Below are 115,343 nucleotides of genomic sequence, written 5' to 3'. Positions count from 1 at the left end.
GCGCGCTGCTTCGCGCATGAAAAACACATAGTAAAACACAGGTGCGGCGATCAGCGTTAAGATTGACGCAAAGGCCAAACCGCCCATGATTGTTACCGCCATTGATTGGAAGAACGCATCCCAGATCAACGGAATCATCCCCAAGATCGTCGTGGCCGCGGCCAGAATGACGGGGCGAAGACGTGATGTTGATGCCTCTACAATCGCATCTTGGAGCGCAAGATGGTTTTTTTCACGGCGCACGATGTCGATTTCCTCGACCAAAACAATGCCGTTTTTGATCAACATGCCTGATAATGACAACAATCCCAACAGTGCGGTAAAGGTAAACGGCAACCCTGTTCCCAGCAATGCCAAGCTCACGCCGTTGACCGACATTGGAACCAATAACCAAACGATAAGCGGTTGACGCAAGGCATTAAACAGCAAAACCGAGATCAACACCATGATGAGCGCACTGATCGGCAATTGCCCTGCCAAGCTAGCTTGGGCGTCGCGCGAACTCTCGTATTCACCGCCCCATTCCATTTTGTATCCATCTGGCAATGGCATCGTGTCAATTGTGTCTTGGACATCTGATTGCACTTGGGCGGCGGTTAGATGTTTGGAGACTTCGGCGCTCACAGTGATTGTGTAAACGCGATCGCGTCTGTGAACCAATGTGTTTTGGGATTCAAATTTCAACCCGTCGATAACCTGTTCGAAAGGTATCGTTGCATTGCTGCTGGATGAATAGATTAGATGATCGGTCAAGGCGACATCCGCATCAGGGTTCACACGCAATAGGATCGGGATTTGGCGTTCGCCTTCGCGATAGACGCCTGATTGTAATCCTTCGGTGGCGAACCGCAAGGTGGTGGTGATTTGATCGCGTGTAATACCCGCCTCTTGTGCGCGCTGAGTGGCATAAATCGGGCGCAGAACCTGTTCCATTTCACGCCAATCAACACGCGGTTTCAGCACGTTTGGCGATGCTTCGGTCAGACGCAAAATTGCAGCATCGGCCAAATCGCGCAACACGGTTGGATCCGCGCCGGAAAAACGCACCTGAATAGGCGCCCCACCCCCTGGACCAAAGGCCAGACGTTTTGCGCGGAATTCACCCTGTGGCACTGCGGTTTCGGCAAATGTTTCCATACGTTCAATCAACGGTGCAATCGCATCCACCGTTTCGGTGCGCACAATGATATGGCCATAGCTTGGGTTTGGATCTTCTGACTGATAGGTCAACATGAAACGCGCAGCGCCTTCGCCAGCGTAACTTGTTGCGGCGACAACGTCGTCTTGTTGCGAAAGCCATTCTTCGACAATAAGAAGATCACGAGAGGTTTCGTGAATCGAGGCACCTTGTTCCAATTTGTAATGAACAAAGAAGAGCGGTGTATTACTGTCTGGGAAGAATTGTTGTTTGATTTGTCCAAACAGGCCAAAACAGACAATGGTAACAGCCAATAGTGCCGGAATAACCGCCCACCACATGCGCAGACACAATCGCAACACACGCCCATAGATTTGGAACATCAACCCGCCATAAGCATCGTGGTCATCGTCCGTGCCCTGTTTGAAAAAGTAATGCCCCAACAACGGTGTGGCGGTCAGAGCAAGTATCCAAGACAACAAAAGCGAAATCGAAATCACGGCAAATAGCGAAAAGAGGAATTCGCCAGTGGTGTCAGGGCTTAGCCCGATCCCAGCAAAGGCCATAATGCCAATGACGGTTGCCCCCAACAGCGGGATTTGGGTTTTTTGCGCAGCATCATCCGCAGCATCATGGGCATTTTGCCCCCGTTTCATCCCGATTTGCATACCTTCGGCGACAACAATCGCATTATCCACCAACATGCCCATCGCAATAATCAATGCGCCCAGGGAAATACGTTCCATTTCGATGGAAAAGATTGCCATAAACAACAACGTGCCCATAACCGTAAGTAGTAGCGTTGCCCCCACGACAATCGCCGCATGCCAGCCCATGAACAGCGCCAAAATAATTACAACAATGCCCACTGACATAGCCAAGTTAATCAAAAACGCGTTGGAGGCTTCTTCGACAACGCTATGTTGTTGATAAACGGGGTGAAGTTCGACACCCAATGGGATTTCGGAATCTAATTCTGCCAATTTTGCGTCTGCGCGTTTACCAACATCCACGATATTTTCGGTCGCAATTCCCGCGATACCAATTGTAAATGCTTCGACACCATTGTGGCGAATGATCAGGCTTGGGTTTTGCTCGCGCCCACGAAAAACATTGGAAAAATCAGAAAAGTTTAAAACATTGCCTGCGACGCCAACCGAAAGACCTGCGATTTCGGAAACGCTATCATTGCCACTTGGTCCTTGGATCAAGGTGCGTCCTTCGACAGATTCAATTGCACCCCCGTCAACAACATTGTCCGCACCGCTCAGTGCCGATTGCAATGCCGTAGGTGGCACGCCGAGATTGGAGCTGATCGTTAGATCAGGTTCGACATAGATCACCTCGTTTGGAACCCCTGTGGTCACAACATCCGCGACACCATCAACGGTCAACAATTCGCGTCGCAAAAACGTTGCCAAATCATAGATTTCCGCGTCGCTGAATCCCGGTGCCGTCACCGCGTAGTACATACCATACACATCGCCAAAACCATCATTTACCACTGGTTGCGATGCACCACTGGGCAGGCTCGATGCGTTGACTTTGTTTCGCAACTTTGTCCAAATTTCGGGCAATTGTTCGCCGTCATACGTATCCTTCATATCCACCGTAATCCAAGACAGACCTGGCTGATTCATGGATTTGATATCCTTCACTTCGGACATCTTTTGGATTTCGGATTCCAATGGTTCGGATATTTCACGCGCAACCTGTTCCGCATCGGCACCAGGGTATTGCGTGATAACAATAGCGGTTTTAATGGTGAACGCGGGGTCTTCCAGCCGTCCAAGATTAAAGAACCCCCAAATCCCCCCTAACAAGCAGATCAGCATGACCAGCCATGTCTGTAGAGGACGTTCAATTGATGCGCGTGCAATATTCATGATTCAGCTCAATTCGCAAAGCCAGTGAAGCGTTTAAGGCTATCACCTGTGTTAAGGTTTGCGCCGCCACTCGCAACAATTTCTTGGCCTGCGGTCAAACCGCTTATCACTTCGACCTTGCCTGTGGCGCTTGGTCTGATCTCGATTTCCACTTCACTTACGGTGCCGTGGGTTTCGTCGGTGGGTTCAAACACCATCACAACGGGTGTCCCATCGTTTTTTGTATTCACTGCTGATGATGGGATTGTTGCAAATGGTTCTTCTGAAGCCATGGAAATGAAAACAGAAATTGATAGGCCCGGAATGATCAACATGTCCTTGGGCGTTTCCATCCCAAATGTAATGGTTAACGTTTGCCCAATCGCCGATGCTTCGGCGTTGAATTCGCGAATTTCAAGCGGGTATTCTTTGTCACTCAAATGAAACTTGGCCCATGCGTCGACCTTGGGGTTAACACCCGCGCGTTGGAACAACACTTCGGGGGCCTCTATTTCGATACGCACCTCTGACATATCATGTAAACGCGCGACAGCGCTTCCGGCACTCACCGATGAAAAATTCGCAACATTACGCGATGCAACCAATGCATCAAATGGTGCAATCATTCTGGTTTCTTGCAAATCGCGTTCGGCACGGCGCACGGCAAGCGCGGATAATTCAAACGCGGTTTTTGCATCGTCAACCGCGGTTTGGCTCACGGTGTTGCCACGCAGTTTGTTCAACCGATCAAGTGTGCGTTTCGATTGATCCATTTGCAATCGCGCCTGATCCAATGCCAATTGAAAAACTTCGCGATCTAGCTCGGCGATCAAATCACCCTTGGCGATGAATTCGCCCTCGATCACTGGGAATTTCTCAATTTGTCCGCCAACACGAAATGCCAAGTCAACTGTTTCTTTGGCGACAACTTTGCCGAAAAACTGGCGTGTTGCGTTTGTCGCATTGGATTGAACGGTGAAAATTTTTGCCGCTTTTATGTTGTCTTGCGCAAATGCTGATTGAACAGAAAAAGCTAATGCCAAAATTGAAATGAACCGAAAAAGCGACATAATGCGTTCCTTAAACTGTGCAAATTAACAAGATTTATTGTTATCTGCGGTCAGATAAATTAATTGAACCACTTGCGATATTCATGCTATCCGCGTGGATAGAAACGCATTTATCCGACTGACCAAAAAATGCAATAGGGTATTCTCAATGGCGCGTGCGCGAAATGTTACACATCAACAGGCACTGGCCGCTGCTCAGGATTTATTCTGGCAAAACGGTTATAATGCCGTGAGCACAAGGCAAATAGAAGAAAAAACAGGCCTAACGCGGTTTACCCTGCAACGCGAATATGGTGGTAAAAAATCATTCTTTTTAGCGACACTCGATCATTATCTGAACGCAAATATCACAAACTTTTTACCGCTGCCTTCACAAAACGTTTTACCTGCAATCGCACAATGGTTCCAAAACATCACAGACCGCGAACAGTTTGACTGTGCAAACCAAAAAGGATGTCTGTTGCGCACCGCGGTTACAGAATTCCCACGTGGCGATCATGAAATTGACGATCGCATTGAACAATATTTTGCAACCCTACGCAGGTGCTTTGTCGATGCATTGGAATTGGGCATCAAACGTGGCGAAGTAAAACCCGACTTTGATATCAACACCAAAGTTGACATATTGGTCACTGCATTGCTTGGCGCCGCAGTCTTGAAACAAGCTGGCATCACCGATGATGCAAACAGAACCGTGCAGACCGCAATCCCAAATATGATCCGTGAGTGGGAAGTTTGAATTTTCGGTGCGAAAACTTTTGAAAATCGCGCGGCTCACGACGCTATCAATTTTTCAAAAAGACAAAAGCATCACTTGCAAGTTTATGACGCCACGTTAAAACAGGCGCACATCACACCATTGGAAAGCTTATGCAAATTTCATTATTTCGCGCCGCAATTGTATTGGGGCTAATGTCTACGGTTGGGCCGTTTGCAATTGATATGTATTTACCCGCGCTCCCCGCGATCGCGGATGATTTGAGTGTTGCGCAAACAACGGTGCAGGCAACAATCATTACATATTTTGCGGCCTTTGGGATTGCACAATTGGTCTATGGCCCTTGGGCGGATCAATCGGGGCGCAAACGGCCGATAATGGTTGGCTTGGGCATTTTCATTATCGGTTCGCTGGGCTGTGCGCTGGCGGCAAATATCGAAACCTTGCTTGCTTGGCGCTTTGTCCAAGGGTTGGGGGCCGCTGTTGTCATGGTTATTCCACGCGCAATCATTCGTGATTTGCACACAGGACCCGAGGCGGCGCGTCTTATGGCGTTAATTATGATGGTGATCAGTGTTTCGCCCATGCTTGCCCCATTAGCAGGAAGCGGCGTAATTGCGATCGGCAACTGGCGCTGGATTTTTTACTTTCTGTGTGGTGCGGCCTTGGCCAGCGTTTTGTTGGCACATTTCATGTTGCCAGAAACACTACCGATTGAAAAACGCATCCCGATAAACTTACGTGCACTAACACGGGGCAGCAAAACATTGCTCGGCGATCCGTATTTCATGATGCTGACCCTGATTGGCGCATTTGGCATGGGCAGCTTTTTTGTGTTCTTGTCCAGCGCGGCATTCGTTTACACCGAACAATTTGGCCTCTCGCCGGTACAATTCAGCTTAGCATTCGCGGTCAATGCCATCGGATTTTTCAGTGCTTCGCAATTCGCAGGGCCATTGGGCGAACGCATCACAATGGGGCGCGTTGTGTTTTGGGGGACAACCATTTTCACTTTTTTCGCCGTACTATTATTGGGATTGGCAGTGGCGGGATTTGCCACGTTGCCTGTGATTATCGTTTGCCTCTTTTTTGCAAACGCAGGTCTTGGGCTGGTGATACCTTCGACGATGGTTATGGCGCTTGATCCCCATGGTGAAATTGCGGGGCTAGCATCATCATTGGGTGGCGCGATGCAAATGATTTTGGGTGGGTTGATTATCGTGGCTGCTGCGCCATTTTTTGATGGCACAGCCTTGCCGATGATCGGTGCAATCGCGCTGTGCGCCATTGCTGCTTTTGTCTGTGCACAACTGGTATTACGCAGACAAAAGCAGGTTCGATCCGTATCAGTAGGTGGCTAACAATACATCGCCATACTGTTCGCGCAGTTTGTTTTTTAAAATTTTTCCTGTCCCGCCAAGGGGCAGTTCATCAACAAAAATCACCCGATCAGGTATCTGCCATTTGGCGATTTTCCCGTCGTAAAAATCCAAAATATCTTGCTCGCTGACCGTGCTGTTTTCAGCTTTAATCGCCAATAACACGGGGCGTTCGTCCCATTTATCATGTCGCGCGGCAATTGCTGCCGCATTGGATATTTCTGGATGTGCAATCGCGATCCCTTCTAATTCCACGGTTGAAATCCATTCACCGCCTGATTTGATGATATCCTTGGATCGATCACGTATGATCAGATAACCATCAGCATCAATCGTGCCAACATCGCCTGTGTCAAACCACCCATCATCAGTGCACGCGGTTGTATCTGATCCATAATATGTATCAACAATCCAATGCCCACGGATTTGCAAATCACCCTGTGTTGTACCATCATGAGGTAACACCACGCCATTTTCATCGATAATACGCAGATCAGCACCATATGGTGGGCGTCCCTGCCCCAGCCGGATTTGCGCTTGTTCATCCGCGGAGCGCGTTACATGTTTTTGCAAAAGATTGTTCATTGTGCCAAGCGGGCTTGTTTCCGTCATGCCCCACGCATGGATTAATTCCACGCCATATTTGTCGCGAAAAATTGGGATCATTGATGGCGGCAACGCGGAACCACCGACAACCGTGCGTTTCAATGATTTCGCCTCGCTCCCCGACGCTTCCAATGCAGCGAGCAGCCCCATCCAAATCGTTGGCACACCAAGTGCAAGGCTCACATTTTCACCATCGATCAAACGCACCAAGCTGTCACCATCCATGCCTGGCCCCGGCAACACCAATTTACACCCAACAGCGGCGGCAATATACGGCACACCCCACGCATTCACATGGAACATCGGCACCACGGGCAGCACCGTATCACGCGCCGAAATTGCCAACCCATCTGGTTGGTTCCCACCCAACGAATGCAACACCGTTGAACGGTGCGAATATAAAACACCCTTTGGATTGCCCGTGGTGCCCGATGTATAACACAGACTAGAAGGGCTGTTTTCATCAATGTCTGGCCAGTTGTAATCAGCGTCCGCGCCTGCCAACAATTCATCGTAAAACAACAAACCATCCACCATTCCCGCCGCGTCATCATCGCGCGGCCCCATCAATATCACCGCCTTGAGCGTTTTCAGGTGTTCGCCCAATTTCGCCGCGATTGGCAGAAATGTTTTATCAACGAACAAAACCTGATCTTGGGCGTGGTTGATGATATAGATCAACTGTTCGGGGAATAGACGCGGGTTGATCGTGTGGCAGACCATGCCTCCACCTGCCACACCAAAATAAATCTCTAAGTGGCGCGTATTATTCCATGCAATAGTTGCGCATCTATCGCCAGATTTAATGCCAATCTGGCCAAGTGCGGATGCCAATTTGCGTGCGTTTTGATCAACGGTTTCCCAGTTGCTGTGAACCATCGATCCGTCCATTTCCACCGAAACGACCTCTGTATTACTATGGTATTTTGCCGCGTGTTGGATCAACGAACTAATGGTGAGCTGACGGTGCATCATTTTGCCAAGCATGTGAAACCTCCCTAAATATAATTTTCCTCTTGTCCAAAATGCTAGTGATTGGATTGTCTTGTTGCAATAATCATTGGGTTGTAGATCCAAACTATCTTGAGTAACATTTTCGCAAAAACAAAGGTATACGCGATGGAATATGTGATCGAACCTGCACGAATTTGTGCCATTGATGTGGATGGGATGGACGCTAAATTTCCAGTACGGCGCATTTATTGTGTGGGGCGCAATTTTGCCGATCACGCCATTGAAATGGGGCATGATCCAGATCGTGAACCACCATTTTTCTTTCAAAAAAACGCACAGAATGCTGATAATTCGGGGGTGTTTCCCTATCCTGATCACAGCGATGACGTGCATTTCGAAATTGAAATGGTTGTTGCTCTTAAATCGGGTGGGCGTAATATCGCATTGGATGATGCGTTGACCCATGTGTTTGGCTATGGTGTTGGACTGGACATGACACGACGCGATCTACAAGGGCAGATGAAAAAAATGGGACGCCCGTGGGAAATTGGCAAGGCATTTGAACATTCCGCGCCAATGGGTGCTCTTGTTCCTGCAAGCGAAATTGGCCACCCTGACAGCGGCGAAATTTCCTTGTCGATCAATGGTGACCAACGACAGGTGGGCGATCTTAATCAAATGATATGGAAGCTGCCTGAAATGATCCAATACCTGTCGCAATATTTTGAAGTTGGCGCAGGTGACTTGATTATGTGTGGCACGCCAGCGGGCGTTGGTGCCATCAAACGTGGGGACAAAATGTTTGGGACCATTGCAGGCGTGGGCGAATTGTCAGTGAACGTGGTTTAACCCCGTTTCACCCAAACAACATCCGCGCCATTGATCGTTATCCCATCCATTTCACATGGCTCGGGCGCGTAATTGATATAAAACCGATGCGTCTGCGTATCGCGCACCCGCAATCCATCAGGCAGGTTCAATGTTTCAATCCCCGCAGCTGTACAAAGTGATTTAATGACATCCAAATATGTATCATCATCAGGCCAACCCGCCATGTAATGTAGACCACCCGCGTGCATGATTGCGGGTTTACCATCGATGGTTACACGCGCGATATCGCCCTGTCCTTCCAGATGTTCGAACCAGTGTAAAAACTGTCCACCACCATCAAGCTTGATCGCACTGTTTGGTGGAATGCTTTCCAGCAATGAAACCGTAGCATCAAGGTTTGGCAAATTTGGCCCCATCGGGATCGGAATGGACAATTCATCGGTTTTCAATCCCGTGCGCGGCCCCAATAACGCCACACCATCAAACGCGGCCAAACGTTCGTTCAAATCATCATTCACATGCATCAACCCTGGTGCCAGCACCAGCTTATACTGATCAATCGGATGATCTGGTGATATGATATCGACAGATAGCCCTGCACGGCGCAGCGCACGATAGCTGGCCAATGCCAAGCGGAACATATCAAAATCTGCGCCCTGTGGTTGGGATTCCCACGCCCAACAGGAATGATAATCAAATATCAATGCAACATCTGCCGTTGCTGTTCCCACATCGGGCAAGTTGGCGATTTCATCTGCCACCTGTTTGCATTCGGCCATCGCGGGGGCATCGACACCATCGGGGCGTTGCAATCCCGCGTGCATCTGTTCTTGGGCAAATGGGGCTTGTCGCCAACGGAAATAACACACTGTTTCCGCACCATGCGCGAATGCTTCCCAGGCCCAAAGACGCGCCATTCCCGCAAGGGGTGCGGGATTATATGGCGCCCAGTTCACAGGGCCAGGTTGTTGTTCCATAATCCACCATCGCCCCTTGCCCACAGCGCGGTAAAGATCATGGTGAAATGCTTGCATATCAGGATCACCTTGGCGCAGATACCGCGCCTTGTGGTCATCCGTTGCTTCCAAACGATCGGACAAAAACCCGATCGGATAGCTATCCCAACTCGCGATATCCAAATCTGCACCAACGGCATAGTGATCAAAATCCGTGACCCGCCCCATATAGTTGTGGATAATTGGCGCATCAGAATGCGCGCGAATTTCATCGACCTGAATACGATTAAACGCAACCACTTGATCCGAACTAAACCGGCGAAAGGCCAACAGATGTGGATGGTTTGCCTCCGTCACCGTCAGGTTGGGTAGATCCACCTGATCAAACGTATCATATTCCATCGACCAGAACACATTGCCCCACGCGCGGTTCATCGCATCGGTTGATTGATAGCGCTGCGCGAGCCAGTTTTGAAACGCCAAACGGGCTGCGTTCGAATAACTGCGCGTTGTATCGTGACAGCCATATTCATTATCCGTCTGCCAAGCCGCGATATGAGGATTTTTGCCGTATCGTTTGACCAAAACACGCGTGATGCGCCGCGATTCAGATTGGAACCCTTCGTGGCTAAAACAATAATGACGGCGCGATCCAAATTTGCGTGGGCGTCCCTTTTCATCAACGGCCAACATATCGGGGTATTTTTCCAAAACCCATTTCGGGGGAGTTGCCGTGGGCGTACCAAGGATAATTTTCAAGCCAACCTCGCCCAGCGTTTCAATCGCACGATCGAGCCATTCGAATTGAAAATCACCCTCGGATGGTTCCAAACGTGACCATGCAAATTCACCAATACGCACCCAAGACAACCCTGCCGCAACCATATCGCGCGCATCAATCGCCCATTGATCCATCGGCCAATGTTCCGGGTAATAGCATACGCCAAGCGTTCGTTTCATAATATAACCTGATGTTCACGCTGCCCTTGGGCAACATCGTGACGGACAAATGTTTTGCCGCTGTTTGGATTTGCAGCGAGCGCGTCCGCACTCAATCCCTGTGCTGCCGATGTGCAATATAAATCGCGCAGTTCAGCACCGCCAAATGCTGGGCAAGTGGTTTGTTCTGCGTCGAATTTTACATGACAAATAAATTCACCATCAGGCGAAAAGCAAACCACGCCAAACCCGCCCCATATGGCAATCCAAACATTGCCAGCCAGATCAACAACCGCGCCGTCGGGGCGCCAATCTTTTTGGGTCAGATCAAGCCAGACAGCTGGATCACCTACGGGCCAGCCATCACTTTCATCCAAATTTTGGCGCATTATTTTTTGGGTCGGTGTATCCGTGAAATACGCATGGCGTTTATCGGGACTAAAACATATCGCATTAGAAATGGTGATGGGCGCGTAAAGTTTGCGTAATTCACCGCGATAGTAACGATAAATCGCCCCCATCTCGGGTTCCGCATTGCGCCCCATGGTGCCAATCCAAAACCCACCCCACGGATCGGCACGGCCATCGTTGGAACGGGTGGTTTTATCCCCCGCTTCAAGCGCGATCAATTCGTGATGCTCACCCGTTTCGATATTAAATTTCAACAACGCGTATTGCCCAGCAATCAACAGGTGATCATGATCAATCCAACTCGCCGCTGAGACATGGAAATCAAATTTCCATTCGCTGCCCGTTGTCAGCAAACATTTCCGATTGATATCAAACCAGAAAAACTGTTTGCGTGTTGGGTGCCACAATGGCCCCTCGCCCAATTTGCAAACACGGTCATCATGGATCATTTGATTGCCTCATCATAGGCCGCAACCATCGCGCGGGCACGTTTTCCAACGTCCGCTGCGGTACTGTTTGGCGTATAGAGCGCGGTGCCAATGCCAAATCCAGTTGCCCCTGCTGCAATCCATTCACCAAAATTATCCGCACCCGCACCACCGACCATGTAAGTTTCGGTTTGCGCAGGTAACACCGCTCGCAATGCTTTTAACCCAGACACGCCCAGCAACCCTGCTGGGAAAAATTTCAACCCATCGGCCCCTGCGTGCAATGCGGCAAAACATTCGGTTGGCGTTAAAACACCGGGATAGCTTTGCATGCCAAGAGATTTAGTTTTTTTAATCACATCCACGTCGCAATTGGGCGACACGATCATGCGCCCACCGGCATCCGATACGCGCTTAACATCATCCACACTCAATACGGTGCCGGCACCAATTGATGCGATATCGCCAAATTTTTTCACCATCGATACAATGCTATCAAACGGATCGGGGGAATTTAGTGGTACTTCGATGCGATCAAACCCCGCATCGATGATTGCTGCGCAAATATCCACGGCCTCGGTAGGTTTTACACCGCGCAAAATGGCGATCAAGGGGCGGCTCATGCTGTTTCCTTTAGCGATTGATATGCGGCGTTTAATCCCGCCAATGTCATATAATTTGCATCCGTTAACATCGCAGGTACGCCCTGTTCATTTAACGCATTGGCATAGATTTTGGACAATGCATCATCACCCAGAATCGCAATTTGTTGCCCCAACCAATAGGCACGCGCAGCCGCAAGCTCTGCTCCGATTAATAACCCCGATAACCGCGCGCGCGCAATTTGCGGGCTTTGTCCTGTTAACAACCCATCCGCACGCAACGAAAACAGACGGGCAGCGATGCGCTCGGGTTTGCTGATGCTGTCAGACAATGCCGCATGAAACGCATCATCGTCCCAGCCTGTATCGGCGATTGAATGGCGCAAAACAGTGTTTTGCGACAGGGCGTCGAACATTTCACCCGTCATGAATGTTTGAAATGACACAACTTCGCCAGCGCTAATATGCACCCATTTTGTATGGCTGCCTGGCAGACAAATCACACCGTCCCAATCGGGGTTGGTTGCGATGAACCCTGCAATTTGTGTTTCTTCGCCGCGCATCACATCGCTTGGGTTATTTTGGCGGATTCCGGGCACAATATAAATCGACAGATCGTCATTGGCGGTCGGTGCTTTGATCATGCCATCGGGCAATGGTTTACACGGCACCGTTGCATATGATGCCTCGATCCAACCTTGGCGTGACCCCACCATGCCACAAGCCACAATTGTTGTTTTTCCACCCGCTACCCACGGCGCAATTAATTTTCGTAACGCCGGTTCAAATTCATCACGGTTTAAACCGCCCATACCATCGGATGAACGCAACATATCCAACGCACGCCCTGATTTTGAAACGGCCCAAGCACGTAAATTTGATGTACCCCAATCAACAGCGATCCAATCGGGTGAAATATGTTTGTCTTCGCTCATCCTGTTACCACAACACCGCCGTCAATTACCAAAGCCTGCCCAGTCATTGCTTTGGATGATTTGGATGCCAAAAACAATACACCATCAACGATATCCTCTGGTGCAAGTGGATCGGGCAGACATTGACGCGCCATATGCGCATTAAGCCCTTCTTCGGTAACCCACATATCTTTTTGTTTTTGGGTCAAAACCCAACCGGGCGCCAGTGCATTTACCCGAATATGATCAGGGCCAAATTCTCGTGCCAACGAACGGGTTAATCCATTAATCCCTGAATTTGCCATCGTATAAAGAGGATAACCCGCATTCCCCATCATATAGCTGATGGAGGAGAAATTGATAATTGAACCGCCCCCGTGTTCGCGCATACCGTCAACCACACCTTGGGCTGCGAAAAAATACGCCTTTAGGTTCACATCCAACATAAATTCCCAGAATTTTTCGTCCACCTCATCGGCGGTGTGGCGGGCATCGTTGGCGGCATTATTCACCAAAACACTGATGGGACCATGGCGTTCACCAGCTTGCTTGATGCATTTTTTTAATTCGCCAATATTGGTGATATCGCATTGCATAAAATGGGGACGATTGCCACCGTGTTTTTGGTCCATTTCATCACAAAACGCGCTTGCATCGGATCGCCCGACAAATGCGACCTTGGCGCCCTGTGCCAAGAACCCATCGGTGAGTGCGGCGCCAATGCCAGAACCGCCACCCGTGATAAATACGGATTTTCCAGACAAATCGTGAAAGGTTACGTTATCTGTCATGCTGCCACCTGTGTGCGTGCCCATTCGGGCAACCAATCGCCATGCTCAACCAACAGATCATCCACCATCGCGCGGATTTGATCCAAATCCAATTCGGCGGCAGTGTGCGGATCCATCATTGCCGCGTGGTAAATGTGTTCGCGGTCTTGGGTCAACAACGCTGCCACTGTCAGTTCCTGAACATTCACATTGCTGCGCATCAGTGCGATCAATTGAGGTGGGATATCATCAACCACTGTTGGGCTAATCCCGTTGCCATCAACCAGACAAGGAACTTCTATCGCGGCACCATCAGGCAGTTGTGGAATATATCCATGATTGGCGACATTGCCGTAAATCACGGCTGGCGTGTTGGTAGACATCGCATTCATGATTGTGGCGGCGTATTCATGGCTTTTGGGTACTTCGATTTTATCGGCCTTTTTGAACGCCTCTGCCTGTGATTTCCAATCGGCGATTTGTTCTTCGCAACGGGTTGGGTATTCGTCCAGGGGAATTTGAAAACGTTTAATCAAATCATCGCGCCCCGATTTAATAAACCACGGCACATATTCAGCAAAATGTTCCGAGCTTTCCGTCACAAAATACCCAAGCTGTTTCATCATTTCATAGCGCACTAAATTTGGGCAACGTTCATTCGCACCGGTTGTACGCGGATAGGTTCCATTGCGATAACCTTCAAACAGACGTGGATAAACATCGGCATATGATCCATCTGCTAGTCGTTCTTCCAATTCCAGAAAAAAAGCAACATGGTTTATGCCTGCCACCTTGTAGCGCAGTTTATCAACATCAACGCCTAGATCATGAGCAAGTTCCGCCGCAGTGCCCTGTACCGAATGGCACAAACCTACCTGTTTGATATCGGGGTAACGTGCCGCAATCGCCCAAGTATTGATCGCCATCGGGTTTACATATTGCAACATTAATGCATCGGGGCAAACCGCACGCATGTCTTCGCAGATATTCCACAAATGTGGCACCGTGCGCAGCCCACGCATGATACCACCAATGCCCAAAGTATCGGCAATCGTTTGGCGCAAACCATATTGTTTTGGAATTTCGAAATCCGTCAGGGTACACGGTTTATACCCCCCGATTTGAAACGCGACGACAACGAAATCCGCACCGGTTAGCGCCGCACGTTGATCGGTACAGGTTTCCACAGTTGCCCCAACACCCATTGATGCGATCATTTTTTTCGCAACCAATTCGGATTCATCCAAACGCGATTGATCAATGTCCATCAGTGCAATTGTTGCATCAGAAAGCGCATCATAATGCAGCGCATCGCCCACAATATTTTTCATAAAAATTGTGGAGCCAGCACCAATAAAGGTAATTTTCTTTGGCATGGTTTTATCCTATTTCACAGCGCCCAAAGTCAGGCCAGCAATAAAGTGTTTCTGCATCAAGAAGAACATCGCAACGGGCGGAATGGCCGCCACAATCGATCCCGCGCTCATCAAATGATATGCGGCGCGGTATTGTGCGTTGAACGATGTAATTCCTGCGGTGACGGGCTGGCTCTCGATTCCTTGGGTTAGCACAACCGCCCAAAAATAATCGTTCCAGATAAAGGTAAATATCAACACAGCGAGTGCTGCTATTGCGGGTTTCATCAGCGGCAAAACCACGAACCAAAAAATGCGCCACTCTGCAACGCCTTCAACACGCGCGGCCTCGATCAATTCGAACGGCAATGCACGGATAAAATTGCGCATGAACAATGTGCAAAAACCCGTTTGAAATGCGATGTGAAACAAAACCAAACCCGTTTTGGTATTATATAATCCCATCTGTAATGTCAGGTCGCGCACTGGCACCATCAAGATTTGAAATGGCACAAAGTTGCCCGCAACAAACAGGAAAAACACCGCCAGGTTCAGCTTGAAGCGATAAATGCCAAGAGCAAATCCTGTCATCGCACTCAGCGCAACCGCCCCGATCACGGTGGGGATGGTGATGAACACGGAATTGAGCAAATAACGCGGCATGTCGGATTCCAAAAACACCCGTCCGTAATTTTCAAAGCCGGCAAATTGCGATGGCAGGTTCCAATAATTCCCCGCCGAAAAATCACCCGCAGGTTTGATGGAAAACAGCGCCACAGCGATCAGTGGCAACAGCCATAGGATCAATGCCACTGGCAACAAGGATTGATACGTTAATTGCCACGTGCGTGACGATTTTTCGACCGGGGTTGGAAACATATCAATGCCCCTTTTCTTCTTTGTACATCGAGTACAAGAAATAGGTGATGAAACACAGCATGATCAGGAACAGAACCACAGCAATGGCGGCACCGTACCCCATGCGGAATCCATATTCGGATAACGCCACTTCGAACATGTAAAAACTTAACACACGGCTCTCGCCAAATGGGCCGCCGTTGGTCATGATTGAAATCAAATCAAATGATCGCAGCGCCCCAATCACGGTCACAACAAACGCGATGAATGTCGCAGGTTTCAGTTGTGGAATGATCACATACCACAACATGCGCCATCCCTTTGCACCATCCAGACGCGCGGCCTCGACCTGTTCTGGATCAACGGCGTTTAGCCCCGTTAGATACAAAATCATGCAATATGCAGTTTGAGGCCATAACCCCGCCGCGATAATACCATATGTGACATATCTTGGATCGCCCAGCACATTGATCGGCCCAAACCCGAACCAGCCGATAAACGTGTTTAACAATCCAAATGTTGGATCGTAAAACCACGTAAACACCAAACCAACCACCACTTGTGAAATCACAAATGGGAAAAAGAATAAGGATTTGTATAAACGTATGCCCGTGACCGTTTGGTTCAAAAACAATGCAATAAACAACCCCGCAGGAATTGCTAATAAATACAACGCCAACCAAATCAGGTTATTGCGCAAAGATGTATAAAACGCAGGGTCATGCCACAATTCACGGTAGTTTTCAAAACCGACCGATGTGCCCTGCCCCAATCCATCCCAATCAAGGGTCGAAATATAAAAGCTCTGAAATACGGGTAAAATGACGTAAAACAAAAACATCAAAATGCCGGGGATCAGAAACAACCAAGGTGTCAGCGCAATTTCATTGCGTTTATACCAAGAACGATTTGCTTGTTCTGTTTGCGTGGCCATTGGCATCCTCAAAATACTGCCCCTAAAAGGGTGAATTTGGCGGGCGCTTTACACGCCCACCAGAGGTACATTTTATTTATAGATACGTTTCGCTGCCGCATCCAAACGTGTCAAAATGGCATCAAGATTATCAGGGCGCACCATGAATTCTTGGAAACCTTCCATGCCAACCTTGGCCATTTCCGCAGGCGCGTCACGGTCAAAGAATTGCGCAAGCGCATAAGCGCCATTCAGCATTTCAAACCCTTGGGATACAAATTTATCATCCGCATTCACCGATGATTTATTGTTCACAGGTAACTGACCCAATTTGGCGTTGATTTCCGTTTGAACATCCGCTGATGCAACGTATTGCAAGAACGCTTTAGCGTTTGCTTTGTTTTTCGCATTGGATGGAATGTGCAATGTGTCTGTTGGCGCTTCTTCGGCCATTGGCACACCTTCAACGATCATTGGGAATTGATAGAAATCCAATTGATCGTCGGTAACACCTGCATCTTTGATCGCATCAACAGCAAAGTTACCCATCAAATATGCCGCGGCTTCGCCTTTGGCCATGAATGGGATTGCTTCTTGCCAGCTATATGCAGTGTGGTTGTCGATGAACGCACCCATGTCGATCAGCTCGCGCCAATTTGCGAATGTTTGCTTCACGCGGTCATCTGTCCATGCAACACGTCCAGCGGTTAAATCCATGTGGAATTCATAACCGTTTGTGCGCATGTTCAAATAATCAAACCAACCCGCAGCAGTCCAAAGGAATTTCGTGCCAATGGTGTAACATTTGCGACCAGAATCCAAAACTGCCTGACAGTTTGATTTCATTTCTTCAAATGTTTTTGGTTCGGTCAGACCCAATTCGTTGTAGATATCCGCACGATAATAAACACCCCATTGGTAGTATGAATAAGGTACACCCCATTGTTTGCCATCAATGGTCATCGCCGCCTTGGTTGATGCAAGGTTTTCACCCAATTCACCTTCCCAAAGATCAGATACATCTTCGAACAAACCAGGCTGCACATATGGCAACATACGGTTGCCCGCATACCATGTTGCAACGTCTGGTGCATTCGCGGTCAAAAAGTTGCGGATCTGTGTTTTATATGCTTCGCGATCGATAATCGTTGTTTCAATTTTCAGATCAGGGTTCATACCCTGAAATTCCGCGATCATTGTTTCAAACGTTTCGCGCGGCGCTGGGTTTGATGTATCAAGGAAGATTTTCAAATCCCCTGACAGCCCGTCTGCAAACGCAAAAGAAGTGGTTGCCGTAACGGCAGCGAGCGCCGCAATGGACGCCTTTGTGATGGAACGCATGTGAATCCTCCCTGGTGCTTCCAAATAAAACAAGTTCCACTATGTGAAACTTAGTTTTGATTATTGATACTTAAGCGCGACTCGCCTATGCTTGTCAAGAATTTAGATGAAATCTGTTCACGGCGAGGAGGCCAAACAGATAAAATTCTAAACGACGCGGGAGGATAAATATGGCGCAACGTGACGGCGACGGAACGATTGGCAAAGCCCTTAGTGTTATGGACCAAGTGGCCAATTTCGGCCGCCCTGTTAAATTTTCGGAATTGCTGGACGGGTCAGAATTTCCAAAGGCAACTTTGTTTCGTTATGTGCAGGCGCTGACGAATCAACGCATGTTGCGTTTTGACCCTGATCGCAACACATATGCACCCGGTGCACGCCTCATGCGTCTGGCACATGCAGCGTGGGAACAAAGTTCGCTCGCGCCCATTGCGCGCCCACATATTGATCGATTGAGCGAAATCGTCGGCGAAACTGTGCATCTGGCACAGCTTGATAATGCACAAGTGTTATACGTCGACAAACGCAACGCCACACAACCCATCGCCATGTTTTCAGAAGCAGGCAAAGTTGGCCCCGCCTATTGCACAGGTGTGGGCAAAGCGATGCTGGCATTTTTGGACGAGGACACATTGTCAAGCGTGATCGCTCAACAATCATTTCACCAATTTACGCCTTCTACATTGAAAAACGAAACGGAATTGCGTGCCGAACTGGCTGAAATTCGCGCCAATGGATATGGGTTCGATCGCGAAGAACACGAACCCAGCATCATCTGTGTGGCCATGCCGATTTTAACACCTCGCGGGCGCATCTTGGGCGCGCTATCAGTGACCAGTTCAACCACCCGCACCAATTTGGCTGCGATGGAAAAGCTGGTTCCAGAATTATCAAAAACCAGCCAAGCCATCGCCGCAGAGGCGCAAGATTGGCGTTTTCCAGATATCAACAAATCACAAACGATGGGGGCATAGCATGTCAGGCGTCACACTGAATAAAGCGATTAAAAAATACGGCGATGTACAGGTTATCCACGGTATCGACCTTGAAATCGATCATGGCGAGTTTTGTGTTTTCGTGGGGCCATCGGGCTGTGGCAAATCCACGTTACTGCGCATGATCGCGGGACTAGAGGATACAACAGATGGTCAAATCAATATTGGTGATCGGGATGTCACCACGATGGATCCCGCGCAACGCGGCGTGTCAATGGTGTTTCAAACATATGCGCTCTATCCGCATATGACCGTGAAACAAAACATGGGGTTTGGTTTGAAAATGAACGGTCACCCCAAATCCGTTATCGAAGAAAAGGTCGCAGAGGCCAGCCGCATTTTAAAACTTGATGAATATCTGTCGCGCAAACCTGCCGCCCTTTCAGGTGGTCAACGCCAACGTGTTTCCATTGGCCGCGCCATTGTGCGTGGCCCCGAAGTTTTCTTGTTCGACGAACCGCTTTCAAATCTGGACGCCGAATTGCGTGTGGAGATGCGCGTGGAAATCGCGCGACTGCACCGCGAAATCGGCGCCACGATGATTTACGTAACGCATGATCAGGTCGAGGCGATGACACTGGCCGATAAAATCGTGGTTCTGCGCGCAGGTGTTGTTGAACAGGTTGGCGCACCAATGGATCTATACCGAGACCCTGACAATAAATTCGTGGCGGGTTTCATCGGATCACCCGCAATGAATTTCGTGACGGCCACCGCGCAAAAAACCACAGTGGAAATTGGCGCAACGGGCACAAAGTTAAAACATAAGTTGCCGTCACCCTATCATGGGCGCGAAATCACATTGGGGTTGCGTCCTGAATTTATCACCATCGACCCCAAGGGCGATGCATTCACCGTTGAAATATCAGAAAGCTTGGGCGGTGTTTCATATGTACACCTACGTGCCGATAATGGTGACAAGCTGATTGCGGAACAACGCGGCGATGTACGTTCAAACGAAGGTGATCGTGTGGGAATATCGTTTGAACCCGAAACGGTGATGTATTTCGATGCTGATAGTGAGGCGCGCATCCGCATCTAACTATTTTCAATACACGCCCGATTTTCGGCGCATCGCAGCGTTGAAATATGTACATTGGGCATATGTTATACGAACGCTTAAACCCAGACACACTTTATACAGCCCTTGTTGCACGCGACCCAGCATATGAAGGCCGCGCCTTTGTTGGCGTGACATCCACTGGCATATTTTGCCGCCTAACCTGCCCTGCGCGAAAACCGTTACGCAAGAATTGCCAATTTTATGAAACGGTTGGCCAGTGCATGGACGCAGGATTTCGCGCATGTAAACGATGCCACCCAATGACCCCAATGGCGGATGCCGATCCAGCGATTATTGCCTTGATGGGTGCGCTTGATAAACGTCCGCAATACCGCTGGACCGAATCCGATATCGCGCGCATGGGGTTTGATCCATCAACGGTGCGCCGAGCGTTCAAACGCAACTATGGTCAGACATTTTTGGAAATGGCGCGTCAACGCCGATTGAGCGAAGGGTTCACAACCATCGCCGATGGCGGGCGGATCATTGATGCACAAATCGATGCGGGATTTGAATCCGCCAGCGCATTTCGCACAGCCTTCGCCAAACTGATGGGCAAACCACCCGCAAGCTTTGCCAAGAATGCTATGCTCAAGGCCGATTGGATCAACACCCCACTTGGGCCAATGATCGCGGTATCCTGTTCCAAGTTACTTCACCTGTTGGAATTCATTGATCGCAAAGCGTTGCCAAAGGAATTGGAGAAGCTATCCAAACACGTACGGGGCGATGTCGGCATTGGCACAATGGAACCCACTCAACAAATTCGCGCAGAATTATCTGAATTTTTCGCAGGTGCACGTGGCGAATTTCAAACCCCGATGGCCATGCATGGTACACCATTTACGCGAGATGTGTGGAACGCATTGCGAAACATTCCTGCGGGTGAAACCCGTAGCTATTCCCAAATTGCACAAGCCATCGGCGCACCAAATGCCGTGCGAGCGGTTGCGCGTGCAAACGGAGCAAACCAAATTGCACTGGCGATCCCATGCCACCGCGTGATCGGTGCGGATGGATCGCTCACAGGATACGGCGGCGGGTTGTGGCGCAAACAACGTTTAATCGAAATTGAATCGCAGTTTCGCCGATAGCATATCGCGCCAATGTTGATCCATTCGGAAAATCCCTCCGAATATAAGAGCGTATTTCTCAGCAAAAAGGCGAGCAACAAATGTGCTCGCCAATTTATTTTCTTTGGCAAAGATGATTTATAAAATCAAACGGTACCGCCTAGGCTGCCTTCTAGGGCGACCATTTCCTGCCCCCCCGCCATCATATCCTGAAGCTCTTCTGGTGTGATTTCACCGCGCACAGCCGTGCCCAGAGTTTTACCACGGTTCAACACCGTAAATCGATCTCCTACCGCCAAGGCATGGCGCACGTTATGCGTGATGAAAACCACCGAAACGCCTTGTTTACGCACCTTATCAATCGTCGCCAAAACATTGGCAGTTTGGCGCACACCAAGTGCGGAGGTTGGCTCATCTAGGATCAAAACCTTAGCGCCAAAATGCACTGCGCGCGCAATGGCAACTGTTTGGCGTTCACCACCAGACAATGTACCCACCGCTTGATCAGGCCCGCGCAGGTTGATGCCCATTTTGCGCATTTCTTCCATTGTCACCTGATTAGCATAATCATGATCGAACAATTTCATCGGCCCAAACCGGCGTTCTGGTTCATTCCCCATGAAAAAATTACGGCTCACAGACATGAGCGGGATCATTGCCAAATGTTGGTGCACCGTCGCAATCCCCGCCTCGATCGCATCGCGCGGATTTTCAAAATGCATTGGTTTGCCTTCGAAAAAGATTTCACCTTGGGTAGGTTTGTGCACACCTGACATGGTTTTAATGAATGTGGATTTCCCAGCACCATTATCCCCAAGCAAGCAATGGCATTCACCAGGGTGAATTTCCACTGACACGCCAGCCAGCGCAATCACGCGACCAAAATGTTTTTCGATATTCTTCATTTCGATAATGGGTGTTTGTTGCGTATTCATATTAACGCTCCCCTGTAATGATGCGACGGATATAGGTGTTTAAAATCACCGCGAACAATAGGATTACCCCCAAGAACACGCGGAAAAGCGAGCTTTCAACACCGGCGAAGAACAAACCTTGTTGGACAACACCAAAGATAAGCGCACCAAGTGCGGCCCCCAAAACCGATCCATAACCACCAGTTAATAGCGCACCACCAATGACCACTGCGATGATTGCTTCGAATTCCTTGAGCAATCCGCGATCTGCACCCGCAGATCCAAATTCCATCACCTGACATACAGCGAAAACCGTTGCACAAAATGCAGAGAACATGAACATCATGATTTTCACGCGGCTCACAGGCACACCGGAATTTCGTGCAGCTTCTGCATCGCCTCCAGCGGCGAAAATCCAATTCCCGAATTTGGTTTTGGTCAGCAGAATATGACCAAAGATAACCAATCCAATTGCCCAAATGATAAGCATTGGGATACCATCAACCACAGGTTCGCCAATACGCGACCCGCGTTCAAACGTTGCGATAGCCCCTATATCACCAAGCCAAGTGAACAATCCTCCAAATATTTTACCACCAAACATGCCAGCCAGCCAATCACCTTCGGAGGCATCTTTGATACCGCCAATAATGGTTTTGCGTTCAATCACTTGTGGTAGAAAAATGGTAAAACCACGCAAAATAAACAAAAATGCCAATGTAACGATAAAGCTGGGCAATCCCGTGCGGATGACGATCCACCCATTCAGCCCGCCAATTGCAATACAGATGATGAATGTCATAAATATCGACATCCACGCAGGCCATCCAAGTGTGACTGTGAAAATCGCAATGATCATGCCCGCAAAACCAATCATCGATCCAACGGATAGATCAAACTCACCTGCAATCATCAATAAACATGCGCCAACCGCAATGATCATGAATTGTGCTGAAACAATTGACCAATTCATCACGCCCTGGCTGTTAAACATTCCACTGTCAAAGGCGAACAATAAAAAGAACGTAAATACGGCCATTGTTCCGACGATACCGCCTAGTTCGGGGCGGATCAGCGCCTTGCGAAAGGATGAAATATCCTTGACGCGTTCATCGGATTGCTCCGCGGGTGGGATAGCTTGTGCCATGCGACACCTCCATTAGCTGAAAAATTTGGAAAGAATTTGAAGGGCGCTGTCGTAACAGCGCCCTTCGGGAGATGCTTAGCGATATTCGCCAGCAAACTCTTCAATTTTGCCAAGTCCGTCCGCGGTTACAAAACCCGGGCCAGAGTTGATATTGTTACCTGGCAAAACCCCATAACGGTGGTAATTGGTCATCACAACAACAGGTAGATAGGCCTGTAAAAATGGTTGCTGGTCGATACCCCATTGAATGACACCGGATTTGATCCCTTTGACGATTTCACCGCCCAGATCAAATGTACCAAAATAGATGTCACCAGCCATGCCGTTCTCTTCAAGTGCCAACAATGTTGGGTCAGCAGAGGTCGGGCCCAATGTCAAAACAGCGTCCGTTTCTGGATTCGCTGACAGATAAGCCAACACACGGTTTTTAATTTCTGCGGGATCCTGACCCGCATCAATCATTTGATCGCCCAGATCAATACCCAAGCCATCAGCAAAACCCTGACAACGTTCTTGGGATGAGGGTTGAACGATATAGTGGTTCACACACAAAAATGACCCAATTCCATCACCCTTGGCGCGCAAACCAGCGGCATAACCCGCGTCATATTCAGGTTGGCCGACATACATCAACGCACCCAATTCACGCGCTTTTTCTGGATCGCCTGTGTTCATGATGATCACATCAACACCGCTATCAATCGCCGATTGAATCGGACCGGACAAAATATCAGCGTCCGCAAGTGTAGTGATAATACCATTGGGGCCTGATGCAGATGCCTGTTCAATGATGCGTGCCATATCCGCAAGGTCACCTGTTGGTGGATTGCGATACTCAACCTCAACACCCATTTGCTCTCCCGCAAGTGCGATGCCGTTTTTGATGGTGTTCCACCAGCTATCGCTATCTGGTGCGTGGCTTACCAAAATATACTTTTCCCCATCAGCGGACGCAACGGACGCCCCCATCAAAGGTGCCGCAACTACCGTTGCCGCCAAAACAAGATTCTTAACTAATGAAGTCATGATTTCCTCCCAGCTTCATTCTTTCAAGCATTTGAACGGGTACTTTCCCGTCCTCGCGACTCAAACTAAAACACAGTTGCGCTCGTTTTGCAACCGGTTGCAAAAAAAGCTCGAAACTTTCATGGTGTGACAATTGATAAAACAATTTAAAAGAATACATGTGATCGATACAAAACCGAGGGATCAAATGGCGGCAACGCTCAAAGATGTAGCACTACGCGCGGGCGTTTCACGCTCTGCCGTGTCGCGCACGTTTACAGATGGCGCCTCTGTTTCCGATCGCATGCGGCGCAAAGTTGAAAAGGCTGCGCAGGAATTGGGATATAGTCCCAATGCGCTTGCCTCTTCGCTCACCACTGGGCGCACAAAATTGATTGGGTTGGTTTCAAACAACTTTCACAATCCCATTTTTTTAGAGGTTTTCGATCTGTTTACCCGCGGCCTTCAGGATCGGGGACTACGTCCATTATTGGTCAATTTGTCCGATGAAACCGATCCCAAACATTCGGTGCAAATGTTGCGCCAATATTCGGTTGATGGGGTAATTGTGGCATCTTCCACCCTGCCGCCTGGTTTTGCCAAAGCATTTCGTGATGCTGGCGTTCCCGTTGTTCATTCATTCGGGCGATATTCTGCGGCACCCCAAGTGCATGTTGTGGGCATCGACAACAAAGAGGCCGGCCGGACCGCAGCGCGGGTTTTGATTGATCGCGGCTATACCCATGTTGGGTTTATGGGCGGACCCGATACAGCAACATCAACCCAAGATCGATATACTGGCTTCATGAGCGAAGTCGCTGCGCACTCAAAGATCAAAGCGCAATACTCATTCGCAAGCACGTATTCATTTGATGCGGGGCGGCGCGAAATGTTGCGCCTGTTAAAAGAAAAACCAGCACAGGCATATTTTTGCGGTGATGACGTTTTATCGATTGGTGCACTATCAGCCATTGCGGATAGTGGACTAAACTGTCCTGCGGATATCGGCATTATCGGACTTAATGATATGGAAATGTCGCGATGGGAAAACATCAATCTGACGACCATTCACCAACCCATTCGCCAGATCGTGACATCATCCGTTGAATTGATGGTAGCGATATTGGACGAACCTAATAGATTCCCAGAAGCGCGTATTTTTTCTTGTTCACTTGTGGAACGCGGCACTTTGCGCCCATCAAACAAAACACCCGAAAACGAATAAGGGGCGCAATCGCCCCCTATATTATTATCGAAACATGGGTGGGCGGGCATCTTTCCATGCGCCGTCTTCCTTGGCCGAGGCCACTGCCGTATGCACCGCTGCCATGGAACGCAACCCATCCTCTGCCGTGGGTAAACCATCGCGGGCATCCCCGCCAATCGCATCGGCCAAATCACAATAGATATTTGCAACGGCCAAAGGAAACCCTTCGGGATGAGCGATGGCCACACGGGACAAACGTTGTGCATCTTCGTGCAATCCGCCCTCGCCCTTTTCAACGATTTGTGTGCGTCCACCGGTGGGTGTGTAAATCAATTGATTTGGCTGTTCCGAAGTCCAGCGCAAACCACCCGTTTCGCCAAACACTTGGATATCAAAACCATGTTGGCGCCCTATGGCAACCGATGATGTCCACAATCGCCCCACAGTCCCGCCCGACATGCGAAAATTCACCATCGCATCGTCTTCCAATGTGCGGCTGGCGATAGTTGATGCAAAATCTGCCGACAGGCGTTCAACGTTATCGTCGCAAATGAAACTGGCCATGTGTAATGCGTGAATTCCACAATCGGCAAATTGCCCAGAAACTCCGGCCATTGCAGGATCATAGCGCCAACGAACACGCGGATTATCCGCATCCGTCGCATCACCGTGATGACCGTGGCTAAAATTAGTGACCACCAAGCGCACTTTGCCAAGTTCATCTGCGCGCACCATTGCACGCGCTTGGCGCACCATTGGATAGGCTGAATAACAATAATTCACCGTGCAAATTTTTCCGGTCTTCTGCGCGATACGTACGATCTCTTCGCCCTCTTCGACGCTCATCGTCATTGGCTTTTCGCACAACACGTTAAAGCCTGCTTCGAGAAAAGATTTGGTAATTTCAAAATGCGTTGCATTGGGCGTGGCGATTGTTACCAAATCGATCCGATCGTCGCGTTCCTTTTCTCCCGCTAACATTTCAGTCCAATCGCCATATGCGCGATCTGATGCAATTCCCAACTGCTCGGCATATTCTTTGCCCACCTCAGGGCGATGGTCCAATGCACCCGCTACAAATTCAAAACGACCATCTGCCAATGCGCCAAGGCGGTGTGCTGGGCCAATTTGGCTCCCTTCGCCACCACCGATCATTCCCCATTTCAATTTTGTCATGATTTGCTCTTTCTAGTTAAAGCCAATTGATTCTAGATATTCACGATTTGCGCGTGCGTCCGCTTCTGGCGCAACATCCAATAGCGGATCGCAATCCTGTTCCACGGTGCACCATCCCTTGAACTCTGAGTCCAACAAGATTTGGCGCACAGCCGGAAAATCAACATCACCCTCGCCAAGATTGCAAAAAATACCTTGTCCGCAGGCATCGTAAAATCCGGTGCGATTTGCAATCACATCATTTTTCACTTTTGGATCTATATCTTTGAAATGCATGTATGAAATGCGATCAACATGACGTTTCATGAATGCAACAGGATCGAAACCTGCATATGAATGATGGCCTGTATCAAAACAGATTTTTAATATGTTTTCGTCAACCTCATCCAACAGGCGTTCCAGCTCTGGCTCAAAATCCATGAAGCCTGCTGCATGGGCGTGAATGCCAACTGTTAGGCCATATTCCTCCGTTCCGATACGCGCGGATTCCGCGATACGATCGCGGTATGCACTCCATTCACCCGCATCCATTTGTTCGGCTTCGGTGGCACGCCCAGCCGTTGGGGCGCGACGCTCTGAAATTGAATCAATCAACACCATGTGTTGCGCGCCGTGGGCGGCCAATGCACGCGCGGTGCGATGTGTGGCATCCAACACATCATCCCACGCATCTGGGTCGTGATACGCACGAAATACAACACCCCCAATCAACGAAAGACCATTTTGCGATAACGCATCAGACAGCATCGCAGGGTCCTCTGGCATATATCCTACAGGGCCCAATTCGATTCCCTTGTATCCTGCATTTGCGCATTGTTTTAACACGCTTTGCCAATCTGGATTTCGCGCATCTTGTGCAAATTCTACGCCCCATGAGCATGGCGCATTACCAATTCTGATTGTCATTTCTTGTCTCCGATTAATCGAAATCTTTGATTTCTTTCCAACTGCCTGATTGTGCCGATGCCAATGTTGCGGCAACGATCCGGTTAACTTCGTGTCCGTCGCGAAACGTGGGCCAAATCATTTCGCCCGTTTCAATGGCACGCAAAAAATCGCGTGCTTCGATGATGATTTGATCTTGGTACCCTGTGCCATGCCCTGGGCCTTGGCAAAATGGTGCGTAATCTGGATGCGCTGGACCCGTAAGGATTTTGCGAAATCCGCGCTCTGATTCTGGCCCATCCATCCGATATAGCCAAAGCGCGTTTTGATCCTCTTGATCAAAACGAATTGCCCCCTTGGTACCCGTGATTTCATAGGCATAACCCATTTTGCGCCCTGTCGCGATGCGTGAAAAATACATCTGCCCCATCGCGCCATTGTCAAATCGACACATCATTTGGGCATGATCATCATTGTCGACATCCCCACCTGGGCGGGATTTGTGAACGGTTTCGTATTCTCCCATCACGCGTGCAATCGGGCCCATTAATGCAAGTGCGGCATTAATCATATGGGGTGCTAAATCACCCATCGTGCCGTTCGCCATTCCCGATGTGCGCCATGTTGCTGGCTCTTGCGGATTGGCGTAAAAATCTTCGGTGTGTTCGCCGCGAAACCAAGTGATATCACCAATTTCACCCTTTGCGATTAGATCGCGCGCGAACTGGCTTGCGGGGGTTCGAATGTAATTAAACCCGACCATGTTTATCACATTTGCCGCCTGTGCCGCATCTGCCATTGCCGCGCTATCCCCAAGTGATGCACCCAATGGTTTTTCGCAAAACACAGGCTTGCCCAATGCAATTGCCGCCAGTGCAATTTCGCGGTGGGTTTTTTGGGGGGTTGCGATAACGATTGCATCAACCTTTGGGTTGCCGACCAATTCGCGCCATTCATGTGTGGCGGTCGCAAACCCAAAATCGGCACGATAACGTTCGGCACTTTCTTTGGTTGATGCACAAATCATTTCCAAACGCGGACGCAGCGCGGTTTGAAAAACCGCACCAACAGAAGACATCGCAACCGCATGTGCCTTGCCCATATACCCCCCGCCAAGGATGCCAATACCTATCTGTTTCACCTGCAAGCTCCACTTTTTTTGAAATACAAATTGCAACCGGTTGCAAAATAAGTATCGTGGGAAACGAAATCTAGCAAGTCGCATTCGACAGGATTCGGCAAGAAATGAAAAAAATTATCAAAGGGCGTTGGCTAAAATGACCAAAATCAACACTGTAACCCTGACAACTGCGCAGGCGATTATCCGTTGGCTTGCGAATCAATATATCGAAATTGATGGGGCCGAAATGCGTTTGTGTGGCGGTGGGTTTGGTATTTTTGGCCACGGTAATGTCACCTGTTTGGGCGAAGCATTGAATAACGTGCACGCCGAATTGCCGTTATATCGCGGCCAAAATGAACAAAGCATGGGATTCGCCGCGGCAGGTTATGCCAAACAATGGCTGCGCCAGCGGTTTATGTTTTGCACCGCAAGTGCCGGGCCAGGCACGGCAAATTTGCTCACGGCCGCTGGATTGGCGCACGCAAACCGATTGCCGATGCTGATGCTTTGTGGTGATACGTTTATCACTCGTTTACCCGACCCAGTGTTGCAACAAATGGAAAATTACAACGATCCGACATTTGGCGTGAACGATGCGTTCAAACCTGTAAGCCGTTATTGGGATCGCATTTGCCATCCTGCTCAGGTGATACAATCCCTGCCAGCAGCAATTGCCACGATGCTAGACCCAGCGGATTGCGGCCCTGCGTTTATCGGCCTGCCACAGGATGTTCAGGGCTGGACATATGATTATCCTGAAAAATTCTTTGACAAAAAAGTTCATCGCATTCGCCGTCAAACGCCAGATAGCTCAGAAATCAGAGATGCGATTGAAATATTGCGCAGCGCCAAACGCCCGATGATAATCGCAGGTGGTGGCGTGCAATATTCACGCGCGGTTGATGAATTGACTACATTCGCCCACACCCACCAAATACCAGTCGTTGAAACAATTGCAGGGCGTGCAAATATGATTGCAACCGATCCGCTCAATATCGGACCAATCGGCGTGACTGGGTCCAACAGCGCCAATGAAATCGCACAACAGGCAGATGTCATTCTTGCCGTTGGTACACGATTACAAGATTTCACCACCGGTTCATGGACCGCATTTGATCAAGATGCGCAAATCATTGCCATCAATGCCGCACGCCATGATGCGGGTAAACATATGTCCTTGCCCGTGGTTGGGGATGCAAAATTATCCCTACAGGAATTATCACGATCACTATCCTATTCCGCGCCGGATGGCTGGGTAGAACTCGCGCAACAAGAGCGCAGTAAATGGGATGCTTATGTTGCGGATAACGTATCAATTGGCAATCGCCCCAATTCATATGCTCAGGCCATTGGCGTGGTGAATGATCTGTGTGATCCACGCGATCGCGTTGTCGCCGCTGCTGGTGGTTTGCCCGCCGAAGTCACCGCCAACTGGCGCACCCTTGATATTGGTACGGTTGATGTTGAATTTGGGTTCTCCTGCATGGGGTATGAAATTGCGGGCGCTTGGGGGGCGCGCATCGCGCAAACCGAACAAGAACCAGACAAAGATACGGTCACATTTTGTGGGGATGGGTCATATATGATGCTGAACTCGGACATCTATTCTTCTGTCCTGTCAGATAAAAAACTGATCGTATTGGTTTTGGATAACGGTGGATTTGCCGTGATCAACAAATTGCAAAACAACACAGGCAACGACAGTTTTAATAATCTGCTGGCGGATTGCCCTACGATACCAAATGCCTTTGGTGTGGATTTTGTTGCCCACGCCACCTCTATGGGGGCGAACGCGGAAAAGGTTTCCAACCCAACCGAACTTGGCGATGCATTTTCGCGCGCCAAAGCATCTGACAAAACCTATGTCATTGTGATGGATGTAGACCCATATGAGGGTTGGACAGGCGAAGGCCACGCATGGTGGGAGGTCGGAACACCCCATATCACAGATAATGAAAACGTACGCCAAGCCCATGTTGATTGGGAATCATCGCGCCACAAACAGCGTCGGGGGGTGTGATGGATCATCTTATCAAAGGAATTAGTAAAGGAAATTTCGCGGTGTTTGGACGCGCGGGAATGGATATGTTTGCCGACCCACCCGGCACCAAAGCAGAGCTGGCCGAAAATTTTCGCGCCGATCTGGGGGGATCATCCGCCAATATCTGTGTGGGCTTATGCAAATTGGGCATGCAATCTGCGCTGATCACATCCGTAAGCGATGATAATGTCGGGCGTTTTTGCACAAACAAGTTACAGCATTACGGTGTGGATGCACAATATGTCACCGTTTTGGGCGGTGAATTCCGCGTTTCCTTGGCCGTGTACGAAAGCACGATGGATGATTTTCAACTGTGCATCTATCGCAACAATGCCGTTGATTTTCAGGTCAGCAATGATGACGTGGATCGCGTGGATTACACGCCGTTTGGCGCGTTGATCACGGCGGGCACCGTATTCGCGGCAGAACCGTCACGTGGATCAACCTTTCGCGCATTTGAAAATGCCCGCAAGGCGGGACTGCCCATTATTTTTGATATTGATTACCGCCCCTACAGCTGGCCATCGCCCCAAGTGGCCGCAGATGTGTTATCGCGCGCGGGCGACGAAAGCGATCTAATCGTTGGCAATGACGAAGAATTCGGTTTCATGGCGGGGAGCATCGACAAGGGGCTGGATAAGGCGCGCGAATTGGCCGCGCAGGGTAAAATGGTAATCTATAAAATGGGCCAAGAAGGCGCGATTACCTTGTATGATGGGCAAGAAATTCGCACAGGAATTTACCCTGTCACCGCCATAAAACCCAATGGCGCAGGTGACAGTTTTATGGCCGGATTATTGGCATCAATCGCAACCGGCCATGATTTGCGCACCGCGGTTGAGCGCGGCTCGGCCTGTGCATCAATCGTTGTATCCAATCCAGGTTGCGCGGGCGCAATGCCCAGCACCAAACAGCTTAATTCATTTTTGGCCACACATTCAGGCCCAACAAAAACTTAACAAAGGAGACGCCGATGCACATCGCGCCCCATGACAACAAAAATAAACCAATTGTAGATACCGATGATAGTTTGGTTCCGCTGAACTATTTCAACATCATCAAGCTCAAGCTGGGCGAGGTTTTTGAATATGCCGTTGCGGGGTATGAAACATGTATCGTTCCCGCCACGGGCAGTATTGACGTTGACGTTGACGGTGCGGTTTTCACCAAGCTTGGCAACCGTACTGGCGATGTTTGGGGCGGCGAACCAGAAGGCGTGTATGTTCCCGTTGGCGCAAAGGTGCGCATCACTTGTTTAACCGACACCACCGAAACATTCATCGCGGGTGCAAAATATGACAAAGTATTGGAACCATTCGATGTGCGCGATGCACAAATCGATTTGGTGCAATACGGTTCGGATGATACGAAAACGCACCGCAAAATTAAACATATCTTGGGTGCAAACCACCACGATAAGGTGGGGCGTTTGTTGGTGTCTGAACTTTACACCGTTGGCCAAGGTGGCTGGTCTGGTTTTCCAAGCCACAAACACGACACAGATCGCATGGGGGATGATGGCGAAATGATCGAAACGCGCCATGATGAAACCTATAATTTCCGCTTCAAGCCTGATTACGGTTCCGGCATACAAATGTTGCAACGCGAAGATAACAAACCAGGCGACGCCTACCACATCATGAACGGCTCCACGATTATGATCGACAAAGGATATCATCCTTGCGCGGTTTTACCCGGATATGAAATGTATTATTTCACAATTTTGGGTGGTCTTAGCCAACGTTCGCTAAAACAATATTTTCAACCAACCCATGCAGCACAGTTGCATACAATCCCGGGTATCATGGATATGGTGGCGAAATTCAAATGAGCATTGCAACACTTTCGGATGTACTTCAGCCCGCGCTTAAAAATGGCTATGCTGTAGCAGGGTTGGTAACTTTAGGCTGGGAAGATATGCGCGCCTATGTCGCCGCAGCAGAGGCCGAAAATGTACCGGTGATTTTACAAGCGGGGCCATCGTGCCGCGAACATACCCCTCTGCCTGTATTGGGAAAAATGTTTCAGCATTTGGCCAGCGGTGCATCTGTTCCCGTGGTCGCACATCTGGATCATGGGTATAGTGCCGATGACTGCCGCATCGCGATTGAAAGTGGATTTACCTCTGTCATGTATGACGGTTCGCGCAAACCCTTGGCACAAAACATCGATGAAACAGCCGCAATCGTAGAAATGGCACATCGCGCGGGCGTATCTTGTGAAGGTGAAATTGGGTTCGTTGGCTATTCTGGTGGCGAAGGTTCGAATGGCACCGATCCAGCAGAGGCCGCGCAATTTGCAAAGTCAACAGGCGTTGATGCAATGGCAATTTCTGTGGGCAATGTCCATTTACAACAAGACAAAGAAGGCGGTTTGGACGAAACACGCATTCGTGCAATCGAGGCGGCGACAACTGTGCCGCTCGTCATTCATGGCGGTTCTGGCGTTCCCGTCGCACAACGCCACGCATTGGCACGCAATTCACGCATTTGTAAATTCAACATCGGCACCCAATTGCGTATGGCATTTGGCCACGCATTGCGCACCGCAGTAAATGCCGATCCTGATCGATTTGATCGTGTTCAAATCCTCAAGGAAACGCATGATCCGTTGGTAGCGGCAACTCGTGAAGTGCTACAAACATTCAAAGGAAATTAAGATGAAAATTGGTTTACTCGGCTGCGGGCGTATTGGTCAGGTTCACGCACGATCCATTGGTCAAATCGATGGTGCTACTGTGGGCGCAGTTGCGGATGCATTTGATGAACCCGCACAGGCATTGGCCAAAAAAACAGGTGCGCCCGCAATGTCAGCGGACGAACTGATCAGCAATGTAGACATTGACGCCGTGGTTATCGGCACGCCAACCGATACACATTATGATCTGATCCACGCGGCATGCGATGCAGGCAAGGCAATTTTTTGCGAAAAACCAGTTGATATGTCGGCCACACGCATTCGCGAATGTATGGATGCGGTCGGTAAATCTGGCGTGGCATTCATGACAGCATTTAACCGCCGTTTTGATCCAAATTTTGCGAATATGCAAAAACGCATCGTGGCAGGGGAAATCGGATCTGTTGAACTGATCACGATTTTATCGCGCGACCCATCCCCACCCCCGATTGGTTATATCAAACAATCTGGCGGCTTGTTTCGTGATATGATGATTCACGATTTGGATATGGCACGCTTTTTGCTCGGCGAAGAGCCCGTCCGCATTTACGCCGTTGGCGCATCATTGGTTGATCCGGAAATTGGCAAGGCCGGCGATGTTGACACCGCGGCCGTAACACTCACCACTGCAAGTGGCAAAATCTGTCAAATCTCAAATTCGCGCCGCGCAACGTACGGATATGACCAACGGATCGAGGTCCACGGTTCTATTGGCATGTTGCGCGCCGAAAATATGTTGGAAAACACAGTTGAAGTGGCCACCTCAAATGGATTTCAACGCGCCCCGGCACAGCATTTTTTCCTTGAACGTTATGAATCGGCCTATCGCGCAGAAATGGCGCATTTCATCGCATCCGTCAAATCGCCTAACGCTGTTACACCCAGCATCCAAGACGGGCTATGCGCCCAAATCTTGGCCGATGCGGCAACGGAATCGCTTCAAATCGGCAAGGCGATTGATTTAACCTCACCCTAGCCGCATTTGCTGTGTCCACATGACGCACAGGTCATGCAACCTTCGATCATGCGCATACCTGGCGTTCCGCAACTGGGGCAGGATTTTCCACCCTGCCCCATAGCAACAACTTTCGCCTCTGGGTCGGATTTCAAATGCTCTCCCTCGCCAGCGATGAAGCCGATTGCGATCATATGAGTTTCGATCACGCCACCAATTGCGCCCAAAATGGATGGAATATATTTGCCCTGCACCCATGCGCCACCGCGCGGATCGAACACGGCCTTAAGCTCTTCGACCACAAAGGATACATCACCACCCCGACGGAACACCGCCGAAATCATCCGTGTCAGCGCAAGCGTCCACGCGTAATGTTCCATGTTTTTGGAATTTACGAACACCTCGAACGGGCGGCGCTGACCATTGGCAATCACATCGTTGATGGTGATATACATCGCATGTTCGGATTCAGGCCATTTCAATTTATATGTATGCCCTTCCAATGATTCAGGGCGATCCAGTGGTTCGGCAAGGTAAACGACCTCCGCACCTGTATCGACCTCTGGCGCTTTTTCGGTGTCTTCTGACACGCTCAACACTGAACCCGTGACATCGTTGGGACGGTAGGTTGTGCAACCCTTACATCCCTGATCCCACGCGGCCATATACACCTCTTTGAAATCATCAAAGCTGATGTCTTCTGGGCAATTGATGGTTTTAGAAATCGAACTGTCGATCCATTTTTGCGCCGCTGCCTGCATACGTACGTGATCCAATGGGGCAAGTGTTTGTGCATTCACAAAATGATCCGGCAATTCGGTATCACCAAATTTTTCACGCCACATTTGAACGGCGTAATCCACGACCTCTTCTTCGGTGCGTGACCCGTCTTTTTGCAAAACTTTGCGGGTATAGGCATAGGCGAACACTGGCTCGATGCCAGATGATACATTGCCTGCATAAAGGCTGATCGTGCCCGTGGGTGCGATGGATGTCAGAAGCGCATTGCGAATGCCCTTTTCGCCAATCGCGGTGCGTACATCATCGTCCATTTCCAACATGGTTTCTGATGCCAAAAATCCTGCTTTGTCGAACAGTGGGAACGCGCCCTTTTCCGCCGCCAAATCAGCGGACGCAAGATACGCTGCGCGTGCAATCGCCTTCATCCATGTTTCGGTTTGTTGTGCGGCCGCTTCTGATCCATAACGCTGGCCAACCATCAACAATGCATCGGCCAATCCTGTTACACCCAAACCGATACGGCGCTTTGCGTATGCCTCGGCGCGTTGCGCATCCAACGGAAAACGCGATGCATCGACCACGTTATCCATCATCCGTACGGCGGTGCGCACCAAATCATCCAATGCGACCAAATCCAAATCGGCATTTGCTTCGAACGGGTTGGCCACAAGGCGCGCCATGTTAATCGACCCGAGCAAACACGCACCATATGGTGGCAAGGGTTGCTCGCCACAAGGGTTGGTGGCGGCAATGGTTTCAGCGTAATGCAGGTTGTTTTTCTGATTAATACGATCAATGAAAATCACACCGGGTTCAGCATAATCATATGTGCCTTGCATGATTTTATTCCACAAATCACGCGCTTGAACTGTTTGATAAACCTTGCCATCAAACACCAATTCCCATGGGCCGTCGGCCTTGACTGCCTCCATGAATGGATCGGTGACCAGAACCGACAAGTTAAACATGCGTAAACGCGCGGCATCCTGTTTTGCCGCAATGAATTGTTCAATATCTGGATGATCACAACGCATGGTCGCCATCATTGCTCCACGGCGCGAACCAGCGGACATGATCGTACGACACATCGCATCCCATACATCCATAAATGACAATGGGCCAGATGCATCGGCGGCCACGCCTTTTACATCTGCGCCTTTGGGGCGAATGGTGGAAAAATCATACCCAATACCGCCACCTTGCTGCATTGTGAGTGCGGCCTCTTTGAGCATTTCAAAAATACCGCCCATGTCATCGGGAATCGTACCCATGACAAAACAATTGAACAATGTGACCGAACGCTGTGTCCCCGCACCCGCCAAAATACGCCCTGCTGGCAGGAATTTAAAATCCTCTAGCGCAGAATAAAATTTGTTTTCCCACGCGTCAGGCGTGGTTTCAACACGCGCCAAATCACGTGCAACGCGGCGCCAGCTATCCTCTACACTGCCATCAATGGGGGTTTGTTCCGCATCCTTGAAACGGTATTTCATATCCCAGATTTGTTCGGCGATAGGTGCGGAAAAGCGGCTCATATATTTGTCTTTCGGTTTTTGATTGGGCAGGAACATAACGTAAACGATTTACATCTGATTTTCTATGTTTATTTTGAACGAATGGATTCTACAATCAACCTTATCAAATTAAGTGTCGGCACCGAAACGCCCGAAACCTTGGCCATTTGGCAAGCATCGCCGCAAGCCCAAGGAAGCGACGGATCACCGCGCCATATCACCCGCATGTGGCCACGGCGCGAGGCCGAGATTTTGAATGGTGGTTCAATCTTTTGGGTGATCAAGGGGTTCATTCAAGCGCGCCAAAAAATCATCCGCTTGGACGAGGTGATCGGCGATGACGGCATTCGCCGCTGTGCAATTGTGTTGGAACCCGAAATCATCCGCACCAGTGCTGTGCAAAAACGCCCCTTCCAAGGTTGGCGATATCTACAGGTTGCAGATTCACCACCCGATTTACCAAAACAACGCGCAGATGATGATGAACTGCCCAAAGATTTGGAAATCGCACTGGCCGATATTGGATTGATTTAACGCTAAACGACCAAATGATTATCAATCAGCCGTGCGCGCCCCAAATACGCTGCGCCAAAAATACGACAGGATTTCAAATCCGCGCGCTCAACTGTTTCCAAACTGACCGCATCGCGACATTCGATATAATCGATCTTTTCGAAACCCAACGACAATAATTTGTCACCCGCAGCTGTGCAAATTTCCGATGCAAATCCACCCGTTGCGATGTCGTATGCGGCCTTTTTCAACACCACATTGAAATGACGTGCAATATCGATTTGCGAATCGGACAAATATCCATTGCGCGATGAAAGTGCCAATCCATATTCATCGCGCACCGTTGGGACACCCGCAATTTCTGTGGCAATATCCAAATCACGCGCCAATCGTCGAATTACTGCCAATTGCTGCCAATCTTTTTCGCCAAAAAATGCCATATCGGCACCCGCTTGATTTAACAGCTTTGTCACTACTTGGCTGACGCCATCAAAATGACCTGGGCGCGTTGCGCCGCATAATACAGTCGTCAGACCATCAACCATAACACGGGTTGAAAACCCATCGGGATACATTTCACGCACCGATGGAATGAACACAGCCTGCCCGCCCGCCGCGCCGATCATTTCGCTATCTTTTGCTTCTGTGCGTGGATAGCTATCCAAATCTTCGCCTTCGCCAAATTGGGTTGGGTTGACAAAAATCGTGGTGATCACGCGATCCGATTTGGACAAAGCATTGCGAACCAGCGTCATATGCCCATCGTGCAAACCACCCATTGTTGGCACCAAACCAATCCGCAATCCTTGCCCGCGCCAATCGGCGACTTGGGCACGCATATCTGCGACGGTGCGAAAAATGGTGGGGGCGGTCATAACGTGATGTCATCCCATTTTACCAGCGTTTGCATTTGCGCGAGTGATGCACGCGCATCATCATCCCAATTCGCAAAACGCGATGCAAATAATGTGGCTTGTGATTTCAGGATTAAACCATCAGCCAGGACCTTCAGATGGTTCGCCTCTAGCGTGGAACCACTGGATGTAATATCGGCAATCGCCTCTGCGGTCAGGTTTTTAACCGTGCCTTCTGTGGCACCTTGGCTGTCGATCAATTGATAATCGGCAACGCCCTTGGATTGCAAAAATCCGCGTACCAAATTGTGATATTTCGTGGCGATGCGTAAACGAAACCCGTGATCCTTGCGAAACTGTGCCGCCACCGCGTCCAAATCTTCCAGACATTCCACGTCGACCCAACCGTTGGGAACGGCGATAATCAGATCAGCAAAGCCAAAACCCATTTCCGCCATAACCGCGACCTTTTCTTGCCATGGCAATAATTTTTCGCGGATCAGATCAAGCCCTGTGACGCCCAGATGAATGCGCCCTGCCGCCAATTCTTTGGGAATTTCCCCTGCGGATAGCAACACCAATTGCACACCACCCACACCCGAAACCTGCCCCGCATATTCGCGATCGGAACCTGTGCGTTCTAACGTGATGCCATGTTTGGCAAACCATGCGATTGTGTCGTCTTGCAGCCGCCCCTTTGACGGCACACCCAGTTTCAACATCACGCAACCCCCAGCAATAAATCAGGGCGGATCACGCCACCCACCGCGGCAATATCGCGACCGTTGCCCAACACGGATGTCAGCGCATCATATCGCCCACCACTGGCGATCACTTGTTCGCCACGTTGAAACCCAAACACAAACCCATCGTAATATTCCATACTGGTCAGGCCATAGCTGCCTTCAAATGCGAGCGTATCAACATCAACCCCATGTTTTGACAATGCTGCCAGACGCGTTTCAAACACCGCTATCGCACCAGCGATTGCAGGCAGATCAGATTGTAATTCATGTAATTTTTTCACGGCTTGTATCGCAGTGCAATCAAGGTTCAAAATGGCTTCGATCACCGCCAGTTCGCCACTTGGTAAACTGGGTTCATTTACATCATTGATCAGGCTTTCGATACGTGCGTGAACCTCTGCCTTGCTACGCAGACCCAAAAATTTTCCGCTCGATTTTATCAGCGTATCAATACCATCGGTCTTCGCCGCTTTGATCAAATCCACACGCGATGCAATTGGCGCTGTTTTCCCGCCGAAACGATCCAGTAATTGGCGAAACCGTGTGGGTCGCCACGAATGGCGCAATAATGCCGCGCGGCGTTTATCACTGGTGGTTAGCCCAGCGATTGCGGCACGCAAAATCCCGATATCACCCGTACCAACGGTTAAATCATCCGGCAAGATTTCACGAAACAATGCGAAGACTTCGGCATCGGCCACGGCGGGGTCGGTGCGATCGAACAATTCGAAACCGACCTGAATAAATTCGCTCGCCTTTTGTGATCCTGCATCCTGTTTGCGCCAGACCGAACCGTTGTAGCAATATCGCGCAGGCTCGGCGCCTTCGGACATATGGCGTTCAACGATTGGAACGGTAAAATCGGGGCGCAACATGCGTTCGCCCAACACCGGGTCTTGGGTGACATAGGCACGCGCACGAATATCTTCGCCGTATAAATCCAACAACGTGTCCGCAGGCAACAACGCATCCGATTCCACATGCAACGCACCCGCATTACGAAATGCGGTTTCTAATGTTGCGGCCTTTTCACGAATGGCGGCGCGATTGTCGTTTAACATCACTCCCACACCACCCCTTCGGCGCGCGCGATCATTTCCCCTTCGGCGCGCGCAATCATTTTGCGCACTTCGTCAACCAGATCGCCGCGTTTGATTTCCATCTGCGCGGGCTGTGCTTTCCATTCTTCGGTGGTTTCGATTTCTGCGGATAATCGCGCACCAAGCGCCAGATCCTTGATCTGAACCACGCCGCGCTCTTTTTCATCGCCACCTTCGATCACGGCAACGGGGCTTTCGCGTTTATCGGCGTATTTCAATTGGTTGCCGAAATTTTTTGGATTGCCCAAATACACTTCGGCGCGGATACCTGCGTTGCGCAGTTCCGATACCATGGCCTGATAATCACCCATGCGATCACGATCCATCACCGTCACCACAACCGGTCCCTTTGATTGCGCATCAATACGACCCTTTTCGCGAAGTGCAGCAAGCAATCTGTCAACACCGATTGACACACCCGTGGCCGGCACTGCCTGTCCAGTGAACCGTTTGACCAAATCGTCATAACGCCCGCCACCCGCAACCGAACCAAACTGGCGCTTGCGGCCCTTTTCATCCAAAATTTCAAAGGTAAGTTCAGCCTCGTAAACGGGCCCAGTGTAATACCCCAGTCCGCGCACAACGGATGGGTCGATGACAATGCGATCTTCGCCGTACCCTTGTGCGGCGCACAGGTTGGCGATTTCTTCAAGCTCATCAACACCTTTGCCACCTTCATCCGAACCCGCGATTGCATCGCGCAGATTAGCGATGGTCTCGACGTTATTTGCACCCTTGGACAGCAAGATTTTCAAAACGATATTGGCCTGTTCCAATTTCAATCCAACACCATCGATTTCAGCACCTGATGCATCGGTACGCCCTGTGGTCAACAATTTGCGCACGCCTTCTTCGCCAACCTTGTCGTATTTATCGACCGTGCGTAAAATGTCATCGCTTGATACGGTCGCGCCCTCACCTGCAAGGCCAAGCGTTTCCAACAAGCCGTTTAACACTTTGCGGTTATTCACACGCACAATATAATCACCGCGCGGGATACCAACGGTTTCCAATGTATCGGATAAAAGCGAACAAATTTCGGCATCTGCGGCCATGCTGGCCGTACCAACCGTATCCGCATCACATTGATAAAACTGGCGATACCGCCCAGGACCTGGTTTTTCATTGCGCCACACTGGACCCGTTGCATAACGACGGTACGGCGTTGGCAGATCATTGCGATTTTGCGCATAAACACGCGCCAATGGTGCGGTCAGATCATAACGTAACGCCATCCATGTGTCGTCTTCGTCTTGCCATGCAAACACACCCTCATTCGGGCGATCCACGTCTGGCAAAAATTTCCCCAGCGCTTCCACCGTTTCAACACCGCTGCTTTCAAGCGCGTCAAAACCATAGCGATGATAAACAGATGTGATCGCATTCAACATGTCATTTCGCTGTGCAACTTCGGCGCCGAAATAATCACGAAAACCCTTGGGCGGGAGCGCCTTTGGGCGTTGAGGTTTCTTTTCTCTGTTTTTGGCCATGGTGGTGGTTCCTTATCTTGGCGCCACGTCTAACGGATTGCACAGAATGGGGCAAGTTGACTTGCGCATATCAACGCATCCGCGTATCAGATTTGCATGGAACCAACACAAGATATCATTGATTTGCAAATCAAACTGTCCGAAGCACAGCGCATGATGGATGAATTGTCCGATATTGTCGCGGATCAGGCCAAGCGTTTGGAAATCGCAGAACGGCGCATTCAAATGTTAATGGAACGCGCAGCAGATGCCGAGGCGCAGGCAATGAATGGCGTGGCCATCGGCGATGCAAAGCCACCCCATTGGTAATTAAATCGGCAATTCGGTCACATCTTTTTCCGATTTCATCACGAAATTCGACAACACATTTTGCACAAAACCACTGCGCAAAAAATTATGGGTTAAGAATTCTTCGTATTCATCCATATCTTTGACACGGATTTTCAAAATGTAATCCGCCGACCCCGATGTTTTGTGACATTCCTGAATTTCGCCGTGTGCATTCACCAAACGCAAAAATCCATTCACGGTTTCCAAGCTATGATCTGCCAGTGAAATATGCGCCAAAACGCAAAGTCCACAATCCAACAACTTGGGGTTAAGGATCGAAACTCGTCGCGCAATCAACCCGCGTTTTTCAAATTCCTGCAATTTGCGCCAAAGCGTGCTTTGGGCGATGCCTGTGCGTTCGCTCAATTGTGCGAGCGATAACGTGGCATCGGATTGTAATTCTCGCAATACCTGCAAATCTTGATCTGAATACTTCATGGATTGACCCAAATTAAAAATATTTCCCACTTTTTAGCAGTATCAGCGAAATTTTGGAAATTATTTCCCACATAACGGCGTAAACTTTCCAATGGGAGGAATACGTCATGAAAAAGAAACCGTCGAAATATGCATCCAAGGAACCGCTCGCCAATGGGCTGTATGACTACACGCCAGAAGAGGATGCAATTTGGGGCGAGCTTTATAATCGCCAGATGGTTTTTTTACGCGGCAAAGCTTGCGCAGAATATTTTGATGGGGCAACCCAACTTGGCCTAACTGCCGATCACGTGCCACAGGTTGGCGAAATTTCTGCGCGGTTGAATAAGATAAGCGATTTTGGCGTCAAAGGTGTTGCCGCCATCATTCCCCCGTCTGAATTTTACGCATTGCTCGCCGATCGCCGCTTTCCCGTGGCGACATTCCTGCGTAGCCGCGAAGATATGGATTACATCGAAGAACCGGATATTTTTCACGAGGTTTTCGGACATTGTCCGTTATTATGCAATAAACCTTACAGCAATTTCTTAGAAAAGATCGGCAAATTGGCGCAATCCTTGGGCAAAGGTTATTCTTGGCATTTGTTCCGCCTGTTTTGGTTCACGGTGGAATTTGGCATGATCCGCACCAATGAAGGTTTGCGCGGTTACGGCGCTGGGATCGTTTCCAGCCCATCAGAGGCAAAATTTGCCTGTTCGGGTGATGCGGTGTACGCAGATGCGGATTTGCGAACAATGCTGCGCACCCCCTATCGGATCGACATTGTTCAACCCAAATATTTCGTGATCGACAGTTTTGAGCAGCTTAACGCATTGTTGGATCAAGATATCGCCGTGATGATTGATCGCGCCAAAGAATTGGGTGATCTGCCTGCATTGTTTGACAGCGCGGCCTAATTTAAAATTCTTCGACGAATTGAACGCCGTTAATATGTTTTAACGCGCCCTTGATTTGCGGGTTCATGGGATATTCACCCTTTAACGCCACTTCGACTTCGCCTGGTAAATCTGCGTGGCTCAATACTAAATGCACAGGACCACGGCCGCGGATGCTTTTATCTCTGGCCACTTCGTTCAACCGCGTTGCCACGCTAAATATCGCGGATTCTTCGTTGACAAAAACCTTAAGCCCCATGGCGGCGGCATCTTGCACAGATACGTCAACAGGCTGCGCTCCACGACATAACAATTTCAATTGATCCGCTTCTAATTTCGCCTCGACCGAAAGCACAACATTTTGCCCTGGCTCCAGATAATCGCGAAACTTTTCAAGCGTATCAGAAAACACCGTCACTTCATAAAGACCTGTTGGATCAGACAGTTGCACAAAGGCAAACCGATTGCCACGTGCAGATTTTCGTTCCTGTTTGGACGCAACAGAGCCCGCAATTTTTGCAACCACACCACCGGCCGTGGCGCGTTGTTCCAATTCCGCCAGTGTTAAAACCTTTTTGCGTTTCAAAGCGGGCAAATAATCATCGAGCGGATGCCCTGACAGATAAAAACCGATGGCCTTGTGTTCCTCTGCCAATCGTTCGGTGGGCAACCAATCATCGGGCATGGGCAGGCGGGGTGCGGGCAAATTTTCGCCCGCATCGCCAAATAATCCTGCTTGTGCGGAATTGCGATCTTCGTGCGTTGCGGCGGAATATCCGACCAGCGCATCAATGGATGCCAACACCTTGCGCCGATTGCGATCCAACATGTCAAATCCGCCTGCACGCGCTAACATTTCCAGCGGGCGTTTACCGACCCGTTTCATGTCAACACGACGTGCAAAATCAAACAGATCAAGGAATGGGCCATCGGCGCGCGCATCGGTGATCAATTTCATCGCCTCCACACCCACGTTTTTCAACCCGCCCAGCGCATATGCAATGCGCCCCTCGGATACCGAAAATTTCGCCTCTGATCGGTTTACACAGGGCGGGATAACCTCGATCCCAAGGCGTTTGATTTCCTGATGGAACACATTCAATTTATCGGTCAGGTGCAAATCACAATTGGCAACAGCGGCCATAAATTCAACGGGGTAATTCGCCTTGAGCCATGCGGTTTGATAGGACACCACCGCATATGCCGCCGCGTGGGATTTGTTAAAACCATAGTTGGCGAATTTATCCAACAGATCCCAAACCTCTTTGGCCTTTTTATCGGGCACACCGTTTTCACCAGCACCCTTCAGGAATTTTGGCTTTTCCTTATCCATTTCCTCTTGGATTTTTTTACCCATCGCACGGCGCAACAAATCCGCACCGCCAAGAGAGTAGCCCGCCATTTCTTGGGCGATTTGCATCACCTGTTCCTGATAAACGATAATGCCTTGGGTTTCGTCCAACAGGTGATCAATACTGGGATGCATTAAATCGCGCTCTGCTTTGCCGTTTTTCACATCACAGAATTTCGGAATATTTTCCATTGGCCCCGGACGATAGAGCGCCACAAGAGCAACAATGTCTTCAACGCAAGTGGGTTTCATACGCCGAAGCGCATCCATCATCCCCGTTGATTCCACCTGAAACACCGCAACGGTTTTCGCAGATGCGTACAGATCGAAAGTTTTCTGATCTTCCAGATCAATCGCACCGATATCAATTTCGATCCCGCGATCTTTTAACAAATCAACAGCACCTTGAATAACCGTCAGGGTTTTCAAACCCAAAAAGTCGAACTTGACCAAGCCTGCCTTTTCCACCCATTTCATATTGAACTGGGTTGCGGGCATATCAGAACGCGGATCTTGGTACAGTGGCACCAATTCATCCAATGGGCGATCACCAATCACCACACCGGCTGCGTGGGTTGATGCGTTGCGCAACAATCCTTCGACCTGTTGAGCATAGGTGAGCAACCGATCAACAACTTCTTCTGCTTTGGCCTCTTCGCGCAAGCGCGGCTCGTCCGCCAATGCTTTGGCAATGCTTACGGGTTTCACTCCCTCGACAGGGATCAGTTTTGATAACCGATCAACTTGACCATAGGGCATTTGTAAAACACGCCCAACATCGCGCACGGCGGCCTTGGACAACAGGCCACCAAAGGTGATGATCTGTGCGACCTTGTCGCGACCATATTTTTCCTGCACATATTGAATCACCTCTTCGCGGCGATCCATGCAAAAGTCGATGTCGAAGTCAGGCATCGACACACGTTCAGGGTTCAAGAACCGCTCGAACAGCAATGAATAGCGCAACGGATCAAGGTCGGTAATCGTAAGCGCATAGGCCACCAATGAACCCGCACCCGAACCACGCCCTGGCCCCACTGGGATATTGTTGTCCTTGGACCATGCGATAAAATCCGCAACGATCAGGAAATAACCGGGGAATCCCATGCCTTCGATAATACCCAATTCGAAATCAAGCCGTTCTTGGTACTCTTCGACCGTTGCCGCATGGGGAATAACGGCCAGGCGTTTTTGCAAACCGTCATTTGCTTGGCGGCGTAATTCTTCGATTTCGTCTTCTGCGAATTTGGGCAGGATCGGATCACGCTTATACGCCTTGAACGCGCAACGCTTGGCAATTTCCACTGTGTTTTGCACGGCCTCTGGCAAATCGGAGAACAGACGCGCCATTTCCTCGGGCGTTTTTAAATAATGCTCTGGCGTTAAAACGCGCCGTCCTTCTTGTTGGTCGACATATGCACCATCCGCGATACAGATCAACGCATCATGCGCCGCATACATATCTCGATTTGGGAAATACACATCATTCGTCGCCACCAGCGGTAAGTTCATAGCATACGCCATTTCAACAAACGCTGGTTCTGTTGCCGCTTCTGCTGTGGTGTGTTTTCCGTTTTCATGGGGATGGCGTTGCAATTCAACATACAAGCGATCAGGGAACATATCCGACAGGCGCATCATCAATGCACGCGCACGATCTGTATTCCCATCTTGTAACAACTGCCCAATGGGGCCCAGCGCACCACCCGTTAAACAAATCAATCCATCCGTATGGTCTGACAATTCATCCAATGTCACATGCGGCAACGCATCACCACTATGTAAGAACAGCGCTGAATTCAGCTTCATCAGGTTGGCGTAGCCTATTTCGTTTTGAGCCAAAAACACCATTGGCAATGCCTTTGGCGGTGGCGCATCGGGGCGTGTCGCCACCGCATATGCAATGTCGACCTGACAGCCGATAATCGGCTGCACCCCACCAGCGGCGGCAATGTCGGAAAATTCCAACGCGGCGAACATGTTGTTCGTGTCCGTGACCGCAATCGCGGGCATGTCCATTTTCTTGCACAAATCGGGCAAGGTTTTAATATGCAGCGCCCCTTCCAACAAGGAATAGGCAGAATGCAATCGGAGGTGGATGAATCGCGGATCGGTATTTGACATAACGCTAAACTAGCCAAGCATTCAGCGAAACGCCACGGTGAAAAGTTTGATTTAGACAACAAAACTGTTTGCAAGATCGCATAGACCTGCGCTAGCGTGGGTATCGCTGCTTAATCTAATGAAAGTCCGATCTTGTCAAAACTACTGCGTCTGAACGGTCTGACCAAAGCCTACCCTGGGGTCATCGCAAATAACGCGGTCAGCTTTGATATTGGCACTGGCGAAATTCACGCGCTGCTGGGTGAAAACGGCGCTGGTAAATCAACATTGGTCAAAATGATCTATGGCTTGGTGAAACCAGATAGCGGCGAAATGGAATTCGCGGGGCAACCATTCGCACCCAGTGAACCACGCGCAGCACGCCAATCGGGTGTGGCGATGGTGTTCCAACATTTTTCCCTGTTCGAAGCATTGAACGTCGCCGAAAACATCGCATTGGGGATGGAAAACCCACCACGTTCAAATATCCTGTCAAAACAAATTCGCGAGGTATCCGCGAAATACGGCCTAACCATTGATCCCGATCGTTTGGTTGGCGATCTGTCCGCAGGCGAACGCCAACGCGTTGAAATCATCCGCTGTTTGCTCCAAGATCCAAAATTGTTGATCATGGACGAACCCACATCCGTGCTCACCCCACAAGAGGTCGACACACTATTCATCACCTTGCGAAAATTACAGGCCGAGGGCACATCTATCCTGTATATCTCGCACAAATTGGACGAAATTCGCACGCTTTGCGAACATGCCACTGTGTTGCGCGGGGGCAAGGTTGTGGGCACTTGTATCCCATCACAAGAAACCGCCAAAAGCTTGGCTGAAATGATGGTGGGTGCGAAATTGCAAACACCCAAAAAGGCCGCGACCGAACTTGGGCAACCCTTGTTAAAACTGGAAAACCTGTCGCTGCAATCCAAAGACCCGTTTGGCACCAGTTTGCGCAACATTACGTTCATGTTGCGCGCAGGCGAAATTTTGGGCATCGGCGGGGTTGCTGGTAACGGTCAGGACGAATTGATGCTTGCCTTGTCTGGCGAAGAATTGGTCGATGCCAATGCCATTAGCCTGAAGGGTGAATTTATCGGTCAGCTTGGCCCAACGCCGCGACGTATGCGCGGACTGCTTGCCGCCCCCGAAGAACGGCTTGGCCATGCCGCCGCACCTGATATGTCGCTGACGGAAAACAGTTTGCTGACCGCATTTTATCGCCAACGATTGGGGCGGCGTGGATTTGTGAATAAACAGGCCAGTGAAAATTTCACCAAGGCGATCATTCAACAATTTGACGTGCGCACGCCTGGCATTACCAACACCGCAAAATCGCTGTCTGGCGGCAATTTGCAAAAATTCGTGGTTGGGCGCGAAATCGTCCAAAACCCCACCGTTTTTGTGGTGAACCAACCCACATGGGGCGTCGATGCGGCCGCGGCTGCATCCATTCGCCAAGCATTATTGGAACTGGCCAGCAATGGCGCTGGTGTTTTGGTCATCAGCCAAGATTTGGATGAATTGATGGAAGTATCGGACAATTTCGCCGTCCTCGCAGAGGGGCGATTATCCAAACCGCAAAATGCCAAAGGTGTCACTGTCGAAGAAATCGGTTTGATGATGGGAGGCAGCGAAATAGCATGATCCGCCTTGAACCCAGAACCGAACCATCGCGCGCCATGATCGCACTGACCCCAATATTGGCGGTTCTTGCCACCATGATCGCTGGCGGCATTTTATTTTCCGTCCTCGGTAAAAACCCGTTCGAGGCGATCCGCATGATTTTCTGGGATCCTGTATTGGGCGAACACGCTTTTTATTATCGCGGACAAATTTTGGTCAAAGCGGCCCCATTGATCATGATCGCACTTGGCCTGTCGTTTGGGTTTCGCGCAGGCATTTGGAACATCGGTGCCGAGGGTCAATTTATCATGGGCGCTGTGATTGGTGCGGCGGCGGGGCTGGCTCTTTATCCATCTCAATCGATATTCGTTTACCCGATTATGCTCATCGCGGGTACGCTTGGTGGGATGCTTTGGGCGCTGATCCCTGCGTATCTGAAAATCAAATTCAACGCGAATGAGATTTTGGTATCCCTGATGCTGGTCTATGTCGCGTTCAATTTCTTGGCGGGTATGGTCACGGGGCCATTGCGCGATCCTGATGGGTTTAACTTTCCCGAAAGCCGCAGTTTCCAGCAATGGGATGCCGCTAGCAATCCAGAATTGATCGCAGGATCGGGCATTCACTGGGGCGTCTTGATGACCCTTGGGTTGGTGATTGTTGCCTATATCGTTCTGACGCGCCACATTTTTGGCTTTCACATTCGCCTTGCGGGGCAATCCCCGCGTGCAGCAAAATTTGGCGGGGTGAACCCAAACAAAATGATCGCGATCTGTCTTGGCCTGTCTGGTGCGCTAGCTGGTATGGCGGGTCTTTACGAGGTTACGGGGCCTGCGGGTAAATTGACCACCACATTCCCGCTTGGATATGGATTTACCGCGATTATCGTTGCGTTTTTGGGGCGCTTGCACCCGATTGGTATTTTGTTGGCGGGGTTGTTGTTGGCCGTCACCTATGTGGGGGGTGATGTCATTCAGGCGAACCTATCCCTGCCCAAAGCATCCATTCAAGTGTTTCAGGGCATGTTGTTATTTTTCCTTCTTGCGGTGGATGTGCTGGTGCATTTCCGACTGCGTTTCAAACGGGGCATATAATGGATTTTTCTTCGATCTCTATTGTCTCACTGCTCGCAACCTTGATGGTTGCGGCAACCCCGATCTTATTGGCCGCAATTGGTGAACTGGTTACCGAAAAATCAGGTGTTCTAAACCTTGGGGTTGAGGGCATGATGATTTTCGGGGCGATCTGTGGGTTTATCGCCGCCGTGGAAACGGGCAGCCCCTTAATCGGGTTTATCGCCGCCGCGGCGGGTGCTGCGGCGCTCTCGCTTCTGTTTGCGATCCTTACGCAATATCTGTTGGCAAATCAGGTGGCGTCTGGCCTTGCGCTCACGCTGTTCGGTTTGGGGCTTGCCGCATTGCTTGGCCACAAATACACAGGTATCAAACCGCCATCATCGCCAAAATTGGACTTGCCGATCTTAAGCGATCTGCCAGTCATCGGTCCGATCCTGTTTAACCATGATTACATGATCTATTTTTCAATCCTGTTGGTTGCTGTGGTTTGGTATTTTCTAAAATTCACACGTAAGGGTTTGGTATTGCGCGCCGTTGGTGAAAACCATGATGCTGCCCATGCCTTGGGATACAAAGTGATCCGCATTCGCGTGCTGGCAATTATGTTTGGCGGCGCTTGTGCGGGGATGGGTGGCGCCTACCTTTCATTGATCCGCGTCCCCCAATGGACCGAGGGCATGACCGCAGGTGCGGGCTGGATTGCGCTGGCGATTGTGGTGTTCGCATCATGGAAACCTTGGCGCATTATTTTGGGTGCCTATCTTTTCGGCGGGGTCACAATTTTACAGCTTAATTTACAGGCAGTGGGCGTTGATATCCCTGTTTCATATCTTTCTATGGCGCCCTATCTTGTCACCATCATCGTACTTGTTATCATGTCCGCCGATCGCAAACGCGCATCATTGAATGCGCCTGCCTCTTTGGGCCGGATATTCCATGCCTCAAACTAGGGGCGTAAATTACGGGGCAAACATCGCCCCACAAACAGGAGAGAAAAATGAAGCTGCTTAAAACACTTATGGCTGGCGCTGCGCTGGTTGTTGGACTGGGCGGAATGGCCCACGCCCAAGACAAAACCAAAATCGGTTTTGTTTACGTGGGCCCCGTCGGCGATTTCGGCTGGTCATACGAACATGACCAAGGTCGCAAAGCTGTCGAAGACGCATTTGGCGACAAGGTTGAAACAACATTCGTTGAAAGCGTACCAGAGGGTGCGGATTCCGAACGTGTAATGACACAAATGGCGCTGTCTGGTGCGAAACTGATTTTCACCACGTCATTTGGCTATATGGATCCAACGATCAACGTTGCGAAAAAATTCCCTAATGTGAAATTTGAACATGCAACGGGTTACAAACAGGCCGACAACGTATCGACATATTCCGCTCGCTTTTACGAAGGCCGTTCGGTGATCGGTCACATCGCTGGCAACATGACCGAAAGCAACACAATCGGTTACATCGCATCATTCCCAATCCCAGAAGTGATCCGTGGCATCAACGCATCATACCTTGCGGCCAAGGCCGTGAACCCAGATGTAAAAATGAAAATCGTTTGGGTGTACACATGGTTTGATCCAGGCAAAGAGGCCGACGCGGCAACCGCATTGATCGAACAAGGTGCTGATATCATTATGCAGCACACGGATTCACCCGCCGCCATGACCATCGCCGAAGAAAAAGGTATCCTTGCCTTTGGTCAAGCGTCTGACATGAAACAATTTGGTCCAAACGCACGATTGTCATCAATCATCGACAACTGGGCGCCATATTATATTGAACGCACACAGGCGGTCATCGATGGCACATGGAAATCTGGCAATACATGGGCTGGTATCAAGGACGGCATGGTTGAAATCGGTGAATTTTCCGACAAAATCCCAGCGGATGTAAAAGCATCAGCAACCGCATTGAAAGACGGCATTGCCGCTGGCACAATCCACAGCTTTACTGGCCCAATCAACAAACAAGACGGATCACCTTGGTTGGCCGAAGGTGAAACAGCGGATGATGGCACATTGGCAACAATGAATTTCTACGTCGAAGGTATCGAGGGCGAAATTCCACAATAAGCCAATCAAAATACAATTGCGAAAGCCCGTGCAACCGCGCGGGCTTTTTTGTGGGTGATGTTTAAAAGACGAGTTGGAAACTGTAAGCGTTCTTGGCTACGCACCGCATTACTGACTGCTATGGCCACTTGGTTAACAAATTAATTCGAAAGAAGAGAACATGGTTAAGAAAACTGAGTACATGGTTATTCAATACGCAAGTGACGGTAGTATAATAAGGCAAATCCGTGCTCCCAAAAGTATCAACCTGCGGCTTTTACTGGAGAGGCTTATTTGCCAAGGCTTAGATGATGGTGTTCTAATCAACTCTTGCCTTGGTTCAAATTTGAAGCGGTTCTATGATCCTTTTGCAATAATTGACATGCGCGAAGATCACCGCCGTGATCAAGCTCGTGACGCGTTGGAAAAACACCCTCAAACCAAAATTCCAGAGGGCGTATACAATCGAGCGAGAAACGCGCAAATTCCACTCGGAAAAATATTAATGATTGCAGGGGTGAACCGTGAATATTTTGTCAAAGAAGTAGAGGTTTGAATTGGAGTATCCAGACATAGCAAGTTTAACATCAAACCCTCTTATCGCAGACATCACTTCGAAATTTCATCAACCACCGCTAGCCGCGCTCATCTCGATCAATTGAATTAGATTCCCACAAGTGTCATCAAACACAGCCATCCGCACAGGACCTGCGTCCGTCGGTGCCGTTACAAATTCGACGCCCAGATCAACCAGCCGTTTGTGTTCCTGATCTAGGTTTTCCACCTGAAACGAATGTGCTGGGATGCCGTCTGACACCAATGCATCCTTATATGGTTTCACCGCGCGATGCGTGCTTGGTTCCAACAATAATTCCGTTCCCTCTGGGGCTTCGTTTGATACAACCGTTAGCCATCGATCATCGCCCATTGGGATATTATGTTTCACCTGAAACCCTAGGATATCAGTATAAAATTTTTCTGCTTTGTCTTGGTCGTCCACAAAAACGCTCGTCACATATATTTTCATATCTTCCTTCGTTTTTTCTACTTCGCGCGCACCACTTGCCCACGCATGGCAATTACAAACAGACCGAGCGCAATTATTTCCAATACCATCGCTAACGCAAATGGTGCGGATGGGAAATGGATTGGCGCATCGGGGCGAGTGAAGTAGCTAAAACTGCCCGTCATCATTAATGGGCTGATGATCGTGCCGATGGCACCAACGGCTGTCATTACGCCTTGCAATTCGCCCTGCGCATTATCGGGTGTTGCACGTGACATAATGCCCGACAATGCAGGTGATGTGATCAAACCCAGCGAACACAGGGGAATGATAGCATAGATCATCCAGCCTTGCGTGGCGCTGCCGATCAATACAAACGCAACAATCGAAACCAACAACCCCATGATCACGGTATTCCATTCCCCGATGCGCGGCACGATCAGGCGGATCAAGCCACCCTGCACCACCGCCATCCCGATGCCAAAGGCCATCAACGATATTCCCACCTGCAACGCCTGCCAATCATATCGCAATTGTGTGTAGTAAGACCAAACGGTTGGATAGACGAAAAAGGCCACTTGATGGAAAAAGAACATGCCCAACAACATGCCAAGCCCTGGAAAACTTCCCACATGTTTGAGAGCGCGAAACGGGTTCATGCGCCGCATTTCCAGCGGGCGGCGAATGGCATCGGTGACGGTTTCGTTCAACACGAAATACCCCATGCACATGTTTAATGTTGCCAAAACAGCAGCGGCAAAAAACGGTGCACGGCTTCCAAATTCGGATAACAACCCACCCAATAGTGGCCCCAAGATAAACCCAATCCCAAACGCCGCCCCGATCAAGCCGAAATTCTGTGCCTTTTCTTCCGGTTTGGATATATCCGCCATATAGGCACTGGCGGTGGATTGCGTTGCACTGGCAACGCCCCCAACAATGCGCCCCAGAAACACAATCCAAATTGAATTGGTGAATCCCATGATGATGTAATCCACGGCCACCACGCCAAGAGATGCCAGCAAAATTGGTCGCCGCCCGTATCGATCGGACAGGTTCCCAACGGCGGCACCGCATAAAAATTGCATCACGGCAAAAGATGAACTTAACACACCCCCCCAAAGGGCCGCATCCGACAGATCAGCACCGCGCAATTCACGGATCAAATCGGGCATCACGGGCATGATAATCCCGATCCCCATTGCATCAATCACGATGGTCATCAAAACAAAATAAACGGCCAACTTGCGCGACATCTGCATACTTTCATTATGGAACGGTGAAGATATAGACGATGGCGAGTAATCCGCAAGCTATCCCATTACGTCACTTATGATATCCCAAAACATTTGTGTGCCTTGCGCGATCAACTGATCTGGGAAATCAAAATCTGGGTTATGCAGTTGTGGCTGGTCCACTCCAGACCCCAGAAAAAACATCCCCACCTTGGCGCCCGTTTTTGCAAACCGCCCAAAATCCTCGGACCAGCTCATTGGTTCGTGTAACGCCGTGGTGTTGTTCTGCGCCGCATTCGATATGCGCCCCACTGCATCGTCGTGGTTTTGTGTGGCATCGAATACATCGTGGTATTGCACATCATACGCAAGTCCATGATCAATCGCCAATTTCGCCACGAGCCGTTCCATATCGTCCACCAACGCATCCATCCGCGTTTGCGTTACTGTGCGCAATGTTACCCAAAGCGTTGCATCCGCTGGTGCTATCCCAAAACTAGGGACACCAACATTCGCATGGGTAATTGTGGTCAAAACAAAGTTCTCGTCGCGATGTTTACCCGTGCAAAAATTGGGGATTTTTTGCATCAGCGCAGACATCGCCCCAACCGGTGAAATCCCGTCTTGGGGTGCCGCCGCATGGGATGTTTTTCCCGTCAGCGTAATTTTCATACCACGCGATGCACAACATACCACACCAGAACCAAGTTGAATTTCACCAAGTGCAAGCTTGGGCAAATTATGGAGCGCAAATATGTAATCAGGGAACAAAGGTTCAAATCGTGGATCATCCAATAATGCCTGCGCACCTGCCCCCGTTTCCTCGGCCCCTTGGAATAACAAAATCACGCGACCATGTTTCATCGGATAATCACGTAACAAAAACGCCAATGCGATAACCATCGTCATATGCCCGTCATGCCCACATAAATGTGCAACACCTTCATGCGATGATCGATACGGCAACCCGCTTTGCTCTGTGATTGGCAGCGCATCCAATTCACAGCGGATCATTACCGTTGGTCCCGCATCCACGCCGATATATTCCAACGTAACGCCATGCCCGCCCAAATCGTTATGCACCGCATCGGGGCACAGATCATTGTCATCCAAAAACGCCAATAAACGCGCTGCGGTTTGCGCCTCTTGCCCCGATACTTCTGGATATTTGTGCAATTCATGGCGCAGCGCCACAAGCCTTGCCAAATCTTTGTCGGATAATCCCATCGCGCCCTCAACTGCCAAAAATTCGGGCAAACCGTCACCGAATGCCCATTCCCAGCATATGCGTGCCGCTTCGCCTTTGACAATTGCTGTTTCACCTTGTAGGGCGCGCGTAACCCACAATCATCAAGGCCAAACAATGACACGCACATTGCTTTCACAATTTTCCCGCCGCTTGCGCGTTGAACGCCGTATCGCCACGCGCAACGGGCCAAGCCTGCCCGAGGCGAAAACAGAAATCCTATCAGGCTTAACCGTCGCACTCGCATTGGTGCCAGAGGCCGTTGCATTCGCATTTGTTGCGGGTGTTGAACCTCTTGTTGGGCTTTATGCTGCATTCATCGTCGGGCTTGTTACTGCGATCTTTGGCGGGCGTCCCGGAATGATTTCAGGTGCCACTGGTGCGCTTGCGGTTGTCATGGTGGCATTGGTGGCCGATCACGGTGTACAATATCTATTTGCGACCGTTGTTTTGATGGGCATTTTACAAATCTTGGCGGGTGTTTTCCGCCTTGGTAAATTCATCCGCATGGTACCACACACCGTGATGCTTGGTTTTGTGAATGGTTTGGCGATTGTGATCTTCCTTGCACAAATGGAACAGTTTCAAATCCGCGATGCATCGGGGCATGAAACTTGGATGACAGGCAGCACGCTTTGGCTCACGCTTGGCTTGGTTGCGGCAACGATGGCAATTATCTGGGTTACACCAAAAATCACCTCCGCCTTTCCTGCACCACTTGCGGCGATTGGCTTGGTGACTGTTGCTGTTGTGTTATTCAATATCCCTGTGCCAAACGTTGGCGACATGGCCAGCGTTAAGGGTGGCCTGCCATCCTTTGCGATCCCCAGCGTTCCGCTGAACTTTGAAACACTTCATATCATCTTTCCCTATGCCGTTATCTTGGCGGCCATCGGTCTGATTGAAAGCTTGCTCACGCTAAACTTGGTGGGTGAAATCACGGGCCAACGCGGTGGCGCATCGAAAGAATGCGTTGCCCAAGGTGGTGCCAATGTGATCACCGGTTTCTTTGGCGGTATGGGTGGTTGTGCGATGATCGGTCAATCCATGATCAACGTATCATCGGGTGGCCGTCGCCGCCTGTCTGGTATCGCGGCAGCTTTGTTTTTGCTCAGCTTTATCCTGTTTGCATCTGGCATCATTGAAATGATCCCACTGGCCGCATTGGTTGGTGTGATGTTCATGGTGGTGATCGGTACATTCGCATGGCAATCGTTCAACGTCATGCGTCGTGTACCGCTCTCTGATGCGCTGGTCATTGTTTTGGTAACCGTTGTCACCGTTTACGAAGACCTCGCTGTTGCCGTTGTGGTTGGTGTGATTGTTTCCGCACTTGTTTATGCATGGAACGCCGCTTCACAAATTACAGCAACACATCGCAAATCCCATTCGGAAAAAGGTGCGCGTGTTTATGATATCAAAGGTCCACTTTTCTTCGGCTCTTCGGCAAGTTTTCAAGAGCTGTTTGATCCACGTAAAGACCCCGAAACAGTAATCCTTGATTTCAATCAATCCCGCCTTGTGGACGGAAGCGCATTACAAGCGGTCGAAGCTGTTGCGCATAATTACAAATCTGCGGGCAAAACACTTAAACTGCGCGGGCTGTCCAAGGATTGCCATGCATTGCTATCGGGTGCGGGTCAGTTGATTGTCGATGAAGACCACGATCCAGATTATTCCATGGCGATCGACTATGAAATTGCGACGGGGCGCATAGGCGGCGGGCACTAACCCACCGCGGTGGCATTCCTTGCCAACGCCATTTTGTTTAAATATCCAAAACGCGGGCTTTGCACTTGGTGCAAGGCCCGTAATTTTTAGTCCGCTGCACCGCCTTGGAATGTGTTCCCATGAACGTAATCACACGGTGCATCTTGCATTTCCAAATGCAAACCCGTTCCATTATAGGGATGCGCACGTGCCAACTCTTCGTCAAACGAAATGCCCAGCCCCGCGCCAGTCGGTGCAACAATGAACCCATCATCCAACGTGATGCTGTGTTTGATTAAATCGCCTGCAAATCCGCCACCTGTTCCGATGGTTTCCACCATCAACAGATTTGGAATATTCGCGGCCAGTTGAATATTTGCCGCCCATTCCACTGGCCCTGCATATAAATGCGGCGCGACCTGTGCGTTATAAACTTCGGCCATCGCGGCGATTTTTTTGGTTTCCAAAATCCCACCAGAACGCCCCAGCGCGGGTTGCAAAATTGCCGCTGCTCCCTCGCGCAACACGGGCGCAAATTCGGCCTTGGTGGTTAACCGTTCACCCGTCGCCACAGGAATGCGCACCTTTCGCGCCACCTCTGCCATTGCGCCTATATTATCTGGTGGAATCGGCTCTTCATACCAAAGCGGATCATAGGGTTCCAACGCGCGCCCCAAACGCACCGCACCGCCCACAGAAAACTGTCCATGTGTGCCAAATAACAAATCCGCCTTTGTCCCGACCGCATCGCGAATGGCCGCACACATACGTACCGATAAATCAATATCGCTCATCGCGGGCATATGCCCACCACGCGCGGTATATGGCCCAGCTGGATCAAACTTCACCGCCGTAAAGCCCAGCTTTACCATTTCACTGGCGGATTCCGCCTGCATATCGGGGCTGGTCCAAAACGCGGATGGATCATGATGCGCCAATGGATACAGATAGGTATAGGCGCGAATGCGTTCATTCATCAGACCGCCCAGCATTGCATAAACAGGGCGATCATGCGCCTTACCCAGAATATCCCAGCACGCAATTTCAAGCCCCGAAAATGCGCCGATCACGGTAAGATCAGGGCGCTGCGTAAACCCCGATGAATAGGCACGGCGAAACATCATTTCGATATTTTCGGGGTTTTCACCCATCATATGGCGTTCAAAAACATCTGTAATCACCGCTTTCATCGCGTCTGGGCCAACAGATGCGGAATACACCTCGCCGTAACCCACAATGCCATTGTCCGTGGTTACTTTCACCATGATGAAATAACGTCCACCCCAACCTGGGGGCGGATTGCCAATAACAAAAACCTCTAGCTCTTGTATTTTCATCTTGTCGCCTTTCGTTTGGTGGCCTCTCGATTTACTGATCGAACAAGATCACATTGCGCCGTGATACGCCTTTGCGCGTGTCGGCAATCGCATCATTTATCTGATCTAAACTGTAGGTATTTGAAATCAATTCGTCCAATTTCAATCGCCCCTGACGATAGAGATCAATCAACTGTGGAATGTCGCGCTGCAATACGGCCTCGCCCATTTTGGAACCGCGCATGGATTGGCTCATACCCGCCAAATTAACGGGTTCATATTCGGCCTTAACACCCACAGGTGGCATACCAACCATCACCACTTCGCCGCGCGGGGCCAATAAATCGGGGGCGGCGTTAAATGCCTGCACCGCACCAACGGTGACAAATACATAATCAACCCCGCGCCCATCGGTAAGTGCGCGAATATTGTCGTGCAAATCCGCATCTGAGATCAACGCATGTGTTGCGCCAAATTCCACTGCGGCATCTAACTTCTCTTGTCCCAGATCAACCGCGATCACCTTGTTCGCGCCACAAATCGCCGCTGCCTGAATGGTGTTTAACCCAACACCACCCGCGCCAATCACCGCCACATTTGCACCCGCTGGCATTTTTGCCGAATTGGTCACGGCGCCAAATCCCGTGATCACACCACAGGCCAGCAAACTAGCCACTGCCATATCCATGTCATCAGGTAACTTCACAATCTGGCTTTGATCGACCAATACTTCTTGGGCAAATGCACCCGCCGCCATTCCTTGTTCCAGTGCAATACCATCGGCATCGGTTAAAGGGCTGTTGGCCACACGATCATAGGGTGTTTCACATGATGTTGGATGCCCTGTCGCACATGACGCGCACGTGCCACAAGATCGGATCAATGTCACCAAAACCGGATCGCCAACCGCAACGCCGTTCACACCATCACCAATTTCCAAAACATGGCCCGATGCCTCGTGGCCATAAACGGCGGGCAAATGCCCCCCGAATGATCCGTCCAAAAATGCCAAATCCGAATGGCAAATGGCACAAGCGGCCAATTTTACCCGCAACTGTCCCGATTGTGTTTCACCCAACGTGACATCTTCGATTTCCAGAGGGGCCTTAAATTGGCGGCAAACGGCTGCTTTCATATTTTATCTTTCTGCAATCAGTTGAGGGAGTTTCGCCATATCGTCAAACACGACCTGACACCAAGGTTCCATACGTGCGCGCGGTGTTTCGCGGATAAAGCCGTAACACGGCATGCCCGCGCGTTTCGCGGCCTCTGCCCCACTTGGGCTATCCTCGATCACCAAACAATCGGCGGGTTCAACGCCAAATTGTGCAGCTGCAGTGAGATACATTGTCGGGTCGGGTTTACCCACGCCAATTTCATGCGCCGAATACAAATTTCCGTCAAAATAGCGCATCAAGCCCGTGCGACCCAATGTGATCCCCATTTTTTCGCGACTGCCGTTCGAACCCACGCAAAACGGAATACCACGCGTCACTAGGTCATCCAGAACCAGTTTTATATTGGGGATTTCTTCGACCATGTCGCCAAGTTTGGCATAAATTTCAGCGTAAATTTGTGCGACCCAATCATCGGGTAAATCTGCACCCATATCCTGAATCGCAGCCTTGATCACGGACATGGTGCGCCCCATGAATTGTTCGGTACATTCGGCTTCGCTTAAGTGAATGCCATATTGTGCGATATTTTGCGCCAGCACCGCAATTGTTGCGGGTTCACTATCCACCAACACACCATCACAATCAAAAATTACCAATTTGGGCTGCATACCAATATCCTGTTCGTTTCATTAACTACGCATATTGGCACCATTGGCATCATACAGGGGCGGACCTTGAATCACCGCGTCATAAAACGCACCCAAAATTTCCACCTGTACTTTGTTTCCCGCGACCGCCTCTATGCTGGGAACATATCCCATTGCCACGGACTGTTGCACATGATGGGCATAGCCACCAGACGATATATAACCAATTGCTGCACCATTTTTGATCACCGCTTCGTCGCCCGATACATCGATGCCATCACAATCAATCACCATGCAAACCAATTTACGCAAAGGGCCTGTTTTGCGTTCCGCCAAAGCGGCATCCTTGCCGATAAAATCAGTGTCCCAATCAATGAATATATCCAGCCCAGATTCCGCAGGTGTGAAATCAGGGCGATAATCCATTGTCCAGACACCCCATGATTTTTCCAATCGCATCGATAACAATGCACGCGCACCATACCAACGATAGCCCAGATCGGCGCCGGCATCTTCTACGGCCTCACTCAAGCGGATCAAATATTGCGGTTTGCAGTAAATCTCATAGCCAAGCTCGCCACTAAACGAAATGCGTGACAGGATTACTGGCACATCGCCGACATATGTTTCGCGAATGTCACGAAATTTAAACGCTGTATTGGATACATCATCGCGTGTAATGCGTTGCAATAATTCCCGCGATTTTGGCCCGCTGATCGCAATGCCGTGCCAATCATCCGACACATTGCGATATTGCACATCATCGGGCAAATGGCGTTCGAACCAGCGGCGGTGCGCCTCTTGCATGGCACCCGATCCAAACAACATGAAATGATCCGCGCCCAAGCAAGCCACGGTTAGATCACCATATAATTTCCCCTTGGGCGTGAGCATGGGGGTCAGGATAATCCGCCCAGCGCGTGGTATATTCCCCGCCAGCATTTTATCCAGATATGCCCGTGCACCTGCGCCCTTAAATTCATGCTTGGCAAAATTGGCAATCTCTATTCCACCCACGCCATTGCGCACTGCCGCCACTTCGCTTGCGACATAATCATGGCTTCTGTTTCGCTCGAATGTCGGCTCTTCATGCGCATCATCGGGGCCATCCCCAAACCAAAGCGCGTGTTCCAAACCGAAACCTTGGCCCATCCGCGCTCCCTTGGCGATTAACCGATCATACAATGCCGTGGTTTTTTGTTTGCGCCCTTTTGGCAGGGTTTCATTTGGGAATGTCATCACAAACCGACGTTCATAATTTTCTGCCGATTTTATCGTGCCCCAATCGGGTGATGCCCAATCCCCAAATCGCGCGACATCCATTGCCCAGACATCAATCGATGGCTCGCCATCAATCATCCATTCCGCCATGGTCAACCCAACGCCGCCCCCCTGACAGAACCCCGCCATCACACCCACCGCGCACCAATAATTGCGAATGCCCGGAACTGGGCCAATCATCGGGTTGCCATCAGGGCCAAATGTAAACGGGCCATTAATAATGTTTTTAATCCCCGCTTCGCCAATCGCTGGAATGCGTTCAAACGATTTTTCAAGTCGATCCGCAATGCGATCCAAATCAGGGTTCAACAATTCATGGCCGAAATCCATCGGGGTGCCATCCACCTTCCACGGGGTGGAGACGGGTTCATAAGTGCCAAGCAACATGCCCGTGCGTTCTTGGCGAAAATAGATATTCGCCTCATAATCAATGCCTGCGGGTAATCGTGTTTCACGCGCGGCAACCTCTGGGATTTCTTCGGTGATCAAATAATGATGCTCCATGGGTTGCACAGGCACGCGCAGCCCCGCCATGGCCCCAACCTCTCGTGCCCATAACCCACCACAGTTCACAATCATTTCCGCATGAATTGTGCCACTCGGTGTGGTCACATCCCATGTCCCATCCGCACGTTGATTGGTTTCCACCACGGGCGTGTGCGTGAAATACTGCGCGCCATGAACCCGCGCCGCCTTGGCAAATGCATATGTTGCACCCGATGGATCCAGATCGCCATCCTGATCGTCCCATAACGCCGCCAAATAATGTTTGGGATCAATCAACGGATGGCGTTCGGCCACCTCGGCCGGGGAAATGAATTCTTGGTCCAACCCCATATACCGCGCCTTGGATAGTTCACGTTTCAGGTAATCATACCATTCAGGCGTGCTCGCCAAATAAAACCCACCAGTGATATGTAATCCCACCGAATGGCCTGACAATTCTTCGATCTCTTTATAAAGATCAATCGTGTATGATTGCAGGCGGCTGATATTTGGATCAGAGCTAATCGTGTGAATTTGCCCCGCCGCGTGCCAACTTGACCCGCTCGTCAGCTCGTCACGCTCCAACAGAACCACATCTTTCCAACCAAATTTCGCCAAATGAAACAGGATGGAACAACCAACAACACCGCCCCCAACAATAACAACCTTGGCATGGGTGGGCAGCGATTTATCAGACATGATTCAAACCTTTTGGTTTTGGTTCAGTGTCTATCAGACTGCAAAAACCAAACCGTGCTGCCCGTCTCAAATGCGACCAATCCTGTCGTATTTGTTAAAATTCGGAATACCGACGACGATCCAAATACAAAAAGCGCAGACGGGAATCGATGGACAACAATCGACTGCGCAATGATGCATGGCGCGCGGCGGCCGTGCCATCATGGGGCAGGCTAGCCAATTCGTTCAATACTGCACGGCGCTCTCGTTCCAATGAATTGATGTCCCCCGTGACACGATGATACCAAAGCCCCTTTTTATGCGCCTTTTGCATCGCGGCCATATCTGCATCGGGGCAAACATCACGCAACGTTTGCCCGTTCGCGCCGACCTCATAGGCACTTGATGGCGTGCAATAGGTTTTCAACCCAATTTGCCGCCCCTCTTCCCATGCTTTTAAATCAGGACTAATCCCATGATTTGCACAAGATTCCGTATGGTTTGCAACAAATTCAGGCGATCGCCCCGCCGCACCATCACGCGCACCAATGCCACGCCAATCACCCTCGACACAGGCTTTTTCACTCAACCCGCAAGCCGTGATCAATAAAACCGCGGTCAGCGCAAAATACTTTTGCATTTGAAACAACCTTTCAATTGGTACGCGACACTTTCCTCCATTTTGCAAAAATATCCACAAAAACACAAGAAATCGTCAGGTGTCGCTATCCATCCAGATGGTGACGGGGCCGTCATTGACCAACGCCACTTTCATATCTGCGCCAAATTCACCCGTTTCCACGGGCAGATCCAGCGCGCGCATTTGATCACAAAATTTATCGTATAACGCCTGCCCAACATCGGGCGCTGCCGCCGTGGAAAACCCTGGGCGATTACCCCGCGATGTGTCCGCAGCCAATGTAAATTGGCTGACAATCAAACAGCTCCCGCCAATATCGGTGACTGATTTATTCATGCGCCCATCGTCGTCACGAAAAATACGCAGCTTTGAAATTTTCGTGGCCAGCTTTTGCCCCGCCGCTTCATCATCCCCATCCATTGCGCACACCAGTATCAACAATCCCTGACCAATCTGTCCGATAACCGCACCATCAACCGTAACGCTTGCCTCGGAAACCCGCTGAATTAAACATCGCATTTGTGCATTCTCCTTTGAACGCAGTCTTTTTCTGAAAAACTTACAAAATCAAGCATCAATTCCCCTTGACGCCCTCACCGATGCACCGTAATTAGCCCCCACCTTTGGCGGGGTAGCTCAGGTGGTTAGAGCAGCGGAATCATAATCCGCGTGTCGGGGGTTCAAGTCCCTCTCCCGCTACCAAAAATCCTTTAAATTACAATAACTTAATGCACCTCAGACATCGATGCAATTAAGGCTCGCGTCTCAAAACGGCATAGGGACTGCAAATTCGAGTGTCAAAACACATTAGACAATAGCACTACAAACTCGAATCGAACTTCGTTTAGAGAGTTCAACATTCATTGCCCGCGGGTAATTGGGCTACTAACTTCAGCGATAACGATTAAAAATTGAAACTTTGTGTGGCGAAATGGCCGTAAACTGGTTTCGTTTAATCCGTAGTGCAAATACCTTCCCAATAAAATTTGCGCCTAAGAATACCAAAAATATTTCGCGAGTACGCTAATTTCTACACCAAATATATTTCCACATTACATGCAATTACATACATTAAAAGTCGCTATAAACAGCGACAAATCATCCAAAATAAACACTCCATGCACCTGTCATTGCGATAAGAATGGACATGCAAACCATGCTTGCGAACATTGTACTGCTGGCCTTGTTTTTATCGTGCAACCAACGTTTCGAAACTAAACATCGCCCAACCCTGCCCCGTGAAAAACTGACAGGTCAAAGAAGACTTGGATTATCTATCATGAAGGTCGCTTTGGAAAAATTTTTCCCGACGGTGAGTTCACCCACAGCAATGACAATTACGAAACCGAGTTTAATCGCATTGCTACTGATGAGATGAAAGAAAATTATGGATTTGAACTTCTAAAGTTTAGGCGTGCCGACCGGTTAAGTGGCGTTCGTCCCACCGCATTTGCAAAACCATTCCAGCAGGACCGAAAATTTGTTGCTGGCACGTCCGCAAAATGCTCAGCGATATTTTTGACTTTGGCGGTTTACTCGCTGTCAGCGAACCTGTGAAAGATTTCATTCAGAAATTCGAACCAGAAACGGTTCAATTCTGGCCCATTGATATCTTGACAAAACGTGGCACTCCGGCCAGCGAAATCGCGTATTTTGCGATGCTTGTGGTACAGTCGCGCGACACGTTCCGCCCCGATCTTTCGATAGACGGGTCTTGCAAGACCACCCAAAGTTATTCCGAGAACTAGAGGGGGGGCAAGACTTTCTGTCGCCGCCACGGTTTTATGAATGGTTAACGTGTAAGAGTTTAAGTCAGCTTTTTGAACCCCAGGGCAACGCTTGACAGTCGGACTTCTGACATGTCCACGGCGCGGTGGTGCTTTCTGCCAGTCAACGTTGCCCTTACACGATCTTTACAATATTCTTGGCACAGTTTTAGAGGGCAAGAACAGGGTTACAGCAAATCAGCGACCGCAACGGTTTGATCTTCAAATATCAGATAATCGATATCCATCAGCGTATCGCGCCCTTCGTAAAATCCATCTGCCCCACCCGATGCGTGATCGGTTATAATCAAACGATCAACGTCTTCGCCGCGCCCAGAATGATAGAAGGTTTCAACCGCAATTGTGTAATCTGCAAAGTTCCCTTCATAAACCGCGCGATCACTTGATGCGTTGCCCTCGCTTCCCCAGCTTTGACCGTAGATGTAATCATCGCCAAGACCACCATACATCAAGTCGTTGCCATCTTCGCCTTTCAATTCATCATTCCCATCACCGCCATAGATAAAATCGGTCATGTCGCCGCCAACCAAATAGTCCGCGCCATTTGCACCGATCATATAATCTTCGCCGTCGCCGCCAAACATGTCGTCATCACCTGCGCCCCCGAAAATGAAGTCATCATTGGCACCTCCAAACAGGCTGTCTGCTCCGCCAAGCCCCATCAGGACATCCGACGTCGCACCACCATCAAGGCGATGTTCGCGATCATTATCGATCAACACATCCGCCACGGCGATACCCGCATTTTCGAATTGCAAATAATCGGTACTGTTGCGAATAATCGTTTCGTCGCCACGGAAAGACACAACCAAACGGCCGTTGTCATCGACATCAAATTTGTAGCGGTTGATCGGGCGATCAAAATAGATGGTGTCATCACGGATTTCACCGTTGTTTATATCCTCGGCGTCCAATTCGCTTTCGAACACGGCAAAGTCGCTGATGGTTCCATCAAAATGGGTGTTAATATTATTCATTTCTCGTGAATCAGATGACCACCCCGTCGCACCAACGACCAAGGCTTCGTGATTTTGCGCCCAAGTTTCGCGAATGCCCCGATCATAAGCCATGCGCACACCATCGATATAAACAGCTGCGCCACTGCGTCCAATATTCAGGGCGAAATCGTAATCTTGGCCAGCCTCGATAACGCCATCAACGCGCAAATAGAAATTTTCAGTACGTGATTGTATACGGATAATCAGATCACCGTCACCTTCTAACCACACAGTAGTGTGCGCAGCGCCGTATCCATCGGCATCGCGTGAAAATAGCGCCTGATTTTCGTCCAGCGCATTCGCATTAAATGTGAAGGTCACGGTTGTATCGCGGTTGCGCAATTCATCGCGTGATTCAAATGCTAGCGCCCCGCCGCGTGCATCTTGGTATTCATGCGACCCTGCGATTGCAAAAACTGCATCTTGCCCATTGCGTGATATATTGCCCGCACTTACAAGCGTTTCTGGTGCCTGGATCGCGCCAGTATTGTCATCGATGCGTGAGGGTTCGATCGCTTCTTCTAGCTCGTCAATTGTTGTGACAATCCCATATGCAGGCGCAGATGTATGTTCAATATCGGTTTCGCGAACAATGTCGCCATAGACCGTGATCGTGCCAAGTTGATCCATATGGTGCGCACCACCATTACCTTGGTCAGAATAGATTGAAATGATCGAATGATCGATCACGCCATCACCATCTGCATCACCATATTCAATACTGCCAATTTCGGTGGTATGACCCTCGATCACGATACGATCCCCCTCCGATCTGTCGTAATCCATCACAACATCATTACCCAACGTATCAACCCAATGGTCATGCAAGCTGTCGTTTTCACCTGCCACACCATGCCAATTAATTGTGCCATCGTCGCGCGTGTGCTCTTCGATGAAACGTTCTTGGGCATTGATCAATGTGCGGAAATAGAAAATATCACCGCCACCCCCACCAATGAGGATATCATCGCCATGAATGGGTTGGTTTTCGTAATAATGCCCATTGTTGATCACATTGCGCGGATCACCTTCGTCGCGCCCAGGGACATTGGCAATGCGTGGTTCGCGTGCGTCCGCCGTGGAAATGAGCAAATCTCCACCTGCCCCCCCGTTCAACGTATCTTCGCCGTGGCCGCCATCCAAAACATCGCGCCCTGATCCGCCTTCGAGATTGTCATTTCCATAGTTTCCTTGCAAAACATCGTGGCCTTGCCCGCCAAACAGAGCATCGTTGCCATATCCACCATTCAAACCATCTGCATCCGACCCACCATCCAATGTGTTATCGCGCCCATTGCCCGTTTGCATAACCAAATCGCGTTCATATCCGTTATGCATCGAAAACCCAAATCGATCAGCGATTTCTTGAAAATTTTCAGATGCATGATGTATTTGATCAAACGCGCGCATCAAATTTGACATTGCCAAACCATCAAGTGCTGCGTCACCCAAATCAGCATCTGAAATCGCCGCCAGACCTGCGATGTCATCAGTTGAAAGTTGGCTGTCAAAAACCGCAACATCACCGATAGTGCCATAAAAGATGCTATGCGCATCATCGGTTTGTTCATCGCGCCATGCGCGTGTTGCGCCAACAACAAATCCGTTGCGATTGGAATCCACCCCTTGCGCAAATTCAGGATCGGCGGCAACCAATTCACCATCCAGATAAATCATGATACCGTCATCGCCAAAGGACACCGCCAAATGGTGATCGTCATTTCGGCCCAATTCCAAATCGGGCACGCGCACCCACGCGGTGGCGTCGCGGCTATCTTGGGTTACAATCAGCTCGCCGTCTTCGTTCACCCAAACTGTAAACCCCCCACCCGTATCGCGCCCGTCGCTGTCACGCGAAACCAACGCCATTGTTCCGTTGAATTGTGACACTGAAAATGTCAGCGCGATTGTCGTATTGGCCGTTTCCATCGATCTGTCGCGTCCAACGTCCATGTACCCACCCGATGCGCCCGTATATGTACGCGGTGATTCCGCGGTAAAAATTGGATCAAGATCAGATATAGACGTAATTGGCATTGCGTAATTCCTATTGTCGTTGGCGTGAACATCAAAAATTGCACCCCAAAAATGCGTTTATGATGCAGAGTTTTTTTGGCAAAATAATCATGTTACTCGGTACGGCTGCGCGTGTTACAACCCATTTCGGCGCTTGTGTGCAACTCTGGGTTTATATCACAGTTACGTTATCGACAAAGAATTTTATGAACACTTTAGAATAGTCGCTGAAACATGCCGATTTGTTCACAATTCTTAATTTTACAGAAATGTTACAAAAACTAAACCCAACCGTCACACTAGCCCCTTAAATCCTCATCATCCGAAAGAATCGGGCTGTTTAACAAAACTTGGGGTCGAACATATGTTCACTAAAACACTTTCTATTTCTGCTGTCGCGCTGGCAACTGCTGTTGCTGCACCAGCATTCGCAGATCGCGATCAAATTAAAATCGTTGGTTCATCTACTGTATTCCCGTTCGCAACAACAGTTGCAGAGCGTTTTGGCAAAAACACTGAATTCAAAACACCCGTTGTTGAATCAACAGGTTCAGGCGGTGGCTTGAAATTGTTCTGTGCCGGTACTGGCGAAGAGCACCCAGACATCACCAACGCATCGCGCCGCATCAAATCATCAGAAGTTGAATTGTGCGCCGAAAACGGCATCACCGACATCGTCGAAGCACAAATCGGTTATGACGGCATCGTATTTGCAAACTCTAAAGAATCCGATCAATTGGATCTGACGTTGCAAGAAATCTTCTTGGCATTGGCCAAAGACGTTCCAACAGCTGATGGCGGTGTTGAGCCAAATCCATACACATCGTGGAACCAAATCAACCCAGCATTGCCTGCACTTAAAATCGAAGTAATGGGGCCGCCCCCAACATCAGGTACACGTGATGCGTTCTTGGAATTGGCAATGGAAGGTGGCTGTGACGAATTCGAAGCCATCAAAGCCATGTCAAAAGACGACCACAAAGCAATCTGTCACACAATCCGTGAAGATGGCGCATTTGTTGAAGCTGGCGAAAACGACAACTTGATCGTTCAAAAATTGCAAGCAAACCCAGCCGCATTCGGCATCTTTGGTTTCAGCTTTCTTGAGCAAAACTCTGACAGCGTTCAAGGTTCAAAAATCAACGGCGTTTCACCAACATTCGACGACATCGCAACAGGTGACTATCCTGTGTCGCGTTCATTGTTCTTCTACGTGAAAAAAGACCATGTTGATGTTGTTCCAGGTATCAACGAATTCTTGGCAGAGTTCACATCAGAGGATGCATGGGGCGAAGACGGTTATCTTGCAGACAAGGGTTTGATCCCAATGCAAGACGACGAGCGCAAAGAGTGGAAAGCATCCATCACTGGCCTGAACAACCTGTCAATGTAATACACTGACATTGTGAATTTGAAAGGGGGCTTTGGCCCCCTTTTTTATGCCTGCCAATTTGTGTTGCACCGTATCATTTTACAAAACCGTTACATGCCATCTACATAACCGTTACACAATTTTCGTAGGTGTTAACGCGTCCGATAGAATCGGATTTATCTAAAATAATTCTGGGATAAACCTATGTCGCCCGAAAACGCTGCAACAGCTGCCAAGCTGAATATCACGGCGGGAAATCGATCCAAAACAGTGGAAATGATTGTCACGGGGGTGCTTATCGCGTGTTCCCTTGTGGCGATTTTGGTCACTGTTGGGATCGTCTTTTCCTTGCTGTTTGAATCACTTCGTTTCTTTGAACGTGTTCCAATGTCCGAATTTTTGTTCGGCACAAAATGGAGCCCCCAAACAGCCCTGCGCGCGGATCAAGTCGCCGCCGACGGCGCATTTGGTGCCGTGCCGTTGATTACAGGTACTTTGCTGATTTCATTTATCGCCATGTGTGTGGCGACACCACTGGGGTTATTTTCCGCAATTTATCTGTCGGAATACGCCAGCAAACGCACCCGCGATTGGGTCAAACCTTTGTTGGAAATCCTCGCGGGTATCCCCACCGTTGTTTACGGTTTCTTTGCCGCCCTTGTTGTTGCACCGATGTTGCGTTCAACAGGTGAAAGCGTTGGATTAAACGTTTCATCCGAAAGCGCATTGGCCGCTGGTTTGATCATGGGTGTGATGATTATCCCGCTGATTTCATCCCTGTCGGATGATGTGATCAACGCAGTGCCACAATCATTGCGTGACGCATCGCTTGGGCTGGGGTCCACCGACAGCGAAACAATTCGCAACGTGATTTTACCCGCCGCAATCCCAGGGATCGCGGGCAGTTTGTTGTTGGCCGCATCACGCGCGATTGGTGAAACAATGATCGTTGTGATGGCCGCTGGTTTGGCCGCAAACCTCACCGCCAATCCGCTGGAGGCAGTCACAACCATCACCGCGCAAATCGTTGCATTGCTGACGGGCGACCAAGAATTTGACAGCGCAAAAACCCTATCCGCATTTGCGCTAGGTCTGTTGTTGTTCATCGTCACCCTTATTTTGAACGTGATCTCATTAAAGATCGTTAACAAATATCGAGAACAATATGACTAGTATGCTGACAACCCCCACCCGTCTGCGTAAATCACGCGAAGCGTCGGAAACACGTTTCAAATGGTTTGGTCGCGGTGCGATTGCCCTCTCTCTTGCATTTCTTGTATTCATGGTCGGTTCGATCATCCTGCAAGGCAAAGGGGCGCTAACAACTTCCGAAATCGCAGTCACGGTTGATTTAAGCGCGGATAACATTGATCCCAACGATATCGAGGCGACGAGCTTTGACAGTTTGATGAAAAAATCGCTGCGCGAAACATTCCCAGAGGTCACAAGCCGCGGTGATAAACGCAAGCTTTATGGTTTGCTGAGCGTCGATTTGGGGTTCGAATTGCGCGATCAAATCATCGCCGATCCATCCTTGTTGGGCGGGCCACAAAAATTGTGGTTCACTGCATCTGATGATGCTGATTTGGTTTTGAGCGGCACAGTTGACCGTAACCTTGACGAAGAGAACCGCCGCATGTCGGATCTGGAAATCAGTTGGCTGGAAACACTGGAACAATCAGACAGCACCAATCGCGAATTCAACACGAAATTCTTTACGAATGGTGATTCACGTGAACCAGAATTGGCGGGGATCTTAAGCGCATTGATGGGATCGATCCTGACATTGTCTGTGTGTTTCTTTGTATCATTCCCGATCGCGATTTTGGCGGCGATCTATTTGGAAGAGTTCGCACCAAAAAATCGCCTATCACAATTCATCGAAGTGAACATTAACAATTTGGCCGCTGTGCCATCCATCGTGTTTGGTTTGCTGGGTTTGGCGATGTTGCTCAATACATTTGGGTTACCACGATCAACACCGCTGGTGGGTGGTTTGGTATTGTCATTGATGACATTGCCCACAATCATCATCGCCGCGCGCGCATCATTGCGTGCGGTTCCACCATCCATCCGCGAAGCGGCACTGGGCATGGGTGCGAGCCCCGTTCAGGCCACATTCCACCACGTCGCACCATTGGCATTGCCCGGAATTTTAACGGGTACCATCGTTGGCATGGCGCAAGCACTTGGCGAAACAGCACCATTGTTGATGATTGGCATGGTCGCATTTATCGCCGATGTTCCATCGTCAATCGTGGAACCCGCCGCCGCACTTCCTGTGCAAATCTTCCTTTGGGCCGATGCATCTGAACGTGCATTCGTCGAAAAAACATCCGCTGCAATTATTGTCTTGCTGGTATTCTTGGTTCTGATGAACCTGATGGCCATTTACCTGCGCAAGAAATTCGAGAAAAGGTTCTAGATCATGAATAATATCGTAACAGAAATGTCAGGGGCTGCGTCTGTGCAAAACAAACCTGCCGTAAACAAGGCTCCGATTTTCACCGCTAAAAACGTTGATGTTTATTACGGTGCGAAACAGGCGCTGGATAAAATCAACCTTGATATTCCACGCAACAAAGTAACATCCCTGATCGGGCCATCTGGGTGTGGTAAGTCAACATTTTTGCGTTGTTTGAACCGGATGAACGATTTGGTGGATATCTGCCGCGTCGAAGGTGATATTCAACTGGAAGGCCAAGATATTTATGCACCCGAGGTGGACGTTGTCGCGCTTCGCCAACATGTGGGCATGGTGTTTCAAAAACCAAACCCATTTCCAAAATCAATCTATGACAATATCGCATATGGCCCACGCATTCACGGGCTGACCAGTTCAAAATCGGAATTGGATGATATCGTTGAATGGTCACTGCAACGCGCAGGTCTTTGGAAAGAGGTGTCCGATCGCTTGCAAGAACCAGGCACAGGATTGTCTGGTGGACAGCAACAGCGCCTTTGCATTGCACGCGCGATTGCCGTGCGCCCAGAGGTGATCTTGATGGATGAACCATGTTCGGCACTTGACCCAATCGCCACCGCAACAATCGAGGAATTGATTGACGAATTGCGCGAAAAATTCACCATCGTTATCGTGACGCATTCCATGCAACAGGCTGCGCGTGTTTCACAGCGCACCGCGTTTTTCCATCTAGGTAACTTGGTGGAAACGGGTGCCACTAAAACTTTGTTCACATCACCAGAAGATGAACGCACTCAAAACTACATCACCGGTCGTATCGGGTAAGGAACAGGCAAATGGATCACACACATATCGTAACACGGTTTGACAAAGACCTGAATGAAATCGAAACATTGTTGGTGCAAATGGCCGACGAAGTTGCCGCGCAAATGAAACAGGCCGCCAAGGCGTTGAAAAACGGTGATGACAAGCTGGCCAAGAAAGTTATCAAAGGTGACAGCGTCATCAACGCGCTCGAGGAAAAAATCGACGACAAAGCGATCCGTTTGATCGCACTTCGCCAACCCATGGCCGAAGATTTACGCAGCGCGATTACCACGTTGAAAATTTCAACTGCACTGGAACGTATGGGCGATTATGCAAAAACCATGTCACATCGTGTGCGTGCGGTTGATGATTATTCACCGATGAAACCCGTATTGCGCCGCATTTCGGACATGTCGACACGGATCATTAATTCGCTAGAATTAGTGATGGACGCTTATGTAAACCATGATATCGAAAAGGCAAAACAGGCACGCGATGCCGATCAAGAAATCAATGATCGCACGGATGCATTGTTTCGCGAGCTGTTGACCTATATGATGGAAAATCCACGCAATATCGAGGCCTGCACCCATTTGCAGTTCATCTCGAAAAACATGGAACGCGCGGGCGATCAGGTGAAAAACATCGCTGAACAAGTACATTACTTGGTCACAGGCGAATTGGTAGAAGAGTAAAGATATGGCGATTGATGGTCCAAAAGTATTGATTGTAGAGGACGAACCCTCACAGCTTGAATTGCTGTCGTATAACCTTGATGTCGAAGGTTATGATGTGTTCAAGGCAGACACTGGTGAACAGGGCTTGATTATCCTTGAGGAAACGGAAATCGACATCATTTTGTTGGACTGGATGTTGCCACACGCATCTGGATTGGAAATTTGCCGCCAGATCAAACGCGGCAAGGCCACCAAAAACATCCCCGTCATCATGTTAACCGCGCGCGGCGAAGAAGAAGACAAAGTGCGCGGTTTGGATACAGGGGCGGATGATTACATCGTGAAACCCTATTCCATCAAGGAACTGTTGGCACGCGTTCGCGCAGGGTTGCGCAGCCGTGATGGCGGCAAGGGTGTTAATATATTATCTTATGAAAACCTATCAATGGATTTAACCCGTCACGGTGTTACCGTCGAAGACAACAACGTGCATCTGGGGCCGCTGGAATTCAAATTGCTGCGTGTATTGCTGGAAGCACCGGGTCGTGTGTTTTCGCGTGATCAACTGTTGGAACGCGTTTGGGCCAATAGTTTAGAGGTCGAAACGCGCACAGTGGATGTTCATATCGGGCGTCTGCGCAAACAACTGAATGCGGCGTGCAATGATGAATATATTCGCACGGTGCGCGGGTTTGGGTATTCCTTGGATAAATTCGCTTAACACCCCAAAACACCACGAAAATCGCCCCGCAGATCGTATGACCTGCGGGGTTTTTTATGTGTTGGACACATATGATATTTATGGGCGGGCCCGCCTGTGCGGTTCTGTGAACGGGTGCAAACCCGTATCCTTAGGGATTTGATATATCCCCGTTTCCACCGGTGATTTCGGATGTTTCAAACATGCTGCGGTTGCCAGACCGCGTTTGAAACCGTGAACCACAAAAAATGACGTCTGGGATGTTTTACCCCAGACGTCTTTCGTTTTTGCAAATGATGCGTACGCTAGTTAATGATGCCCAGTCTTTTCAGGCAGCAATCCTCGCGGGCTAAACCGTAACACCAGCAACAGGATCACACCCATCGTCATCAGGCGCATATGTGCGGCAGAATCCAACAGATGTGCGCGCAGGCCGCTATCTTCGGCCATGCCAGATGTCAGCGTATCCATCAGCCAAATACCAATCGGTTCCGCCTCGACCCAGAAAAACCAGACGACAAATCCACCCAAGACAGCACCCATATTATTGCCAGAACCGCCAACAATTACCATCACCCAGATCAGGAATGTGAACCGCAGCGGTTGGTATGACGCGGGCGTCAACTGGCCATCAAGCGTGGTCAACATTGCCCCCGCAATCCCCACAACCATGGACCCCAGAACAAACACCTGTAAATGGCGCGCGGTTACGTTTTTACCCATGGCATTCGCGGAAATTTCATTATCGCGAATGGCGCGCATCATGCGCCCCCACGGCGATTTCAATGCTCGTTCAGACAGCCAAAAAATCGCCAACAACACGATCAGGAACAAACCCGCGTAACATAGTTTTACAAATATGCTGGAAAACGTCACCACATCTTGGCCCAATGTCTCGCACAGGTTTTGAAACCATAGTGCCTGTTGGAGATCAATTTCATATGGCACGGGGCGCGACAAACCGTTTACGTTTTTCACACCGCGCGTCATCCAGTCTTCGTTTTTCATCACGGCCACGATGATTTCCGAAATACCCAATGTCGCAATCGCCAGATAATCAGATCGCAGCCCAAGCGTGATTTTCCCAATCACCCATGCAACACCACCTGCAAGTAATCCACCCACTGGCCACGCAAGGATCACGGGCAAACCAAGCCCGCCCAAATATCCCGTTTTCGCTGCATCAACGCTTTCAATTGCATCGGTTGCGGGCACGAAAATTCCGCGCATGATGAAAAACCCGATCACACCAATAGCCACAATAATCGCCGTGCGTATCCCGCCCTTGGGCAATTTGGCATAGGCGACGATACAGCCAACGATCGTGGCCGCCCCCGCAAGTGCGGACAGCAATACGCCACCACCGCCTGCGGCCCAAGCGGCAGGAACGGGGGGCATCGAAATCAACACCGCGGCCAAACCGCCAAGCGCGGCAAAGCCCATGATGCCCACGTTAAACAACCCCGCATAGCCCCACTGGATATTCACCCCCAGCGCCATAATCGCAGAAATCAAACACAGGTTTAAAATCGACAGGGACAAGTTCCAGCTTTGGAATTGACCAACGATAATCAACAGCACCGCCATGATGCCAAAATACAAAACATTACGGTTCATGGTCATACCGATTTCCCCTTAAACAATCCCGTCGGTCGTAACAGCAGCACCAACAATAGGATCACAAAGCTGACCGAAAATTTGTAATTCGTGCCCAGCAATTGCAACAAACTATCGGGCGACCAATCGCCCGGCGCCAAATAACCCACGAATTTTTTATAGGCATAGGTCACCATGATTTCTGAAAACGCAATCACATAGCCCCCCGCAATCGCACCCAGTGGATTGCCAAGCCCACCAACGATCGCCGCCGCAAAAATTGGCAGCAAGAGTTGGAAATATGTGAATGGTTTAAAGCTTTTGTCCAAACCATAAAGCGTGCCCGCAATGGTCGCCAATGCGGCGGCAATAATCCATGTGACCATCACCACCTTGTCAGGATTAATCCCTGACAACAGCGCCAAATCCTCGTTATCGGAAAATGCGCGCATGGATTTACCTGTGCGCGTGCGGTTCAAAAACCAGAACAATGCGGCCACAACCAACACGGCGGTGATGACGGTGATGCCTTGGCTGACCTTGATGGTTAAACCTTCTTCCAGACCCGTCCATTCTTTGAATGATCGCGCACGAACGATGAAACGTTCGCCATCTGCGAATGCCTGATCATCTGGGCCAATGATAAAACGCACGATGCCGTTTAGCACAAACATAACCCCAACCGATGCGATCACATAAATCACAGGCGCGGCGCGTTGTTGGCGATAGAATTTATAAACCAGCTTGTCCGTGGCCAAAACGAACCCTGCGCAAATTGCGATGCCAAATGGCAAGGCCAGCAATGCTGTGGGCAATGGCCCCAAATTGATCCCCATGGATTGGAACCACCACGTGAATAAAATCACAGCCATGGTGCCAAATGCCATGGTGTCACCATGGGCGAAATTTGAAAAGCGTAAGATGCCATAAATCAGTGTGACGCCAAGCGCGCCCAAGGCCAGTTGGCTACCATAGGCGAGTGCTGGAACCAGCACAAAATTCGCCATCAAGATTAATGCGTTGAGTAATTCCATGCGATTAACCCCCCAAGAAGCTTTTGCGCACATCAGGGTTGTTCATCAACGCCTGACCCGTGTCTGTGTAACGATTGCGCCCCTGAACCAGAACGTAACCTTTGTCGGCAATGTCCAAGGCTTGGCGTGCGTTTTGTTCGACCATCAAAATGGAAATGCCTGTGCGGGCAACCTCGATAATGCGATCAAATAATTCATCCATCACGATGGGTGAAACACCCGCCGTTGGTTCATCGAGCATCAAAACCTTTGGTTGGGTCATCAATGCCCGACCAACGGCCACTTGTTGGCGTTGCCCACCCGATAATTCGCCCGCGTTCTGGCGACGTTTATCTCCCAAAATCGGGAACAGCTCGTAAACCTGATCAATGGTTTCTTGGATATTGTCGCGGCGCAAAAATGCACCCATTTCAAGGTTTTCTTCCACGCTCATGGTGGGGAACACATTGCTGGTTTGGGGAACAAATGCCATGCCCTTGGCCACACGCGCTTGTGGGGTGAGCGCGGTAATATCCTCGCCATCCAACATCACGCGACCTGTGTGAATGTTTAACATCCCAAACACGGCCTTCATAGCGGTGGATTTACCCGCACCATTGGGGCCGACGATCACGGCAATTTCGCCTTGATCCGCCGCAATGGTACAATCATGCAGAATATCCGCACCACCATACCCACCTGTCATATTTTCACCGATAAGAAAGCTCATGCTTTGGCCTCCTTATTTTTCAGACCTGTGCCCAAATAGGCTTCGATCACATGTTCATTTGCTTTGATTTCATCAATCGTACCTTCGGCCAGAACCGCGCCCTCGGCCATACAGATCACAGGGTCGCACAAACGCCCGATGAAATTCATATCGTGTTCAATCATGCAAAACGTGTAACCGCGTTCTTGGTTCAGACGTAAAATCGCATCGCCAATGGTATTGAGCAATGTGCGGTTCACGCCTGCACCGACCTCGTCCAGAAACACGATCTTGGCGTCCACCATCATGGTGCGCCCCAGTTCCAACAATTTTTTCTGACCACCAGACAAATTGCCCGCCAATTCATCGGCGACATGGCTGATTTCCAGAAATTCGATGACTTCGTCTGCCTTTTTGCGCAATTCCAATTCTTCGGCGCGCACAAGGTTTGGTTTAAACCATGCATCCCACAGACGCTCGCCCGCCTGATCGCCAGGTACCATCATCAGGTTTTCGCGCACGGTCATGGTGGAAAATTCATGGGCAATTTGGAATGTGCGCAACAATCCCTTGTGAAACAAGGTGTGCGGCGACAATCCGGTGATATCCTCGCCATCAAGCATAACGGTGCCACCCGTGGGGGCGTGCACGCCTGCGATGACGTTAAACAATGTGGTTTTGCCCGCGCCATTTGGGCCAATCAGCCCCGTAATGGAACCTGTGGCAATGTTCAGCGTGGCGCCATTGACGGCATAAAACCCGCCAAAGCGTTTGCTAAGGTTGTCAACTTTGATCATCTGAAATCAAACTTTCAATAACGTAAAGGCGGCCAATCGTGAGAAAGGCCGCCCTTAATTGATTTAAAAACGATTAGCGGTAGCCAACAGTGGACAATGCTGCGTCTTTGATTTCGATTTCGCGATAGTTACCAGCGCTTTCACCAGCACCGATCAATTCAACGTTGGATGCACCAACGTAATCAATCTCGCCGCCTGCGGCCAGAATATCCAAGGCTTTGCCCAATTCACCTGGCAAGATTTTTTCACCCGGTGCGTTGGCCACATCCATGACTTTTTCTTTGTAGGCTGCTGGATCAGTTGAATTTGCTGCTTGCATCGCCAACATGATCAACGCTGCCGCGTCATAGCTTTCTGCGGAAAACGGTGATGTTGCGTTATAGGCATCGCCCGCCATTTCAACCAGTTTACCAGCGCCTTCGCTGTCTGAACCTGGTGCTTGGCCGAATGAACCATTCAAATCATCGCCGATTGCTTCTGGCAATGCGTCACCAACCATGCCGTCTGGCAATACGAATGTGTCAAACGCGTCTGTGTCCAAAGATGCTTGGATGATGCCCTTACCACCTTGGTCAAGATAACCAGCAACAACCAAGATTTCACCACCTGCAGATTGCAATGCACCCACTTCGGCAGAATAGTCCGCTTTGCCGTCTTCGTGTGGTGTTGAAATGGTCACTTTACCACCAGCCGCTTCGAATGCTGCTTGGAATGCATCGGCCAAACCTTTGCCGTAGTCATTGTTGGTATATGTTAGTGCGACTTCTTTGAAACCACGATCCATGATGATGTCAGACATCACAACGCCTTGGCGTGCATCAGATGGTGCCGTGCGAAAGAACAGGCCGTTATCTTCAACTGTTGAAAGTGCGGGTGATGTTGCAGATGGTGAAATCATCACCATGCCGTTTGGCAATGCCACGTTTGTCAGCGCCGCTGTTGTCACACCAGAACAGTCACCGCCAACGATGCCAGATACTTTGTCAGATGTGATCAGACGTTCCGCCGCAGCAGTTGCCGCCGCTGAATCGATACATGTTGTATCGGCACGAACCGCAGTTACAGTTGAACCACCCATGAATTTACCTGATTCAGATACCTCTGTAATCGCGGTTTCTGCACCGGGTGCCATGTTCGCAACCAGCGATTCCAATGGTCCAGTAAAGCCCAAGAATACGCCCAATTTCACGTCTTCGGCGGATGCAGCGCCCGCTGTCAGCGCAAGTGCCGCCACAGTAGTTTTCAAAATATGTTTCATGTTATTCTCCCAGTTATGATTTGCGGTATATCCATACACCCCAAGCCGTTTTTCCAGATTTATTCTGGTTTCTGATCACAGACCTTACAGGGATTCGTATGTAGCAAAAGAACCTTTTCAGATTCCGTTACGAAAAAAGTCAAAAAGCCTATTAAAACCCGCCCTTACAGGACAAACGCATTGGGCAATAATGCATCAATGGTGAAAATGTCGTAATCACCCTGATTGTTTGTACAAATCACGGGAATCTCTTGGCCAAATTCATAGATCACTTGGCGGCAAATTCCACAGGGTGTGATTCTGGTATCTGTGGTGTTTGTTACGCATATCGCGCGGATATCACGCCGCCCCGATGATACCGCCGCCGCAATCGCTGAACGTTCGGCACAGATGGTGCCACCAAAGGATGCGTTTTCAATATTACACCCTGTGATAACGTCCCCATTTTCCATCAACATCGCCGCGCCCACGCGAAAATTGGAATAGGGCACATGGGCGTTTTTCATCACATCCGTCGCCGCAGCGATCAATGTTTGAATGGTGTCATCATCCAGTTTTTGCATCATGAAATCCTATTTTTCATACGGCACGCCAATGGCGGCGGGGGGTGTTGGGCGGCCAATGAAACCTGCCAGCAACAGCACGGTTACGATATATGGAATGGCCAACATCAACTGAATCGGAATTTCTCCGATCAGCGGGATATCAACCCCTTGTAATCGCGATGTTGCGGCATCCAAAAAGCCAAATAACAGACAGGCATAAAATGCCTTGATCGGGCGCCAGTTGCCAAAAATCACAGCGGCCAAGGCGATGTAGCCTTTGCCCGCAGACATTTCGCGCACGAAATTCGCACCATGTGAAATTGACAGATACGCGCCAGCGATACCACAAAATACACCGCCAATAATCAACGCACGATACCGCAGCCACGCAACGGATACACCAGCACTATCCACGGATTCAGGTTTCTCACCAACCGCGCGCAGGCGTAGACCAAAGCGGGTGCGATAAAGGATAAACGCACAGAGCGGAACGGCGAGCAATGCGGCGTAAACCAACAGGCTATGCCCGCTGATCAACTGGCGATAAATCGTGCCAATCACGGGGATATTATCCATCATATTCACGCCAAACCATTCGATCCCACGAAAACGTTCATCGCTGGATAATGCAGGTGTTTGCCCACCTTTTTTAAACAGCGCGATTCCGATGATGATGGTTAAACCAGACGCCAGAATATTAATCGCAAGTCCCGATACAACCTGATCACCGCGATGGGTGATACAGGCGAACCCGTGGATCATCGACATAAACACAGACGCACAAATCGCCGCCATCAGACCCAACCACGGTGAACCCGTCAGCGTGGTAATTGCCGCGGCCACAAATGCGCCTGTTAACAATTTTCCCTCAAGCGAGATATCAACGATGCCAGAGCGTTCAGAAAATATCCCCGCCATCGCGCATAAAATAAGCGGTGTCGCCAATCGCAACGTGGCATCAAAAGTCAGCAACAACTGTAACATGAAATCAGCCATCTGTTGTCTCCTTTGGTGCGCTGATGCGCGCGATCAGGCGTGCAAGGCTGGGATTGAACATATATGCCAAGGCGCCCGAAAACAGGATGATCATACCTTGGATCAGCACCACCATTTCACGGGTGATAGAGGTGAATTCAAAATCAAGCTCTGCCCCGCCTTGGTATAATGCACCAAACAAAAGGCTCGCCAAAAATATCCCAATGGGATGGTTGCGGCCCATGAGCGCCACGGCAATCCCCGTGAAACCATAGCCAGCGGTAAAATTCAGGATCACGCGGTTGTGGACACCCAAAACCTCGTTCGTGGCCATCAGCCCTGCAAATGCGCCCGAAATCGCCATTGCGATAATAATGATCTTGGCGACATTAATGCCCGCATACCGCGCTGCTTCTTGGTTTTTCCCAACTGCGCGGATTTCATAGCCCAGACGGGTTTTCCAGATCAAAATGTAAAACACCACCAGCGCAATCAGCGCGATAAAAAACGACAGGTTCCACGGCGAATTTGCCAATTCAAAACCGAAATAACCCAACACCTCGCGCATTTGGGGCAATTGCGCAGACTCTGCAAACAATACTGTTTGTGGCGATTGTTGCCCCTGTTGCATCAATGGCCCCGCCAGCAGCCACACCATCAAGGATGACGCCAGAAAGTTGAACATGATCGTGGTAATCACGATATGGCTGCCGCGTTTCGCCTGAAGATATCCCGGGATCAATGCCCACAGTGCGCCAAACGCAGCGGACGATAGGATACACAACGGCAACACGATCAGCATCGGTAAATTTGGCCCAAACAACAGTGCCACAACAGCGGCACCAAGCCCGCCAAGATACGCCTGTCCTTCGCCACCGATGTTAAACATCAACGCATGAAACGCAGTGGCAACCGCCAGCCCCGTGAAGATAAAATTCGTGGTGTAATAAAGCGTATATCCAAGGCTTTCAGGATAGAAAAACGCACCCTTGATCATCACATTCAATGCCGTAAATGGGTTTTCCCCGATGGCGAGCACGATCAGGCCACATACGAAAAACGCAGCAAACAGGTTGATCAGCGGCAGCAAAACCAGATCTGCCCATTTGGGTAATGGCGGGGTTACATTCATGCCACGGCCTCTTGTTCGATACCCGCCATCATCAGGCCGAGCATGTTGGTGTCTGTTTTATCCGCATCAACAATGCCGATATTTTTGCCATCGTTCATCACCATGATCCGATCCGACAGGCCCATGACCTCGTCCAATTCAACGGAAACCACAACGATGGCACAGCCCGCATCGCGCAATGCGATCAGTTGTTTATGAATGAATTCAATCGCGCCCACATCCACGCCGCGTGTGGGTTGACCAACAATCAAAACCTTGGGGTGGGAATACATTTCGCGTGCAATCACGATCTTCTGTTGATTGCCACCCGAAAAATTCGCCGCTGGCAACAACGGGTCGCGCGGGCGCACATCGTATTTTTCCATCTGCGTTTCGCAATGGGTGCGAATACCAGCACGATCCATCAATCGCCCATCACCCGATAACGCCCCATCATGATAGCCAAGGATCATGTTTTCCTGTGCTTCGAAATCAAGCACCAAGCCATGCACATGGCGGTCTTCGGGGATATGCCCCACGCCGATTTCACGCAACTGTTTTGGTGTTTTGGGCGCATCATGGGAAATGGTTTCGCCCAAAATTTCAACATGCCCACGATCGGGAATACGCATCCCCGTCAGAATTTCCATCAACGGTGTTTGCCCATTGCCCGATACACCTGCGATGCCAAGGATTTCGCCGCCTTTTACGTGAAACGACACATCATCCAAAATGCGATGCCCGCGCGATGACATGGCGCCAAGCCCTTGCACATCAAGCAAAACATCATTGGTTTGTGGCGCGTCTTTGTCGACATTCAACAACACTTTGCGCCCCACCATCAATTCGGCCAATTCTTGGGGGGATGTATCGGCGGTGGCGCGATGCCCCACCATTTTACCCGCACGCATGATCGACACATTGTCGGTGATTTCCATAATCTCGGCCAGTTTGTGGGTGATCAGTAAAACCGTCACGCCATCGGCACGCAAGACCCGCAAGATTTCAAATAATTGTTCGGTTTCTTGTGGGGTTAAAACGCCAGTTGGTTCATCAAGGATCAATATCCGTGCACCACCCTTAAGCGCTTTTAAAATTTCAACACGCTGGCGCATGCCAACATTTAGATCGCTAATCAATGCATGGGGATCGACCACCATGCCATATGTTTCGCCCAGTTCTTGCAAGCGCGCGATCGTCGCCTGTTTGCCCTGTTTCAACAGGCTTCCGCCTTCGCTGCCGAGCATCACGTTTTCCAAAACGCTAAAGCGGTTCACTAACATGAAATGTTGATGCACCATGCCGATGCCATGTGCGATTGCATCCGCGCTGGTGCGGATTTTGGTTTTCTGACCATCTACAAACATTTTGCCGCTATCCGCGCGATGCATCCCAAACAGGATGTTCATCAACGTGGATTTCCCCGCACCATTTTCACCAATGATACCGTGGATCGTGCCCGTTTCGATTTTCAGATTAATATCGCGGTTCGCCCGCACCAGACCAAAGGATTTGGAAATCCCTTGCAGTTCCAGCGCGTAACGAGCGGCATTTGCGCCGCTCGTTTCATTTTGCGTTTCAGACATTCGCTGATGAAACCCAGATTACATTGGGCATGTGTTGTCAGCGCGATAATCATGCACCACAACATCACCAGAAACGATTTTCGCGGTTGCGTCTTCGATTGCTGCTTTGATTTCTGGTGTGATCAATTCCGCATTGTTTTCATCCAATGCCCAGCCAACGCCACCTTCGGCAAGACCAAGGTTTTGAACGCCTGATGTGAAATTACCGTCCATCGCATCTTTGAATGTTGCATATGCTGCAACATCAACGCGTTTCAACATGGATGTCAAAACGGAACCTGGCGCCATGTGGTTTTGGTTTGAATCAACACCGATGGACAGTTTACCAGCATCTTTGGCCGCCTGAATAACACCAACACCTGTACCACCAGCTGCCTGATAAATCACGTCTGCGCCACGGTCGATTTGGCCTTGGGTCAATTCGGCACCTTTGGCGGGGTCGTTCCATGCGGTTGGGGTTGTGCCTGTCATGTTTTCAAACACTTCGGCGTCGGCTTTGGTTGCCTTTACACCTTGGACATAGCCACAGCCAAACGCGCGGATCAATGGGATGTCCATGCCGCCAACAAATCCAACCTTGCCTGTTTGTGATGCCATTGCTGCGGCCACACCAACGATATACGAACCTTCTTGTTCTTTGAACGCATATTGGCGCAGATTTGGTTTATCCAACCAGCTTACGTCAATGATGGAAAATTGCACATCTGGGTTTTCGCCCGCGATTTTATCAATAGCGTCTGCTTGGGCAAAACCCACGCCCAACACAACTGTCGCGCCGCGTTGAACCATACGGGTCATCGCTTGTTCACGTTGGGCTTCGTTGGTGACTTCGAATTCCATTACTTCAACGCCTGTTTCATCGGTGAATTTTTTCACACCAGCCCAAACGCCTTCGTTAAAAGATTTGTCGAATTTACCGCCCATGTCGTAAATCACAGCAGGTTTGAAATCCGCGCCCATTGCGATGGTTGCAGCCATCGAAAAAGCAGCCGTCATAAGTGTTGTTTTCAGTTTCATTTTCTTCTCCTTGTGGACGCGCGAACAGAAAGCGCAGTTTGTTTTGAATCGGATTATTTGAGACCGATTTCTTTAAGCCGTTGATCCAGAAATTCACCCGCTGTTTGGTGATCCAGCACCACATCGGGGCGTGGATGCATAAACAAAGGCATCGAATAACGAGAGCGGTTTTCTTGTTTTTCTGGGTTAATAACGCGGTGCGGTGTCGAAGGATAGTAGCCTTTGGACGCCTGCGATAACATATCGCCAGAATTGATCGTGATATAGCCCGCTTGGCACGGCACATCATGCCAAGTGCCATTCACATCTTGCGCCTGCAACCCGGGTTCGGACCCTGTGACCAGCAATGTAATCAGATTGATATCCTCATGCGCGGCGGCGCGGGTTTCACCCGGTTCCACATCATCGGGCAATGGTGGATAATGCAGGATGCGCAACAGATTGCTGTCCGATCCTTTGACCATATTCACCATTGGTTCAGACATGATGTCCTTAACATCTTGTGGTGTTTCTTGATCCAGCCATTCCAACAACATATGGCCGATTTTGATCAGCTTTTCGTTGAAATCACGTGTCACAGGTTCCACCGATTTTGGAACCTCTTTGTTTTGATAGACGTGAAAGAATTCTTTCAAATCTTTATGCGTTGCACCTTTGGCATTTTCAGATTTCATTCCGAAATAACCATCAGATGTGCCCGGCTTCACAGCAAAATCAAACCGTTCATCTGTGGCAAACCAACCCGCCCATGCATCGTACATTTTGTCGATTTCGGCGGGGGTCATATCGTGGTCTTTTAAAATCGCAAATCCCGTTTCACGCAGCGATTTCGCAAATTTTGCGGGTGCATCGGCGTCTTTTGGGCTGATTGCTAGAACATCAAATTCGCTCATTTTATCCTCCTAAAATCCGGACTTTATTGTGTCCATGAACAACTCTTTTACCGTTTCCGCCTGAATACCTGTGCAGATTTGCATCGCACGGCGTTCAGGATTCGTGGAAATGGCGGTTTTGCCGATCTCTTCTCCATCGACCTTAACTTCTATCGGGTGGTTTTCAATAGTAAACAGTTCTGGACGCAGCGTTGCAATCACCGCGGCGGGATCGTGCAGGTAACACCCCGTTATACCCACAACCTCCTCATAGAACCGAATGTAAAAATGCGAAGCGTCTTGCAAAAAACCACCCAATTTTGGCGCGGCTTTCGCCAGTTCACTAAAATCGGCAGGGGTGCAAATCACGCGGTGCGTCACATCAAGCCCAACCATCACAACGGGCCAATCAGCGGCGAAAACCGCGTCCGCCGCATGGGGGTCATTCCAAATATTTGCCTCTGCATGTGCAGTGACATTACCACCCTCGCGCAGGCTGCCGCCCATGATAACCACGTTTTTCACCTTTTGCGCGATGGTCGGATCAAGCTGTAATGCCAATGCGATATTGGTCAGCGGCCCAATCGGGCACAACGATATTTCACCTGGGTTTTCATTGATCAAACGGCAAATAAATTCCGCCGCCGTTTCATCCAAAATCTCGGCGCGTGTTGGTTGTGCAGGGATATCACCAAAACCTTGTTCGCCGTGCACGTAATCGGACACGGGGTTGGGTGTTTGCACCAATGGCACATCCGCACCACGTGCCACGGGAATGTCTTGCTCTGCGCGTTCGGCCAACACGATGGCATTGCGCGCAGCAATATCAACGGTCACATTGCCAAACACACCTGTCATGCCAACCACGTCGATATCGGGATGCACACAGGCAAAGAAAATCGCCATCGCGTCATCAACGCCGGGGTCCGTATCAATCAGAATTTTTTGTTTTGTCATTTTACCTGAGCCTCTAAAAATTTTATCACGTCTTTTTTGTCTGGTATTGCGTTGGCCGCCCCTTGGCGGGTGACCTGAATCGCGCTGGCGGCGGTGGCATATTGCAATGCGCGCGCGGGATCATTTGTTTCGTCATATTGCGCAAGGAATGAACCTAAAAATGTGTCCCCTGCTCCTGTGGTGTCAACTGCATCAACTTTAAACGCGGTTTGGTGAAAATATTTGCCATCCACCCAAAGATCAGCGCCCGCACTACCCTTGGTGACCAACAGGATCGGCACGCCCAGATCCTCTACCTTGCGCCCGGTGGCATCGGCCAGATCGTTTGCCTCGGTTTCATTCACGGCCAACAGATCAATTTTATCGAGCAACGGCAATGCGTGTTCTTTGGAAAACGGCGCAGCGGCATAGGCCAGTTTGCACCCCGCGTCCGCACTCTTGGCCGCGATCACGTCAATCATATTGGTTTCATTTTGAAACAGAACCCAGCCCATCGCATCGACGAGCGCATCATCAACAATCTGTTCCGTTAATGCCGTATTCGCACCGCCCAAAATCACGATCTGATTTTCAGCACTGTCATCGACATAGATTATAGCATGTCCCGTCGCGATGTCCAAACGTGCCACGTGATCATCACCAACACCATTGTTCGCCATCTGTGCCAGCGCCCAATCACCATCAGCGCCCACCGCCCCCACATGGCGAAGCGTTCCACCCGCCTTTGCAATTGCCACCGATTGGTTCACACCCTTGCCACCCAGATACCGCGCATAAGATTTCGCCGACAGGGTTTCCCCCGCCTTTGGCAAATTTGTGACCTGATACACATGGTCGATATTGATGGAACCAAAGTTTGTTATCAAAGCGTTACACCCCAAGAATCAAAAGATTCAACGAGCGTAACACAAAACCCAATAACCGCAATCTGGTTTTTTGGACCATTTGGTCAAATTTTTGATTAACGGATAAGCCGTCCGAAAATTGGTGCACAAATTATAACCACAACGATGCGCACAACGTGATGCGCCACAACGAATGCAATATCCGCCCCCGCAACAATCGCCAACACCGCCATTTCCGCCTGACCACCGGGTGAAAACGCCAAAACGGTTTCAAGTGGGGGGGCAAGGTTTAGCGCAATAATGATTTCAACGAACCCAGCGCTTAACATTAACAAGATCAAGCAAAACCCGATGCCCGCTAATAAATCATGTCGCAATTCTTTGGGGGTAATGCCTGCGTATTTCACGCCCACACTGATGCCGATGAAAAATTGAGATATCCAGATCGCCTCGGCAGGAGGGCGCATATGCAACAGCCCTGTCAATGATAATGCCGCCGCCGCAATCAATGGCCCCAAAATCGATGCCCCGAACAATTTGATTTTAATCGCACCCCACCAGCCAAATCCAGCCGCCAAAAACATCAGGATGATTTGATCAATCGGCATGGATTTTACAGGCGCCCCCGGCGGCATGGATAAATCCAATTCCCACCAGCCCTGCAATATAAATGGCAAAGCGCTGACAATGATCAAAACACGTGTGGCATGTACTAATGACAATGCGCGCACATCTGCGCCCGCCTCTTCGCCGAACACCAACATATCCTGCAGACCACCGGGCATCGAGGCGTAATAACTGGTCGGACCGTCAAACCCACAGATGCGTTTGAAATACGGCACACCGATCAATCCGATAATCAACACAAACACCGGCACCATCGCAACGGTCGTGGCCATGGATCCGATTTTGCCAAATAATTCGGGCGTAATCGATGCGCCCACAGCCACACCCAATATCGTGCGCATCCCATCGGACAGCGGTTTAATCCCCGCCATGGGAACTTTGCCGATTGCGGCGATCAAACAGGCAAACATCGGGCCAAGCAGAAATGGCAACGGCACATTGGCGGCCCAACACACTGCCGCGCCGATGATCGAAATGATTATCGCGGAAATTTTGGGCGACAGGGTCATATGCGCAGGCTTTTCAAACGATAGCTCAGCGATGTTTCGATATGATCGCCCGCCGCCGTCGCTGCGCGTTTTTCATCGCCTGCCTCTAATGCGGCGATGATATCATCGTGTTGTTTGCACACCAGTTTCACCCGATCCGTATTTTCCAATGTGGTGGGGCCCAATACCAGCACCGCATTTGCCAATGCCTGAAACGATGCCAACAAATACCGATTGCGTGCCGCATTAAAAATACAACGATGGAATTGTTCGTTCAGGCGCGATACCGTTGCCGCGTCTTTGGCTGCATTTAACATCGCCGCGTTCAAATCCTTTAGCTCGCCAATTTCCGCGCTGCTTGTGTGTTTTGCGGCCATGCGTGCGGCCGTTTTTTCCAAGACGATACGCATTTCATATAATTCTACGATCTCTTGATGCGATAATGATTTCACCACCGCGCCGATACGGGGTTGATGTTCAACGATGCCCTCGGATTCCAAACGACGGATTGCTTCGCGCACCGGTGTGCGGCTTAACCCAACCAGCGCGGCAGCTTCGGTTTCGCGAATACGCGATCCAGGGGGCAATGCACCGCTGGCAATCGCATAGTGCAATTTGTCATAGGCCAGTTGCCCGTTTGATATTTTTTCAGATGAATCAGCCATCGCGCCCTCGCATTGCTTACGGGGACGCTAGCCCTGTATACATTTGGATGCAATGTCAAACTGATCAATAATTGGCGAAAAAATACCGTACCAAATGATAAAAAACGGGGGCGGCAAACACCACCGAACCAAATCGATCAATAAACCCGCCATGCCCTGGGATCAAATCACCCCAATCCTTGACCCCACGATCAATCTTGATTGTTGCCATCACCATGCCACCACAAAATCCGATCAGCGAAATCACCATTGCCAGCAAGGTCGCCTGCCAGATTTCAAACGGGGTGAGCCACCATAAAAAGGCACCGATCAATGTTGCACTGGCGATGCCGCCAACAAAACCTTCCCATGTTTTGGATTTTTCCAAATTGGGCGCCATTTTCGTGCGCCCGTACATTTTTGCCCACAGGAAATGACACAGATCGCCTGCCTGAACCACCACCATCAGGAATGCGATTAACAACACATTGCGCCCCGAAAATCCGGCGATTTCCAGATCAAGCAATGCGGGAATATGGGATGCACAATAAACGGTAATCATCATCGCCCATTGCGTTTCCGACACGCGCACCAGAAAATTTTCCGCATTCCCCTTGATCGCTGCCAACATAGGTAGAAACAGGAACGCATAAACGGGAATGAAAATCGCAAACATGCCATGCTGCGCATATCCAAGCAGGATATATTGCACGGGTAATATCGCAAAAAATCCCGCGGCCAAAACCCAATGATCATCGCGATTTTTCGTCGTCAACGTCATGAATTCGCGCATCGCGGCAAACGAGCAAAACGCAAACAGCACGATCAAACCTGTGCGCCCGCCAAGGCTTGCCAGTGCGATCATCCCCGTAACGCCCCACCATGACAGGATATAGGCGTTGAATGTATCAATTATCTGGCTGTGTTTACCATCGGGTTGGCGGGTCATTAAATAATGCCCAACCACCGTGGCCGCGATCAATGCCGCACCCGCCATCAACAAAAGATAAATTAGATCAGGTTGTTCGCTCATGTCGCGTTCTCCTGTGTTTTCGGGGACAACGCGACCAACGCGGTTTCTGCACGCGCAAGAAAGCTTTCCTTGGTTTCACCTGCGTCCACATGGATGGGCGCACCAAATGTCACCGTACAGATTAAGGGTAACGGCACCACCTCGCCCTTGGGCAGGATACTGTTTAGATTTTCAATCCAGACGGGCACCATATCAATTTCGGGGCGCGCTGTTCCCATGTGAAACAGCCCCGTTTTAAACGGTAAAATCGGATCGGGGCCCATGTTGCGCCCGCCTTCTGGGAAAATGATCAATGACGATCCTTCGTCCAGTGCTGTTATCATTTTTTCAACGGGGTTATCCGTGCGTTTATCGGATCTGCGATCAATCAAAACCGCCTTGAACACATCGCGCCCGACAAATGCGCGAAGCTTGCTTTTCAACCAATAATCCGATGCTGCAACGGGGCGGGTATGGGCGCGAATTTGTGCGGGCAGTGCTGTCCACACCATCACAAAATCACCGTTACTGGTGTGATTGGCGAAATAAATCCGCTGTTTATCAATCGGTTCAACCCCGCGCCACACACCGCGCAGTGCGGTTACAAACCGCGCAAACAACGCAATCGCAGCGCCAACAATACTGGCGAAAATCTTTAACAAGGGTATCGTCCTTTTACAGCTTGGCAAAATGCTAGCCAGAATTTGCCAAAAGGGAAAGGTTGAATTACCCGATCAACCCCATCAACCCTTTGTAAAGCAGACGCATCGCAAACAGGGTCACAAACCCCTTGAACACTGCACGAAACAGGGTTTCCGAAATCCGATGCGTCACCCCGCGCCCAACCCACGTGCCCGCAAACCCTGCAATCGTCGCCAGAATAATATGGGGAACATATTCAACAAACGAAAACCCCACGGCGCTAAACCCGACCATTTTGAGGATATCCAGCCCCAACATCATCGCAGCCAACGTACCCGTGATTTCCAATTTCGACAGTTTGCTGCGCAAAATTGCGGGCTGTAAAAAACCACCGACACCAAACAACGTGGCGATAAATGCGTGGATGGTTCCCAGATAGAAAAACGGATGTTTAATCGGAATTTTCACATTGTGAAACGGCGCCCATGTCACCACCAATAACACAACGCCCAACAGCGCTGCAATCACCGCCTCGTTCAAGGCCACAAAGACATGCGCACCAATGGCAACGCCAATGATACCGCCAAGCACAACCAACACGACCAACCGCCAATGAATATGCTGCCAGAAAAACAAAATACGCGCGGCCAGTGATCCGACGGAAAATGTTGATTGCAATGGTATTGCCGCACTAATCGGCAACACCGCAAAGCTCACAATCAACAGAACATAGATCCCACCCGTTGCGAACGCAGCGTTCACAAAGGCGGCGATAAAACTGCCAATTGTGATGATGACCAGCGTCCAATCCATATCAGGTGATGATCACAGTTAATCCGCCCAGTAAAGCGCCATTGGATTGTCCACCAACAGTTTTTTCTGCAATTCAGGTGTGGTGGCGATCATCGGCACAATATCAACCAAAGCGCCGTCATCGGGCATATGTGATTTCATATTTGGATGCGGCCAATCCGTACCCCACAAAACGCGGTCGGGATATTTTTCGACCAGCAATTTCATAAACGGCACAACGTCGGCGTAATCTTGATCTGGACCAATGATCGACAGGCGTTCTGGGCATGTGGTTTTGCACCAAAATTTTTCATTTTCCATCAATGTGACAAAGCGTTGAAAATCAGGGTGATCAACACCCTTTGACACATCTGGGCGCGCCATGTGATCGAACACCACCGTGGTTGGCAAGCTTTCCAAAAACGGGATTAAATCAGGCAGATCGGGGGATTCCAGATACACAATGATGTGCCAGCCTAACTCTGCGATACGCTCCGCAATGCCCATGAACACGTCGCGCGGGGTATTATCGACCAAGCGTTTGACGAAATTAAACCGCACACCGCGTACGCCTGCTGCGTGCAGGCGACGCAATTCGGCGTCACTAATATCGGGTGACACCACGGCGACACCGCGCGCAGAATTATTTGATGCCTCTAACGCGTCCACCAATGCATCATTGTTTTGCCCGTGGCATGACGCTTGCACAATCACATTGCGCGAAAACCCCAGATGATGGCGCAGCGCAAATAGCTGTTCCTTGGATGCATCACATGGTGTGTATTTGCGTGTCGGCGCAAAGGGAAATTTATCGGCGGGGCCAAACACATGACAATGGGCATCCACCGCGCCAACGGGGGGAATGAAATCTGGTTTTTTTGGGTCGGGATGCCATGCCATCCAATCAATATCCATCGCCATTATATTTCCTCCTCTGTCAGGTCGTGAAAAACACGACCATCAAATAATTTTCGCGCAGTGCGCAGGATTGCAGCGGACGTGACCGTGTCACCATCCATCCTTGCCACAATCGCAGTCGCACCAATCGGGTGTTCAATTTGCATGGTTTTGCTGTCCCCATCGGGGATCGCCGCCAATTCATACGCAGGCGATTTTTTCATCAAACATGCGGATGCAACCGTGACAGCGGCCAGCACACCAATGCTTGCATGACATCGATGGGGTATAAAGCTTCGCGTCATGATCGCACCGCCATTTTGGGGGGCTGATACCAGCGTCATTTTCGGCACGGTTTTGTCCCGAACGTCACCCAAATTCATCAACGGTCCACAAGCCAGGCGAATGGTTTCAAGACGTGTGCGCAGTGCTTCATTGCCATCCAATTCTTCGCGCGTTTCCGTGCCAGTAATGCCAAAATCAGTTGCCCGCATAATCACGCAAGGCATGCCATTATCGATCATGGTCAATTCAATACCATCGATCACATCAACTTCGTCCCCCGTGGGCAGCAATGCGCCACACATCGAACCCGCTGTATCTTGAAATTCCAGCGGGATTGGCGCTGATGGGCGCGGCACGCCATCAATCATCGCATCGCCCTGATACGTCACAACGCCATTTGGTGTTTGCACCACAGCCACCGCAATTTGATCGGTATTTTCCATGTAAATACGCACACGCGTTTCATCGCCCATTGGTTCAACAAGCCCGCGTTCAATGGCAAACGGGCCAATGCCCGCAAGGATATTGCCACAGTTTTGCGCATCAGACACCAATGCCTGATCGACATAAACCTGTAAAAACAGGTAATCAACATCCACACCCGCGCGCGCAGATTTTCGCACAATCCCAACCTTGGACGCCAACGGATCCGCACCGCCAATACCATTTATCTGGCGCGGATCGGGTGATCCCATGATGGAAAGTAAAAACGCATCACGCGCAGCAATATCATCGGGCAAATCATCGCCAAGGAAATACACCCCCTTGGACGTGCCACCACGCATCCACATTGCGCGCGTTCCATCAGACATATTTCAAACCATATTCGGCCAAGCGCCCGCGCATGTCGTACATATCTAGTCCCAAAACGCCACTGGCCAGTTTTTGACGCTTTTCTTCTTCGTTGGCCAAACGGGCTTCTGCTTTTTTCAAAACATCTGCGGCCTCTTCGCGGCGCACAACACAGACGCCATCATCATCTGCAACAATCACATCGCCCGCGTTGATCGCCGCACCTGCACAAACGATGGGGACGTTGACGGAACCGATCACTTCTTTCACGGTGCCTTGTGCATGAACGGCCTTGGACCAAACGGGGAAGTTCATTTCTGTTAAATCTTTGACATCGCGCACACCTGCATCAATGATCAAACCAACACCACCGCGTGCCTGCATGGATGTGGCGAGCAGATCGCCAAAATACCCTGCATCAGATGGGGATGTGGTGGCCAGAACCAAAACATCACCCTCTTGCACCTGTTCAATTGCCACATGCACCATCCAGTTATCACAAGGTGGCGCAAGGATTGTCACCGCCGATGCCCCAATCTGTGCACCCGGATAAATTGGGTTCATATATGATGCGAGCAATCCTTTGCGCCCCTGTGCCTCGTGTACCGTGGCCACACCAATTTCGCCCAAGGCCTTGATGATACCCGCATCGGCACGTTCAATATTTTGTACAACAACGCCGCCCATTATAATTCATCCACACATGTTGGATAAACCGATTCAAAACCTTCGGCGTATTGCGCAGGGCGACCACCGGACATGCCACCTGAATTGCGGCGGAAATGGTTGCCACGGTTTTCGGCGACATTGGTATAATATTTCCACAAATGTTCTTGGCCTTGCATACATTCAATCGCCGCACGTTTTTTATCCCACACATCGGTGATGTCTAAAAACACGTTTGGTTTCCATCCCATTTGTTCGGTTTGGTGGGGTTCAAACAGGTAAAGTTGCGGCGCACCCAAAACCTTTTCGCCTGGGTTATGGCCCCATGCCTGTGCGATCATGCGCGTTTCCATTGCGATTTGGGTCATATGCATGTGGTCGGTGTTGTATTGATCATATCGCGAATGGCTCATCATGAAATTTGGCTGCACTTTGCGGATCAAATCGACAACTTTGTATTTGTCATCGCGATCGAACTCCAACGGGTAATCACCTAGATCGAAAAATTCGATATTGGTAACACCCAATGCCGATGCGGCGGCTTCGGCCTCTTTGCGCCGCGCGGTTTTCACCTTGTCCAGCGTCATGCCCTCTTGCTTCCACAACTTGGCACTTTCGCCGCGCTCACCAAACGACATACAGGCAACGGTGACGTCATACCCCATTTCTTCGTGTTTCGCGATGGCACCACCACAGCGCCAAACGAAATCGGCGGCATGCGCAGACAATATTAATGCAGTTTTTTTATCGGACATTTATGTTCCTCCAACTCAATCAGTTGAAAACAATATCGCGTTGTCGCGTGCAAAAGCCAATTTCAAACCTTCCCCAAGGTGATAAGTTTTTGCTATAACCACCCTATGACAATGTATGATTTGAACCTGCGCCATCTGCGTGCATTTTGTGATGTGGCCGAACATGGCAACATCACCCAAGCATCCGCACGCGTGCACATGTCCCAACCCGCAATCACCCAAGCAATTGCAAAATTAGAGGACAAATTGGAACATCGCCTGTTTGATCGGCGCAATGCGGGGTTATTTTTAACGACTGCGGGAGAATTGCTACAAAACCGTGCATTACGTGCCACCGCGCATCTAATTGCGGGGGTCGATGCCGCATTGTCGCGCGAACGACGTGCAAAATCACAATCATTCGCCCATTCGATTACCGCCACCCAATTGCGTGCATTGCTCGCCGTGGAACAGGCAGGGAATTATTCACTGGCGGCGCGAAATATTGGGTTAACCCAACCCAGCTTGTATCGGTCGGCTCGCGATTTGGAACGTGTATCGGGCATACAGTTTTTCCAAAAAACACCGCAAGGCATCGAACTTACCCCCGCCGCCAAAGAAATGGCAGATCATACCCATTTGATGTTTTATGAATTGAACCAAGCGGGCGAAGATTTGCGCAATTTTGCGGGTTATGATGGTGGGCAAGTGTCGATTGGCACCATGCCCTTGGCACGCAGTTATATGTTGCCAAATGCGATCAACACATTGTTGGATGAACGCCCAAACAGTGATCTGCGCGTGGTTGATGGTCCTTATATGGATTTGCTGCGCGGGTTGCGGCTGGGCAAATTGGATATGTTGATCGGTGCGTTGCGCGATGATTTACCAGTGGATGATGTCGAACAACATCTGTTGTTCAATGACCCTCTGGCAATTGTCGCACGTGCAGGGCATCCATTGTGTGATTTGGATACGGTCACGCCTGCGGATTTGGCAAAATTTCCGTGGGTCGTGCCGCGCAACGGCACCCCGACCCGTCATTATTTCAATGAAATGATGGCTGGTGTGATTGATCTGAATGATCTGCATGTGATCGAAACATCATCGCTCGTTCTCATTCGCGGATTGCTCACGGGCAGTGATCGGTTGACCATTAGCTCGGCTCATCAAATCGCACGCGAAGAAAAACAAGGGCTGTTATCGCGATTGAATTTTGATTTACGCGGGATCAAGCGCCAAATCGGGCTGACCACGCGTGTGGATTGGCAACCGACGAAAACCCAAAAACGCATGTGGGATTTACTGCAATCAGAGGGCGCAAAATCAGCATCCCAAACATACACGCTATTGCATAAATGAATAGGTTTGAATGACATCGAATTTCCTGTTTCTGTTCTGTCTTGCTAGGACAAACCACCAATGAGGACATCAAACATGAATATCGCATTTATCGGATTCGGAGAGGCAGCATGTGCATTTGCATCCACTTGGGCGTCCGATTGCGTAAAATCGGCGGTTGGGTTTGATATCAAAAACAACGACCCCGCACAGATTGCGATGATGCAGGCACGGTTTGGCGATCACGGCGTGGCGTTTTGCGACATGCTTCAATCTGCGCTGACAAATGCCGATGCGGTGTTTTCGCTGGTCACGGCGGATTGCGCAGAAGCGGCGGCAATTGATGCCGCCAAATACATCAAAAACGGCGCACCGTTTTTCGATTGCAATTCATGTGCGCCCCAAACCAAACAACGATCACGCGATGTGATCAACGCCGCTGGTGGGTGTTATGTGGATGTGGCGGTCATGGCCCCCGTTCACCCTGCGCGCAACAAAACCCCACTGTTGGTATCGGGTGATGATGCGCATGAAGCGGTGGAGATCCTGACCAAATTAAACCTGAACCCCACACACATTGATGGTCCGGTTGGGCGTGCATCATCGGTTAAAATGATGCGATCCGTGGTGATCAAAGGATTAGAGGCGATTTTAACCGAATGTAATTTGGCGGCCAAATCATTGGGTGTCGACGATCTGGTTTGGGACAGTTTGGAAAAATCCAACCCCGAATTTCAATGGGCGGCTAAGGCCGATTACATGGCTGAGCGCATGGCAAAACACGGGGTTCGCCGCGCCGCCGAAATGGCCGAGGTTGCCAAAACAATTTCTGAACTTGGCCTGCCCAATGACATGGCCACAGCGACCACCGCCGCACAGGCACGTATCGGTGCATTGGCAATCGACAGCGATCACATGGATGCGCCAACTTTGCGCGACAATCTTATCAAACATCTGAAAAATTAATCGGAGGAGCATATGACAAAATCAGAGGAATATGACGACATCCCGGGCACAATCGTTTTTGACGCTGATCGTTCTCGCCAAGGATATCATTTAAACATGTTTTGTATCTCGCTCAGAGAACAAAAAAACCGTGATGCGTTCACGGCAGACGCAAGCGCATATCTGGATAAATATCCAATGACACCTGAACAACGCCAGGCTGTTTTGGATCAGGAATGGAACCTGATGTTGGAACTGGGGGGGAATATTTATTACACCTCTAAACTGGCCGCATATCATGGCATCAATTTTCAAGAACTCGCAGGCATCATGACAGGCATGGGATCAACCGATTACCGCGCAATGATGCTGGCTGGTGGTCGCTCTATCGAGGGCAACCGCAACAAAAAAGAATGGGAGGATAAATAATGGCGTGGATCAGTTCAGGCGTTGGATGTTCGCACGTACCCGCATTGGGCGTCGCTGTGGACAAAGAAATCACACAGGATGATTATTACGGCCCGATATTCAAAGGATTTGAATATTCTAAAAAATGGATGGAAAAGGAAAAACCAGATGTGGTTTTTCTGGTCTATAATGACCATTGCACCGCGTTTGATGCATCCTGCATCCCGACCTTCGCGCTTGGCTGTGCAGCAGAATATCAACCCGCTGACGAAGGTTGGGGCCCGCGCCCCGTGCCCGTAGTCAAGGGTAATCAACGCCTATCGAGCCATATCGCGCAATCCTTGATCTTGGATGAATTTGATATGACCATCATGAACGAAATGGAGGTCGATCATGGGTTGACCGTGCCATTATCCATGATGTTTGGCACGCCCGATGAATGGCCATGTCAGGTGATCCCATTGGCAGTGAATGTGGTGCAATACCCGGCCCCCACGGGCAATCGCTGTTACAATCTGGGCAAGGCGATCCGCCGCGCGATCGACAGTTATGACGAAGACCTGAAGGTTTGTATTTTTGGCACAGGTGGCATGAGCCATCAGTTGCAACATGAGCGTGCGGGGTTAATTAATCCCGATTTCGATGCGAAATTCCTCGACTATATCGCCAATGATCCTGTGACGGGATCACAAATGACCCATATCGAATACCTGCGCGAAGCAGGGTCAGAGGGCATTGAATTGGTCATGTGGTATGTGATGCGCGGTGCATTGAATGACGATGTCACCGAAAAGCATCGTTTTTACCACGTCCCCGCATCCAACACCGCCGTTGGTCACATCATTTTGGAAAATCACGCAGAAGGAAAAGCATAAGATGCGTATTTGTGTAGCAGGCGCCGCGGGTGCCTTTGGTATGAAACATTTGGACGCATTGTCCAAGATAGAGGGTGTGGAGGTCACATCCGTGGTTGGGCGCACCAAAGAAAGCATCGAGGCATTCGCTGCCGAACGCGGCATTGGCCATGCGACAACCGACCTGAACGAAAGTCTTTTGCGCGATGATGTGGATGCAGTGATCTTGTCCACGCCTACACAAATGCACGCCGAACAATCATTGGCCTGTATGCGTGCGGGCAAACATGTGATGTGCGAAATCCCGATGTCAGACAACATCGAAGATGCCCGCGCATTGGTTGCCGCACAAAAGGATTCAGGCGTTGTGGGGATGGTGGGCCATGTGCGCCGCTTTAACCCCAGCCATCAATATGTGCATAACAAAATCAAAGCGGGTGAATTCAACATCCAACAAATGGATGTGCAAACCTATTTTTTCCGCCGCACCAACACCAACGCGATGGGCAACCCACGTAGCTGGACAGACCATTTGTTATGGCACCACGCCTGCCACACCGTTGATTTGTTCATCTATCAAACTGGCGAAGCCCCAAGCGAAGTATTCGGCATCCAAGGGCCAAAACACCCTGATCTGGGCATTGCAATGGATATGACAATCGGGATGAAATCACCCAAGGGTGCGATTTGCACATTGTCATTGTCGTTCAACAACAATGGACCGTTGGGAACATTTTTCCGCTATATCGGGGATACCAACACCTATATCGCGCGTTACGATGATCTGGTTGATGGGCATGAAAAACCGATTGATCTGTCCGATGTGGCCGTCTCCAACAACGGCATCGAATTGATTGACCGCGAATTTATCGATGCGATCCGCGAAGGCCGTGAACCAAACAGTTCATTCGCCCAAGGTTTGCCCGCAATGGAAGTGTTACACAAAATCGAAGAGATGATGAGCGTTTAGCCGGTTATTTGGTGGGGGATTATTCCCCTACCTATCCACCATTACCGCCACCATTGCCCGCACCACTGTTGGCGCCGTCATTTGCGTTTGTCGCAACCTCGTCCGCCAACCATTCCGCCTCGGATTCTTGCTCATCCATATCCGCCGTGTCATGTGGATTGCCAGGTTCGGTTGACCCATCATAATTTTCATCAAAATCGGTCAGGGTTGCATGGGTCAATTGCCCCGTAAAACGTGGAATAAACACCGTGTGATTATGAAAATTGGTTTTGGCGATGCCAAAATTACCCAACAATGGTTCAAAATGGCGCGATGTTTCCAACAACACCCATTCGTCACCGTTCACCACCTCTGGGATATAGGCCGCCAACAGCGGGCTATCATTTTTTAAAACACCCCATGCCGTTTCTGTATCCGAACCCAGACCGCGTGCCTCGCTCCAGCGGACGCGGAATGAATTGTTTTCGTTGCGCACAACAGACAGACGCATCCAAGCATTCGCATTATTGCCATAGCCCACGTTTTTATAAACTTGAAACAGGTTATCCGTGAACGCCGTGTTCACCGTGCCAACCCGTGACACCAAATTCGCCACGGTCGCGTTTGCCTTGGACGCCTTGTTATACATCAACAACGCATCGAAACAGACAAAGCTGCCCATTAACATGGCAACCCACAGCGGCAAAAGGAATACAAATTCCGTGGAAACAGCACCTTTGCGGTCTTTGAAAAAGCGATTGAAAAATTTCATTTTCACAACTCCTAACAAGGTTCGTTCACAAATGCCGAAGAGGACAGCAATTGAATTCCACCTGATTCATCTTTTGCCCACGGCATTGCCACACCGACGGGCAAGATCGGATCAACCACCAAACACGCACGCATGAACATAATTTCTGGCGTTGCATTTGGGTCGCCCGCATCACATTGACCAGGGTCAATTTTGTAAACGGGGTGAATGGCATCTTCGGTGCGATCAACACATACAATTCCATCATCCAAACCCGCGTTGGCAACCGTTGAAATCCCGACCTCCAATTTGATGTCTTCGATGCAATCGGACAGTAATGCTTGGCTGCAAATGCGTTGTTTTAAAAAATCATGTGCTTCTTCATCTTGGCGACCATCCAAAATGTCATCCAACATCAAATCGCGCACCACGATATCCACGCCGCGATCCAACTGAATCGCATGAAAGGTGATGAACCCCGTTTCGATGATCCAGAAAAACAGCATGAAAAATAGCGGGGCAACGATGACAAATTCCACCGTGGCGGCGCCATCTTCATCCTTGCGCAATCTTTTGAATATATGTCCCATAATATTCACATCAGACCCTTAGTTTGTTAACTGCAGCTTCTTAATTCCGATGCTGATGTTGTTAAAGATTGATGCGATATCACTTGATGTCGCGGTATAGGCATATGTTGGCCCAGATGAACAATTTGCCATGATTTGCGCGCTGGTTGTTGTCGCCTCATAGGTAATTGTATAAATCGTGATCCCTGCGTTTTTGGCGGCAGTACAGATATTGTTCAAACGGGTGTTTTTCTGAGACCCACTTTTATATGCTTCCATGAAATCCCATGTGCTTCCGCCGAAATTGCGATCGCGAACGTGGTTGTAAACGGTGCGAACACCAAACAATTCGCGCCATGATAATTCACCGTATCCATAACGGTAATTGTTGCGAAAATAATGCGACGAACCTGACTTTTTCCAATACACGTTGGCGTCGCTGCCGTTGGTTTCGTATTGATCTTTCAGGCGGCGTTGCTCGGTGTTGATACCGTCGGTCATTACCACCAAGATTTTATTGCTGCGCGTTCCATTCGCCAACGGGCGATCTTCGAATGCTGGGTCCACATATTGTGAATCCCATGAATTCAATTGCGTCAGTTTTTTGATTGTTGGCTGCATGGATGGATCCAACAATGCCGCGCCCCATTTTACGCCATCATCAATCGAAGTGTTTGTCGTGGCCTCGAATTTGGCCAATTGCGCCTTGAGCGCGGCTTCGTTCTTGGAAACGGGTGTAATCTGTGCCCAATCAAATGCAGGGCAATATGGTGTACGCACCACCTTGTCCGTTTCGCCGTAACCTTGGTTTGTGTAATCGTAATACCCAAACGTGATGTGTTTTTCATATTCTGTTTGGTAATAGGTATTGGTTGGAATACCAGCGGAATTGAACGTGTTATCGCGTAGCTCTAAACAAGTGTTTGGATTTGAATCCAACATGTTATTTTCAACACTTGGCATGATCGTATCATCCATCGCATTCAACAGGTTTTCACCCACATTCACATAGGCCGAATAGGGCACCAAGCTCATTGAAACCATATTGGGATATTGCGTTGAATTTGCAGCCAAAATATTGCCCACAAATGTTTGCGCTGCTGAAACCAAGTTACCAAGTTTGGTATTCCCACGCATTGAACCCGATATATCCAATACCAGCGATACCTCTGACAATGGATTACCCTCTAGCGCGGATGTATATGCACCGATGTTCATGTTGTTTTGCCCCATCATGTGCAAAAACACCGTGTCCATTCCCTGGCTGGTGGTCACGTCAACCTCGCGGGCGTTGGCCACATTGATCGGCGTATTCACGTCATATTCAAAGTCGTACGGCAAATCTGCCTTGGCCATATAAAAATCAACGATTTGTTCCGGGGTGTATGTTGTGCCTTTGAATGTCACATTGCCATCGCCGTCACGTTCAACCGTTTCAGGGTCTGTCGCTTGGAATAACGAAGCGGCGGCCAAGGCAGCGTTATCAATTGTAATTTGCGTCTTTGTGCGCGCGGCCTCGAACCGCGCCACGTCAACGGCGATGCCCGCCAATGCGATCATCACAACAAATGTGACAATGGCGAACAAGGTCAATGTTCCCTCTTCGTCGGCTGCGAATTTATTCTTACGATTAATCACTAACTGATACAAAGATGACAAAACCATAACCCACCCCTATTTTATGCACGGCTCAAATTGAATGTGCTTCAATTGAATAATGTCTGAGAACAACTGCGCGCTCGCGCTTGTCCCAACAGCAGGCACTATTGCCCAAGACATGGGCTTTTTTGGGGTCGAATTAGGCCAGAATGTGGCGGCCCACAAATTCACAAAGCTGATCAATCCTATTTGGCGGGGCAAACTGTGATCAAGCGCAATAAAATAAGCAATTTTAATAAAAATTTAACCTTTTCGACTCGGCACGAGTTCAATCATTACGCGTTCAATTTTTTATAAAAAACATCTAAATATACGCTGATTTATTCAAGTTTTTGCAAAAATGGCGAAAAATTATCAACAAATTCAGTCCGCTTCAGAATCACAAAAAATATCGCCAATTCAACCCTTGGCAGATTAGTCGCCCGCCCCATTGGCCCGTGATTCATCTGAATCTGGCACCATGGTTTTTTGCCCTAGGCGATCCATCACGTCGCAATATTGCGCGGGGTAACAGGGAGATGTGCTTGGGGGGGTAAGGGTGTATTCATCTGCGGTGATCATCACTTGCCCTTGGGCATCCATCGATATGTCGCCGGCGATATAATCCGCCCCCACATCAACCGCCATTCCTGCACCGCTGATATGTAAATTGCGCCCTTGCACCGTCGCCATGCGTTGTACATAGGGCAATAAAAACACCGGTGATTGCACGCCATTGAATTGATGGTGATCATCGCTAAATCCAGATTCTGCGATAAAACATCCCAGATGAAACGGGCAAACCCGTTCTTGGTTCAATGGCCACGATTGCATCGCCAATGCATCAACATGCCCATCCACCGCCTGTAAATATTGCGCCAAAACGGGCTGTGCATTGATCCCATGTGCACACAGCGTGGCACAGGCCTGTGCGATTTCTTCGGCCATGCCCCAACTGTAACCAGCACCGCGCGCACCGCGTTTCACCATTGCAATTGTTTCAGACCGAGATAGCATCAAATCGCCCCCGTTGGTTCTGGATAAACCCAATTTCCTGGGACATACAGTTCATCTGGAAACGGTGCATTTTGAAACATGCAAATGCGCAGCCAGCGATCCGAGCGCGGATCAAAATGCGTGGCCCCAAAGAATGACAATTTACAGCGCAGCATGTCTATTGGCATCATCTGGGCGTGCAATAAATTATCGCGAATTTCCGCATAGGGGAATTTTTCCACCATCTGCACACGGCGCAGGATATGACGATGTTCCGGGTGTTTTCGCAAAAAATGCGCAACGGTTTCATCCTGTGTGATTGCACGGTACAACGCCGCAACATCGCGCCCAATGGCAAGGGGCTGTTCCAATTCATGCCCCTGCTCTGCATCACGTTCTCCCAATCGCGGTTCCAACTTGGCCGCAGATACATACCAAAATCGTGCCTGTTCATCGCCCGCGCCAAAATCGGTTTTCAAGGCCCAATCAAAATGTTTGGCAATCAACGATTTGACGTGACCCATTGCCTGTGTGCCATCAATATAAAAATGCGCGCTTTCATCAATGCTCATGGCATCGGCCAGATCATCCACAACATCACCATATGGTTCCATCAATATTGAAACCACCTGTTCCAACCCCTCGCTGGTTAAATTCTGCGCAGCCCAGCGATACAGACGATCCCACGGGTATGGGGCATCACCAATGCGGGTGATTTCCTTGCACAACATGACCATATCGCTTTGCAGCTCTGTCACCTTGGCGATTTGCATCGGGTGTTGCGAATGCCAATTCATCGCATTGATATGCGCCGATTTTGCATGATGGATCATCACATCGCGTTCCCCGTCCGTCACCGTCTTAATCCCACGCACCCGCGCCAAAGCGGTTTCACGCGCGGCGATCCATTGATGCAACAACGTGGGGTGGTTCACCAAAAACGGTGCCATGCCCAACCCCGTCGAATTGCCAATGCCCAAGGCCCGGCGTAGTTTTGGCGATAATTTAACCGCACGTTTCCCGCCCGCGCATTTCGCATTATGGTCCAGCAAATCCATCACGAAGCAGCGGATCAAATACACCGTCAACATTTCGGCCTGAAACGGGGCGGCAAATTCGGGGCGATCTTGGATTGTGCCGTGATCCGCTGCGCCAAATTTACCAGATCCGTAAACGGCAGTGGTGCGCATCACATAACCGACAGTTTTCAAGCTTTCTGGGTCGGGTTGTCGCCCCGCCGACAAATTCGCCACCACAAAATCCCAGAGCCGTGCAGAACGGTTTGCACGCGACAATGTCAATTCACGCACTGATATGCGCCCAGCTTCTTGCAACGGTACATTTTGCGCCAATCGCGCAATATCATCATCCGTCGGGATGCCATCAAACAACGTAAATGTCGTATCCCACGCGGTGGCGATCACCCGATCGGATCGCATCTCGTCGGGCAAATCATGTGCAAATGCCACCAGCGAATAGGCGCGGCTTGGTCCATGCACGGTGTAAACCGCACGCCCCACACCATTTTCATTCACATGCCAATCGGGCGCATCAAATTGCCAATTTTCATTGCGCATACGGCGCAGCAATATCCGCATAAAGCTTAGCCTTGATTGATGAAAGCTGCCCATACGCGACAGGCGCATCACTTGATCCGCATCGCGCAATGGTATTTCATCGCGCGCTGTCATGCGCCACCAAAACTATCGGCGTAAAATCGATGCCAGTTATCGCCCATCACCTTGTCGATATCACCCTGCGTCATGCCAAGATTGCGTAATCCATCGGCGATATTGCCAAAATCTCGATTATCATTGTACCAGTCGGGCATGGGTGGAAAACCAGCATTGCTGGCTGATCCTTCGCCGTAATCAATGCCCTTGGTCCAGCGCCCAACGCGCATCCATTCGACCACGCTATCGGGTTGGTCTTGGCACAAATCCGTTCCGATCCCGATATGATCAATCCCCATCAAATCGGCAGTATCGATAATCATCTGGCAAAAACTGCCCAGCGTACAATCAGATCCCCCCGCCAGATGGTGTGGATAGATCGAAAAGCCAAGCATCCCACCGCTTGCCCCCAATGCACGCAAAACCGTGTCGGATTTATTGCGTAACGCAGCATGCCAGTTGTGTGGATTGGCATGTGTAATCGCAATCGGGCGCGTTGAATGTTCAATCGCCTCTAACGTGGAACGTTCGCCAGAATGGCTCATATCCACAACGATACCAACACGGTTCATTTCCGCGACCACCTCGCGCCCCATGCGCGTCAGGCCCGTATCATCATCCTCATAACAGCCCGTCGCCAACAGCGATTGGTTGTTATATGTCAGCTGCATAAACCGCACGCCCAGTTGATGCCACACTTGCACCAGCCCAATATCATCCTCGATCGGGCTTGGGTTTTGAAACCCGAAAAAAATCGCGGTGCGATTGGTGTCTCGTGCCAGTTGCACATCATCGGCGTGAAACCCTTGGAAAATCAAATCAGGGAATTGTTCAAAATATCGGTTCCAGCGTTCCACCTGTAACACCGTTTCGCGAAATGTTTCGTGATAGGCGATGGTGACATGCACCGCATCCAACCCACCCGCACGCATTTGGCGAAAAATCTTTTCCGACCAATTGGCATATTGCAGATTATCAATGCGAAACCCGCTCATGCATCTGGCCCCGCCGATAATTCCAACACGCGATTCCAAACATTTGTTTCCACATGTACCGTTGCTGGCATCACAAAATCACTGCCCGGTAATCGCGCACCCTCTTGGGCTGCGACCGCATCAACAATACGTGCAATCCGCGCCCAAAATGCATCGCCTGAAAACACCGTTGGATCCAGCAACAGATAAAACTGCCCTAAATCATGGGGTGCGCCCTCTGGCAGTTTTAGCCCAGCCACATCCAGTGAATTCACAGATCCCGTCATCGCGGCGGCCAGAACCTCTGCCATCAGGCCAAAGCCCCAACCCTTGTACCCCCCCGATGAAACCAACGACCCCTTTAGCGCTTCGCTCGGATCGGTGGTGGGTTTGCCCGCACCGTCCACGGCCCAACCCAGCGGGATGCTTTCGCCTGCGGCCTTGGCCATGGTGATTTTCCCCAAGGCAATTGCGGATGTGCTTTGATCAAATTGGAATGTCACACCGCCGTCTTGTGCGGGGATCGCCATGGCAATCGGGTTCGTGCCCAACACTGCCGTATTTCCATTTGGTGGCGATACAACAGCGGATGCATTGGTAAACCCAATCCCAATCAGCCCCGCATTTGCGATCTGTTCGGTGAAATAACCCAAGGATGTGCAGGTATGCGCATGTGCAATGGCGAATGAACAGGTTCCCATTTCACGTGCGGTTGCGATTGCGCGATCAAACCCACGCGAAAATGCGGCCTGTGCAAACCCAAATTTGGCATCCACCATCACGCTTGCGGGTTTGGGCGTTGAAACAACAGGTTGTGCGGCGCCATTCACACGAACCGTCAACAATTGTTGACAATAGCTTTCTAAATAATACAGCCCACAAATCAGATTGCCCTTGCCCTCGGCCACGCGCACGGCCTTTGCCACCGCATCGGCCACCCAATCCGCCGCACCATGTGCACGCAATGCCTTGGCGGTTGTGGTTTCAATTTCATCCAGCGACAGTTCAATTTTGGACAAGGATATCTCCGTTCTATTCTGGGATCATTTTTCGCAATTCGTATTTTTGTATCTTACCTGTCGCGGTTTTTGGCAATGTGCAGAACACGACATGTTTGGGGCGTTTATACCCCGCCAGATGTTCGCGACAAAACGCGATGATTTCATCACTGGTGGCACTTGCCCCGTCTTTTAGTTCGATAAACGCACAGGGCACTTCGCCCCATTTATCATCCTGTTTGGCAACCACGGCGGCCAAACTAACGGCTGGATGGCGATGCAATGCGCCCTCAACCTCGACCGATGAAATGTTTTCGCCACCTGAAATAATGATATCTTTCAGGCGGTCCTTGATCTGGGCATATCCGCGATCATGCATCACCGCCAGATCACCGGTGCGAAACCAACCATCTGCGAATGCTTCGCGTGTGGCATCGGGGTTTTTCAAATACCCCTTCATCACCGTATTTCCGCGCAGGATCAATTCGCCCATCGCCGCGCCATCGGGCGCATTATCAATATCACCATCGGACACAATGCGCTGGCCTTCCATCATCACCATCGCCGCACCTTGGCGCGATTTGATTTCGGCCTTTTGATCGAACGGCAGATCATCCCAATTGTCATTCCAATTGCACATCACCGTATGGCCATAGGTTTCGGTCAGGCCGTAAACATGGCTGACGTTGAAACCCAATTCTTCGATCCCTTGCAAAACGGCGGCGGGTGGCGGGGCGCCTGCTGTCATGACCTCTACTGTGTGGGGTAATTCGCGCCGTTCATCGTCCGTTGCATTCAACAACATGCTTAACACAATCGGTGCACCGCCAAAATAGCGCACGTCATGATCGGCAAGTGCATCATAAATCACCGATGCCGATAACACCCGTGTACACACGATTGTCCCCGCCAGTGCCGCCATCGTCCATCCATGCCCCCAGCCATTGCAATGAAACAGCGGCACAACATAAACATATTTTGGATTTTGCGGCAGCGACCAATCCGAAATCGTACCCATCGACATCAAATATGACCCACGGTGATGATACACCACTCCCTTGGGCCGCCCAGATGTGCCAGATGTATAATTCAGCGCAATCGCATCCCATTCATCGTCGGGCAGCGACCATTCAAATTCGGGATCACCGCTGGCGATGAATGTTTCATAATCGGTGGAACCAACACGGCGCGGTGCATCGCTATTATGTAAATCGAGGATATCGATCACCAAAATATCGTCACGCCCGATCAATTCCAAAGCGCGCGCGGCATCGGGGGATAGTTCGGCGTCAATGATCAAAACGCGCGCTTCGCCGTGGTTGAGGATATAGGCAATCGTATCCGCATCCAGCCGCGTGTTGATCGTGTTCAACACCGCACCCGCCATCGGCACACCCCATAACACCTCGACCATTTCAGGGGTGTTGGCGGCGACAATCGCCACCGTATCGTTTTTACCAATGCCATGTTTGGTCAGCGCCGATGCCATCTGACGACACCGTCGATACGTATCCGCCCATGTATATTCGCGATCACCGTAAATAATCGATTTGCGATCCCCATGCATCAATGCCGCGCGGGGTAAAAATGACAACGGCGACAAGGGCACATAATTCGCAGGTGTTTTTTCAAACACATCGAATTTATCGGCTGTATAGTCCATGCCCGTCCTCCCTAGTTGCGCACCACTGCGCCATCGTCCAACATTGATGTGATCCGCGCAAGGGTTTCTGGTGTTTTGGCCAGTGTGATAAATGCCGCGCGTTCACGATCATACATATCCTGTTCGCTGGCGTTGAGCGGTTCATCACCATCAACATTCACCACGATTGTCGCCACAGTCATGGCAACGGTTTTATCATGGGGAAAAAACCAACCCTTTTTGATACCATCATCCATGAAATCCGACATTTTTTGTAAAATCGCCCGCCCCGGCAATTGGAATTCTGGCGGGGTTGGTGGTGTGTAATCATCGGACATGTTTTGCAATTCATCCATGGCGCGTGCCACCAGTTTATCGCGATTCATCACCGCAATATCACGATCCGCTTGGAAATATTGATACCGTGCGGATGTTTCAGGGCTACTGCCTGTTTGGCTGTAACCAACTTGCATCCATGTTTCCCACGCGGCGCGTTCCCAATCACCCGTGGCCTGGTACCAACGCCACATCGTGTCTTTGACACCGCCACCCGATGGGATCACGCCCACCGATGCCTCGACCAGCCCCAGCACGCTATTGGAATGAGCGACCAGTTTATCGCAATGCGCCAAAACCTCGTACCCACCACCAAGGCCAAGGCCTGATGGTGCGCCGATCACAGGTACGGGCGCGTATTTCAACGCTTTTACCGCCTGTTGGAAATCGTTCAAAAACGCATCGATACCATCCCAATCGGCGGCCTCGATCATTGTGCGAAAATGGTTCAAATCAACGCCTGCGGAAAAATGTTGGGCATCGTTATGCACCAAAATACCAGCCCCGTGGTTTTTCGCAGCCGCCGCGACGATTTCCATTGATGCGCCCGTTAATGCATTGGCCTTGGAATGAAATTCAACCAAGTGCAAATCACCGTCCAGTTTAAAAAGGCTCGCCGATGCATTGCTGGCAATCGGTTGCATCGTTTGGCGCATCATTGAAAAACGGATGGTGCCATCTGGCAAGGAAATCGGCGCATAGGCATGATCGGTCAGGGTTTTGAAAACCCGCACGTTCAACACGCCATTTTGCGCGTGATAAAACGGGCCGAACTGTTGGGATGCGGTGATCGTTGCGGGAATATCCAAACCCGCCTCTTGCGCCAATTGTGCAACCATATCCGCGCCCAGCGCATCAATCATTTCAAATGGCCCACGGATCCAGTTGAACCCAAGCTTCATCGCATCATCAATGTCTTGCGGGCTATGGGTGACGGCTGGGATCAAATCGGCGGCGTAACATAAAACACGTGCCAAAAATGCGCGGCAAAATTTGGTTTGCAATGTTTCGTCAGGATTACTGTCATCCAACAGATTATGCAGCGTTTCACGCCCCGCCAGCATATCATCGGCGGCGCGGACGGCCTTGGTCGGCAATTCATCAATGCGGGGGCGCAATTCACCCGTTGCGATATCCATCGCCTGATTGCTATCGGGGCGATAAAACCCGCCGGCACCCTTGTTCCCTGTGAACCCGTTTGCAATCATATCTTTGATGGTTGCGTGCATCGGGTTTTGTGGCCAGCCAACCGCATGTGCCACATCATCGGCGGGCAAAATCGCACCAAGCGTATCCACCACATCGGCCATCAAATCGACACCGATCATATCATAAAGCCCAAAAACACCCGTTTTCGGTATCCCCATCGGGCGCCCCATCAACGCATCGGCTTGTTCAATCGGCAAACCCAATTTCGCCGCCTCGTCCATGCCAACCTGTAATGCAAACACACCCACACGATTGCCTAGGAAACCGGGTGTGTCATTACATGGCACAACGCCCTTGCCCAAAACCTCGTCGTTATAGCGCGACAAGCGGTCCATCACATCGGGTGCGGTATCCGCACCGCGCACTAATTCCAACAGGCGCATATAGCGCACGGGATTGAAATAATGGGTGATGGCGAAACGTTTGCGAAAATCCACATCCATGTCTTCGACCAGCAAGGAAATTGGAATGGTGGATGTGTTGGATGTGACCACACATGTATCGCTGATCACATCGTTCATGCGTTTATACAGCGCCTTTTTCAACGGCAGGCGTTCAACAATCGCCTCGACAATCCAATCGCATTCGGACAGGCGGTGAAAATCGTCCTCGATATTGCCAATTTCAATCAGATCAGCGCGTGATTTATCCATCAATGCAGGGGGATCGGATTTTAACAACCGCTTGATGGCGTCGTTCCCCGCGCCATTGCGATCATCATCGCGGGGCAAATCCAGCAACAAGACCTTTTGCCCAGCATTGGCGATTTGTGCGGCGATGCCGCTGCCCATTGTGCCGGCACCAATCACGGCGATACGGTTGAAATCCAGTTGTGTCATGAGTTTAAAAATTCCCGCAATGCTTTGTTCACTTCGAACGGTTTTTCACCCGTTAACATATGCCCCGCGTCGGGCAGTTCGATCAATTTTGCACCCTTGATCGCCGCGTGCATTTTGCGCCCTGCTTTGATCGGTGTCATTTTATCCTTGCCCGCAAGGATACATAACGTCGGGCAGCTAATACTGGCCGCCGCTTTGCCACCATCGGTATAATCTGCACAGGCCGACAAATCCGCGAACAATGCCCCCGCTACATTGCCGCGCATCACAGCAGAGCCGTATATCATATGGCTTTGCCCGGGCATGGTGTGATCATGCATATGCCCATCGGGGCCATGCCCCCAATCCATCATCGCACCAATGGCGGCGTCTTGGTTATTATGCGCCATATCCAACAGCGCATCATTTACAGGGATCGCCAAACCCGATGCCATCAGTACCAGTTTATCAACCCGCGCACCATGACGTCGTGCCAATTCCATCGCCACAAGGGACCCTTGGGAATGGCCAATCACCGTGGCGGTTTTTACGCCAGCGGCATCAAGCACGGATGCATACCAATCGGCCATGTCGGTAATGCTGGTCAATGGTGTACCATCTGAATGCCCATGTGCGGGCATATCTGGCGTTAAAACATTCCAACCCCGATTGGCCAAAAACCGCCCCTGCAAAACATAGGTCAGATGCGATTGACCAGAACCGTGGATAAACAACAGCACGTTTTCATCGGGGTTAAATTCCTGCCCCCCAGTGGAGACAAAAACATCATGATCATTGATTTTCAATTTCATGCTGCACCCCCTGCAACCTTGCCCGCAACACGCAATGCATTTTTGAAATCGGCAATGATGTCATCGATGTCTTCTAATCCAACAGAAATGCGGATCATGTCTTCGCTGAGGCCTGCGTTTTTCATCGCCTCTGGTGTCAGATGCGAATGGGTTGTGGAACCAGGGTGAATGACCAGAGTTTTGGCATCCCCCACGTTTGCCAGATGCGATGCAAGCTCAACTGATTCAATGAACGCACGCCCTGCTTCGCGCCCGCCTTTGATACCACAGGCGATGATGGAACCAGCTCCCTTGGGCATCAAACGCATGGCAACTGCGTGGTCGGGATGATCCGGCAAATTGGGGTGTTTCACCCATGCCACCTGATCGTGAGCTTGCAAAAATTCCAACATTTTGGCGGTGTTATTCATATGGCGTTCCATACGCATGCCAAGAGTTTCAATCCCTTGCAGCAAATGAAACGCGTTTGTTGGCGACAGGCATGGGCCAACGTTATACATCCCCTCTGATCGCACGCGCATGCTAAACGCGGCGGGGCCGAACTCTTCCCAAAGATTTACACCTTTGAATGCGTAATGTGCGGTTGTGAGCGTTGGGAAACGATCATTTTGACCCCAATCAAAATTACCGCCATCAATGATTGCACCGCCCAGCGCAATGCCATGCCCGCCCATCCATTTGGTCAGGGAATGAATAACAATATTTGCACCCTGATCAATGGGTTTTAATAACCACGGTGTGTTGAATGTGGCATCAACCACCAAGGGCACGCCTGCATCATTTGCAACCTTAGCCACAGCGGGCACGTCCATGACATCCATGCCCGGATTGCCAATCACCTCGCCAAAGACCATTTTGGTGTTTGGCTTGATCGCCGCCCCAATCGCAGCGGGATCATTGGGGGCGACAAATGTGGTTTCAATCCCATAACGCGACAGCGTGTGTTCAAACAGATTGATATTCGCACCATACATTTGGGATGATGAAACAATATGATCGCCAGCAGAGCACAATGCCAACACGGTCAAAAACAGCGCCGACATCCCCGACGCCACCGCCACCGCCGCAACACCGTTATCAAGCGCGGCAAGGCGTTGTTCCAACACCGCAACCGTCGGGTTGGTCAGGCGCGAATAGATATGGCCACCGACCTCAAGATTAAACAACGCGGATGCGTGTTCGGTATCTTGGAATACATATGATGTTGTTTGGTGAATTGGCACAGCGCGTGAACCGTGGCGTGCGTCTGGGCTTTGGCCTGCGTGCAGGCTTAGCGTGTCAAATTTGTATTTGCCGCTCATGAAATATCCTCCCGTTGCGATGTGAACCGCTTAATCGCGCGCATCCTGTTTTTTTCGCAAAGAAGTGTCAATCGGGGAATGCCATTTCGGATTGCCAAAAAGATGATTTTAGAATTCAAAATCAGCAAATTTTAATTGCCGTGGGAAATTTTCAACGCTACGCATTTTGCAACTATCGGAGGGGATGATAATGACAGGTGCACCGATTTTTCCAACACGCCGTTTGCGCACGACACCATTCATGGATCGTGTGGTGGAAAACGGCGTTTCGGCCTTTACCATTTACAACCATATGTTTTTGCCCGTGGTTTATAATTCGCTGGAAGAAGACGCCGCGCATCTGAAACAATATGCCCAGATTTGGGATGTATCCGCCGAACGACAGGTGCAATTACACGGACCGGATGCACGCAAATTGTCAGTGATGATGTCAGCGCGTGATTTGACCAATGCACAACCGGGGCGGTGTTATTACGCGCCCATCACCAACAAAGACGGTAAATTTATCAACGATCCAGTTGCATTGTGCTTGGCCGATGATTTGTTTTGGTTTTCGGTAGCTGACAGCGATTTGATCCATTGGGCAGCGGGTTTGGCCGCTGGATTGGGGCTGGATGTGCAGGTTAGCGAACCCGATGTTTCCCCGCTTGCGATCCAAGGGCCGATGGCAGAGGATTTAATGGTCGATGTATTTGGCGATGCCATTCGCGACATTAAATTTTTCCGATTTGCCACCTTCGAATTCATGGGGCGACAGTTGAACATTGCGCGATCTGGTTGGTCTAAACAGGGTGGATTTGAAATTTATCTGGATGATTCTTCATTGGGCAATGATCTGTGGGATACGATCTGGGCCAAGGGTGCGCCATATAATTTGCGTGCAGGTTGCCCCAATTTAATCGAACGGGTCGAGGGCGGATTGTTAAGCCTTGGTACCGATATGACATCGGATGATACCCCGCTAAATGCAGGTTTGGAAAAATTCATTTCCCTTGAGAGCGGACACGATTTTATCGGCAAGGATGCATTATTGGCGCAACGCGACGCGGGCGGCTATGCGCGCCTGAAAGGTTTGAAAATCAGTGGCGATGCCGCCCTGCCCGTTTCAAACTCCGTAGATTGTTTCATTAATGGGGAAAAGGTTGGATTTATCACCACCGCGGTTTATTCCCCCGATTTCAAATGCAATCTAGCTTTTGCTATGTTGGATGTCGCAGCACAGGAAAACGGAACCACGGTTTTGGTGACATTGGATAATGTACAGCGCGAAGCGGTTGTTTGTGACCTTCCGTTTTTGCGCGAATAATTTGCAATTATTATGGGCAATCATTAGGCGTATTGGCGTAACCAAATAAAGATTGCCCCCATGTCCGATACAATCAATCACATTCGCAACGCCATCACCAATAACATCAGCGGATTGGAACAATTTCAATCCGCACTTGATGATGCCACCCTTGCGAAATCCATCGCAGGCGCACTTGATCTGATATACAACATGAAGGGGCGATTGATCGTGGCCGGCATGGGCAAAAGCGGGCAAATCGCACGTAAATTGGCATCGACATTTGCGTCCACAGGCACGCCTGCATATTTTGTCCACCCCGCAGAGGCAAGCCATGGCGATCTGGGCATGATCCACGCAGACGATGTTTTGCTGTTGCTGTCTTGGTCGGGCGAAACGCAAGAGCTTTCGGACATTTTGGAATATTCCAAACGCTATAACGTCCCCATGATTGCGCTCACAGCGACAAAAAATTCAACACTTGCTGATAAATCCGATATTGCGATTGTGCTGCCCAAAGTAACGGAATCTTGTCCGCACAACTTGGCGCCAACCACTTCGGCCTTGGTACAACTGGCCGTGGGTGATGCAATGGCGGTGACATTGCTACGAATGAAGGGATTTTCCACCGCTGCATTTCGCGAATTTCATCCAGGCGGCAAACTTGGCGCGGTGCTCACCCCTGTGGGTGAAATCATGCATACCCGTGATACGCTTCCCTTGTGTGCTCAATCTGCGCCGATCATTGATGTGCTGGGCAAAAGCAGTGAAAAATCATTTGGGGTTGTTGGGTTAACTGATGATGCTGGTGCGCTGGTTGGGATCATCACCGATGGCGATATTCGCCGATATATCACCACCAAATCCGACGGTTCGATGAAACAGGCAATGTGGGAAACGCAAGCGCATGAAATCATGACACGCGGGTCAATCTGTTTCACGTCCGATCAACTGTCCGCACATGCATTATACGTGTTGCAAGAAAACAAAATTTCCACGGCGTTTGTGTTGGATGGGGGCAAACCTGTTGGTTTAATCACCATGTTGCAATTGTTATCTGCGGGCGTGGCCTAGCGCGGGTTTCACGATCCGCACACTTGATCGGCATTGAAATAAGCGCCATACAAAGATCATGAAAAAACTTTTCCGCATCCTGTTTGGCTTGGCTTTGATTGGTGCAATCACGGCTTGGTTCCTATCCGCCCCGCAATACGTTGATACCGCCGATTTTGAAAACCTTGGCGGGGATGTAGCACGCGGAGAAATGGTTTTTGCGATGGGTGGTTGCAATTCATGCCACGCAGCCCCCGATGCCAAGGGCGATGATAAAAACATCCTGTCAGGTGGCCAGCATTTCGCATCGGATTTTGGCACATTCATTGCGCCCAACATTTCACCTGATCCAAACGCGGGCATTGGTGATTGGGAATTGATTGATCTGGCAAATGCGATGCAACGTGGTGTGTCGCCAGATGGCAAACATTATTATCCCGCGTTTCCATTTACATCCTATGTCCGCATGGAACCCCAAGACATTGCCGATCTTTATATATTCATGAAAACCTTGCCCGTTTCCACCAAACCAAGCGAACCCCATGATGTTGGATTTCCATTCAACATTCGGCGCGGACTGGGATTGTGGAAATTCCTGTTTTTCAAATCAGATGCAGTTATGGAACCCAGCGACAATGCAGAAATCGCACGAGGCCAATATCTGG

At 50.1% G+C, this 115,343-nt stretch carries 105 protein-coding genes and 1 tRNA gene (2 of these 106 only partly in view); 38 read left to right on the top strand and 68 right to left on the bottom strand.

Going from position 1 to position 115,343, the window contains the following annotated elements:
• Positions 1 to 3,024 carry the 5' portion of an efflux RND transporter permease subunit gene (locus IE094_RS03960; RefSeq protein WP_189639234.1) on the bottom strand. Its footprint begins 6 nt before the window's first position, so only the first 3,024 of its 3,030 coding nucleotides appear in the window; the start codon lies at positions 3,022 to 3,024; its stop codon lies beyond the left edge, outside the window.
• Between the two features lie 8 nt (positions 3,025 to 3,032).
• On the bottom strand, positions 3,033 to 4,073 hold the full coding sequence (locus IE094_RS03955) for an efflux RND transporter periplasmic adaptor subunit (protein WP_229802018.1): 1,041 nt from the start codon (positions 4,071 to 4,073) through the stop codon (positions 3,033 to 3,035).
• 148 nt (positions 4,074 to 4,221) lie between these two features.
• Between IE094_RS03955 and IE094_RS03950 the strand changes: the two genes are divergently transcribed.
• Both IE094_RS03950 and IE094_RS03945 read left to right on the top strand, forming a co-directional pair.
• Complete coding sequence (locus tag IE094_RS03950; RefSeq protein ID WP_189639233.1) at positions 4,222 to 4,812, top strand: TetR/AcrR family transcriptional regulator; 591 nt, start codon at positions 4,222 to 4,224, stop codon at positions 4,810 to 4,812.
• Between the two features lie 131 nt (positions 4,813 to 4,943).
• Entirely contained in the window at positions 4,944 to 6,152 is a 1,209-nt protein-coding gene (locus tag IE094_RS03945; RefSeq protein ID WP_189639232.1) for a multidrug effflux MFS transporter, read from the top strand.
• Here IE094_RS03945 and IE094_RS03940 read toward each other — a convergent pair.
• Positions 6,138 to 7,763, bottom strand: a complete 1,626-nt coding sequence (locus IE094_RS03940; protein WP_189639231.1) for a long-chain fatty acid--CoA ligase — start codon at positions 7,761 to 7,763, stop codon at positions 6,138 to 6,140. The two genes, IE094_RS03945 and IE094_RS03940, sit on opposite strands and share 15 nt — an antisense overlap.
• A gap of 132 nt (positions 7,764 to 7,895) precedes the next feature.
• On the opposite strand from IE094_RS03940, the gene IE094_RS03935 reads away from it, so the two are divergent.
• Positions 7,896 to 8,579, top strand: coding sequence for a fumarylacetoacetate hydrolase family protein (locus IE094_RS03935; RefSeq protein ID WP_189639230.1), 684 nt, complete (start codon positions 7,896 to 7,898; stop codon positions 8,577 to 8,579).
• Here IE094_RS03935 and IE094_RS03930 read toward each other — a convergent pair.
• From IE094_RS03930 to IE094_RS03890, 9 genes are all read right to left on the bottom strand, one after another.
• Positions 8,576 to 10,477 carry a beta-galactosidase gene (locus tag IE094_RS03930; protein ID WP_189639229.1) on the bottom strand — a complete coding sequence of 634 codons (1,902 nt, stop codon included), beginning with the start codon at positions 10,475 to 10,477 and terminating at the stop codon, positions 8,576 to 8,578. The two genes, IE094_RS03935 and IE094_RS03930, sit on opposite strands and share 4 nt — an antisense overlap.
• Complete coding sequence (locus tag IE094_RS03925) at positions 10,474 to 11,316, bottom strand: SMP-30/gluconolactonase/LRE family protein (protein ID WP_189639228.1); 843 nt, start codon at positions 11,314 to 11,316, stop codon at positions 10,474 to 10,476. Before IE094_RS03925 ends, IE094_RS03930 begins: the two co-directional genes overlap by 4 nt.
• On the bottom strand, positions 11,313 to 11,918 hold the full coding sequence (locus tag IE094_RS03920) for a 2-dehydro-3-deoxy-6-phosphogalactonate aldolase (RefSeq protein ID WP_189639227.1): 606 nt from the start codon (positions 11,916 to 11,918) through the stop codon (positions 11,313 to 11,315). Before IE094_RS03920 ends, IE094_RS03925 begins: the two co-directional genes overlap by 4 nt.
• Positions 11,915 to 12,832: a 2-dehydro-3-deoxygalactonokinase gene (locus tag IE094_RS03915; RefSeq protein ID WP_189639226.1), complete on the bottom strand. Its 918-nt coding sequence runs from the start codon at positions 12,830 to 12,832 to the stop codon at positions 11,915 to 11,917. Before IE094_RS03915 ends, IE094_RS03920 begins: the two co-directional genes overlap by 4 nt.
• A complete protein-coding gene (locus IE094_RS03910) occupies positions 12,829 to 13,602 on the bottom strand; it encodes an SDR family NAD(P)-dependent oxidoreductase (RefSeq protein WP_189639225.1) in 774 nt (257 codons plus the stop codon). Before IE094_RS03910 ends, IE094_RS03915 begins: the two co-directional genes overlap by 4 nt.
• Positions 13,599 to 14,957 carry an alpha-glucosidase/alpha-galactosidase gene (locus IE094_RS03905; protein WP_189639224.1) on the bottom strand — a complete coding sequence of 453 codons (1,359 nt, stop codon included), beginning with the start codon at positions 14,955 to 14,957 and terminating at the stop codon, positions 13,599 to 13,601. Before IE094_RS03905 ends, IE094_RS03910 begins: the two co-directional genes overlap by 4 nt.
• A gap of 9 nt (positions 14,958 to 14,966) precedes the next feature.
• The gene (locus IE094_RS03900) at positions 14,967 to 15,815 is read right to left on the bottom strand and encodes a carbohydrate ABC transporter permease (RefSeq protein ID WP_189639223.1); all 849 of its coding nucleotides are present in this window, start codon (positions 15,813 to 15,815) and stop codon (positions 14,967 to 14,969) included.
• Position 15,816: 1 nt separating this feature from the next.
• Positions 15,817 to 16,728, bottom strand: a complete 912-nt coding sequence (locus tag IE094_RS03895; protein WP_229802017.1) for a carbohydrate ABC transporter permease — start codon at positions 16,726 to 16,728, stop codon at positions 15,817 to 15,819.
• 72 nt (positions 16,729 to 16,800) lie between these two features.
• The gene (locus IE094_RS03890) at positions 16,801 to 18,048 is read right to left on the bottom strand and encodes an ABC transporter substrate-binding protein (protein WP_189639222.1); all 1,248 of its coding nucleotides are present in this window, start codon (positions 18,046 to 18,048) and stop codon (positions 16,801 to 16,803) included.
• A 170-nt stretch (positions 18,049 to 18,218) separates the two neighbouring features.
• Between IE094_RS03890 and IE094_RS03885 the strand changes: the two genes are divergently transcribed.
• The 3 genes from IE094_RS03885 (at position 18,219) to IE094_RS03875 (ending at position 21,200) form a co-directional block, all read left to right on the top strand.
• Entirely contained in the window at positions 18,219 to 19,022 is an 804-nt protein-coding gene (locus tag IE094_RS03885; RefSeq protein ID WP_189639221.1) for an IclR family transcriptional regulator, read from the top strand.
• A 1-nt stretch (position 19,023) separates the two neighbouring features.
• Positions 19,024 to 20,085, top strand: coding sequence for an ABC transporter ATP-binding protein (locus tag IE094_RS03880; RefSeq protein ID WP_189639220.1), 1,062 nt, complete (start codon positions 19,024 to 19,026; stop codon positions 20,083 to 20,085).
• Positions 20,086 to 20,147: 62 nt separating this feature from the next.
• Positions 20,148 to 21,200, top strand: coding sequence for a bifunctional transcriptional activator/DNA repair enzyme AdaA (locus tag IE094_RS03875; protein ID WP_189639452.1), 1,053 nt, complete (start codon positions 20,148 to 20,150; stop codon positions 21,198 to 21,200).
• Between the two features lie 125 nt (positions 21,201 to 21,325).
• On the opposite strand, the gene IE094_RS03870 is transcribed toward IE094_RS03875, so the two are convergent.
• The 3 genes from IE094_RS03870 to IE094_RS03860 form a co-directional block, all read right to left on the bottom strand.
• On the bottom strand, positions 21,326 to 22,114 hold the full coding sequence (locus tag IE094_RS03870) for an ATP-binding cassette domain-containing protein (RefSeq protein ID WP_189639219.1): 789 nt from the start codon (positions 22,112 to 22,114) through the stop codon (positions 21,326 to 21,328).
• A gap of 1 nt (position 22,115) precedes the next feature.
• Positions 22,116 to 23,240 (bottom strand): ABC transporter permease, encoded by a 1,125-nt coding sequence (locus IE094_RS03865; RefSeq protein ID WP_189639218.1) that lies wholly within the window; start codon positions 23,238 to 23,240, stop codon positions 22,116 to 22,118.
• 75 nt (positions 23,241 to 23,315) lie between these two features.
• A complete protein-coding gene (locus tag IE094_RS03860; RefSeq protein ID WP_189639217.1) occupies positions 23,316 to 24,266 on the bottom strand; it encodes a sugar ABC transporter substrate-binding protein in 951 nt (316 codons plus the stop codon).
• Positions 24,267 to 24,453: 187 nt separating this feature from the next.
• Here IE094_RS03860 and IE094_RS03855 point away from each other — a divergent pair, with 187 nt between their 5' ends.
• Positions 24,454 to 25,470: a LacI family DNA-binding transcriptional regulator gene (locus tag IE094_RS03855; RefSeq protein ID WP_189639451.1), complete on the top strand. Its 1,017-nt coding sequence runs from the start codon at positions 24,454 to 24,456 to the stop codon at positions 25,468 to 25,470.
• A 24-nt stretch (positions 25,471 to 25,494) separates the two neighbouring features.
• On the opposite strand, the gene IE094_RS03850 is transcribed toward IE094_RS03855, so the two are convergent.
• The 3 genes from IE094_RS03850 to IE094_RS03840 are packed head-to-tail and all read right to left on the bottom strand — an operon-like array spanning position 25,495 to position 28,654.
• Positions 25,495 to 26,628: a Gfo/Idh/MocA family protein gene (locus tag IE094_RS03850; protein ID WP_189639216.1), complete on the bottom strand. Its 1,134-nt coding sequence runs from the start codon at positions 26,626 to 26,628 to the stop codon at positions 25,495 to 25,497.
• A gap of 12 nt (positions 26,629 to 26,640) precedes the next feature.
• Complete coding sequence (locus IE094_RS03845) at positions 26,641 to 27,534, bottom strand: TIM barrel protein (protein ID WP_189639215.1); 894 nt, start codon at positions 27,532 to 27,534, stop codon at positions 26,641 to 26,643.
• Between the two features lie 13 nt (positions 27,535 to 27,547).
• On the bottom strand, positions 27,548 to 28,654 hold the full coding sequence (locus IE094_RS03840) for a Gfo/Idh/MocA family protein (protein ID WP_189639214.1): 1,107 nt from the start codon (positions 28,652 to 28,654) through the stop codon (positions 27,548 to 27,550).
• A 136-nt stretch (positions 28,655 to 28,790) separates the two neighbouring features.
• Here IE094_RS03840 and iolD point away from each other — a divergent pair, with 136 nt between their 5' ends.
• The 5 genes from iolD to iolG are packed head-to-tail and all read left to right on the top strand — an operon-like array spanning position 28,791 to position 34,329.
• Positions 28,791 to 30,656 (top strand): 3D-(3,5/4)-trihydroxycyclohexane-1,2-dione acylhydrolase (decyclizing), encoded by a 1,866-nt coding sequence (iolD, locus tag IE094_RS03835; RefSeq protein ID WP_189639213.1) that lies wholly within the window; start codon positions 28,791 to 28,793, stop codon positions 30,654 to 30,656.
• On the top strand, positions 30,656 to 31,636 hold the full coding sequence (gene iolC, locus IE094_RS03830) for a 5-dehydro-2-deoxygluconokinase (protein WP_189639212.1): 981 nt from the start codon (positions 30,656 to 30,658) through the stop codon (positions 31,634 to 31,636). The genes iolD and iolC overlap by 1 nt, the downstream gene beginning before the upstream one ends.
• Positions 31,637 to 31,650: 14 nt before the next feature.
• Positions 31,651 to 32,508, top strand: coding sequence for a 5-deoxy-glucuronate isomerase (locus IE094_RS03825; RefSeq protein WP_189639211.1), 858 nt, complete (start codon positions 31,651 to 31,653; stop codon positions 32,506 to 32,508).
• Positions 32,505 to 33,335, top strand: a complete 831-nt coding sequence (locus IE094_RS03820; protein WP_189639210.1) for a class II fructose-bisphosphate aldolase — start codon at positions 32,505 to 32,507, stop codon at positions 33,333 to 33,335. The genes IE094_RS03825 and IE094_RS03820 overlap by 4 nt, the downstream gene beginning before the upstream one ends.
• Before the next feature lies 1 nt (position 33,336).
• A complete protein-coding gene (iolG, locus tag IE094_RS03815; protein ID WP_189639209.1) occupies positions 33,337 to 34,329 on the top strand; it encodes an inositol 2-dehydrogenase in 993 nt (330 codons plus the stop codon).
• Here the strand turns inward: iolG and IE094_RS03810 are convergent.
• Entirely contained in the window at positions 34,326 to 36,584 is a 2,259-nt protein-coding gene (locus IE094_RS03810; RefSeq protein ID WP_189639208.1) for an adenosylcobalamin-dependent ribonucleoside-diphosphate reductase, read from the bottom strand. The two genes, iolG and IE094_RS03810, sit on opposite strands and share 4 nt — an antisense overlap.
• A gap of 81 nt (positions 36,585 to 36,665) precedes the next feature.
• Here IE094_RS03810 and IE094_RS03805 point away from each other — a divergent pair, with 81 nt between their 5' ends.
• Positions 36,666 to 37,097 carry a DUF1489 family protein gene (locus IE094_RS03805; RefSeq protein ID WP_189639207.1) on the top strand — a complete coding sequence of 144 codons (432 nt, stop codon included), beginning with the start codon at positions 36,666 to 36,668 and terminating at the stop codon, positions 37,095 to 37,097.
• A gap of 2 nt (positions 37,098 to 37,099) precedes the next feature.
• Here the strand turns inward: IE094_RS03805 and panC are convergent, their stop codons facing one another.
• The 4 genes from panC to hisS are packed head-to-tail and all read right to left on the bottom strand — an operon-like array spanning position 37,100 to position 41,266.
• Positions 37,100 to 37,951: a pantoate--beta-alanine ligase gene (gene panC / locus IE094_RS03800; RefSeq protein ID WP_189639206.1), complete on the bottom strand. Its 852-nt coding sequence runs from the start codon at positions 37,949 to 37,951 to the stop codon at positions 37,100 to 37,102.
• Positions 37,948 to 38,655 (bottom strand): ATP phosphoribosyltransferase, encoded by a 708-nt coding sequence (gene hisG / locus IE094_RS03795; protein WP_189639205.1) that lies wholly within the window; start codon positions 38,653 to 38,655, stop codon positions 37,948 to 37,950. The genes panC and hisG overlap by 4 nt, the downstream gene beginning before the upstream one ends.
• On the bottom strand, positions 38,652 to 39,737 hold the full coding sequence (locus IE094_RS03790) for an ATP phosphoribosyltransferase regulatory subunit (RefSeq protein ID WP_189639204.1): 1,086 nt from the start codon (positions 39,735 to 39,737) through the stop codon (positions 38,652 to 38,654). Before IE094_RS03790 ends, hisG begins: the two co-directional genes overlap by 4 nt.
• Positions 39,737 to 41,266: a histidine--tRNA ligase gene (gene hisS, locus IE094_RS03785; protein WP_189639203.1), complete on the bottom strand. Its 1,530-nt coding sequence runs from the start codon at positions 41,264 to 41,266 to the stop codon at positions 39,737 to 39,739. Before hisS ends, IE094_RS03790 begins: the two co-directional genes overlap by 1 nt.
• A gap of 96 nt (positions 41,267 to 41,362) precedes the next feature.
• Between hisS and IE094_RS03780 the strand changes: the two genes are divergently transcribed.
• Positions 41,363 to 41,575, top strand: coding sequence for a SlyX family protein (locus IE094_RS03780; RefSeq protein WP_189639202.1), 213 nt, complete (start codon positions 41,363 to 41,365; stop codon positions 41,573 to 41,575).
• On the opposite strand, the gene IE094_RS03775 is transcribed toward IE094_RS03780, so the two are convergent.
• Positions 41,576 to 42,034, bottom strand: a complete 459-nt coding sequence (locus IE094_RS03775; RefSeq protein WP_189639201.1) for an Lrp/AsnC family transcriptional regulator — start codon at positions 42,032 to 42,034, stop codon at positions 41,576 to 41,578. It abuts the gene before it with no gap.
• 107 nt (positions 42,035 to 42,141) lie between these two features.
• Here IE094_RS03775 and IE094_RS03770 point away from each other — a divergent pair, with 107 nt between their 5' ends.
• Positions 42,142 to 42,930 (top strand): phenylalanine 4-monooxygenase, encoded by a 789-nt coding sequence (locus IE094_RS03770; protein ID WP_189639200.1) that lies wholly within the window; start codon positions 42,142 to 42,144, stop codon positions 42,928 to 42,930.
• Between the two features lies 1 nt (position 42,931).
• On the opposite strand, the gene dnaE is transcribed toward IE094_RS03770, so the two are convergent.
• On the bottom strand, positions 42,932 to 46,384 hold the full coding sequence (gene dnaE / locus IE094_RS03765; protein ID WP_189639199.1) for a DNA polymerase III subunit alpha: 3,453 nt from the start codon (positions 46,382 to 46,384) through the stop codon (positions 42,932 to 42,934).
• Positions 46,385 to 46,516: 132 nt separating this feature from the next.
• On the opposite strand from dnaE, the gene IE094_RS03760 reads away from it, so the two are divergent.
• The 5 genes from IE094_RS03760 to IE094_RS03740 all read left to right on the top strand — a co-directional run bounded on the left by IE094_RS03760 (position 46,517) and on the right by IE094_RS03740 (position 51,677).
• On the top strand, positions 46,517 to 48,016 hold the full coding sequence (locus IE094_RS03760; RefSeq protein ID WP_373295851.1) for an ABC transporter ATP-binding protein: 1,500 nt from the start codon (positions 46,517 to 46,519) through the stop codon (positions 48,014 to 48,016).
• Positions 48,013 to 49,089, top strand: coding sequence for an ABC transporter permease (locus IE094_RS03755; protein WP_189639198.1), 1,077 nt, complete (start codon positions 48,013 to 48,015; stop codon positions 49,087 to 49,089). Before IE094_RS03760 ends, IE094_RS03755 begins: the two co-directional genes overlap by 4 nt.
• Positions 49,089 to 50,021: an ABC transporter permease gene (locus tag IE094_RS03750; RefSeq protein ID WP_189639197.1), complete on the top strand. Its 933-nt coding sequence runs from the start codon at positions 49,089 to 49,091 to the stop codon at positions 50,019 to 50,021. Before IE094_RS03755 ends, IE094_RS03750 begins: the two co-directional genes overlap by 1 nt.
• Positions 50,022 to 50,068: 47 nt before the next feature.
• A complete protein-coding gene (locus IE094_RS03745) occupies positions 50,069 to 51,142 on the top strand; it encodes a BMP family ABC transporter substrate-binding protein (RefSeq protein WP_189639196.1) in 1,074 nt (357 codons plus the stop codon).
• A 160-nt stretch (positions 51,143 to 51,302) separates the two neighbouring features.
• Positions 51,303 to 51,677, top strand: a complete 375-nt coding sequence (locus IE094_RS03740) for a hypothetical protein (RefSeq protein WP_189639195.1) — start codon at positions 51,303 to 51,305, stop codon at positions 51,675 to 51,677.
• A gap of 69 nt (positions 51,678 to 51,746) precedes the next feature.
• Here the strand turns inward: IE094_RS03740 and IE094_RS03735 are convergent, their stop codons facing one another.
• The 3 genes from IE094_RS03735 to IE094_RS03725 are packed head-to-tail and all read right to left on the bottom strand — an operon-like array spanning position 51,747 to position 54,709.
• A complete protein-coding gene (locus IE094_RS03735) occupies positions 51,747 to 52,148 on the bottom strand; it encodes a VOC family protein (protein WP_189639194.1) in 402 nt (133 codons plus the stop codon).
• A gap of 17 nt (positions 52,149 to 52,165) precedes the next feature.
• Entirely contained in the window at positions 52,166 to 53,383 is a 1,218-nt protein-coding gene (locus IE094_RS03730; RefSeq protein WP_189639193.1) for a TCR/Tet family MFS transporter, read from the bottom strand.
• 57 nt (positions 53,384 to 53,440) lie between these two features.
• Positions 53,441 to 54,709 (bottom strand): amidohydrolase, encoded by a 1,269-nt coding sequence (locus IE094_RS03725; protein WP_308429192.1) that lies wholly within the window; start codon positions 54,707 to 54,709, stop codon positions 53,441 to 53,443.
• A gap of 16 nt (positions 54,710 to 54,725) precedes the next feature.
• Here IE094_RS03725 and IE094_RS03720 point away from each other — a divergent pair, with 16 nt between their 5' ends.
• The gene (locus IE094_RS03720) at positions 54,726 to 56,339 is read left to right on the top strand and encodes a SulP family inorganic anion transporter (protein WP_189639192.1); all 1,614 of its coding nucleotides are present in this window, start codon (positions 54,726 to 54,728) and stop codon (positions 56,337 to 56,339) included.
• Positions 56,340 to 56,425: 86 nt separating this feature from the next.
• Here IE094_RS03720 and IE094_RS03715 read toward each other — a convergent pair whose 3' ends face one another.
• The 6 genes from IE094_RS03715 to dtd all read right to left on the bottom strand — a co-directional run bounded on the left by IE094_RS03715 (position 56,426) and on the right by dtd (position 63,003).
• Entirely contained in the window at positions 56,426 to 57,655 is a 1,230-nt protein-coding gene (locus IE094_RS03715; protein ID WP_189639191.1) for a mandelate racemase/muconate lactonizing enzyme family protein, read from the bottom strand.
• Between the two features lie 31 nt (positions 57,656 to 57,686).
• On the bottom strand, positions 57,687 to 58,769 hold the full coding sequence (locus IE094_RS03710; RefSeq protein ID WP_189639190.1) for a Zn-dependent alcohol dehydrogenase: 1,083 nt from the start codon (positions 58,767 to 58,769) through the stop codon (positions 57,687 to 57,689).
• A gap of 3 nt (positions 58,770 to 58,772) precedes the next feature.
• Positions 58,773 to 59,420 carry an HAD family hydrolase gene (locus tag IE094_RS03705; RefSeq protein WP_189639189.1) on the bottom strand — a complete coding sequence of 216 codons (648 nt, stop codon included), beginning with the start codon at positions 59,418 to 59,420 and terminating at the stop codon, positions 58,773 to 58,775.
• A gap of 21 nt (positions 59,421 to 59,441) precedes the next feature.
• A complete protein-coding gene (locus IE094_RS03700; RefSeq protein ID WP_189639188.1) occupies positions 59,442 to 61,865 on the bottom strand; it encodes a GcvT family protein in 2,424 nt (807 codons plus the stop codon).
• 94 nt (positions 61,866 to 61,959) lie between these two features.
• Positions 61,960 to 62,484, bottom strand: a complete 525-nt coding sequence (locus IE094_RS03695) for a DUF2799 domain-containing protein (protein WP_189639187.1) — start codon at positions 62,482 to 62,484, stop codon at positions 61,960 to 61,962.
• A 75-nt stretch (positions 62,485 to 62,559) separates the two neighbouring features.
• Positions 62,560 to 63,003: a D-aminoacyl-tRNA deacylase gene (gene dtd, locus IE094_RS03690; RefSeq protein WP_189639186.1), complete on the bottom strand. Its 444-nt coding sequence runs from the start codon at positions 63,001 to 63,003 to the stop codon at positions 62,560 to 62,562.
• Between the two features lie 106 nt (positions 63,004 to 63,109).
• Between dtd and IE094_RS03685 the strand changes: the two genes are divergently transcribed.
• The 3 genes from IE094_RS03685 to IE094_RS15510 all read left to right on the top strand — a co-directional run bounded on the left by IE094_RS03685 (position 63,110) and on the right by IE094_RS15510 (position 64,232).
• Positions 63,110 to 63,186: transfer RNA gene (locus IE094_RS03685), tRNA-Met, on the top strand.
• Positions 63,187 to 63,625: 439 nt separating this feature from the next.
• Complete coding sequence (locus tag IE094_RS03680; RefSeq protein ID WP_229802014.1) at positions 63,626 to 63,862, top strand: hypothetical protein; 237 nt, start codon at positions 63,626 to 63,628, stop codon at positions 63,860 to 63,862.
• A gap of 124 nt (positions 63,863 to 63,986) precedes the next feature.
• Complete coding sequence (locus IE094_RS15510; protein WP_229802012.1) at positions 63,987 to 64,232, top strand: imm11 family protein; 246 nt, start codon at positions 63,987 to 63,989, stop codon at positions 64,230 to 64,232.
• A gap of 206 nt (positions 64,233 to 64,438) precedes the next feature.
• Here the strand turns inward: IE094_RS15510 and IE094_RS03675 are convergent, their stop codons facing one another.
• Complete coding sequence (locus tag IE094_RS03675) at positions 64,439 to 67,306, bottom strand: LamG-like jellyroll fold domain-containing protein (protein WP_189639184.1); 2,868 nt, start codon at positions 67,304 to 67,306, stop codon at positions 64,439 to 64,441.
• A gap of 343 nt (positions 67,307 to 67,649) precedes the next feature.
• Between IE094_RS03675 and IE094_RS03670 the strand changes: the two genes are divergently transcribed.
• The 6 genes from IE094_RS03670 (at position 67,650) to phoB (ending at position 73,287) form a co-directional block, all read left to right on the top strand.
• A complete protein-coding gene (locus IE094_RS03670; protein ID WP_189639183.1) occupies positions 67,650 to 68,678 on the top strand; it encodes a PstS family phosphate ABC transporter substrate-binding protein in 1,029 nt (342 codons plus the stop codon).
• Between the two features lie 183 nt (positions 68,679 to 68,861).
• Complete coding sequence (gene pstC / locus IE094_RS03665; protein WP_189639182.1) at positions 68,862 to 69,830, top strand: phosphate ABC transporter permease subunit PstC; 969 nt, start codon at positions 68,862 to 68,864, stop codon at positions 69,828 to 69,830.
• Positions 69,823 to 71,082 carry a phosphate ABC transporter permease PstA gene (gene pstA, locus IE094_RS03660; protein ID WP_189639181.1) on the top strand — a complete coding sequence of 420 codons (1,260 nt, stop codon included), beginning with the start codon at positions 69,823 to 69,825 and terminating at the stop codon, positions 71,080 to 71,082. The genes pstC and pstA overlap by 8 nt, the downstream gene beginning before the upstream one ends.
• Before the next feature lie 24 nt (positions 71,083 to 71,106).
• The gene (gene pstB, locus IE094_RS03655) at positions 71,107 to 71,907 is read left to right on the top strand and encodes a phosphate ABC transporter ATP-binding protein PstB (protein ID WP_189639448.1); all 801 of its coding nucleotides are present in this window, start codon (positions 71,107 to 71,109) and stop codon (positions 71,905 to 71,907) included.
• An 11-nt stretch (positions 71,908 to 71,918) separates the two neighbouring features.
• A complete protein-coding gene (phoU, locus tag IE094_RS03650) occupies positions 71,919 to 72,584 on the top strand; it encodes a phosphate signaling complex protein PhoU (RefSeq protein ID WP_189639180.1) in 666 nt (221 codons plus the stop codon).
• Between the two features lie 4 nt (positions 72,585 to 72,588).
• Positions 72,589 to 73,287 carry a phosphate regulon transcriptional regulator PhoB gene (gene phoB, locus IE094_RS03645; RefSeq protein WP_189639179.1) on the top strand — a complete coding sequence of 233 codons (699 nt, stop codon included), beginning with the start codon at positions 72,589 to 72,591 and terminating at the stop codon, positions 73,285 to 73,287.
• 288 nt (positions 73,288 to 73,575) lie between these two features.
• Here phoB and IE094_RS03640 read toward each other — a convergent pair whose 3' ends face one another.
• From IE094_RS03640 to IE094_RS03535, 22 genes are all read right to left on the bottom strand, one after another.
• Positions 73,576 to 74,889: a branched-chain amino acid ABC transporter permease gene (locus tag IE094_RS03640; RefSeq protein WP_189639178.1), complete on the bottom strand. Its 1,314-nt coding sequence runs from the start codon at positions 74,887 to 74,889 to the stop codon at positions 73,576 to 73,578.
• Positions 74,886 to 75,896, bottom strand: coding sequence for a branched-chain amino acid ABC transporter permease (locus IE094_RS03635; protein ID WP_189639177.1), 1,011 nt, complete (start codon positions 75,894 to 75,896; stop codon positions 74,886 to 74,888). The genes IE094_RS03640 and IE094_RS03635 overlap by 4 nt, the downstream gene beginning before the upstream one ends.
• A 4-nt stretch (positions 75,897 to 75,900) precedes the next feature.
• Positions 75,901 to 76,605 carry an ABC transporter ATP-binding protein gene (locus tag IE094_RS03630; protein ID WP_189639176.1) on the bottom strand — a complete coding sequence of 235 codons (705 nt, stop codon included), beginning with the start codon at positions 76,603 to 76,605 and terminating at the stop codon, positions 75,901 to 75,903.
• Positions 76,602 to 77,381, bottom strand: coding sequence for an ABC transporter ATP-binding protein (locus tag IE094_RS03625; protein WP_189639175.1), 780 nt, complete (start codon positions 77,379 to 77,381; stop codon positions 76,602 to 76,604). Before IE094_RS03625 ends, IE094_RS03630 begins: the two co-directional genes overlap by 4 nt.
• Before the next feature lie 73 nt (positions 77,382 to 77,454).
• The gene (locus IE094_RS03620) at positions 77,455 to 78,639 is read right to left on the bottom strand and encodes an ABC transporter substrate-binding protein (RefSeq protein WP_189639174.1); all 1,185 of its coding nucleotides are present in this window, start codon (positions 78,637 to 78,639) and stop codon (positions 77,455 to 77,457) included.
• Between the two features lie 164 nt (positions 78,640 to 78,803).
• Positions 78,804 to 79,205, bottom strand: a complete 402-nt coding sequence (gene cdd, locus IE094_RS03615; RefSeq protein WP_229802011.1) for a cytidine deaminase — start codon at positions 79,203 to 79,205, stop codon at positions 78,804 to 78,806.
• A 6-nt stretch (positions 79,206 to 79,211) separates the two neighbouring features.
• Entirely contained in the window at positions 79,212 to 80,180 is a 969-nt protein-coding gene (locus IE094_RS03610) for an ABC transporter permease (RefSeq protein WP_189639173.1), read from the bottom strand.
• Positions 80,173 to 81,291 (bottom strand): ABC transporter permease, encoded by a 1,119-nt coding sequence (locus tag IE094_RS03605; RefSeq protein WP_189639172.1) that lies wholly within the window; start codon positions 81,289 to 81,291, stop codon positions 80,173 to 80,175. Before IE094_RS03605 ends, IE094_RS03610 begins: the two co-directional genes overlap by 8 nt.
• Positions 81,288 to 82,856, bottom strand: coding sequence for an ABC transporter ATP-binding protein (locus IE094_RS03600; protein ID WP_189639171.1), 1,569 nt, complete (start codon positions 82,854 to 82,856; stop codon positions 81,288 to 81,290). The genes IE094_RS03605 and IE094_RS03600 overlap by 4 nt, the downstream gene beginning before the upstream one ends.
• Before the next feature lie 18 nt (positions 82,857 to 82,874).
• Positions 82,875 to 83,873 carry a BMP family lipoprotein gene (locus IE094_RS03595; RefSeq protein ID WP_189639170.1) on the bottom strand — a complete coding sequence of 333 codons (999 nt, stop codon included), beginning with the start codon at positions 83,871 to 83,873 and terminating at the stop codon, positions 82,875 to 82,877.
• 53 nt (positions 83,874 to 83,926) lie between these two features.
• Positions 83,927 to 84,766, bottom strand: coding sequence for an isopenicillin N synthase family dioxygenase (locus tag IE094_RS03590; protein ID WP_189639169.1), 840 nt, complete (start codon positions 84,764 to 84,766; stop codon positions 83,927 to 83,929).
• Between the two features lie 9 nt (positions 84,767 to 84,775).
• On the bottom strand, positions 84,776 to 85,702 hold the full coding sequence (locus IE094_RS03585; protein WP_189639168.1) for a nucleoside hydrolase: 927 nt from the start codon (positions 85,700 to 85,702) through the stop codon (positions 84,776 to 84,778).
• Positions 85,699 to 86,568, bottom strand: a complete 870-nt coding sequence (locus IE094_RS03580; RefSeq protein WP_189639167.1) for a ribokinase — start codon at positions 86,566 to 86,568, stop codon at positions 85,699 to 85,701. Before IE094_RS03580 ends, IE094_RS03585 begins: the two co-directional genes overlap by 4 nt.
• A gap of 95 nt (positions 86,569 to 86,663) precedes the next feature.
• Entirely contained in the window at positions 86,664 to 87,683 is a 1,020-nt protein-coding gene (locus tag IE094_RS03575) for an AbrB family transcriptional regulator (RefSeq protein ID WP_189639166.1), read from the bottom strand.
• Entirely contained in the window at positions 87,680 to 88,327 is a 648-nt protein-coding gene (locus tag IE094_RS03570; RefSeq protein WP_189639165.1) for a GntR family transcriptional regulator, read from the bottom strand. The genes IE094_RS03575 and IE094_RS03570 overlap by 4 nt, the downstream gene beginning before the upstream one ends.
• Before the next feature lie 64 nt (positions 88,328 to 88,391).
• Positions 88,392 to 89,339 (bottom strand): phosphatidate cytidylyltransferase, encoded by a 948-nt coding sequence (locus IE094_RS03565; RefSeq protein WP_189639164.1) that lies wholly within the window; start codon positions 89,337 to 89,339, stop codon positions 88,392 to 88,394.
• Positions 89,336 to 89,986, bottom strand: coding sequence for a lysophospholipid acyltransferase family protein (locus IE094_RS03560; RefSeq protein ID WP_189639446.1), 651 nt, complete (start codon positions 89,984 to 89,986; stop codon positions 89,336 to 89,338). The genes IE094_RS03565 and IE094_RS03560 overlap by 4 nt, the downstream gene beginning before the upstream one ends.
• Before the next feature lie 58 nt (positions 89,987 to 90,044).
• Complete coding sequence (locus IE094_RS03555; RefSeq protein WP_189639163.1) at positions 90,045 to 90,773, bottom strand: sulfite exporter TauE/SafE family protein; 729 nt, start codon at positions 90,771 to 90,773, stop codon at positions 90,045 to 90,047.
• Between the two features lie 18 nt (positions 90,774 to 90,791).
• Positions 90,792 to 91,673, bottom strand: a complete 882-nt coding sequence (locus IE094_RS03550; protein WP_229802009.1) for an amidohydrolase family protein — start codon at positions 91,671 to 91,673, stop codon at positions 90,792 to 90,794.
• A complete protein-coding gene (locus IE094_RS03545) occupies positions 91,673 to 92,746 on the bottom strand; it encodes a 4-oxalomesaconate tautomerase (RefSeq protein WP_189639162.1) in 1,074 nt (357 codons plus the stop codon). The genes IE094_RS03550 and IE094_RS03545 overlap by 1 nt, the downstream gene beginning before the upstream one ends.
• Positions 92,739 to 93,413: a 4-carboxy-4-hydroxy-2-oxoadipate aldolase/oxaloacetate decarboxylase gene (locus IE094_RS03540; RefSeq protein ID WP_189639161.1), complete on the bottom strand. Its 675-nt coding sequence runs from the start codon at positions 93,411 to 93,413 to the stop codon at positions 92,739 to 92,741. Before IE094_RS03540 ends, IE094_RS03545 begins: the two co-directional genes overlap by 8 nt.
• On the bottom strand, positions 93,413 to 94,147 hold the full coding sequence (locus IE094_RS03535) for a PIG-L deacetylase family protein (protein WP_189639160.1): 735 nt from the start codon (positions 94,145 to 94,147) through the stop codon (positions 93,413 to 93,415). The genes IE094_RS03540 and IE094_RS03535 overlap by 1 nt, the downstream gene beginning before the upstream one ends.
• A gap of 105 nt (positions 94,148 to 94,252) precedes the next feature.
• Here IE094_RS03535 and IE094_RS03530 point away from each other — a divergent pair, with 105 nt between their 5' ends.
• The 5 genes from IE094_RS03530 to IE094_RS03510 all read left to right on the top strand — a co-directional run bounded on the left by IE094_RS03530 (position 94,253) and on the right by IE094_RS03510 (position 98,644).
• Positions 94,253 to 95,488 carry a LysR family transcriptional regulator gene (locus IE094_RS03530; protein ID WP_189639159.1) on the top strand — a complete coding sequence of 412 codons (1,236 nt, stop codon included), beginning with the start codon at positions 94,253 to 94,255 and terminating at the stop codon, positions 95,486 to 95,488.
• A 75-nt stretch (positions 95,489 to 95,563) separates the two neighbouring features.
• Positions 95,564 to 96,433 carry a DUF1932 domain-containing protein gene (locus IE094_RS03525; protein WP_229802007.1) on the top strand — a complete coding sequence of 290 codons (870 nt, stop codon included), beginning with the start codon at positions 95,564 to 95,566 and terminating at the stop codon, positions 96,431 to 96,433.
• Between the two features lie 12 nt (positions 96,434 to 96,445).
• Positions 96,446 to 96,841 (top strand): protocatechuate 4,5-dioxygenase subunit alpha, encoded by a 396-nt coding sequence (gene ligA / locus IE094_RS03520; protein WP_189639157.1) that lies wholly within the window; start codon positions 96,446 to 96,448, stop codon positions 96,839 to 96,841.
• Positions 96,841 to 97,695, top strand: a complete 855-nt coding sequence (locus IE094_RS03515; RefSeq protein ID WP_189639156.1) for a class III extradiol dioxygenase subunit beta — start codon at positions 96,841 to 96,843, stop codon at positions 97,693 to 97,695. Before ligA ends, IE094_RS03515 begins: the two co-directional genes overlap by 1 nt.
• Before the next feature lies 1 nt (position 97,696).
• Positions 97,697 to 98,644, top strand: a complete 948-nt coding sequence (locus tag IE094_RS03510) for a Gfo/Idh/MocA family oxidoreductase (RefSeq protein WP_189639155.1) — start codon at positions 97,697 to 97,699, stop codon at positions 98,642 to 98,644.
• A gap of 31 nt (positions 98,645 to 98,675) precedes the next feature.
• Here the strand turns inward: IE094_RS03510 and IE094_RS03505 are convergent, their stop codons facing one another.
• The 11 genes from IE094_RS03505 to IE094_RS03455 all read right to left on the bottom strand — a co-directional run bounded on the left by IE094_RS03505 (position 98,676) and on the right by IE094_RS03455 (position 112,340).
• A complete protein-coding gene (locus IE094_RS03505) occupies positions 98,676 to 99,395 on the bottom strand; it encodes a TadE/TadG family type IV pilus assembly protein (protein ID WP_189639154.1) in 720 nt (239 codons plus the stop codon).
• Between the two features lie 11 nt (positions 99,396 to 99,406).
• Complete coding sequence (locus tag IE094_RS03500) at positions 99,407 to 99,964, bottom strand: TadE/TadG family type IV pilus assembly protein (protein ID WP_229802063.1); 558 nt, start codon at positions 99,962 to 99,964, stop codon at positions 99,407 to 99,409.
• A gap of 18 nt (positions 99,965 to 99,982) precedes the next feature.
• Complete coding sequence (locus tag IE094_RS03495) at positions 99,983 to 101,608, bottom strand: TadE/TadG family type IV pilus assembly protein (protein ID WP_189639152.1); 1,626 nt, start codon at positions 101,606 to 101,608, stop codon at positions 99,983 to 99,985.
• A gap of 408 nt (positions 101,609 to 102,016) precedes the next feature.
• Positions 102,017 to 102,598 carry a DUF3726 domain-containing protein gene (locus IE094_RS03490; RefSeq protein WP_229802061.1) on the bottom strand — a complete coding sequence of 194 codons (582 nt, stop codon included), beginning with the start codon at positions 102,596 to 102,598 and terminating at the stop codon, positions 102,017 to 102,019.
• Positions 102,598 to 104,268: a hypothetical protein gene (locus IE094_RS03485; protein WP_189639150.1), complete on the bottom strand. Its 1,671-nt coding sequence runs from the start codon at positions 104,266 to 104,268 to the stop codon at positions 102,598 to 102,600. Before IE094_RS03485 ends, IE094_RS03490 begins: the two co-directional genes overlap by 1 nt.
• Positions 104,265 to 105,245, bottom strand: a complete 981-nt coding sequence (locus IE094_RS03480; RefSeq protein ID WP_189639149.1) for a membrane dipeptidase — start codon at positions 105,243 to 105,245, stop codon at positions 104,265 to 104,267. The genes IE094_RS03485 and IE094_RS03480 overlap by 4 nt, the downstream gene beginning before the upstream one ends.
• Positions 105,242 to 106,243 (bottom strand): Ldh family oxidoreductase, encoded by a 1,002-nt coding sequence (locus IE094_RS03475; protein ID WP_229802006.1) that lies wholly within the window; start codon positions 106,241 to 106,243, stop codon positions 105,242 to 105,244. The genes IE094_RS03480 and IE094_RS03475 overlap by 4 nt, the downstream gene beginning before the upstream one ends.
• Positions 106,244 to 106,256: 13 nt before the next feature.
• Positions 106,257 to 107,885 carry an AMP-binding protein gene (locus tag IE094_RS03470; protein WP_189639148.1) on the bottom strand — a complete coding sequence of 543 codons (1,629 nt, stop codon included), beginning with the start codon at positions 107,883 to 107,885 and terminating at the stop codon, positions 106,257 to 106,259.
• Between the two features lie 11 nt (positions 107,886 to 107,896).
• Entirely contained in the window at positions 107,897 to 110,248 is a 2,352-nt protein-coding gene (locus IE094_RS03465) for a 3-hydroxyacyl-CoA dehydrogenase/enoyl-CoA hydratase family protein (RefSeq protein WP_189639147.1), read from the bottom strand.
• Positions 110,245 to 111,039, bottom strand: a complete 795-nt coding sequence (locus tag IE094_RS03460) for an alpha/beta fold hydrolase (RefSeq protein ID WP_189639146.1) — start codon at positions 111,037 to 111,039, stop codon at positions 110,245 to 110,247. Before IE094_RS03460 ends, IE094_RS03465 begins: the two co-directional genes overlap by 4 nt.
• Complete coding sequence (locus IE094_RS03455) at positions 111,036 to 112,340, bottom strand: O-acetylhomoserine aminocarboxypropyltransferase (protein ID WP_189639145.1); 1,305 nt, start codon at positions 112,338 to 112,340, stop codon at positions 111,036 to 111,038. Before IE094_RS03455 ends, IE094_RS03460 begins: the two co-directional genes overlap by 4 nt.
• Positions 112,341 to 112,530: 190 nt before the next feature.
• Here IE094_RS03455 and IE094_RS03450 point away from each other — a divergent pair, with 190 nt between their 5' ends.
• The 3 genes in view from IE094_RS03450 to IE094_RS03440 are tightly spaced (at most 60 nt apart) and all read left to right on the top strand, a layout consistent with a single transcriptional unit that may run on beyond the window.
• A complete protein-coding gene (locus IE094_RS03450; protein ID WP_189639144.1) occupies positions 112,531 to 113,646 on the top strand; it encodes a dimethylsulfoniopropionate demethylase in 1,116 nt (371 codons plus the stop codon).
• A gap of 60 nt (positions 113,647 to 113,706) precedes the next feature.
• Entirely contained in the window at positions 113,707 to 114,699 is a 993-nt protein-coding gene (locus IE094_RS03445) for a KpsF/GutQ family sugar-phosphate isomerase (protein ID WP_189639143.1), read from the top strand.
• Positions 114,700 to 114,757: 58 nt separating this feature from the next.
• Positions 114,758 to 115,343, top strand: partial view of a c-type cytochrome gene (locus IE094_RS03440; RefSeq protein WP_189639142.1) — the 5' portion only. 332 nt of this gene lie beyond the right edge of the window; the window shows 586 of its 918 coding nt (coding positions 1-586); the start codon lies at positions 114,758 to 114,760; its stop codon lies off the right edge, out of view.

This window comes from Paramylibacter ulvae (assembly GCF_014652655.1).
GTDB lineage: Bacteria > Pseudomonadota > Alphaproteobacteria > Rhodobacterales > Rhodobacteraceae > Amylibacter > Amylibacter ulvae.
The sequence above is the reverse complement of the archived record's forward strand: the minus strand, read 5'-3'. Positions and strand labels throughout refer to the sequence as shown.

Bases quoted from the DNA above. Each gene is read 5' to 3' on its own strand.
- IE094_RS03955 (WP_229802018.1), bottom strand. From the start codon at position 4,073: ATGTCGCTTTTTCGGTTCATTTCAATTTTGGCATTAGCTTTTTCTGTT.
- IE094_RS03950 (WP_189639233.1), top strand. From the start codon at position 4,222: ATGGCGCGTGCGCGAAATGTTACACATCAACAGGCACTGGCCGCTGCT.
- IE094_RS03945 (WP_189639232.1), top strand. From the start codon at position 4,944: ATGCAAATTTCATTATTTCGCGCCGCAATTGTATTGGGGCTAATGTCT.
- IE094_RS03940 (WP_189639231.1), bottom strand. From the start codon at position 7,763: ATGCTTGGCAAAATGATGCACCGTCAGCTCACCATTAGTTCGTTGATC.
- IE094_RS03935 (WP_189639230.1), top strand. From the start codon at position 7,896: ATGGAATATGTGATCGAACCTGCACGAATTTGTGCCATTGATGTGGAT.
- IE094_RS03930 (WP_189639229.1), bottom strand. From the start codon at position 10,477: ATGAAACGAACGCTTGGCGTATGCTATTACCCGGAACATTGGCCGATG.
- IE094_RS03925 (WP_189639228.1), bottom strand. From the start codon at position 11,316: ATGATCCATGATGACCGTGTTTGCAAATTGGGCGAGGGGCCATTGTGG.
- IE094_RS03920 (WP_189639227.1), bottom strand. From the start codon at position 11,918: ATGAGCCGCCCCTTGATCGCCATTTTGCGCGGTGTAAAACCTACCGAG.
- IE094_RS03915 (WP_189639226.1), bottom strand. From the start codon at position 12,832: ATGAGCGAAGACAAACATATTTCACCCGATTGGATCGCTGTTGATTGG.
- IE094_RS03910 (WP_189639225.1), bottom strand. From the start codon at position 13,602: ATGACAGATAACGTAACCTTTCACGATTTGTCTGGAAAATCCGTATTT.
- IE094_RS03905 (WP_189639224.1), bottom strand. From the start codon at position 14,957: ATGCCAAAGAAAATTACCTTTATTGGTGCTGGCTCCACAATTTTTATG.
- IE094_RS03900 (WP_189639223.1), bottom strand. From the start codon at position 15,815: ATGTTTCCAACCCCGGTCGAAAAATCGTCACGCACGTGGCAATTAACG.
- IE094_RS03895 (WP_229802017.1), bottom strand. From the start codon at position 16,728: ATGGCCACGCAAACAGAACAAGCAAATCGTTCTTGGTATAAACGCAAT.
- IE094_RS03890 (WP_189639222.1), bottom strand. From the start codon at position 18,048: ATGCGTTCCATCACAAAGGCGTCCATTGCGGCGCTCGCTGCCGTTACG.
- IE094_RS03885 (WP_189639221.1), top strand. From the start codon at position 18,219: ATGGCGCAACGTGACGGCGACGGAACGATTGGCAAAGCCCTTAGTGTT.
- IE094_RS03880 (WP_189639220.1), top strand. From the start codon at position 19,024: ATGTCAGGCGTCACACTGAATAAAGCGATTAAAAAATACGGCGATGTA.
- IE094_RS03875 (WP_189639452.1), top strand. From the start codon at position 20,148: ATGTTATACGAACGCTTAAACCCAGACACACTTTATACAGCCCTTGTT.
- IE094_RS03870 (WP_189639219.1), bottom strand. From the start codon at position 22,114: ATGAATACGCAACAAACACCCATTATCGAAATGAAGAATATCGAAAAA.
- IE094_RS03865 (WP_189639218.1), bottom strand. From the start codon at position 23,240: ATGGCACAAGCTATCCCACCCGCGGAGCAATCCGATGAACGCGTCAAG.
- IE094_RS03860 (WP_189639217.1), bottom strand. From the start codon at position 24,266: ATGACTTCATTAGTTAAGAATCTTGTTTTGGCGGCAACGGTAGTTGCG.
- IE094_RS03855 (WP_189639451.1), top strand. From the start codon at position 24,454: ATGGCGGCAACGCTCAAAGATGTAGCACTACGCGCGGGCGTTTCACGC.
- IE094_RS03850 (WP_189639216.1), bottom strand. From the start codon at position 26,628: ATGACAAAATTGAAATGGGGAATGATCGGTGGTGGCGAAGGGAGCCAA.
- IE094_RS03845 (WP_189639215.1), bottom strand. From the start codon at position 27,534: ATGACAATCAGAATTGGTAATGCGCCATGCTCATGGGGCGTAGAATTT.
- iolD (WP_189639213.1), top strand. From the start codon at position 28,791: ATGACCAAAATCAACACTGTAACCCTGACAACTGCGCAGGCGATTATC.
- iolC (WP_189639212.1), top strand. From the start codon at position 30,656: ATGGATCATCTTATCAAAGGAATTAGTAAAGGAAATTTCGCGGTGTTT.
- IE094_RS03825 (WP_189639211.1), top strand. From the start codon at position 31,651: ATGCACATCGCGCCCCATGACAACAAAAATAAACCAATTGTAGATACC.
- IE094_RS03820 (WP_189639210.1), top strand. From the start codon at position 32,505: ATGAGCATTGCAACACTTTCGGATGTACTTCAGCCCGCGCTTAAAAAT.
- iolG (WP_189639209.1), top strand. From the start codon at position 33,337: ATGAAAATTGGTTTACTCGGCTGCGGGCGTATTGGTCAGGTTCACGCA.
- IE094_RS03810 (WP_189639208.1), bottom strand. From the start codon at position 36,584: ATGAGCCGCTTTTCCGCACCTATCGCCGAACAAATCTGGGATATGAAA.
- IE094_RS03805 (WP_189639207.1), top strand. From the start codon at position 36,666: ATGGATTCTACAATCAACCTTATCAAATTAAGTGTCGGCACCGAAACG.
- panC (WP_189639206.1), bottom strand. From the start codon at position 37,951: ATGACCGCCCCCACCATTTTTCGCACCGTCGCAGATATGCGTGCCCAA.
- IE094_RS03790 (WP_189639204.1), bottom strand. From the start codon at position 39,737: ATGTTAAACGACAATCGCGCCGCCATTCGTGAAAAGGCCGCAACATTA.
- hisS (WP_189639203.1), bottom strand. From the start codon at position 41,266: ATGGCCAAAAACAGAGAAAAGAAACCTCAACGCCCAAAGGCGCTCCCG.
- IE094_RS03780 (WP_189639202.1), top strand. From the start codon at position 41,363: ATGGAACCAACACAAGATATCATTGATTTGCAAATCAAACTGTCCGAA.
- IE094_RS03775 (WP_189639201.1), bottom strand. From the start codon at position 42,034: ATGAAGTATTCAGATCAAGATTTGCAGGTATTGCGAGAATTACAATCC.
- IE094_RS03770 (WP_189639200.1), top strand. From the start codon at position 42,142: ATGAAAAAGAAACCGTCGAAATATGCATCCAAGGAACCGCTCGCCAAT.
- dnaE (WP_189639199.1), bottom strand. From the start codon at position 46,384: ATGTCAAATACCGATCCGCGATTCATCCACCTCCGATTGCATTCTGCC.
- IE094_RS03755 (WP_189639198.1), top strand. From the start codon at position 48,013: ATGATCCGCCTTGAACCCAGAACCGAACCATCGCGCGCCATGATCGCA.
- IE094_RS03750 (WP_189639197.1), top strand. From the start codon at position 49,089: ATGGATTTTTCTTCGATCTCTATTGTCTCACTGCTCGCAACCTTGATG.
- IE094_RS03745 (WP_189639196.1), top strand. From the start codon at position 50,069: ATGAAGCTGCTTAAAACACTTATGGCTGGCGCTGCGCTGGTTGTTGGA.
- IE094_RS03740 (WP_189639195.1), top strand. From the start codon at position 51,303: ATGGTTAAGAAAACTGAGTACATGGTTATTCAATACGCAAGTGACGGT.
- IE094_RS03735 (WP_189639194.1), bottom strand. From the start codon at position 52,148: ATGAAAATATATGTGACGAGCGTTTTTGTGGACGACCAAGACAAAGCA.
- IE094_RS03730 (WP_189639193.1), bottom strand. From the start codon at position 53,383: ATGTCGCGCAAGTTGGCCGTTTATTTTGTTTTGATGACCATCGTGATT.
- IE094_RS03720 (WP_189639192.1), top strand. From the start codon at position 54,726: ATGACACGCACATTGCTTTCACAATTTTCCCGCCGCTTGCGCGTTGAA.
- IE094_RS03715 (WP_189639191.1), bottom strand. From the start codon at position 57,655: ATGAAAATACAAGAGCTAGAGGTTTTTGTTATTGGCAATCCGCCCCCA.
- IE094_RS03710 (WP_189639190.1), bottom strand. From the start codon at position 58,769: ATGAAAGCAGCCGTTTGCCGCCAATTTAAGGCCCCTCTGGAAATCGAA.
- IE094_RS03705 (WP_189639189.1), bottom strand. From the start codon at position 59,420: ATGCAGCCCAAATTGGTAATTTTTGATTGTGATGGTGTGTTGGTGGAT.
- IE094_RS03700 (WP_189639188.1), bottom strand. From the start codon at position 61,865: ATGTCTGATAAATCGCTGCCCACCCATGCCAAGGTTGTTATTGTTGGG.
- IE094_RS03695 (WP_189639187.1), bottom strand. From the start codon at position 62,484: ATGCAAAAGTATTTTGCGCTGACCGCGGTTTTATTGATCACGGCTTGC.
- dtd (WP_189639186.1), bottom strand. From the start codon at position 63,003: ATGCGATGTTTAATTCAGCGGGTTTCCGAGGCAAGCGTTACGGTTGAT.
- IE094_RS03680 (WP_229802014.1), top strand. From the start codon at position 63,626: ATGGACATGCAAACCATGCTTGCGAACATTGTACTGCTGGCCTTGTTT.
- IE094_RS15510 (WP_229802012.1), top strand. From the start codon at position 63,987: ATGCTCAGCGATATTTTTGACTTTGGCGGTTTACTCGCTGTCAGCGAA.
- IE094_RS03675 (WP_189639184.1), bottom strand. From the start codon at position 67,306: ATGCCAATTACGTCTATATCTGATCTTGATCCAATTTTTACCGCGGAA.
- IE094_RS03670 (WP_189639183.1), top strand. From the start codon at position 67,650: ATGTTCACTAAAACACTTTCTATTTCTGCTGTCGCGCTGGCAACTGCT.
- pstC (WP_189639182.1), top strand. From the start codon at position 68,862: ATGTCGCCCGAAAACGCTGCAACAGCTGCCAAGCTGAATATCACGGCG.
- pstA (WP_189639181.1), top strand. From the start codon at position 69,823: ATGACTAGTATGCTGACAACCCCCACCCGTCTGCGTAAATCACGCGAA.
- pstB (WP_189639448.1), top strand. From the start codon at position 71,107: ATGTCAGGGGCTGCGTCTGTGCAAAACAAACCTGCCGTAAACAAGGCT.
- phoU (WP_189639180.1), top strand. From the start codon at position 71,919: ATGGATCACACACATATCGTAACACGGTTTGACAAAGACCTGAATGAA.
- phoB (WP_189639179.1), top strand. From the start codon at position 72,589: ATGGCGATTGATGGTCCAAAAGTATTGATTGTAGAGGACGAACCCTCA.
- IE094_RS03640 (WP_189639178.1), bottom strand. From the start codon at position 74,889: ATGACCATGAACCGTAATGTTTTGTATTTTGGCATCATGGCGGTGCTG.
- IE094_RS03635 (WP_189639177.1), bottom strand. From the start codon at position 75,896: ATGGAATTACTCAACGCATTAATCTTGATGGCGAATTTTGTGCTGGTT.
- IE094_RS03630 (WP_189639176.1), bottom strand. From the start codon at position 76,605: ATGAGCTTTCTTATCGGTGAAAATATGACAGGTGGGTATGGTGGTGCG.
- IE094_RS03625 (WP_189639175.1), bottom strand. From the start codon at position 77,381: ATGATCAAAGTTGACAACCTTAGCAAACGCTTTGGCGGGTTTTATGCC.
- IE094_RS03620 (WP_189639174.1), bottom strand. From the start codon at position 78,639: ATGAAACATATTTTGAAAACTACTGTGGCGGCACTTGCGCTGACAGCG.
- cdd (WP_229802011.1), bottom strand. From the start codon at position 79,205: ATGATGCAAAAACTGGATGATGACACCATTCAAACATTGATCGCTGCG.
- IE094_RS03610 (WP_189639173.1), bottom strand. From the start codon at position 80,180: ATGGCTGATTTCATGTTACAGTTGTTGCTGACTTTTGATGCCACGTTG.
- IE094_RS03605 (WP_189639172.1), bottom strand. From the start codon at position 81,291: ATGAATGTAACCCCGCCATTACCCAAATGGGCAGATCTGGTTTTGCTG.
- IE094_RS03600 (WP_189639171.1), bottom strand. From the start codon at position 82,856: ATGTCTGAAACGCAAAATGAAACGAGCGGCGCAAATGCCGCTCGTTAC.
- IE094_RS03595 (WP_189639170.1), bottom strand. From the start codon at position 83,873: ATGAAACTGAAAACAACACTTATGACGGCTGCTTTTTCGATGGCTGCA.
- IE094_RS03590 (WP_189639169.1), bottom strand. From the start codon at position 84,766: ATGAGCGAATTTGATGTTCTAGCAATCAGCCCAAAAGACGCCGATGCA.
- IE094_RS03585 (WP_189639168.1), bottom strand. From the start codon at position 85,702: ATGACAAAACAAAAAATTCTGATTGATACGGACCCCGGCGTTGATGAC.
- IE094_RS03575 (WP_189639166.1), bottom strand. From the start codon at position 87,683: ATGACCCTGTCGCCCAAAATTTCCGCGATAATCATTTCGATCATCGGC.
- IE094_RS03570 (WP_189639165.1), bottom strand. From the start codon at position 88,327: ATGGCTGATTCATCTGAAAAAATATCAAACGGGCAACTGGCCTATGAC.
- IE094_RS03565 (WP_189639164.1), bottom strand. From the start codon at position 89,339: ATGAGCGAACAACCTGATCTAATTTATCTTTTGTTGATGGCGGGTGCG.
- IE094_RS03555 (WP_189639163.1), bottom strand. From the start codon at position 90,773: ATGGATTGGACGCTGGTCATCATCACAATTGGCAGTTTTATCGCCGCC.
- IE094_RS03550 (WP_229802009.1), bottom strand. From the start codon at position 91,673: ATGGCGATGGATATTGATTGGATGGCATGGCATCCCGACCCAAAAAAA.
- IE094_RS03545 (WP_189639162.1), bottom strand. From the start codon at position 92,746: ATGTCTGATGGAACGCGCGCAATGTGGATGCGTGGTGGCACGTCCAAG.
- IE094_RS03540 (WP_189639161.1), bottom strand. From the start codon at position 93,413: ATGGGCGGCGTTGTTGTACAAAATATTGAACGTGCCGATGCGGGTATC.
- IE094_RS03535 (WP_189639160.1), bottom strand. From the start codon at position 94,147: ATGTCCGATAAAAAAACTGCATTAATATTGTCTGCGCATGCCGCCGAT.
- IE094_RS03530 (WP_189639159.1), top strand. From the start codon at position 94,253: ATGACAATGTATGATTTGAACCTGCGCCATCTGCGTGCATTTTGTGAT.
- IE094_RS03525 (WP_229802007.1), top strand. From the start codon at position 95,564: ATGAATATCGCATTTATCGGATTCGGAGAGGCAGCATGTGCATTTGCA.
- ligA (WP_189639157.1), top strand. From the start codon at position 96,446: ATGACAAAATCAGAGGAATATGACGACATCCCGGGCACAATCGTTTTT.
- IE094_RS03515 (WP_189639156.1), top strand. From the start codon at position 96,841: ATGGCGTGGATCAGTTCAGGCGTTGGATGTTCGCACGTACCCGCATTG.
- IE094_RS03510 (WP_189639155.1), top strand. From the start codon at position 97,697: ATGCGTATTTGTGTAGCAGGCGCCGCGGGTGCCTTTGGTATGAAACAT.
- IE094_RS03505 (WP_189639154.1), bottom strand. From the start codon at position 99,395: ATGAAATTTTTCAATCGCTTTTTCAAAGACCGCAAAGGTGCTGTTTCC.
- IE094_RS03500 (WP_229802063.1), bottom strand. From the start codon at position 99,964: ATGGGACATATATTCAAAAGATTGCGCAAGGATGAAGATGGCGCCGCC.
- IE094_RS03495 (WP_189639152.1), bottom strand. From the start codon at position 101,608: ATGGTTTTGTCATCTTTGTATCAGTTAGTGATTAATCGTAAGAATAAA.
- IE094_RS03490 (WP_229802061.1), bottom strand. From the start codon at position 102,598: ATGCTATCTCGGTCTGAAACAATTGCAATGGTGAAACGCGGTGCGCGC.
- IE094_RS03485 (WP_189639150.1), bottom strand. From the start codon at position 104,268: ATGACAGCGCGCGATGAAATACCATTGCGCGATGCGGATCAAGTGATG.
- IE094_RS03480 (WP_189639149.1), bottom strand. From the start codon at position 105,245: ATGAGCGGGTTTCGCATTGATAATCTGCAATATGCCAATTGGTCGGAA.
- IE094_RS03470 (WP_189639148.1), bottom strand. From the start codon at position 107,885: ATGGACTATACAGCCGATAAATTCGATGTGTTTGAAAAAACACCTGCG.
- IE094_RS03465 (WP_189639147.1), bottom strand. From the start codon at position 110,248: ATGACACAACTGGATTTCAACCGTATCGCCGTGATTGGTGCCGGCACA.
- IE094_RS03460 (WP_189639146.1), bottom strand. From the start codon at position 111,039: ATGAAATTGAAAATCAATGATCATGATGTTTTTGTCTCCACTGGGGGG.
- IE094_RS03455 (WP_189639145.1), bottom strand. From the start codon at position 112,340: ATGAGCGGCAAATACAAATTTGACACGCTAAGCCTGCACGCAGGCCAA.
- IE094_RS03450 (WP_189639144.1), top strand. From the start codon at position 112,531: ATGACAGGTGCACCGATTTTTCCAACACGCCGTTTGCGCACGACACCA.
- IE094_RS03445 (WP_189639143.1), top strand. From the start codon at position 113,707: ATGTCCGATACAATCAATCACATTCGCAACGCCATCACCAATAACATC.